98 protein-coding genes and 1 tRNA gene (2 of these 99 cut by a window edge) are annotated in these 115,343 nt (G+C 32.2%); 60 read left to right on the plus strand and 39 right to left on the minus strand.

The annotated features are described in order from the left end of the window. Positions 1–1,018, minus strand: partial view of a DUF6266 family protein gene (locus BMX53_RS04780; protein WP_074744870.1) — the 5' portion only. It extends 5 nt beyond the left edge of the window; 1,018 of the gene's 1,023 nt are visible here — the first part of the coding sequence; its start codon is at positions 1,016–1,018; its stop codon lies off the left edge, out of view. Positions 1,019–1,724: 706 nt separating this feature from the next. Here BMX53_RS04780 and BMX53_RS04785 point away from each other — a divergent pair. From BMX53_RS04785 to BMX53_RS04795, 3 genes are all read left to right on the plus strand, one after another. Further along, positions 1,725–2,060 carry a hypothetical protein gene (locus BMX53_RS04785; RefSeq protein WP_143061405.1) on the plus strand — a complete coding sequence of 112 codons (336 nt, stop codon included), beginning with the start codon at positions 1,725–1,727 and terminating at the stop codon, positions 2,058–2,060. A 389-nt stretch (positions 2,061–2,449) separates the two neighbouring features. Then, positions 2,450–2,935 carry a hypothetical protein gene (locus tag BMX53_RS04790; protein WP_074744874.1) on the plus strand — a complete coding sequence of 162 codons (486 nt, stop codon included), beginning with the start codon at positions 2,450–2,452 and terminating at the stop codon, positions 2,933–2,935. Positions 2,936–3,623: 688 nt separating this feature from the next. Next, complete coding sequence (locus BMX53_RS04795) at positions 3,624–4,706, plus strand: hypothetical protein (RefSeq protein ID WP_074744876.1); 1,083 nt, start codon at positions 3,624–3,626, stop codon at positions 4,704–4,706. 285 nt (positions 4,707–4,991) lie between these two features. On the opposite strand, the gene BMX53_RS04800 is transcribed toward BMX53_RS04795, so the two are convergent. From BMX53_RS04800 to porX, 5 genes are all read right to left on the minus strand, one after another. Then, positions 4,992–5,066 (minus strand) — tRNA-Val (locus BMX53_RS04800). A 55-nt stretch (positions 5,067–5,121) separates the two neighbouring features. Continuing rightward, positions 5,122–5,502, minus strand: a complete 381-nt coding sequence (locus BMX53_RS04805) for a DUF4258 domain-containing protein (RefSeq protein WP_038988074.1) — start codon at positions 5,500–5,502, stop codon at positions 5,122–5,124. Between the two features lie 63 nt (positions 5,503–5,565). After that, complete coding sequence (locus BMX53_RS04810) at positions 5,566–6,762, minus strand: alanine dehydrogenase (RefSeq protein ID WP_074744878.1); 1,197 nt, start codon at positions 6,760–6,762, stop codon at positions 5,566–5,568. A 12-nt stretch (positions 6,763–6,774) separates the two neighbouring features. Further along, a complete protein-coding gene (gene tsaE, locus BMX53_RS04815; RefSeq protein WP_063175792.1) occupies positions 6,775–7,194 on the minus strand; it encodes a tRNA (adenosine(37)-N6)-threonylcarbamoyltransferase complex ATPase subunit type 1 TsaE in 420 nt (139 codons plus the stop codon). A 1-nt stretch (position 7,195) separates the two neighbouring features. Then, on the minus strand, positions 7,196–8,752 hold the full coding sequence (gene porX, locus BMX53_RS04820; RefSeq protein ID WP_063175791.1) for a T9SS response regulator signal transducer PorX: 1,557 nt from the start codon (positions 8,750–8,752) through the stop codon (positions 7,196–7,198). Positions 8,753–8,897: 145 nt separating this feature from the next. On the opposite strand from porX, the gene BMX53_RS04825 reads away from it, so the two are divergent. The 4 genes from BMX53_RS04825 to BMX53_RS04840 all read left to right on the plus strand — a co-directional run bounded on the left by BMX53_RS04825 (position 8,898) and on the right by BMX53_RS04840 (position 12,868). Beyond that, positions 8,898–9,890, plus strand: coding sequence for a glycosyltransferase family 2 protein (locus BMX53_RS04825; RefSeq protein WP_074744880.1), 993 nt, complete (start codon positions 8,898–8,900; stop codon positions 9,888–9,890). Between the two features lie 9 nt (positions 9,891–9,899). Next, positions 9,900–10,487, plus strand: a complete 588-nt coding sequence (coaE, locus tag BMX53_RS04830; RefSeq protein WP_074744882.1) for a dephospho-CoA kinase — start codon at positions 9,900–9,902, stop codon at positions 10,485–10,487. A gap of 144 nt (positions 10,488–10,631) precedes the next feature. Further along, entirely contained in the window at positions 10,632–12,140 is a 1,509-nt protein-coding gene (locus BMX53_RS04835) for a sensor histidine kinase (protein WP_080752517.1), read from the plus strand. Between the two features lie 5 nt (positions 12,141–12,145). Continuing rightward, a complete protein-coding gene (locus BMX53_RS04840) occupies positions 12,146–12,868 on the plus strand; it encodes a response regulator transcription factor (protein ID WP_006259047.1) in 723 nt (240 codons plus the stop codon). A gap of 50 nt (positions 12,869–12,918) precedes the next feature. On the opposite strand, the gene BMX53_RS04845 is transcribed toward BMX53_RS04840, so the two are convergent. The 12 genes from BMX53_RS04845 to BMX53_RS04900 all read right to left on the minus strand — a co-directional run bounded on the left by BMX53_RS04845 (position 12,919) and on the right by BMX53_RS04900 (position 24,469). Then, on the minus strand, positions 12,919–13,857 hold the full coding sequence (locus tag BMX53_RS04845; RefSeq protein WP_074744884.1) for a LysR family transcriptional regulator: 939 nt from the start codon (positions 13,855–13,857) through the stop codon (positions 12,919–12,921). Between the two features lie 48 nt (positions 13,858–13,905). Further along, positions 13,906–14,508 carry a hypothetical protein gene (locus BMX53_RS04850; protein ID WP_074744886.1) on the minus strand — a complete coding sequence of 201 codons (603 nt, stop codon included), beginning with the start codon at positions 14,506–14,508 and terminating at the stop codon, positions 13,906–13,908. A 13-nt stretch (positions 14,509–14,521) separates the two neighbouring features. Then, positions 14,522–15,016, minus strand: coding sequence for an RNA polymerase sigma factor (locus BMX53_RS04855; protein WP_063175787.1), 495 nt, complete (start codon positions 15,014–15,016; stop codon positions 14,522–14,524). 98 nt (positions 15,017–15,114) lie between these two features. Beyond that, a complete protein-coding gene (locus BMX53_RS04860; RefSeq protein WP_074744888.1) occupies positions 15,115–16,236 on the minus strand; it encodes a TlpA disulfide reductase family protein in 1,122 nt (373 codons plus the stop codon). Positions 16,237–16,367: 131 nt separating this feature from the next. After that, complete coding sequence (locus tag BMX53_RS04865) at positions 16,368–17,489, minus strand: redoxin domain-containing protein (RefSeq protein WP_038988063.1); 1,122 nt, start codon at positions 17,487–17,489, stop codon at positions 16,368–16,370. 101 nt (positions 17,490–17,590) lie between these two features. After that, entirely contained in the window at positions 17,591–17,977 is a 387-nt protein-coding gene (locus BMX53_RS04870) for a DUF423 domain-containing protein (protein ID WP_074744890.1), read from the minus strand. A 12-nt stretch (positions 17,978–17,989) separates the two neighbouring features. Beyond that, complete coding sequence (locus BMX53_RS04875) at positions 17,990–18,934, minus strand: transglutaminase domain-containing protein (RefSeq protein ID WP_038988061.1); 945 nt, start codon at positions 18,932–18,934, stop codon at positions 17,990–17,992. Between the two features lie 23 nt (positions 18,935–18,957). Beyond that, positions 18,958–19,803: a substrate-binding domain-containing protein gene (locus BMX53_RS04880; protein WP_074744892.1), complete on the minus strand. Its 846-nt coding sequence runs from the start codon at positions 19,801–19,803 to the stop codon at positions 18,958–18,960. Positions 19,804–19,921: 118 nt separating this feature from the next. Continuing rightward, the gene (locus BMX53_RS04885; RefSeq protein ID WP_038988059.1) at positions 19,922–21,427 is read right to left on the minus strand and encodes a succinate CoA transferase; all 1,506 of its coding nucleotides are present in this window, start codon (positions 21,425–21,427) and stop codon (positions 19,922–19,924) included. A gap of 638 nt (positions 21,428–22,065) precedes the next feature. Then, positions 22,066–22,938, minus strand: a complete 873-nt coding sequence (locus BMX53_RS04890; RefSeq protein ID WP_038988058.1) for a nucleoside phosphorylase — start codon at positions 22,936–22,938, stop codon at positions 22,066–22,068. A 16-nt stretch (positions 22,939–22,954) separates the two neighbouring features. After that, a complete protein-coding gene (locus tag BMX53_RS04895) occupies positions 22,955–23,302 on the minus strand; it encodes a translation initiation factor (RefSeq protein WP_038988057.1) in 348 nt (115 codons plus the stop codon). A 219-nt stretch (positions 23,303–23,521) separates the two neighbouring features. Beyond that, positions 23,522–24,469, minus strand: a complete 948-nt coding sequence (locus BMX53_RS04900) for an isopenicillin N synthase family dioxygenase (RefSeq protein WP_074744894.1) — start codon at positions 24,467–24,469, stop codon at positions 23,522–23,524. Positions 24,470–24,713: 244 nt separating this feature from the next. Between BMX53_RS04900 and BMX53_RS04905 the strand changes: the two genes are divergently transcribed. The 3 genes from BMX53_RS04905 (at position 24,714) to BMX53_RS04915 (ending at position 26,542) form a co-directional block, all read left to right on the plus strand. Then, the gene (locus BMX53_RS04905; protein ID WP_038988055.1) at positions 24,714–24,950 is read left to right on the plus strand and encodes a hypothetical protein; all 237 of its coding nucleotides are present in this window, start codon (positions 24,714–24,716) and stop codon (positions 24,948–24,950) included. Between the two features lie 46 nt (positions 24,951–24,996). Next, positions 24,997–25,485, plus strand: a complete 489-nt coding sequence (gene ybaK, locus BMX53_RS04910; RefSeq protein WP_074744896.1) for a Cys-tRNA(Pro) deacylase — start codon at positions 24,997–24,999, stop codon at positions 25,483–25,485. Positions 25,486–25,756: 271 nt separating this feature from the next. Continuing rightward, on the plus strand, positions 25,757–26,542 hold the full coding sequence (locus BMX53_RS04915; protein ID WP_038988053.1) for a hypothetical protein: 786 nt from the start codon (positions 25,757–25,759) through the stop codon (positions 26,540–26,542). 31 nt (positions 26,543–26,573) lie between these two features. Here BMX53_RS04915 and BMX53_RS04920 read toward each other — a convergent pair whose 3' ends face one another. Next, a complete protein-coding gene (locus BMX53_RS04920) occupies positions 26,574–27,554 on the minus strand; it encodes a PhoH family protein (RefSeq protein WP_038988052.1) in 981 nt (326 codons plus the stop codon). Between the two features lie 95 nt (positions 27,555–27,649). Between BMX53_RS04920 and BMX53_RS04925 the strand changes: the two genes are divergently transcribed. The 5 genes from BMX53_RS04925 (at position 27,650) to dnaN (ending at position 32,404) form a co-directional block, all read left to right on the plus strand. Next, entirely contained in the window at positions 27,650–28,486 is an 837-nt protein-coding gene (locus BMX53_RS04925; RefSeq protein ID WP_074744898.1) for an SAM hydrolase/SAM-dependent halogenase family protein, read from the plus strand. A gap of 10 nt (positions 28,487–28,496) precedes the next feature. Then, entirely contained in the window at positions 28,497–28,793 is a 297-nt protein-coding gene (locus BMX53_RS04930; protein ID WP_038988050.1) for a putative quinol monooxygenase, read from the plus strand. A gap of 9 nt (positions 28,794–28,802) precedes the next feature. Continuing rightward, the gene (gene gldF / locus BMX53_RS04935; RefSeq protein WP_074744900.1) at positions 28,803–29,519 is read left to right on the plus strand and encodes a gliding motility-associated ABC transporter permease subunit GldF; all 717 of its coding nucleotides are present in this window, start codon (positions 28,803–28,805) and stop codon (positions 29,517–29,519) included. Then, positions 29,519–31,204, plus strand: coding sequence for a gliding motility-associated ABC transporter substrate-binding protein GldG (gene gldG / locus BMX53_RS04940; RefSeq protein ID WP_074744902.1), 1,686 nt, complete (start codon positions 29,519–29,521; stop codon positions 31,202–31,204). The genes gldF and gldG overlap by 1 nt, the downstream gene beginning before the upstream one ends. 81 nt (positions 31,205–31,285) lie before the next feature. Continuing rightward, positions 31,286–32,404, plus strand: coding sequence for a DNA polymerase III subunit beta (gene dnaN / locus BMX53_RS04945; RefSeq protein ID WP_038988047.1), 1,119 nt, complete (start codon positions 31,286–31,288; stop codon positions 32,402–32,404). A 460-nt stretch (positions 32,405–32,864) separates the two neighbouring features. On the opposite strand, the gene BMX53_RS04950 is transcribed toward dnaN, so the two are convergent. Further along, on the minus strand, positions 32,865–33,371 hold the full coding sequence (locus BMX53_RS04950) for a hypothetical protein (protein ID WP_074744904.1): 507 nt from the start codon (positions 33,369–33,371) through the stop codon (positions 32,865–32,867). 352 nt (positions 33,372–33,723) lie between these two features. Here BMX53_RS04950 and BMX53_RS04955 point away from each other — a divergent pair, with 352 nt between their 5' ends. From BMX53_RS04955 to BMX53_RS04970, 4 genes are all read left to right on the plus strand, one after another. Continuing rightward, a complete protein-coding gene (locus BMX53_RS04955; protein ID WP_038988045.1) occupies positions 33,724–34,464 on the plus strand; it encodes a sensor histidine kinase in 741 nt (246 codons plus the stop codon). Next, positions 34,430–35,140 carry a LytR/AlgR family response regulator transcription factor gene (locus tag BMX53_RS04960; RefSeq protein ID WP_038988044.1) on the plus strand — a complete coding sequence of 237 codons (711 nt, stop codon included), beginning with the start codon at positions 34,430–34,432 and terminating at the stop codon, positions 35,138–35,140. Before BMX53_RS04955 ends, BMX53_RS04960 begins: the two co-directional genes overlap by 35 nt. A 113-nt stretch (positions 35,141–35,253) precedes the next feature. After that, positions 35,254–37,521, plus strand: a complete 2,268-nt coding sequence (locus BMX53_RS04965; RefSeq protein ID WP_074744906.1) for a cation:proton antiporter — start codon at positions 35,254–35,256, stop codon at positions 37,519–37,521. A gap of 141 nt (positions 37,522–37,662) precedes the next feature. Then, on the plus strand, positions 37,663–39,132 hold the full coding sequence (locus BMX53_RS04970; RefSeq protein ID WP_074744908.1) for a hypothetical protein: 1,470 nt from the start codon (positions 37,663–37,665) through the stop codon (positions 39,130–39,132). Between the two features lie 375 nt (positions 39,133–39,507). Here BMX53_RS04970 and BMX53_RS04975 read toward each other — a convergent pair whose 3' ends face one another. Genes BMX53_RS04975 through BMX53_RS04985 form a run of 3 tightly spaced genes read right to left on the minus strand, consistent with a single transcriptional unit; the run spans position 39,508 to position 42,238 of the window. Next, positions 39,508–39,921, minus strand: a complete 414-nt coding sequence (locus BMX53_RS04975; RefSeq protein ID WP_074744911.1) for an EamA family transporter — start codon at positions 39,919–39,921, stop codon at positions 39,508–39,510. Positions 39,922–39,927: 6 nt separating this feature from the next. Further along, positions 39,928–41,259, minus strand: a complete 1,332-nt coding sequence (locus BMX53_RS04980) for a hypothetical protein (protein WP_074744913.1) — start codon at positions 41,257–41,259, stop codon at positions 39,928–39,930. Positions 41,260–41,287: 28 nt separating this feature from the next. Continuing rightward, positions 41,288–42,238, minus strand: a complete 951-nt coding sequence (locus tag BMX53_RS04985; RefSeq protein ID WP_074744915.1) for a metallophosphoesterase — start codon at positions 42,236–42,238, stop codon at positions 41,288–41,290. 365 nt (positions 42,239–42,603) lie between these two features. On the opposite strand from BMX53_RS04985, the gene acnA reads away from it, so the two are divergent. The 3 genes from acnA to BMX53_RS05000 all read left to right on the plus strand — a co-directional run bounded on the left by acnA (position 42,604) and on the right by BMX53_RS05000 (position 49,328). Further along, complete coding sequence (acnA, locus tag BMX53_RS04990; RefSeq protein WP_074744917.1) at positions 42,604–45,333, plus strand: aconitate hydratase AcnA; 2,730 nt, start codon at positions 42,604–42,606, stop codon at positions 45,331–45,333. A 226-nt stretch (positions 45,334–45,559) separates the two neighbouring features. After that, positions 45,560–46,960 carry a UDP-glucose 6-dehydrogenase gene (locus tag BMX53_RS04995; RefSeq protein ID WP_074745068.1) on the plus strand — a complete coding sequence of 467 codons (1,401 nt, stop codon included), beginning with the start codon at positions 45,560–45,562 and terminating at the stop codon, positions 46,958–46,960. 973 nt (positions 46,961–47,933) lie between these two features. After that, positions 47,934–49,328, plus strand: a complete 1,395-nt coding sequence (locus BMX53_RS05000; protein WP_167357239.1) for an Ig-like domain-containing protein — start codon at positions 47,934–47,936, stop codon at positions 49,326–49,328. A gap of 85 nt (positions 49,329–49,413) precedes the next feature. Here the strand turns inward: BMX53_RS05000 and BMX53_RS05005 are convergent, their stop codons facing one another. Further along, entirely contained in the window at positions 49,414–50,352 is a 939-nt protein-coding gene (locus BMX53_RS05005) for a Dyp-type peroxidase (RefSeq protein ID WP_074744921.1), read from the minus strand. A gap of 240 nt (positions 50,353–50,592) precedes the next feature. Here BMX53_RS05005 and BMX53_RS05010 point away from each other — a divergent pair, with 240 nt between their 5' ends. The 8 genes from BMX53_RS05010 to BMX53_RS05035 all read left to right on the plus strand — a co-directional run bounded on the left by BMX53_RS05010 (position 50,593) and on the right by BMX53_RS05035 (position 58,566). Then, positions 50,593–50,895: a hypothetical protein gene (locus tag BMX53_RS05010; RefSeq protein ID WP_074744923.1), complete on the plus strand. Its 303-nt coding sequence runs from the start codon at positions 50,593–50,595 to the stop codon at positions 50,893–50,895. Then, the gene (locus BMX53_RS05015) at positions 50,892–51,551 is read left to right on the plus strand and encodes a DUF4328 domain-containing protein (protein ID WP_074744925.1); all 660 of its coding nucleotides are present in this window, start codon (positions 50,892–50,894) and stop codon (positions 51,549–51,551) included. Before BMX53_RS05010 ends, BMX53_RS05015 begins: the two co-directional genes overlap by 4 nt. A 397-nt stretch (positions 51,552–51,948) precedes the next feature. Then, a complete protein-coding gene (locus BMX53_RS05020) occupies positions 51,949–52,833 on the plus strand; it encodes a hypothetical protein (protein WP_074744927.1) in 885 nt (294 codons plus the stop codon). A 495-nt stretch (positions 52,834–53,328) separates the two neighbouring features. Continuing rightward, a complete protein-coding gene (locus BMX53_RS05025) occupies positions 53,329–55,116 on the plus strand; it encodes a tetratricopeptide repeat-containing sensor histidine kinase (RefSeq protein WP_244154467.1) in 1,788 nt (595 codons plus the stop codon). Between the two features lie 11 nt (positions 55,117–55,127). Continuing rightward, positions 55,128–55,364 (plus strand): sensor histidine kinase, encoded by a 237-nt coding sequence (locus tag BMX53_RS19225; protein ID WP_244154476.1) that lies wholly within the window; start codon positions 55,128–55,130, stop codon positions 55,362–55,364. 144 nt (positions 55,365–55,508) lie between these two features. Continuing rightward, a complete protein-coding gene (locus BMX53_RS19230; RefSeq protein WP_244154468.1) occupies positions 55,509–56,237 on the plus strand; it encodes a hypothetical protein in 729 nt (242 codons plus the stop codon). A gap of 1 nt (position 56,238) precedes the next feature. Beyond that, complete coding sequence (locus BMX53_RS19235) at positions 56,239–57,561, plus strand: sensor histidine kinase (RefSeq protein WP_244154469.1); 1,323 nt, start codon at positions 56,239–56,241, stop codon at positions 57,559–57,561. A 15-nt stretch (positions 57,562–57,576) separates the two neighbouring features. Next, positions 57,577–58,566, plus strand: a complete 990-nt coding sequence (locus tag BMX53_RS05035) for a hypothetical protein (protein ID WP_074744930.1) — start codon at positions 57,577–57,579, stop codon at positions 58,564–58,566. 139 nt (positions 58,567–58,705) lie between these two features. On the opposite strand, the gene BMX53_RS05040 is transcribed toward BMX53_RS05035, so the two are convergent. The 3 genes from BMX53_RS05040 to BMX53_RS05050 are packed head-to-tail and all read right to left on the minus strand — an operon-like array spanning position 58,706 to position 60,476. After that, positions 58,706–58,897, minus strand: a complete 192-nt coding sequence (locus BMX53_RS05040) for a cold-shock protein (RefSeq protein WP_038987286.1) — start codon at positions 58,895–58,897, stop codon at positions 58,706–58,708. A 5-nt stretch (positions 58,898–58,902) separates the two neighbouring features. After that, a complete protein-coding gene (locus tag BMX53_RS05045; protein WP_038987287.1) occupies positions 58,903–59,340 on the minus strand; it encodes a cold-shock protein in 438 nt (145 codons plus the stop codon). 2 nt (positions 59,341–59,342) lie between these two features. Further along, the gene (locus BMX53_RS05050; protein WP_074744932.1) at positions 59,343–60,476 is read right to left on the minus strand and encodes a DEAD/DEAH box helicase; all 1,134 of its coding nucleotides are present in this window, start codon (positions 60,474–60,476) and stop codon (positions 59,343–59,345) included. 488 nt (positions 60,477–60,964) lie between these two features. On the opposite strand from BMX53_RS05050, the gene BMX53_RS05055 reads away from it, so the two are divergent. Further along, positions 60,965–61,996, plus strand: a complete 1,032-nt coding sequence (locus BMX53_RS05055) for a hypothetical protein (RefSeq protein WP_244154470.1) — start codon at positions 60,965–60,967, stop codon at positions 61,994–61,996. 126 nt (positions 61,997–62,122) lie between these two features. Here BMX53_RS05055 and BMX53_RS05060 read toward each other — a convergent pair whose 3' ends face one another. The 4 genes from BMX53_RS05060 to BMX53_RS05075 all read right to left on the minus strand — a co-directional run bounded on the left by BMX53_RS05060 (position 62,123) and on the right by BMX53_RS05075 (position 66,229). After that, positions 62,123–63,634 (minus strand): IS1182 family transposase, encoded by a 1,512-nt coding sequence (locus BMX53_RS05060; protein ID WP_074744934.1) that lies wholly within the window; start codon positions 63,632–63,634, stop codon positions 62,123–62,125. Positions 63,635–63,778: 144 nt separating this feature from the next. After that, positions 63,779–64,612, minus strand: a complete 834-nt coding sequence (locus BMX53_RS05065; protein ID WP_074744936.1) for an OmpA/MotB family protein — start codon at positions 64,610–64,612, stop codon at positions 63,779–63,781. 79 nt (positions 64,613–64,691) lie between these two features. Next, positions 64,692–65,690 (minus strand): glycosyltransferase family 2 protein, encoded by a 999-nt coding sequence (locus BMX53_RS05070; protein WP_074744938.1) that lies wholly within the window; start codon positions 65,688–65,690, stop codon positions 64,692–64,694. Positions 65,691–65,770: 80 nt separating this feature from the next. Next, positions 65,771–66,229: a type I restriction enzyme HsdR N-terminal domain-containing protein gene (locus BMX53_RS05075; protein ID WP_074744940.1), complete on the minus strand. Its 459-nt coding sequence runs from the start codon at positions 66,227–66,229 to the stop codon at positions 65,771–65,773. A 54-nt stretch (positions 66,230–66,283) separates the two neighbouring features. Here BMX53_RS05075 and holA point away from each other — a divergent pair, with 54 nt between their 5' ends. From holA to BMX53_RS05115, 8 genes are all read left to right on the plus strand, one after another. Further along, positions 66,284–67,288 (plus strand): DNA polymerase III subunit delta, encoded by a 1,005-nt coding sequence (gene holA, locus BMX53_RS05080; RefSeq protein ID WP_063175758.1) that lies wholly within the window; start codon positions 66,284–66,286, stop codon positions 67,286–67,288. A gap of 11 nt (positions 67,289–67,299) precedes the next feature. Then, on the plus strand, positions 67,300–67,488 hold the full coding sequence (locus BMX53_RS05085; protein WP_038987293.1) for a CAL67264 family membrane protein: 189 nt from the start codon (positions 67,300–67,302) through the stop codon (positions 67,486–67,488). 471 nt (positions 67,489–67,959) lie between these two features. Then, positions 67,960–68,937, plus strand: coding sequence for an ABC transporter ATP-binding protein (locus BMX53_RS05090; protein WP_083394385.1), 978 nt, complete (start codon positions 67,960–67,962; stop codon positions 68,935–68,937). Positions 68,938–68,946: 9 nt separating this feature from the next. After that, on the plus strand, positions 68,947–69,738 hold the full coding sequence (locus BMX53_RS05095) for an ABC transporter permease (RefSeq protein ID WP_074744942.1): 792 nt from the start codon (positions 68,947–68,949) through the stop codon (positions 69,736–69,738). A 451-nt stretch (positions 69,739–70,189) separates the two neighbouring features. Continuing rightward, a complete protein-coding gene (locus BMX53_RS05100) occupies positions 70,190–70,987 on the plus strand; it encodes a YoaK family protein (RefSeq protein WP_074744944.1) in 798 nt (265 codons plus the stop codon). Positions 70,988–71,244: 257 nt separating this feature from the next. Beyond that, on the plus strand, positions 71,245–71,424 hold the full coding sequence (locus BMX53_RS05105; protein WP_074744946.1) for a hypothetical protein: 180 nt from the start codon (positions 71,245–71,247) through the stop codon (positions 71,422–71,424). 353 nt (positions 71,425–71,777) lie between these two features. Next, entirely contained in the window at positions 71,778–73,466 is a 1,689-nt protein-coding gene (ettA, locus tag BMX53_RS05110; protein ID WP_063175753.1) for an energy-dependent translational throttle protein EttA, read from the plus strand. 84 nt (positions 73,467–73,550) lie between these two features. Next, the gene (locus BMX53_RS05115) at positions 73,551–74,282 is read left to right on the plus strand and encodes an MBL fold metallo-hydrolase (protein ID WP_074744948.1); all 732 of its coding nucleotides are present in this window, start codon (positions 73,551–73,553) and stop codon (positions 74,280–74,282) included. A gap of 77 nt (positions 74,283–74,359) precedes the next feature. Here the strand turns inward: BMX53_RS05115 and gltS are convergent, their stop codons facing one another. Continuing rightward, a complete protein-coding gene (gene gltS, locus BMX53_RS05120; RefSeq protein WP_038987300.1) occupies positions 74,360–75,568 on the minus strand; it encodes a sodium/glutamate symporter in 1,209 nt (402 codons plus the stop codon). 249 nt (positions 75,569–75,817) lie between these two features. Between gltS and guaA the strand changes: the two genes are divergently transcribed. From guaA to BMX53_RS05140, 4 genes are all read left to right on the plus strand, one after another. Further along, the gene (gene guaA, locus BMX53_RS05125; RefSeq protein ID WP_038987301.1) at positions 75,818–77,344 is read left to right on the plus strand and encodes a glutamine-hydrolyzing GMP synthase; all 1,527 of its coding nucleotides are present in this window, start codon (positions 75,818–75,820) and stop codon (positions 77,342–77,344) included. Between the two features lie 68 nt (positions 77,345–77,412). Further along, positions 77,413–79,464: a LysM peptidoglycan-binding domain-containing protein gene (locus BMX53_RS05130; RefSeq protein WP_074744950.1), complete on the plus strand. Its 2,052-nt coding sequence runs from the start codon at positions 77,413–77,415 to the stop codon at positions 79,462–79,464. Between the two features lie 2 nt (positions 79,465–79,466). Beyond that, on the plus strand, positions 79,467–79,691 hold the full coding sequence (locus tag BMX53_RS05135) for a DUF3820 family protein (RefSeq protein ID WP_038987302.1): 225 nt from the start codon (positions 79,467–79,469) through the stop codon (positions 79,689–79,691). A gap of 325 nt (positions 79,692–80,016) precedes the next feature. Further along, the gene (locus tag BMX53_RS05140) at positions 80,017–81,303 is read left to right on the plus strand and encodes an NAD(P)/FAD-dependent oxidoreductase (protein ID WP_038987303.1); all 1,287 of its coding nucleotides are present in this window, start codon (positions 80,017–80,019) and stop codon (positions 81,301–81,303) included. A gap of 34 nt (positions 81,304–81,337) precedes the next feature. Here the strand turns inward: BMX53_RS05140 and BMX53_RS05145 are convergent, their stop codons facing one another. Continuing rightward, positions 81,338–82,408, minus strand: a complete 1,071-nt coding sequence (locus BMX53_RS05145; RefSeq protein ID WP_074744952.1) for a DUF3810 domain-containing protein — start codon at positions 82,406–82,408, stop codon at positions 81,338–81,340. Positions 82,409–82,482: 74 nt separating this feature from the next. Between BMX53_RS05145 and BMX53_RS05150 the strand changes: the two genes are divergently transcribed. The 4 genes from BMX53_RS05150 to BMX53_RS05165 all read left to right on the plus strand — a co-directional run bounded on the left by BMX53_RS05150 (position 82,483) and on the right by BMX53_RS05165 (position 85,312). Next, a complete protein-coding gene (locus BMX53_RS05150) occupies positions 82,483–82,746 on the plus strand; it encodes a (2Fe-2S) ferredoxin domain-containing protein (protein WP_038987305.1) in 264 nt (87 codons plus the stop codon). Positions 82,747–82,933: 187 nt separating this feature from the next. Then, positions 82,934–83,491, plus strand: coding sequence for a hypothetical protein (locus BMX53_RS05155; protein ID WP_074744954.1), 558 nt, complete (start codon positions 82,934–82,936; stop codon positions 83,489–83,491). Between the two features lie 106 nt (positions 83,492–83,597). Continuing rightward, positions 83,598–84,509, plus strand: coding sequence for a hypothetical protein (locus BMX53_RS05160; protein ID WP_074744956.1), 912 nt, complete (start codon positions 83,598–83,600; stop codon positions 84,507–84,509). A 404-nt stretch (positions 84,510–84,913) separates the two neighbouring features. Continuing rightward, a complete protein-coding gene (locus BMX53_RS05165) occupies positions 84,914–85,312 on the plus strand; it encodes a (deoxy)nucleoside triphosphate pyrophosphohydrolase (RefSeq protein WP_074744958.1) in 399 nt (132 codons plus the stop codon). Between the two features lie 132 nt (positions 85,313–85,444). On the opposite strand, the gene BMX53_RS05170 is transcribed toward BMX53_RS05165, so the two are convergent. Then, complete coding sequence (locus BMX53_RS05170) at positions 85,445–87,853, minus strand: TonB-dependent receptor (protein WP_074744960.1); 2,409 nt, start codon at positions 87,851–87,853, stop codon at positions 85,445–85,447. Positions 87,854–88,107: 254 nt separating this feature from the next. Here BMX53_RS05170 and BMX53_RS05175 point away from each other — a divergent pair, with 254 nt between their 5' ends. The 3 genes from BMX53_RS05175 to BMX53_RS05185 are packed head-to-tail and all read left to right on the plus strand — an operon-like array spanning position 88,108 to position 90,554. Continuing rightward, the gene (locus BMX53_RS05175) at positions 88,108–88,692 is read left to right on the plus strand and encodes a GNAT family N-acetyltransferase (protein ID WP_074744962.1); all 585 of its coding nucleotides are present in this window, start codon (positions 88,108–88,110) and stop codon (positions 88,690–88,692) included. A 32-nt stretch (positions 88,693–88,724) separates the two neighbouring features. After that, a complete protein-coding gene (locus tag BMX53_RS05180) occupies positions 88,725–89,792 on the plus strand; it encodes a sensor histidine kinase (protein ID WP_244154471.1) in 1,068 nt (355 codons plus the stop codon). A 3-nt stretch (positions 89,793–89,795) separates the two neighbouring features. Further along, positions 89,796–90,554 carry a LytR/AlgR family response regulator transcription factor gene (locus tag BMX53_RS05185; protein WP_074744964.1) on the plus strand — a complete coding sequence of 253 codons (759 nt, stop codon included), beginning with the start codon at positions 89,796–89,798 and terminating at the stop codon, positions 90,552–90,554. A gap of 296 nt (positions 90,555–90,850) precedes the next feature. Here BMX53_RS05185 and BMX53_RS05190 read toward each other — a convergent pair whose 3' ends face one another. After that, positions 90,851–91,837, minus strand: coding sequence for an ornithine cyclodeaminase family protein (locus BMX53_RS05190; protein WP_038987313.1), 987 nt, complete (start codon positions 91,835–91,837; stop codon positions 90,851–90,853). Between the two features lie 487 nt (positions 91,838–92,324). Further along, positions 92,325–92,777: a PaaI family thioesterase gene (locus tag BMX53_RS05195; RefSeq protein ID WP_074744966.1), complete on the minus strand. Its 453-nt coding sequence runs from the start codon at positions 92,775–92,777 to the stop codon at positions 92,325–92,327. A gap of 505 nt (positions 92,778–93,282) precedes the next feature. On the opposite strand from BMX53_RS05195, the gene BMX53_RS05200 reads away from it, so the two are divergent. The 6 genes from BMX53_RS05200 (at position 93,283) to BMX53_RS05225 (ending at position 107,010) form a co-directional block, all read left to right on the plus strand. After that, positions 93,283–94,260, plus strand: coding sequence for a deoxyhypusine synthase family protein (locus BMX53_RS05200; RefSeq protein WP_074744968.1), 978 nt, complete (start codon positions 93,283–93,285; stop codon positions 94,258–94,260). Between the two features lie 789 nt (positions 94,261–95,049). Continuing rightward, entirely contained in the window at positions 95,050–98,790 is a 3,741-nt protein-coding gene (locus tag BMX53_RS05205) for an AraC family transcriptional regulator (protein ID WP_074744970.1), read from the plus strand. A gap of 182 nt (positions 98,791–98,972) precedes the next feature. Continuing rightward, positions 98,973–102,041, plus strand: coding sequence for a SusC/RagA family TonB-linked outer membrane protein (locus tag BMX53_RS05210; protein WP_063175749.1), 3,069 nt, complete (start codon positions 98,973–98,975; stop codon positions 102,039–102,041). Positions 102,042–102,053: 12 nt separating this feature from the next. Next, positions 102,054–103,643 carry a RagB/SusD family nutrient uptake outer membrane protein gene (locus BMX53_RS05215; RefSeq protein WP_074744972.1) on the plus strand — a complete coding sequence of 530 codons (1,590 nt, stop codon included), beginning with the start codon at positions 102,054–102,056 and terminating at the stop codon, positions 103,641–103,643. Between the two features lie 64 nt (positions 103,644–103,707). Beyond that, the gene (locus BMX53_RS05220) at positions 103,708–105,504 is read left to right on the plus strand and encodes an alkaline phosphatase (protein WP_240485514.1); all 1,797 of its coding nucleotides are present in this window, start codon (positions 103,708–103,710) and stop codon (positions 105,502–105,504) included. Continuing rightward, positions 105,505–107,010: a calcineurin-like phosphoesterase C-terminal domain-containing protein gene (locus tag BMX53_RS05225; protein ID WP_038987319.1), complete on the plus strand. Its 1,506-nt coding sequence runs from the start codon at positions 105,505–105,507 to the stop codon at positions 107,008–107,010. It begins immediately after the preceding gene. A 95-nt stretch (positions 107,011–107,105) separates the two neighbouring features. Here BMX53_RS05225 and BMX53_RS05230 read toward each other — a convergent pair whose 3' ends face one another. Beyond that, the gene (locus BMX53_RS05230) at positions 107,106–107,801 is read right to left on the minus strand and encodes a hypothetical protein (protein WP_038987320.1); all 696 of its coding nucleotides are present in this window, start codon (positions 107,799–107,801) and stop codon (positions 107,106–107,108) included. A gap of 225 nt (positions 107,802–108,026) precedes the next feature. Here BMX53_RS05230 and BMX53_RS05235 point away from each other — a divergent pair, with 225 nt between their 5' ends. The 4 genes from BMX53_RS05235 to BMX53_RS05250 all read left to right on the plus strand — a co-directional run bounded on the left by BMX53_RS05235 (position 108,027) and on the right by BMX53_RS05250 (position 113,703). Next, positions 108,027–109,526, plus strand: coding sequence for a S41 family peptidase (locus tag BMX53_RS05235; protein ID WP_038987321.1), 1,500 nt, complete (start codon positions 108,027–108,029; stop codon positions 109,524–109,526). A 109-nt stretch (positions 109,527–109,635) separates the two neighbouring features. After that, positions 109,636–110,346, plus strand: a complete 711-nt coding sequence (locus tag BMX53_RS05240) for a sterol desaturase family protein (RefSeq protein WP_038987322.1) — start codon at positions 109,636–109,638, stop codon at positions 110,344–110,346. Positions 110,347–110,608: 262 nt separating this feature from the next. Further along, positions 110,609–111,739 carry a hypothetical protein gene (locus tag BMX53_RS05245; RefSeq protein WP_074744974.1) on the plus strand — a complete coding sequence of 377 codons (1,131 nt, stop codon included), beginning with the start codon at positions 110,609–110,611 and terminating at the stop codon, positions 111,737–111,739. Positions 111,740–111,924: 185 nt separating this feature from the next. Further along, the gene (locus tag BMX53_RS05250) at positions 111,925–113,703 is read left to right on the plus strand and encodes an aminopeptidase P family protein (RefSeq protein WP_074744976.1); all 1,779 of its coding nucleotides are present in this window, start codon (positions 111,925–111,927) and stop codon (positions 113,701–113,703) included. Between the two features lie 53 nt (positions 113,704–113,756). Here the strand turns inward: BMX53_RS05250 and BMX53_RS05255 are convergent, their stop codons facing one another. Together BMX53_RS05255 and BMX53_RS05260 are read right to left on the minus strand one after the other, a co-directional pair. Continuing rightward, a complete protein-coding gene (locus BMX53_RS05255; RefSeq protein ID WP_038987324.1) occupies positions 113,757–114,620 on the minus strand; it encodes a hypothetical protein in 864 nt (287 codons plus the stop codon). A gap of 408 nt (positions 114,621–115,028) precedes the next feature. Continuing rightward, on the minus strand, positions 115,029–115,343 hold the 3' portion of the coding sequence (locus BMX53_RS05260; protein ID WP_038987325.1) for a GNAT family N-acetyltransferase. It continues 180 nt past the right edge of the window; only the last 315 of its 495 coding nucleotides appear in the window; the start codon falls outside the window, past its right edge; its stop codon occupies positions 115,029–115,031.

Consider the following 115,343-nt stretch of genomic DNA (forward strand, 5'->3'; position numbering starts at 1 on the left):
CATCGAGTATTTCCTTCTCATTATTTTTGTCTGTAGGTGGTAATGCTTCTAAAATAGAACGAGGTTCATAATTTAAATTATTATCATTCAGTTGTGACGAATCGGATCGGATTAGTGGCTTTTCCGTTTTCTTGCCTATAGTATTTTTGGAAATTACTTGTATGTATTTTCTTTCCCTATCCGTGTTGGAGTGATCCACAGTGTCATTATTGGAGTTATCTTGCTTTTCATCATTGATGGAGCTAATTCGTGATCCATTCTCTTCTTCTGTTATCACAGCATCAGAATTGTTCTGTACAGAGTCATTTTCTTCCACTACTGAAGTATTAGAATAGGTTTGTGATCCGTTCATTTCTTCAGTAACTATTTCGCCTATAGCCACTATACCGTGATAAGCACTCGTACTAATTAGTTTACCATCAGCAGATTTCCATACACTCCAAAAGTGAACGTTGCCATCTGTCCAATCCTTAGGCAAATCAAAGTGTACAAACTTATCTTCACGCTTACCAGAAGATTCGATTTCGTTTGTTTCACCAGTGTTTTCGTGATAGGCTACAAGGGTTAATCTATCTGTTCCTTTGGTCATTAAATTCACAATACTATTATCCCAAGCAACTTTTAAACGACCCGTTTTAAGAATATTAATTTTTTTAATCACAGCAGGAGGTAGAGGACCAATAGATAAAATTACAGCAGATACATCTATACAAGGTATACCATCGATCATCACAACGCCTTCTTTGGACAACATCGAAATTAGTTGTTCCTTACCAGAAGCCATTTTGTTATTGAGCAAGGCTGGTGGACAATGGCGATTAACAAAGTCTTTGAACTTACTAGCAAACGTTGACACGACGCCAAACTTACTGCGACACTTGATTTGTTTATCAGTAGCGGGTTTATTAGAGCGAGATGGTTTTGATCGGATATAATATCGACCTCTCCACATAAAACCTACTACAGTACCTACTGTACCGTTTACACCACCTAATATTCCCTCTTTGATTTCTGCCATGATATTTGATTTTTTATTTGCAAGATATTAACCACATCAACATCATTCTTTCGTTAATCAAAGAGCTTTCAAAAAACTTTTTCTGAGGATACATCAGTGTTTTGCTAGTTTGAGATACTAAAATGAAGGTTCTCAAATACAGTGATTCTGCGTATCAAGACTGTTTTTGGGGATTATAATGGATAATCAAGAGGTACTTGAAACGAGAATAACACATCAATAAAACAAGAATTCTTCGATAAAAGACCTCTCTACTCAATTAAATACGGCTTATTCACGTTCTATTGTCGAACAACTTTTATTGAGTACCCTATTTTATTGGCTTTATGGTCATATTTAGGAAAGGACTATTGTAGGTGTTTTTTGTTAAATCATTGTTTATTAGTGTTGTATGTAAAATTGACTCAAAAAAAAGTGCTACACTTTTTTCTGAATTCCGCTCATAAATGAGTTTTTTAGGGACTGTTTAAAAAAATGACAGGAAGTAATACTTATAAAAGTCTTTATTGTGATGGATAGAGAGGGGATTGAATAAAAAATGAGGAAGTTTTTTGAATAGGAAAAGGTGTAGAGTAGTGATGGTTAGCTATTAATTATTTATGTATCTTAGGGAGTGGAGCGGAATACTTCGCACGGATTGCAAATCCGTACGATCGGGGGGTATGTAAAATAGAAATAAGATGAGAAAAGTAATATAGTAACACCAATGTTTATCATTAGTTGTAGACATTCAAAATCTAAAGAATATAAAGGGTATATGTATTATGATAAAATACCTTTGAGTGAGGTGAAGATTTTAGAAGAAGGAACGGATAACTTCACATATACAAATCATAGTGGATATTTTATACTGAAGAGAAGTGATAAAAACTACATAAACGATTTAGTTATTTATAGACATAATAGCATAGATACATTAGATGTAGAAAGAGGACGAGCTTCTATAGGATCTGGAAGTTATTACTTGTTTTTAGAACCATTTAGAAAAATTGATACAGTTGATTTGCATTGGGAGAATAAAATAAAATCTAAAAATTATTGAATAAAAAATAATGGTGAAAGTTATTTGTTTGATTTCCTCCCAGTAGTATAATAAATCCTTTTTTAGGAAAGCGTAGTTTCTAAAAACTTATTGTGATTTGTTTAAGAATCTTTATATGAGTAGTTAAGCTAAATAGAGAGTTCTTATTGATGTTGTATTTTTTCAGAATAATAAACATTGATAAAATAAGGAATAGAGATAAAATAGTATTTGGAAATTAATTTATGATAGTTAACAATGAAACCAAAAAACAATAAAGAAATATGGAAGAGCTACTGGTTATTTTCATTTTACCTAGTATGCTCGGTAGGTTGTGCGCGATCGGGGTACTGACTTTAGATTATTGAATAATTAATGAAATAAGAGATAAAAAAATAACTAAGTATATCATGGTAAAAGAGTATGAATTAAATAATGGTAAAGTAGTTTCAGGTGAAATAGTTTATTACAATAGAGAAAAAAATATTGGTATGGGTATTGTTTTTAATAGTTGTGATTATTTGCTTTTTAAGGATTCTAAGTATTTTACTATTAATAAAAATGAAGATTTAATGATAGGGTTGTTAGCATTTTTAGAAATTAGTATACGTGATATAGAGAAAAAATTAGAAAAAAAAAATTTAGACCTTTTTAAAGTTTTTCCCATTGAAAAAATTGTTTTGACAGCATTTTACAGAGATAATAATGATTTTAGTTGTTTGTTTTCATTGTATTGGAGGGAATTAGCCTTGAATTGGATAGAGGAGCTAAATCTTAATAGCTCAGGTGTATTAACAATGTTAGAAATTGAGTATAACAATGTTCCAAAAGGAGGAATAAAAGGTTGGAAAAAAAGAATTAAACATGTAAAAGAATTAATTACAAGGGAGAGATGATTCTATTTATGTGATTTTTTGTAAATCAGATAGTAAAATACTAATTTTAGGGATAGGAATACTGTGTATGGATTGCAAATCTGTGTGATTGGTGTTGTGGGTATTCCGCCCTGTTGGCACGCAACGGTAGGGGCGATACTTTACGCCCTACAACGTGTATCTACAACGTATCGTGAGGTGTAATAGATCATCTACCTCTTGAGTTCATAATATTTTTAGATCGTTATGGATTTGCCTTCTTATATGATTGTGGAGATGCTGTGTGGAGATTGTTTGCGGGGCAGGGCAGAGCGTTTGAAAATATCTTGTAGATATTTTTAGCGAATGAGCCAGGTGTTGCAAGGAAAATACGCCCGTACTATTGTGGAATTTGATTGTGGAGATGCTGTGTGGAGATTGTTTGTGGGGTAGGGCAGAGCGTTTGAAAATATCTTGTAGATATTTTTAGCGAATGAGCGAGGTGTTGCAAGGAAAATACACCCGTACTATTGGGGAATTTGATTGTATATATTACGTTTTGTTGGGACACAATGGGAGATCTTTAGTCACTTCTATATATAACATCTTGTTATTCATCATAGATTAAGAGTATAAACTATTATTTATGTACTTTAGGGAGTGGAATACTTCGCACGGATTACAAATCCGCGCGATCGGGGTAGTATTCTAATAACAAAATAGAGATAAAATGTTTAAAAAAATAAAAAGCTTCGAAAAGGTTTCTTTTTATAAATTAAGAGGAAATGATTGTATTATAAAGTATTCAGATAATTCACTTTATGTAAATAATTTCAAAGTGTTTGAAAATGTGGGAAATCAGTATCTTATTATGAATGATAATATTTTAGTGTTTCTCAATAAACAATATACTAAACAATATTTATTCGACTTAGGAAATAAGTCTCTTAAGAGTATTGATAATTTTTTAGCAATAGGAAAAGATGTTATCGATGGAAATAAATGTTTAACAAAAAAAATGAGTAATGATTTCTTATCATGGCAATTAGTCTCTTATGATATTAAAGAAGATGTGATAGTTGAGGAGTATAGTATACGAGATACTCTTTATACGTATTATTTTGACAGTAAAATTATTTATCAAGAAGGAGAAGACTTGGTATTAAGAAGTTTATTAGGGGAGTATTTGTGGAAATTTCCTTTGTCAGAATTAGGTGTAGATCCGTATGAACCACAAAAGGTAGATAGTATAAAAGATATATTAGGTGTTGTAAGTAATAATTTTTGGATTTATACTCGAGCAGGTAGATTGATTTGTTTAGATTTAAATACTGGAGTTATTAAGAGAAAAATATCAGGAAATCCTCTTGACTCTATTGTTGAGTATCACAATACCCAAGGGTTAGGAAGATGTTATTTAGATGAGAAAACAGGAAATATAGTAAGTATAAGTTCTATTTGTTTTCAAATGATAAATGGAGAAACATGTACTTTAGAATCAAGTTGTAATTATTTAGATGAGGATTTATTAGGGATTGGTAAATATAAAAGTATCTATGCTCCATTACATCAAGGTGACTATTTTACATTTATAGCAGAGAAAGAGAATGATTATGGAGGTAGTAGATATATAGGTGTGTTTGATTATGTTAAAAGGAAATTAGTTTGGGATTATGAAGTATTTACCCAAGAAGAAATAAATCAAACAAGAAATAAGTTAGTTCCTCCACAAAAACTTTACATTACAGAGGATGGTAGGAAAATGTATATTAAAGATTTTCATGATACATTACATGTTTTTGAAAGAGAATAAACGAAAGACAGCTCCCAAAGTGGAGCTGTTATTTATTTATAGGATGATTATATATAGTACCTTAACTAATAGTTACTATTGTGGTGTTACGAGTGAGATGCCTCCTTGCGTTGGCATGACATAGATTGTAGAAATACGTTGTGGTAGATAGTCGACGTCTCTACGCCTATAATCGTCGTGTTCTTCTCTTTTTGGTAGAAAGGGCTGAGAGAAGGTGTTCGCAGAAAACTGTGCACTAAATTAGGGATATAAAAAAAGCTTCACTAGAAGTGAAGCTTTAAGAAGTGGGCGATGAGGGATTCGAACCCCCGACCCCCTCGGTGTAAACGAGGTGCTCTGAACCAACTGAGCTAATCGCCCTAAACAGGATGGCAAAGATAGAAATGTTTTTTAAAACTACAAGTGCCTTTCTGAATTATTTTGACATTTTTTCGATATCATATAATAGTATCTTATCTGTATAGTTTACAACTTTGATAAGGATGTTTTCGTTTTTCTCATTTCTACCTACAATCACGTATAGTTTTCCTTTCTCGAAATCAATATTACTCTCAGAGAAATTAACATCACCGTATTTTAATGATTTGTGTACATCATCATTAGTAACCCATCCTTCTTGGAATTTTGCTTCTACTGTCTTAGAGAAAGTAACTGGTTTACTTCTTAGATCTTTTAATACTCTACAGTTAGGTAAATAACAGAATTCTGTTTTTTTCTCTCCAAAGAAGTAAAATAAGAACATCGAACCAATTAATAGTCCGAATAAATAGTATGCTAAACGCTGTGAAAACTTCATTTCTTAAAAAATTTACACAAAAGTAGCAATTCAATAATGTAAAACTATAGTTTTATCAAAATTTTAAAAGGTGAATAGGTGTATGTCTTTATAATCAAGGTCAAACCATTCTGCTACATTGCGGTTTGTTATCAAGCCTTTATAGCTGTATATTCCTGATTTAATGATGCTTTCGCAATGTACTGTGCCGTCTAGGTCTCCACTATCCGTGTACTCAAGTAGGAGAGGGGTAATGATATTACTAAGTGCCATCGATGCAGTACGGCTGTATCTTGATGTAATATTAGGTACTCCATAGTGAATGACTCCATTTTTAACAAATGTAGGTTGGTCATGAGTTGTAAGTTCCGATGTCTCAAAACAACCTCCTGTATCAATAGAGACATCTATGATTACGGCTCCTTTTTTCATGTTTTCAACCATTGTATCGCTTACTACAATTGGCGCTCTGTTTTTACCTCTAATAGCTCCTATGGCTACATCACATCTCATTAATGCCTTTAAGAGTATTTTTTCTTGAATAGTAGAAGTAGAGATGCGTTGTGGCAGATTGTTTTGTAATCTGCGTAATTTTTGAATAGAATTGTCAAAGACTCTAACACTTGCTCCCATGCCAATCGCAGTACGTGCAGCATTCTCAGCTACAAGTCCAGCTCCAAGGATAACAACCTCTGTAGGGATAACTCCAGAAATATTACCAAAGAGTAAACCTTTACCATTATTAGTTGTCGTCATTAACTCTGAGGCGATTAAGATAGAAGCAGTACCTGCTATTTCGCTTAATGCACTTACTGCTGGATAAGTTCCATTCTCATCGTGAATAAAGTCAAAGCCAATAGCTGATATTTTCTTTTTGGATAGGGCTTCAAAGTAAGGTCTCGTTAAGGTTTTGAGTTGAAGGGTAGACCATATAACTGTATATGGAGCCATCAATTTAATCTCTTCTAAAGTGGGAGGGGCTACTTTTACAATCACAGGACAACTAAATACTTTTTTTGTGTCTGTGGTAATTTCAGCTCCTGCTTTACTGTAATCTAAGTCAGAGTAACTAGATGCTTCACCAGCTCCTTTTTCAATTAAAATGCGATGTCCATACGTACTTAGAGTCTGTACCGCTTCGGGAGTTATACAGATTCTTTTTTCAGTTAAAACATTCTCTTTTGGAACACCTATGAAAAGATCACTTTTCTTGCGTTCCACCATTAGACATTCTTCTTGTGGAATTAAATCTTTAATTGAAAAAGGGGTTAGTGTTGCCATAATTTTGTATTGTTAGTTATTGCTCAAAGTTAATTTACGGTCGCCGTTTTCAAGTATAGCAATTTCAATAGTTGCGTGTTCATCAGGGATGATATTAGGTGTTTTCTCAGGCCATTCTATGAAACACCAGTGACCAGAGTCTAAATATTCATCCATTCCCATATCATACGCTTCTTCTTCATGATTAAGGCGATATAAATCAAAATGATATACCTTGTCTTTTGATAAGGTAGAATGGTATTCGTTGACAATTGAAAAAGTAGGACTGCTAGTCATATCTTCTACTCCCAATTGTTTACTTATTTCTTTGATTAACGTGGTTTTTCCTGCACCCATTGGAGCATTAAATAATACTATGCGATGTTCTAGTTTATTTATTACTTGTTTAGCTACTTCATTAATCTGATTTAGAGAAAAAACTATTTCAGTCATTTTATACTTTCGGGTTTAATATTATAAATGGTACAATCATTTCTTCTAATGATATCCCACCATGCTGATATGTATTGCGGAAATACGCGGCATAGTAGTTGAAGTTATTCTGATATGCTAAGAAGAAATCACTTTTTGCAAAAATAAATGAACTACTTACATTAATATTAGGTAACTGTACTTTTTTTGGTTCTTTAACATAGTAGACATCTTTATGCTCAAATGTCAAACTCTTACCTGTCTTATATCTAAGGTTTAGACTCGTATTTTTATCTCCAATTACCTTAGAAGGGTTTTTACAATTTATAGTACCGTGATCAGTAGTAATAATAAGTTTGAATCCTAATGTTTGAGCTTGTTGAATAATTTCAAAGAGCGGAGAGTTTTTAAACCAGCTCATCGTTAAAGAGCGATAAGCTTTATCATTAGAAGCTAATTCTTTGATAACTTCCATTTCAGTTTTAGCATGAGACAACATGTCTACAAAGTTGTAAACTATAGTTACTAACTTGTTGTCCTTTAAAGCTTTGAAGTTGTCGGCTAATTTTCTTCCTTCTTTTAGATTAGTTATTTTATGGTATTCATTTTTGATATTGAAACGAAGTTTCTGTAACTGATGTTGAAGGAATTCATTTTCATATAAATTCTTTCCTCCTTCATCTGTGTCATTTTTCCAATACTGTGGTAATTGTTCAGACATCTCTAAAGGAGTCATACCTGAAAAAATGGCGTTTCTAGCATACTGTGTAGCAGTAGGTAAAATGGAGAAGAAACTGTTTTCTGCTTCTACTTTATAGTGATTAGTCACTATTGACTCAAATGCTCTCCATTGATCATATCTCAAATTATCAATAACGATAAATAGAATTTTAGAATCCTCTTTTTTTAGCTCTGGAGCAACCCATTTTCTGAAAATTTGGTGTGAGAAAACTGGACTGTCTTCAGGGTTGTTAATCCAGCTCTCATAATTCTTCTCAACAAATTTACCAAACAAACTATTGGCTTCTGTTTTCTGAGAATCTAGTATAGTAAATAGATTTTGATCTTCTATGTTTTCTAGTTTTTGTTCCCAGTATAATAGTTTTCTATAAATAGATATCCAATCCTCGTAATCTCTTGCCTGCATAAGATCCATAGAGATATTTCGGAATTCTTTTTGGTAGCTAAGAGAAGACTTTTCTGATATAAGACGAGAATCGTCTAAGTTTTTCTTTAAAGAAAGAAGTATTTGATTAGGGTTAACAGGTTTGATTAGATAATCTGAAATCTTAGCTCCAATAGCCTCCTCCATAATATATTCTTCCTCACTCTTAGTGATCATAATAATAGGAGTGTTACTTTTAATAGCTTTTATCTCATTAAGTGTTTCTAATCCAGATAGTCCTGGCATATTTTCATCTAGGAAAACTATGTCGAATTGATTATCTTTAAACTGTTCTATAGCATCTTGACCATTAGTACAAGTTGAAACGATATAATCTTTTTTTTCAAGGAAAAGGATATGAGGTTTTAATAATTCGACTTCATCATCCACCCATAATATATGAATCTTGTTCATTGTAGCAGTTTTAGGTTGTTTTTAGATTCTAATAAATAATATAAAAAGAGATTTTATATTAAAATAGTACTGATAAATATAGGAATGAATTTCCGTATTACAATAGTTAACGATATTTTTGTGATAGTATTATAAAAAAGTGTAAATGTATTTTTCGTTTATTATTCCTGTTTACAATCGTCCAGATGAAGTTGATGAATTGTTAGATAGTTTAACCAAGCAAACTTATGAACGAGAGTTTGAAGTTGTAATAGTAGAAGATGGTTCTAAAGAGGATTCAAGATCAGTAGTAAGTAAATATGAAGACAAATTGAAAATCTCATATTACTATAAGAGTAATTCGGGACCTGGAGCTTCCAGAAATTATGGTATGGAGCGTGCAAAAGGAGACTATTTCATTGTTCTTGATTCAGACTGTATTATACCAGCTGAGTATTTGACTATCGTAAATCAATACTTAATGGAAGAGTATGTAGATTGTTTTGGTGGGCCAGATGCTGCGTTAGATAGTTTCAGTGACGTGCAAAAAGCAATTAATTATTCTATGACTTCTGTTTTAACGACTGGAGGTATAAGAGGGGCTAGTGAGCGAATAGGTAAGTTTCAACCTAGAAGCTTTAATATGGGGATCTCAAAGAAAGCCTTTGTAGCTAGTGGGGGATACGGAAAGATTCATCCTGGAGAAGATCCTGATTTGACTATTCGGTTGTGGAATTTAGGTTTTGATACTCAATTATTCAGTAAAGCTTATGTTTATCACAAGCGAAGAATTGATTGGGACAAGTTTTATGTTCAAGTTAATAAATTTGGGAAGGCTCGTCCAATATTAAATCAACGCTATCCTGAAACAGCTAAACTAACGTATTGGTTCCCAACTGTATTTATGGCAGGCTTATTGTTTAGTATATTAATGACATATTATACATCTGCTCTTATTTTATGTTATATCTTTTATTTTTTATTGGTTTTTATAGGAAGTTTTATAAAAGAGAAGAATTTTAAGATAAGTTTATTAGCACTTGTGGCAATTTTTATTCAATTTTACGGATACGGAATAGGGTTCTTAAAAGCGAGTTATATTTTGTTTGTGAAAAAACAAAAAGCAGAAGAGGGCTTGCCAGAGATGTTTTTTAAATAATATTGTAATATGGCACTTATAGTTGGATTAACTGGAGGTATAGGTAGTGGTAAAACTACTGTTGCTAAAATGTTTGAACAAGAAGGAATACCTATTTATATAGCAGATGAAAGAGCTAAACAGATAATGGATAGAAAGGACGTTGTTGATGCTGTACAAGCTATTTTCGAAGAAAATGTAAGAATAGGTGAAGTTCTGGATCGGAAGAAAATTAGAGAGATTGTTTTTGAAAATAAGCAACTTTTAACTAAATTAAATAGTATTGTTCATCCTGAAGTTAAGAAGGATTTTGAACAGTGGAAACAGAAAAATGACGTTTTTCCGTTTGTTATTAAAGAAAGTGCAGTGCTTTTTGAGAACAATTTAAATAAATCTTGTGATTTAGTCATCTTAGTAACAGCACCAGAAGAAGTTAGGATAAACCGAGTGATGGAGCGGGATAAGGTATCATTTAATAATGTAAAAAGCATTATAAATAATCAAATGAAAGATTCTGACAAAATACCACTTAGTGATTATGTTATTACTAATATTAATAAAGATTTGGTAAAAAAAGAGGTTAAAATGATAATTAATGATATAATATTCAAAATTTAGGGAATTAGTCTCGTTAATTTTATGTTAATCGACGTGTAAGGTATTTTTTTTAATGTTAATTTTGAAAAAATAATGAGTAAGGTCAAATTTCGACTTTTAGTAGGAATAATGAGTTTTTCTCTGATAGGGATAATCATTGTTCAAATGTATTGGATTGTAAGCTCTTATAAAAATAATGAAGAGCAATTCAAGTACCATGTACAACAAGTATTAGGGAATGTAGGTAGTGGACTACAACAAAATGAGGCTACTGAGTTCTACCGTATGTATAATCAACTCAAGGACAGTATAGGTACGCCACCTAAACAAAGTGAGTTAAAACAATACTATATTGTAGAGCGTAACCCAACTACAAATGAACAAATAGTTTATTCAAATATTTTAGTTTTAGAAGACTATAATATAAAGAGTTCGTTCTTTGATAAGAAAGCAGATAGCTTGAAAGTCAAAAATTTCGTGTCAAAACGAAAAACAGAGATTTATAAAGGAGATGATTTTGATAGAAACAATCTTAAACAGAATTATCCTGATGAAGTGATAGAACAGTCTGGAAATCTAGATGTACTAGACAAAGCGCAGTTTGATATCTATTTTAAAGATATTGTAGCTTTAAGAAGTATAGATGAAAGAATATCTAAAACGAAGTTAAAGGAGTTATTAGAGCAAGAACTTAAATTATATGGAGTTAATGCTAAGTTTGAGTTTGGGATTTATAATAAGGGGTTATCAACCAAAATAAAGTCTGAAGATTTTATCTATGAAGAAGGGTCTACTTATGGTGTGCCAATTTTTACAGATAATGAGAATAGAAGTAAATATCAGTTATACATTACTTTTCCAGAGAAAAGTAAATACTTATTTTCTTCTTTAGTGGGTATTACTTTATTATCAGTATTATTCACAATAGTTATTATCGCTGCATATTTAAATGCAATTAATCAGCTGATAAAACAAAAACAAATCTCAGAGATTAAAACAGATTTTATTAATAATATGACTCATGAGTTTAAAACACCTATTGCTACAATTAATTTAGCTTTAGATGCTATTAAAAATCCGAAGATTATAAATGACCCTGAAAAAGTAGAACGATATCTTAAGATGATTCGCGATGAAAATAAGAGAATGCATGCTCAAGTAGAGAATGTGTTGCAGATTTCGAAACTAGAAAGACGTGAGTTTGATGTTGAGAAAGAAGCGATGGATGTGCATGAGATTATTGAAAATGCAGTAGATCACGTAGGATTAATCGTTCAAGATAGAGGGGGAGAAATAAATCTACATTTAGATGCTAGACGAAGTGATGTTTTAGGAAATGACTTCCACTTCACTAGCGTGATAGTAAATATCTTAGATAATGCTGTTAAGTATTCTAAAGATGTTCCTGTTATAGATGTGTACACTGAGAATGTAAAAGAGTTTATACTTATTAAGATTCAAGATCATGGTGTGGGGATGAGTAAACAAGCGCAGAAGAGAATCTTCGACAAGTTTTACAGAGAACACACAGGTGATTTACACAATGTAAAAGGGCATGGTTTGGGGTTAGCCTACGTACAGCAAATTGTAGAAGTACTAAATTCACAAGTCTATGTAGAGAGCGAAAAAGGGAAAGGAAGTACCTTTATTATTAAAATGCCATTAATAAATTAAACAATATGGAAACAACAAACAACAAAAAGATTTTATTAGTAGAAGATGATCCGAATTTCGGTGCAATCTTAAAAGATTATTTAGCCATTAATGATTTCGAAGTTACTTTAGCTAAGAATGGAATGGAAGGATTCGAAAAATTCAAAAGAGATACTTTTGATTTATGTATCCTAGATGTTATGATGCCTTATAAAGATGGATTTACTCTAGCCAAGGAGATCCGCGATAAAAACAAAGAGGTGCCTATCATCTTCCTTACAGCTAAGTCAATGAAAGAAGATGTATTAAAAGGTTATAAAGTAGGAGCAGATGACTACTTAAATAAGCCATTCGATTCTGAAGTATTATTAATGAAAATCAAAGCGATTATTCACAGAAAATCGTCTGAGGTTAAAACTGATAATACGAAGTTCGAATTCCAAATCGGTAAATTCCATTTAAATTCTAAGTTAAGATTCTTAACTTTTGAAAATGATGAACCGATTAAACTTTCTCCAAAAGAAAATGAATTGTTGAAAATGTTAGCAATTTATGAGAATGACTTAATGCCAAGAGAAGTAGCATTAACTAAAATCTGGAGAGACGATAACTATTTCACATCTCGTAGTATGGACGTATACATCGCTAAATTAAGAAAGTATCTTAAATTAGATGAAACTGTAGAAATCTTAAATATTCACGGAGAAGGATTTAGACTTGTAGTGAAAGAAAAAGAAGAAAATAATTAATTAAGCCAGAAAAAAGGGAAGCATTGCTTCCCTTTTTTTGTATCTATAAATTAGTTTTTCTTAGGACTGATAATCTTCACATCCTGAAAAGCTATTGCTCCTCTTATAATACTTAAAATAACGTCGTATAAGGCATTTATTATTTGAAGCTTAAGCTCATTGTCTGTATAGATTAAACTAATCTCCCTAGCAGGTTTAGGATCGGCAAACTGTATTAAGTTCTTTTGATCATCGGGACCTAGTGAAAGAGTGTGAAGGTATGGTAATAGTGTATATCCAAGCCCTTCTTTTGATAAATTAATTAAGGTTTCAAAGCTTCCGCTTTGTAATTTAAATTGTTTACTATCACTAGTTGCTTTATTGTTACAGATATTGATGATGCCGTCTCTAAAGCAATGACCATCCTGTAGTAGAAGTAATTTTCTTAAATCTAAATCCTCTTGTTTTAATTCTGGACCCATTTCCTGTCTGAAAATAGGTGGTACATATCCTACAAAAGGTTCGTAGAACAATACGCGCTCTTTTATATCTGATTCTTGTAAAGGAGTAGCTACAATAGCTGCATCTAAATAACCATTGCGAAGCTTCTGAATTATCTCTTCAGTAGTGTACTCCTCTATGATTAGATTAACTTTGTTGTGTTTATTTAGGAATGTCTTTAAGAACATAGGTAAGAGAGTAGGTGTGATAGTAGGTATCATACCTAACTTAAACTCTCCTCCAATAAAACCTTTTTCTAAATCAATAAGATCTTTTATTCTATCTGACTCATTAACTATTTTCTTTGCTTGTTGAATAATTACTTGCCCTATAGCTGTAGGTTGTATTGGCTTAGTACTTCTATCAAATATTTGTACTTCAAGTTCTTCTTCAAGCTTTTGGATTTGCATACTTAGCGTAGGCTGAGTAACGAAAGTTTTCTCAGCAGCAAGCGTAAAGTTTTTGTGCTCTGCCACTGCTAAGACATATATTAATTGTGTTATAGTCATTTTGTAACCGATATTTTGTGTAAGTTAATTAAAATAACGGAGATAGTTTTATTCGTAATCTATTTTTTCAAGTTCTTTATAGTTTTTCATTAATTTCTTAATTAAGAAACCATAAATAAGTTTGTAGTATATCCACAATAGACCTAAGAATATACCACAGATAATGATAACAACACCAATACTTATTAATGCAGATGAGAGAGTTAATTTATCATCTATAGTTAAAATATCAATTAGCATAATGATAAAAGCAATGATGAAGACTGTGATATTTGTATAGATATAGTAGTTAACAGTCTTTTTAGTGTTTAGAATAGTTTTCATTAATGTTCTTGTAGAATCAGCAACACTTATTTTTCTGAAATTACAATAGAATAGGTAGATGAAAACAACAGAAACTCCTAATGAAAGCCAATCTAGATTGGTAATCATGAATCTGTACAAAGGACCTACACTTTCCTTTGAGTCTTCTGTAATGAAGAAATAACTAAAGCAATTAAGTACTAAAAATTCAATGATGCTTATTATAAAAATCCACATTACAATAGAAGATGATTTCTTGTGAATCATCTTGTGGATCTCTTCTGTCGATACTTTTGGAAACTGCTGAGAGTTGTTCCAATGTTTTTTTAATAAATCTAGCTCCTCCATAATTCTTATTCGTCTAAGGATTTAATATCTTCTTAAGTTTGGTTTTTATTCTATTCATCTTAACCCTTGCATTAACTTCACTAATACCTAAAGTCTCTGCAATCTCTTCGTAGTCCTTATCTTCTAAATACATAAATACCAAAGCTTTTTCTATGTCGTTTAGTTGTTGTAGAGCTTTATACATCAATTTTAACTGCTCTTCTTCTTGATAATTGTATTCTGTATACTCAAATTTGCAGAAGGCTGTGTCGTAAGGTATAGTATTCACCTCACGTGTTTTTTTGCGATATAAAGATATTGCAGTGTTTAAAGCTACTCGATAAGCCCATGTAGAGAATTTAGAATCACCTCTAAATTTGGGGTAGGCATGCCAAAGTTGAATAGATATTTCTTGAAACAAGTCTTTATGAGCTGCTTCGTCGACTGTATATAGTCGACATACCTTGTGGATAAGATTTTGATTCTTATCCAAAAGTGCAACGAATTCTTGTTCAAGATTTTTGTTCATGTCTATATGTAGTAAAAAGGTATTATTTGTTACACAAAATATTTATAAAATATCAAGTATAGCAAATAATACCTTTTAAGTATTTAATAATCCTTATGTTATTGTCTATTTAATTCTTGTTGAATTATTTCAGAAACATTGTTATCTAAGTGGTTAATGTCTATTACTTTTCCATTCTTATCTAGAACAAACACTGTAGGGATGTTTTTAACTCCGTATTGTATTTGAATCTCATATAGATTAGCAATGTGATTCCAATTTAGTTTTTCTTTAACGATAGTATCAATCCATTCTTGTTTGTCTTCATCTAGAGCAATACTAAAGATGTTTAGACCCTGGGCGTGAAATTCTTGATAAAGGTTTCTGATAATAGGTAATGTCTCGTGACATGAAGGACACCAAGGAGCCCAAAAATGTAATAAGGTAACTTTTCCTAAGCTATTATATAATGAAATCTCTTTTCCTTCTTGATTTTGTCCAGATACATCAATAGCTTTATCACCAACTTTAACTAGAGTACTTGTCTCAGGAGGTGTTTCTAGCAATTTCTTTATCCCTAATCCAATATTAGAATGCTTAATATTTTCTTTGTATCTATCATAGTATGTCTTAGCTTCTTTTGGATCTATATTTTTATTATCTAATCTTTGATATAATATTACAGCTGAAGTAAAAGAATCACTATAATCTTTTAATTGAGTAGTGATGATATCATTAATCTGGCTTATATATACTTTAAACTCAGAAGAAAGTCTCTCTAACACAACTTGATCGTTATCAGTAATAGCTTTCGTTAGAATGTCTTGATTATCATCTCTGTATTTGTTAGCTTCTTTTTGTACTTTCTTAATGCTATTGTGAAAATAGTTTAATTGATTGTTGTTCTTGGTTCCTGTTGTAGATGTACCTAGTTCATCATTGTAATCATAAGTAAAGACAATCTCACCATCTTCTAATACTACTATCTCTGTAGCGTCTTTAGAAAGCTCTAATAACGCATAAGAAGGGTAGGTAGTACTTCCTTTGAACTGGAAGCGATCGTTCTTTAAACGAGTGGAATCTATGGCATTGAAAGAATTGGTATTTGGATCTAATACTTTTAGGTAGATCATTTCACCTTGAGGGATATTTTTGGTAGTTCCTTTTATTACATAGCCTTTATCTTTTATGGTAAAGTTCATTAATAATAAGGCTGTTAAGATCAAAGGTATTGTTCTCATTATATGTTGTTTTATAGGATATTTGAAAAACTAAATATAACAAAATTATAGATACGAGATAGGATAGGTGTTAACAAAAAAAGGGCTACAGAATCTCTGTAGCCCTTGTGTATTATATTGCAATCAAAGAATTATTTTAATAACTCTTGAACTTTAGCTTCTAATTTTTTACCTCTTAGGTTTTTAGCAACAACTTTACCATTAGCATCTAAGATAAAAGTAGCAGGAATAGCTTTTACTTCATAAGCTTGAGCAATTGGCTCTTCCCATCCTTTTAAATTAGATATATGATTCCAAGTTAATTTATCAGCAGCGATAGCATCTACCCATTTAGTTTTGTCTTTATCTAGAGATACTCCTATAATATTTAATCCTTGTTCGTGGTATTTCTCATATAGAGCTACTACTTTAGGGTTCTCTGATCTACAAGGTCCACACCATGAAGCCCAGAAATCAATAATAGTAATCTTACCTAAACTTTCTTTAAGAGATATTTCTTTTCCTTCAGGAGATTTAGCTGAAAAATCAGGAGCAATATCACCGATTTTTACTTTTGCATCAGGGATAGCGTCTATAGCTGTTTTAAGTGCTTTAGCAACAGTAGATTGTTTTAAGGTTTCATCTATTTTGCCATATTTCTCTTGTAATTCTTCTTTTAGGTATTGATCAGTACTTTTAGCTAAATAAGTAAGAGTTGTAAAGTTGCTAGGGTTAGCATCAATATATGATTCTACATACTCTTCATATTTTTCTGCTAGTGCCATATAACCATTGATAATAGCATCTTTCTTAGCTTGATCTTTAGCTTCAGCAGCTTGTTTATAGGCCTCTTGATTGTCTCCTTGGTATTGATAGATAGCTTTTTCTAATTCATCTGTCTTTTTAGTAAACGCAGAATATTCATCGTTGTTTTTAGTACCAGTTACAGAACTGTTTTCTATTTTATCAACATCGTAGTGCACAACAATATTTCCATTCTCAAGAACGAAAGGTAGTCTGCCTTTTTCTTTTCCAAAATTGATGAAGTTTTGATCTAATAAAGTAGCTGTTCCTTTAAAAGTAAAAGCATTGTCTTTTATTTCAGTTGAATCAATAGCAACGGCATTACCAGTAGCAATATCAATTTTCTCAATATAAACCTTGTCTCCGTCTTTTAGACCTTTTGTTTCTCCTGTGATAGTGTAGCCTGTAGCTTCTTTATTACAAGACGCTAATATAGCAACTGCACCAAGTACTGTTAAGATTTTTTTCATGTATAGTTTTTATTTATAGTTATAGTTACACAATTAAGTATTATGCATTTCAAACAAATATATTTAAAAAAGTATATAAATGTAAGATTAGTTCAAAAAAACTATAAGAGTTTGATAAATTGTATTAATAACATTACCCAACCAATAACCATACAAAGTCCTCCTATAGGAGTAATAGGTCCTAGAATTTTTATCTTCTTTTTGAAAGTAGCACTTAATGTTAATCCATAGATGCTAAATGAAAACAAGAAAACACCAATGATAATAATATTAATAGCACCTCTGATATCTAGTTGTGCAGGCATTAAACCTAGTACGACTAAAAATATAGCGTGATACATTTGATATTTTACACCTACTTCAAAGCTTTCTAATCTCTCTGCAGTCATGTGTTTTTTTAAAGCATGCGCTCCGAATGCGCCAAGTATAATAGCGAGTGCTCCATATATTGAACCAGCTATTAAAGCTGTAGTATTAACGATTTCCATATTGTTTTGGTTTTAATTAAATGTGAGTTGTCCTAGTATCTCCTCGGACATAAATGGTCCGCCAGGATATCTAGCAGTATAGTCTAAATTAAGCCATATTTGGCCTCTTTCGTCAATGTGGTAGTGTATTTCTTTCCCTTTGCTTTCTTCTTTAAACAGTACTTCCTTAATTAAATAAATCACCTGATCTAAGTCTCCTTTGTTAGGAATAAGCATTTCGGGATACATATGTTCTTTAGTATGTATTAATCTAGGTGTAGCACCTATAGCTCTTATAAGACCAGCCATTAGTACAGAATAGTCATCACAGTCACCAGAGAAATGCTGTAGTGATTCTGAGGCAGACGCTATATATTCTCTTCCTTTAGGGTCGTTAACGTAATTCCATTTCGTACGTACTTCTTTAAAGATAGCTAAGGCCTGAATAATCTGTCTATACTGATGAAAGTTAGGAACAGTTGTAAAATGTTTACGAGTAGTAGCTAATGCATAGTTTCTAACCTCTGGTTTATCATATTCTATAGCTGTGATAATTTTGTTCTTGTTAGGGAAGGGTAACAGTTTAGATATAATAAGATCTTGCGGTTTAGGATCTTCAGCCATAGCGTATATCATAACTTTATAATCTTCAAATACAGCATTGTATCCATATCCTCCAAAAAGGGATCCTACTACTAAAACTATTAGATAGACACCAATAAGTATATTTAAGACTAACTTCATTTTTTGAAGTAAGAATTGTAAGATACTTACTATCGATAAGAATAGAATAATACGATCTAACTGATAAGGCCAATTGGGATCATCTATATTTTGATGAACAATGATGAATATAGGGATGGTTATAAGTACGTTAAGTATAAGTATGATAATATTATCCCAAGGTTTTGGGACTCTTAGATACTTAAGCCATTTTTTCTCAGGAGTAGTTCCTGTTGATTCAGTATTGATATTCATCTTAGTTTACACACAGAACTATATTATAAAACGGTATCACAGTAATTAATAGTATTTGTAATTAAACCTAAATCTATTAATTGCTGTTGTACTTTGTTAAAATGTCTTTCAGATAATTGTCTTTGAGACCAAATTGTCATATTCATCCACTCCTTAATATCTTCTATTTCAATATTATATTTAGTAGCTAATGTTCTGTCTATGGAAGGAATCATTTTAAATTCAGCTGTTGTAGTATTAATACAGTCAAGAAGATTATTAATAAGACCTTTATTTTTCTCTAAAAAACTATTGTTGGCAACTATTATAAATGAAGGCCATGGAGTAGGGCAGTCTCCTAATCGTCTAAAAATACCTTTATCCACAACAGGCTTAGTCATGAAATGTTCCCACATAAAATAATCAGCCTCTCCTTCAGTTAATGCTTTTACTGCATTATCTAAGGTATTAACTATTACGAATTGTAAGTTATCTATACTCCAACCCATTTTTTGAGCATGGACGATAGCCATTAGATGTGATCCTGACCCAAATCTGCTTATAGCTATACGTTTGCCTTCTAGATCTTCTACTTTATTAAAAGGAGAGTTATGAGCCACATGAATACCCCATTGTAATGGTGAGGCTACATATTCTTGAATAATTGTAGATGGATTACCTTCTGAGATATCTTTTACAATACCTTCTGTAAGTATTACAGCTAAGTCAGTTTCATTGTTTCTTAGCATTTGGCACATTTTACCTGTCCCTTCCGGGATATCAGTCCATTGCAAATTAATGCCAAGTTCTTCAAATTCACCATTTTCTATACATAGGTGCCAAGGGAGATTAAAGTGCTCTGGTACCCCTATAATATTAACTTTTGCCATTTTATATCGTACTACATTTTTGTGCTAAGATAATAAAATGAGTGTTGTTTTCTACATTAAAATAAGGGTAAAACAAAAAAAAACTCTACATCATTTTGAGTAGAGTTTTTTAGATATATTAAGGCTTCATAGAACCTTTTTCTTGGAAGCGAATGTGGAATTTGAAAGCTTCTTCTAAAAGGTGAGGAGTATGTCCTTGTCTTTCTTTAGCTCTTTCGTAATAATCTCTTAATTCTGCTTTGTAGTCTGGGTGTACACAGTTCTCAATGATAACTTCTGCACGCTCTCTAGGAGAAAGACCTCTTAAGTCAGCTAGACCTTGGTCTGTTACTAAGATATCCACATCGTGTTCTGTGTGGTCTACGTGTGATACCATTGGTAAGACGTGAGAAATATTGTTTTCTTTAGAAGCTGCTTGAGTAACGAAGATACTTAGGTATGCATTACGAGCAAAGTCTCCAGACCCACCGATACCATTCATCATTTTGCTACCTCCGATATGCGTAGAATTAACGTTACCATAGATATCAAACTCAATAGCTGTATTGATAGCGATGATACCTAACCTACGGATTACTTCAGGAGCATTACTAATGTTTTGTGGGCGTAATACTAGTTTATCTTTATATTGACCGAAATTATTGATAATTCTACCGTAACACTCTTCTGTTACTGTGATAGAAGAACCTGAAGCAAAAGTCATTTTTCCTGAGTCAATTAGGTCAAAAGTACTGTCTTGTAATACTTCTGAGTACATAGTTAAATCGTGGAATGGCCCATCGATAAAACCTGTAAGTACAGCATTAGCTACTTTTCCAATACCAGCTTGTAATGGTAAAAGAGAGTGAGTTAACTTTCCTTTTCTTACCTCTTCTTCAAAGAATCTAAGTAAGTGTCCAGAAATAGCTGAAGTCTTAACGTCTGGTTCAGGAAGTTGAGCAGGAGTATCTTCTATACTAGAGTATACTACAGCGATAACGTCATCTGGGTTTAGACGGATAAAAGTTTCTCCGATTCTATCTTCTACTGTATGGATAGGGATAATCTCTCTACGAGGTTGTTTTTTAGGAACACTATTGTCATGTACACCTTCTATTTCTAGAGGAATAGCAGTGTTAACTTCGATAATAATCTTACGAGCTACACTAGCGAAGTATGCAGAGTTACCAATAGATGTGGTAGGAATGATAAATCCTTCTTCGTTAATATAAGTAGCTTCAATTATAGCGATATCTACTTGAGGAATGTGTTTTTCCTGAAGTTGTTCGATCGTTTCACTTAAGTGTTGATCGATATATTTTACTTGTCCGCTGTTGATTGTCTTTCTCAGTACAGAATCAGCTTGGAAAGGCATTCTACGGATTAAAGCATTATTAGTAGCTAAATCTGCATCGGTAGTCTGTCCTAGAGATGCTCCAGTAATTAAAGTAATAGCAACATTTTCTTGAGCTGCTCTTAAAGCGAATGCAGGTAGTACAGATTTGCTATCTCCTGCTTTAGTGAAGCCACTAGCTCCAACTACAGCTTGGTCATGAATTAAGAGAGCCGCTTCTTCAGCTGAAACAATACGCTCTCTATATGGTGCGTATTTTATTCTCTCTAATTTCGAGTCTTCTTTCGTCATTTCAAATAAAAATTTTAAGCACCTTAAATTAAGTATAATTATTTGAAAGAGTCAAATAAAATTATTGGATATGATTAAATATGTGAAAATAGTTGTGTGTTTTATTAAAATATTATGTTTATATCTATAATTTTAAGATATAAAAACATTAGTGTCATATATGGTAATTTTCACTGACTTTTATGTAAGAGAATTTAAAACCTATTAGTGATATTTTTGGAATTATTCTGAATATTTTCTTTACGAAAGTAGAATAACTTCTAAATAGACTCATTTTAGGTGTCAGAATAGCTGATTTTCGTCATTTATATTTCATATATAATAAGTAGACTTATTTTGTAATTGATAGAAGAGAAATGTACTATTTTTAGGGAAAGAGCAAGTTTTGGAGATTATCAGTGTGTATATATAAATGGAGATGAGTAATAGAGAATATTAGTTATTTACAGCTTTGAGTAGTAAAGGTTGTGTGATATTTAATAATAGTACAGTTATGATAGGGCTAGATAGGATTAATAAATACTGTATAGTACTAAGTAGGATTATTAACTATAGCTGTACTGTTATAGCAGGACGAGGTGAAAGGGTAAAAAAAAAGCTACCAGAGATGGTAGCTTTTTTAATAGTGGTAATCTATATTAATTTGCGCTAAGTTTGTCTAATGTATAGATAATCAGCTTGTCAACAGCAGCATAAGGGTCTTCTGAGAATGTACCGTTAGCTCTGTTAGCGATTATTGTATTAAGAGATACTGCGTGATGTCCAAGTAGTTTACAAAGACCATAGATAGCAGATGTCTCCATTTCGAAGTTTGTGATACGATATTCTCCAAATTTGAAGTTGTCGATTTTGTGGTTTAGTTCAGGATCTTGAATACCAAGGCGTAGTACACGTCCTTGAGGTCCGTAGAATCCACCAGCTGTACCAGTAATTCCTTTGAAAGTTAATTCACTCTCTAATTTAGCTTCTAACTCAGAACTGTTTTTGATAAAATAAGGACGACCTTTTCTTAAATCCCAATTAGTGTGTGAGATGAAAGCATCTTCTAGTGCTACATCAGTTACTTCTTCGATAAGGTATGAACGCATAACGTTGTCTAATCCTAATCCGTACTGAGATAACACAAAACTGTTTACAGGAATATCAGCCTGTAAAGAACCAGAAGTACCAATTCGTACAATATTTACAGATGTAAGTTCCTTCTTGATTTCTCTTGTTTCTAGGTCGATATTAAATAGAGCATCTATTTCATTAACTGCAATATCAATATTGTCTGGTCCGATACCAGTAGAGATTACTGTTAGACGCTTACCTTTATAAGTTCCTGTTGTTGTTTTAAACTCTCTTTTTTGTGTTGAAAACTCAATAGAATCAAAGTGTCTAGTGATTCTGTCAACACGGTTTTGATCACCTACGAAAATGATATCTTTAGCTACATTTTCAGGTCTTAAATTAAGGTGGTAGATACTACCATCAGGGTTTAGAATTAATTCAGATGATTTAATCTTCATAATATTAAATTTTTAATTAGCCGCCTACACGTTTTACTTTGTAGCCTTCTTTTATTAAATAATCCATTATTTTGTCGCGAAAATTACCTTGGATGATAATATCGCCGTCTTTAGCACTTCCGCCTACACCACAAAGTGTTTTTAGTTTTTTAGCAAGATCTTTTAAATCTTCTTCATTTCCTTCAAAGCCTTTTATAACAGTAGCGACTTTACCGCCTCTGTTTTTTTTATCTATATGTGCTTCTAGTTTTTGAAGGTGTGGAGCTAGAGTTTCTGTAGCTTCTTCTTGTTCGAATTCAAAGTCTTTATTTGTAGAGAATACAAATCCTCCTAGGGCATCTAAACTATTTAACTTTTTACTCATATAGGTATGAAATATGGTGCTTTTATAATAATGATAAAAATGACAATTCATTAAGTTATCATGAACTGCCTCATTCGGTTATACGTAAAGGTACGAAATGTGTTAAAATTTATTGGTATAAAGTGTAAAAAAATGAATCTTTAAATAGTACTTTATAAAAAATAAAAAAGAGGGGGTAAAAAGCCCCCTCTTTTAAGAATATGTCTTAATTAGGATGAATTATTTAATTAAACCTAATTCAACTAGTCTTTGGTGTAAGAATTCTCCTGAAGTAATATCTTCATATAACTTAGGATTGTTCTCATCGATACAGTTTTCTAAACAGTTTAGAGGCATCGTACTTACAGGATGCATAAAGAATGGAATAGAGTATCTAGAAGTTCCCCATAATTCACGAGGAGGGTTTACTACTTGATGAATAGTAGATTTTAATCTATTGTTAGAGTGACGTGATAACATGTCACCTACATTGATTACTAATTCATCATCAGCAGCGATTGCGTCGATCCATTGCCCATCGTGGTTTTGTACTTGTAGTCCTTTACCTTGAGCTCCCATAAGTAGAGTAATCAAGTTGATGTCTCCATGAGCAGCTGCTCTTACAGCGTTCTTAGGTTCATCTTTAATAGGAGGGTAGTGAATTGGACGTAAAATACTGTTTCCGTTTTTAACGAACTTATCAAAGTAGAACTCGTCTAAACCTAAGAATAAAGCTAATGCACGTAATACGTAAACACCAGTTTTTTCTAACATTTGGTACGTTTCTTTACCTACAATATTAAATTGAGGTAATTCTTTTACTTCTACGTTTGCAGGATAAGAGGCTTCTAAAGCTGGATCATTGTCAACATATTGTCCAAAATGCCAGAATTCTTTTAAGTCACCTTCAGTTCTTCCTTTAGCGTGCTCTTTACCAAAAGAAACATATCCTCTCTGTCCTCCAATACCTGGAACTTCATAAGAATTTTTAGTTTCCAATGGAAGATTAAAGAAATTGCGAACTTCTTTATATAGATTCTCAACTAATTGATCATCTAAAAAGTGTCCTTTTAATGCTACGAATCCAATTTCTTCGTAGGCTTGGCCGATTTCATTTACAAACTTTTGTTTACGTACCGGGTCATCCGATAGGAAATCACGTAAGTCAACACTAGGAATGTTTTGCATTTACTAAGTTGTTATTTATGCTTACTTGAGTTATTTCGTACAAATGTAAATTTTTTTTCCACAATTTACGGTTAATAACTATAATTTATGTTTTTTTAGTGGTTAGATATTGAAGTATTGTGATCTAAAGGCTTGTAAATGTGTTTGATTAATTGTTGTTTTTTGATTGTGATTTTTTTAATGAATATGAAAAATTAATGAATTTTTTTATAAATTGCCGTTATAACCTTTAATATAAAAAACTATGAAATTACCAATCGAATTAAAATCACATGAGTTTGTGGTGTTAGTAGCAGTAGATATAGACCCAAAATATAAGTTGTCTAATCTAGATGAATTTTATGGCACTTTACCAAAAAGCTTTAAACCAATTTTTAAGAAAGTAATTGGTTCAACATTAAATATTTACTGCGTGTGTAGTAATCAGGACGATTTTATGTTCTGCTTAAGACAGACTGGGTATAAGACTACATTGTTATAAAATAGTAATACATTAGCAACTCAATATTCTAGAAGAAATATAATAAATGAGTAAGAAAGTAGCTAAAACGAATGCCTTGCGTATATTAGATAGTAAGAAAACTGTGTATCAAATGTATGAGTATGATATTACTGATGAGTTGATAGATGGTAAGTCTGTATGTGATAAATTAGGAATATCAGAATCTGAGTCATTAAAGACATTAGTAGCTCATGGAAAAGGGAATGCTATATATGTTTTTGTAGTTTCTATAAACAATGAATTGGACTTGAAGAAGGCAGCACAAGCGTGTGGAGAGAAAAAGATAGAGATGCTAGCTGTAAAAGATTTATTAGCAATTACTGGCTATATTAGAGGTGGGTGTTCGCCTATAGGGATGAAGAAACTATATCCTACATTTATAGATGAGCAAGTGAGATCTTTGGATACTATCTATGTTAGTGGAGGGAGAAAAGGATTGAGTATAGGCATAAATCCTAATGATTTATTAGAAGTTATTACAGGTAAATTTGTTGATATTGTTAAAACTAATTGAAAATAAGTAGGTTATGTTTTTATGAATTGCCTTAATCAAGAATTATTAATGAGGGCATTTTGTGAGTTTTTACTAATATTTTGTTATAGTTATAACAAATTTTAAAGAGTGTAAATGTGGATCCGTTAATGTTGTTATATCTTTGCACAGACAAATTAGATGAGAATTCAATAAATGTGGAGTTTTCGAGTTAAATTAATACTAAAAAAGATTGAATAATTTATTTAAGTAGTTAGTAGGATTTATCTTTGTACTCTGTAAAATTAAGATTATGATATTGGCATTAACCGTTTCGTTATTTCCTTCGTGTGGAGTAGATCAAGTAAAAGATAAAAGCTTTAAAGAAGCTAATAATAAACAGATTGATTTATTAAGCAAGAATGATTTAGATGGTACTTTTTTTAAGGCTGTAGCTCAAGATTTACCACAAGTTGTTTCTATTGGAAAAAAAGGAATTGTTTATTCAAGTACTAAACCTAATCAAAAGATAATATTTCCATTTGTAGAGCCATTAGTGGATGGGGAGAGTAGAATATATAAATCTCAGACTAAACACGAGGAGATAGAGATCGTTATTTATGAAGATGAAACAGCAAGAGATTTTGCTGATGGTAGATTTGATCATTCTGTAGCTGTTCGTTTGATAAAGAATAAAGAAAGTGAGCAAGAAGAAGTGTTAGATTTCGCTTGTTTTGGGCATTATTTATATACTGATAAGTTATCTGGGAACTGGATTTTTCAATCGTATGAAGATAAGAGAGTAGAAGAATTGGGAATTAATCAGATCCCAATGATATGTATTGATATTAATACAAGAAGCTTCTCAGGAAGTGGAGGTAATCATATGATATATGGAGATGTGAGATGTGAGGGGGATAGTATCTTCTTTAAAGTAGTGTTGTCTCCAGAATATGTAACAGATATGTATCAAAAAGAGAAAGAACTATTATCTGTATTAGATAGTTGTGATCGATTTGAATTAAAAGAGGATTATTTGTTCTTGTATTCAGAAGGGAAACAAAAACTTATGTTCTTAAGAGATACTTACAATATGTAATAAAATAAAGAAATAAAAAAAAATGGAGGGCTTAACCCTCCATTTTTTTTAACTCATCTATAGACATTCTGTCTGGTCTTTCTTCACTTATTTTATAAGCTTCTACTATTTTCTTCACTAACTTATGACGTACAATATCTTTGTCATCTAAGTATAACATACCAATGCCTTCGACATCCTTTAGAATATAAAGTGCTTCTTTTAAACCAGAAGATACTTTACGCGGTAAATCTATTTGACCAGGGTCACCAGTGATTATAAATTTAGCATGTTTTCCCATACGAGTTAAGAACATTTTCATTTGTGAATGAGTTGTGTTCTGTGCCTCGTCTAGAATGACGAATGCATTATCTAGAGTACGACCACGCATAAATGCTAATGGAGCAATCTGAATAACCCCTTTCAAGATGTAGTCGTCTAATGTCTGAGGAGGAAGCATATCCCTTAATGCATCGTATAAGGGCTGCATGTAAGGGTCTAACTTCTCTTTCATATCCCCTGGTAGAAATCCTAAGTTTTCTCCAGCTTCTACAGCAGGTCTAGTAAGAATGATTCTCTTAACTTCCTTATTCTTTAACGCTCTCACAGCTAGTGCTACACCAGTATAAGTCTTACCTGTACCAGCTGGACCAATAGCAAAAACCATATCGTTTTTTTCTACGAATTTCACTAGTCTTTGTTGATTAGGAGTGATGGCTTTGATAAGCTTTCCAGATACACCATGTACTAAGATGTCATCAGAGGGTAGTGAAGTAGGAGCACTGTCTAAAACTAGTCTTTCTATGATATTCTCGTCTATTCGATTATATCTTATAAAGTACTTTAATAGACGGTCAAAACTTTTTTCAAACTCGTCTAATATTTCGGGATCACCATAAACTTTAAGAAGAGATCCTCTTGTCACAATTTTAATCTTTGGATATAACTTCTTAAGTATATCTAAATGAGTGTCTTGTGGACCCCAAAAATCTTTAGGGCTAAAATCGGTTAATTCTATTATCCTTTCGTTCAATACCAATGGAGTTAATTAAAAAAAATAATCTAATTTTGTATATTCAAATCTACTATAAAAAAATCATTTTTCTTAAAATATATTGAAAAATAATAATGCAAAGAATAATTACACTAACAACAGATTTTGGATATCGGGACCACTATGTAGGGGCTTTAAAGGGAAAGATATACTCAAATATCATTGGCTGTAATTTAGTTGATATCTCACACGAAATAAAAAAATATAATACTGAAGATGCTGGATTCGTTATTGGAGCAGCATTTAATAAATTTCCACAAGGTACTATTCATATCATAGCAGTAGATGCTACTGTAACGGAATATACTAAAGCATTATGCGTAGAGTATGATGGACATTACTTTATTACCGCGGATAACGGGATTATGAGTATAATCTTAGGAGAAGAAGAATATGAAAAAGCAGTATACATCAAGCATGATGGTATGATGAAGTCTAATGATATTTTTGTGTATTGTGCATATCAATTATGTGAAGGTCGAAAATTAGAAGAAATAGGAACGCCTGTAGAAGCTATTTACAGTCCAAGCAGATTGGCTAGTAATGTGTCACTTCAAGCACATAAAATTACTGGTAAAATTATTTATGAAGATTCTTACGGAAACTTAGTGACTAATATTCATAGAAGTGATTATGATGTAGTCTCTGGTGGGAGAGAATTTATTATCCGAGTAAAAGATTACAGAATAAATAGAATTAACGAATATTACGCTGATTTTAAAATAAGTGATAGGGCTACGTTAAAAGAGCGAGCTGGTGAATTGGTTGCGCTTTTTAATGATGTAAACCTGTTGACAATCACGCTGTTTTATTCAAAACCAGATTCACATGGGGGTACACCACGTCAACTAATGAATTTTAATTTAAATGACACTGTAACCATAGAATTTGACCCAGATACACAATATTAAACCTATAATTATGTTTATAAGAATTGTAAAGCTGACCTTGCTAGAAGATAAGGTAACAGATTTTTTAGATCATTTTGAGACTATTAAAGATAAGGTTCGTCATTATCCTGGATGCCAATTCTTAGAAGTGTATCGAGATAAAGAGAATACAAATATCTTCTTTACTTATAGTTATTGGGAAGATGAAAGTAACTTAGAAGATTATAAAAAATCTGAAGTTTTCGGTGAAATTTGGCCGTATACAAAGACTTTATTCAAAGAGAGAGCAGAAGCTTGGAGTGTTGATAAAGTTGTGACACTTAAATAAATATAGTTTATGAAGGCAATCAGTCTTAGAGAGATTAAAGCTTTTTTTAGTTCATTGACAGGGTATTTAGTAATTACCTTGTTTTTGGTTATTAATGGTATTTTACTGTGGTTTATAGAAGGAGAATACAATGTGTTGCAAAGTGGTTTTGCTGATTTGTCTCCATTTTTTTACTTAGCACCTTGGGTCCTTATTTTCTTAATTCCTGCGGTAAGTATGAAGAGCTTCTCTGAAGAGATAAAAAATGGTACGATAGAATTGTTGCTAACTAAGCCATTGTCTGTTTGGCAAATTGTATTAGGTAAGTTTATAGGGATTTTTACATTAATTTTCCTTGCGATTATTCCTACTATCGTTTATGTATTTATTTTGAAAGACTTAGTGTTAGAAGGTCAGCAGATTGATTATAGCAATATTATAGGATCATTTATTGGCTTGCTGTTCTTAGTAAGTTGCTATGTTTCTATGGGAATACTATCTTCTTCTTTAACAGAAAATCAGATTGTCGCTTTTATCATCGGTGTTGTACTATGTTTATTCTTTTCTTTAGGTATTGATACAATGGCAAGTTTGTTTGGAGAGTGGTTTGAAAGAATAGGTGTTTTGTATCATTTTAGAAGTATTTCTAAAGGAGTTATTGATACTAGAGATTTAATCTACTTCGCTTCAATGACTATTTTATGTCTAGGTATAACAGTATTTAAAATTAAAACACTGCGTAAATAATGAAGAAGTTTTATAAAAACGATATCAAATTACTCATCCGTTTGGTTGTAGTACTAGTAGTGCTTAATGTTGTAGGTACTTATGTTTATAAAAGATTTGATTTTACTCAAGATCATAGATATACTCTTTCAGAAAGTACTTTAGGAATACTTGATAGAACTCAAGAGCCTGTATTAGTAGAGGTTTTTTTAAAAGGGAACTTTCCTTTAGAATTTAGAAGATTACAAAATGAGACAAAGCAACTCTTAGAAGAAATAGAGTCTAGAAATTCTAATGTCAAGTTTAAGTTTGTTGATCCAAATGAGGAAGGACCTAGTAAAAAAGGTATAATAGAGCAACTATATGATTATGGCCTAAAACCAGTTACCATAACTGTAAACGATAAAGGAGCACAAAGTCAACAATTGGTTTTTCCTTGGGCATTAGTAAGTCAAGGAGAAAAGGTAACAAGGGTACAGCTATTAAAAAACATGATGGGTGCTAATACAGAAGAGAAAGTAATCTCATCTGTACAACACTTAGAATATGCTTTTGCAGAAGCTATTAATAAGGTAACGCAAGAGAAAAGTAAGAAAATTGCTATTTTAAAAGGGAATGGAGAATTAGACGATGCTTATATAGCTGATTTTCTAATGACAGTGAGAGAGTCTTATCACATAGCTCCTTTTACTTTAGACTCTGTAGCAAAAACGCCACAGAAGACATTAGAGCAACTAAAAGAATATGATTTAGCAATTATAGCAAAACCAACTAAAGCGTTCTCAGAAGAGCAAATAGGGGTATTAGATCAGTATGTGATGAATGGTGGTAAGACACTGTGGTTAATAGATCAAGTACAGGCAGATTTTGATAGCTTAAGGAGAGATGGGAGGATGTTAGCTTATCCTAAAGATCAAAGCTTAGGTGAACTTATGTTTAAGTATGGTGTACGTATTAACCCTGTCTTAGTGAAAGATGAAATCAGTACTAAGATTAAGTTGGCTTCAGGAAGACAAGGTAGTGAGACTGTATATAGTGATTTCTTATGGAAGTTTGCACCATTTGTTTATCCAGATTCAGAACACCCTATAGTTAAAAATATAGAAGGAGTAAAATATGATTTTACTTCACCTATAGATACTTTGAAAAATGGTGTGAAAAAGACAATTTTAGCAAAGTCTTCTAAATATTCAAGTCTTGTAGGGACACCAAATGAAATTAGTTTTGAGGTAATTAATGAACAAACAACACCTGAATCTTATCAAGGTAAAGGAAGTTATATTTTAGGAGTACTGTTGGAAGGTAATTTTCCTTCAGTGTATAAGAATAGAGTTATGCCTTTTACAGTTGATAAACCACTTTCAGAGAGTGTAAATACTCAGATGATTGTTATTTCTGATGGAGATATTATAAAAAATCAGTTAGATGATAAAGGAATGCCTTTAGAGTTAGGGTATGACAAGTGGATAAATATGCTTTATGGAAATAAAGAGTTGTTGTTAAATTCTGTGAATTACTTATTAGACGATACTGGGCTTATCAATTTGAGAACCAAAGAGGTTAAGATACCACTGCTTGATAAATTAAGAGTGGAACAACAATATACCTCTATTCAAATGAAGGTTTTAGTAATCCCTATTGTCTTAGTTGTTATTTTCGGATGTATATTTATTCTTGTAAGAAAACGAAAATTCATTAAAAAGTAAAGTAATATTCCTTTTATTATTGGTAATAATCGGATATATTTGTAGCTGTAAAAGTATTTTTACATAAAAAACAATTATAGTATGAAGTTTATAGTATCGAGTTCCTACTTGTTAAAGCAATTACAAGTTCTAGGTAGTGTGATAAACAGTAGTAATACCTTACATATCTTAGATAACTTCTTATTTGAGTTAGATAATAATGTATTAAAGGTATCTGCTTCAGATTTAGAGACTACAATGTCTGCTACTTTAGAAATTGAATCTACAAGTCAAGGAAGTATAGCTGTTCCTGCAAAATTATTGTTGGAGACTTTAAAAACATTTCCTGAGCAGCCATTGACTTTTTCAGTTAAGGAAAACAATACGATTGAAATTAGTTCAGACGTAGGTAAATACGTATTAGCATATGCACAAGGAGAGGAGTTCCCTAAAGCTGAGTCTTTAGAAGATCCTTCTAAAACTGAAGTGCCTGCTGGAGTATTAGCAACAGCAATTAGCAAAACAATATTTGCTGCAGGAAATGATGATTTACGTCCAGTTATGTCTGGTGTATTCTTTCAGTTCTCACCATCAGGATTAATCTTTGTTGCTACTGATGCACATAAATTAGTAAAATATTCTCGTACGGATATCGTATCTTCAAACGAAGCGAGCTTTATCATGCCTAAGAAGCCTCTTACTATCCTTAAGAGTATTTTAATGGCGTTAGGAGCAGATGTTAGTATTGAATTCAACGAATCTAATGCACAGTTCTCTTTTGAAAACTATACTTTAACTTGTCGTTTAATCGATGGTAAGTATCCAAATTATGAAGCTGTAATTCCTAAAGAGAATCCAAATAAACTTTTAATCAACAGAACACAGTTCTTAAGTTCTGTTAGACGTGTGTCTATTTATGCAAATAAAACAACGCACCAGATTAGATTAAAAGTGGCTGGTACAGAGCTTAACATTTCAGCTGAAGATATTGATTACTCAAACAAAGCTGATGAACGTTTAACTTGTGATTATCAAGGAGACGATATGCAAATTGGATTTAACTCTAGATTTTTACTAGAAATGTTGAATAACTTGCAGTCTGATGATATTCTTTTAGAAATGTCATTACCTAATAGAGCAGGTATCTTAACTCCAGTAGATGGATTAGAAGAAGGCGAAACTGTTACTATGTTAGTAATGCCAGTAATGCTAAATAGCTAATAAATACTCTATAAAGAGTTATTATAATATAAGGCTTCTCTTCATTTGAAGGGGAGCTTTTTTTGTGCCTATAGTTTTTTACTACTGTTGTTTGTAAAGATTTACGAGATACCAAATAAAAAATGTAAAGGCAAACAGGGTAAGGCTGAGTGATAAGGTAGATATGAGAAGTGCTATTTTAAAGGAAGTATCTGACCCAGTTAGTATTTGAATGTAGAGATAATCTAACGCGTGGTAGGTTATAAAGATAGCTACTAAAAGGATAAATATTTGGTTTGGTATTTTAGGTATTTTCATCGAGGTAATTTATTTGTACTTATACTGCTAAAAGCATACCAAAATATTAGCTATTATTTCTTTATACACATTCTGGGGACTAAAGATTTGAATAGTGTACAAATTTGCTGTTGGCTAAACAGTATTTGTTGTTTTTGTTGTTGTGAGTTTGGCTATTGTTGAGTTAGATTAGAGCTTCTGTAGAGGAAGCTATAATTGAATAAGTATCGATACATGTTTTGTTATGGTTTAATGTAGGGATACCTAATAGCTTTTTAAGACCATTTAAATTGTCCTTAATTTCTGAGCTTTTAATTTCTTCTTTGTTTTCTAATGAGTAGACCTGTTTAGAGATAATATCTTGAATCTCTGAGGTCTTGTAGTTTAGAAGCTCATTTTCATTAATTTGAAATAGAATTTTAAGTTTGTTTAAATCCTGTAGATGATCATTTGTTAGATAATGTACACTGTTTAAGACTTCTAACTTTATATCTACAAAAAGATTGATAAGTGTCTTTTTAATACTTAGTATATTATCTATTTGATTGTTCTCAAGTACGCCATAGAATCCTATTGGGGTAACAATGCTTTGAGATAAGTAAGAAAGTATTTGTTGTGTGGTGTTTTTACTCTCTTGTTTTTCATTTAATCTTGCAAAGTGGTCTTGCAAATCCGATTTAAAGATAATCATAGTGATGTGTTTTTTATTTGTTTTCTTTTCTGTGGCTAAGATACTTAATTATGTTAAAATTATTGTTTTTATGGTGTTTTTTGTAGATTATTAGATTATTTCTGTAAAAATGAGTATAGATTGAATTTAAAGTTTGTTAGTAGTGATTTTATTGTTTTTTTGAAGAGTAAACACGTTTGTTTTTAGTAAAAATATATTGCTAAATTTGGTCAGTTTGCGAATTTAATGTTGCCTAAGTATTAAATTACTGTTTATAATACTGTTTTTATGGAATGGTAGTGTAATTACAGATGTTTTTTTCTAATGAATATAATCAAATTAATTCTTTAGTTTTGTGTAAACGTTTAGGATAATGGAAACTCTTCTATATATTATAATCTTTCTTTTATTGGTAATTATTGGTTGGTTAATCTATTCAGTTCGGTTGAGTAGTATTCAACGCAATGAGTTGATAAAAGAGAAACAATTGTTTGACTCTAAAATACGTTATCTACAGTTAGAAAACTTGGAGTCAAGATTAGATCCACATTTATTTAAGAACATTTTAAACTCTATTCAATCACATGCTTATCAAACATACTATGCCCTTGATAAGATGGCAGGAGTTTTAGATTATATTCTATATGATAGCCAGCGTAAGATGGTTTCTTTAAAAGAAGAGCATGAGTTTACTTTAAGACTAATAGATATAAATAAAATAAAGTTAAATCCTCTTTTTAGATTAGACATTCGCTCAAGTATAGGAGAAAATGAAGGACTGTATCACGAAGATCTAATAGCTCCTTTATTGTGTGTAGAGTTGATAGAAAACGCGTTTAAACACGCAGATTTAGCTAGTTCTGATGCATTTATTTCAATATTGTTTAAGCTTAAAAATAACCAATTTGATTTATTAGTTTCTAATAAAAAATCTCGCAAAAAGACTTTGACTAAAGACAAAGGAGGATATGGTCTTACAGCTTTGAATAAAAGATTAGAGCTAATTTATGGTAATACATTTAAACTAGAGAAGAGTGAAGACGATTCTATATATTCAATGCACTTAAAAATTAATTTACATGATTTCAAAACTAAAATGCATATTACTCGATGATGAGATGCTTGGGCTTAAGTATCTTAAGATGCTATGTGAGCAAATAGAAGAAATCGAAGTCGTTAGAACCTATGATAACCCAACGGTGTTTTTAGAAGAGTTACCACAATTGGAGTTTGACGTGGCAATATTAGATATTAATATGCCAGGTATGGATGGTTTAAGTGTGGCACAGTTACTTCATAATAAAGGTGTAATATTTGTTACTGCATATAAAGAATACGCTTTAGAAGCCTTTGAGATTGAAGCTATAGATTATATCGCAAAACCTATTAAGAAAGAACGTCTGCACAAGGCTGTTCTAAAGGCTATGCGCCAGTGTAAGCCAATAGAGGATGTAAGCTTTATGACTATTAATTCTAATAAGGGAAAAGCATTATTACACTTTTCTGATATACTGTATATAAAGACAAATGAAATAGATAGTAGGGATAAAGATGTCTATCTAGATAATAATCAAGTGATAGTAGCTAAAAATATGTCATTAGATAAATTCGTATCAGTATTGCCATCAAGTAAATTTTGTCAGATAAACAAAGGAGAGTTGATTGCTCTTAGAATTGTTCGTTTTTTTAGCCATGATTTGATTACAACCATGATTAAGACATTAGAAGGAAAGCCACTAGAACTCACACTCGGGATGACTTATAAGACAGACTTTTTAGAGAAGATTTAAAATTCATTACATAAAAATATAATTTCATTACAACATCGAATGCTTTGGACTCATATTTGCATTTTGTCAACTTAAATATTTAGAAGTTTGTCAAGAATAAAAAAGTAAATAGTATGTCAAAGTTTAAAAATTCCCTTCTTTATTTCACTATTATAGGAGGGTGTTCTGCCTTAATGTATTGGGTAGTTTCTAAAGGAGTACGCTTAGAATCTGATGTTGTTAAAGTGGTATCAGATAAAACAGTATTTGAAAACTTTTTAAGTACTATACAGGATAATCTTAATTTACCATTAGCGTTATTATTAGCACAGATTGTAACTATTGTGCTAGTTGCTCGTATTTTTGGTTGGATCTGTAAGAAAATAGGACAGCCCTCAGTAATAGGTGAAATTATTGCTGGTATAGCATTAGGTCCCTCTTTTGTAGGAGCTTATTTTCCTGAATTTTCAGAAGCCTTATTTCCTGTTCAGTCATTAGGTAATCTTAGTTTTTTAAGTCAAATAGGTTTGATCTTATTCATGTTCGTCATAGGGATGGAATTAGATTTAAAAGTATTAAAAAATAAAGCTCATGATGCTGTACTTATTAGTCATGCGAGTATTATAATACCTTTTGCTTTAGGGATGACATTAGCGTATTATATATTTACGTCTTTTGCCCCAACGGGAGTTGAATTTCTTTCTTTTGGATTATTTCTCGGGATATCGATGAGTATTACAGCATTTCCAGTACTTGCACGTATTGTACAAGAACGAGGACTGCAGAAAACACGACTAGGTACTATAGTTATTACATGTGCAGCAGCAGACGATATTACAGCTTGGTGTTTATTAGCAGCCGTTATTGCTATTGTTCAGGCAGGTAGCTTTGTAAGTTCATTATATATAATGGCATTAGCAATTATCTATGTAATTGTTATGCTGAAACTTGTTAAGCCTTTTTTAGCACGAATCGCTAAATATCAATCAGCTAGTAATTTATTATCAAAAGGAACTGTTGCAATCTTTTTATTGACGTTAATCATTTCTGCTTATTGTACAGAGGTTATTGGAATCCACGCGTTATTTGGTGCGTTTATGATGGGAGCTGTAATGCCTGACAATATGAAGATCAGAAATATCTTTATAGAGAAAGTAGAAGATATCGCTGTTGTATTATTCTTACCACTATTTTTCGTCTATACAGGATTACGTACAGAAATAGGATTGCTTAATGAGCCATATTTATGGAAGGTCACAGGTATAATTATTTTAGTTGCAACTCTCGGTAAGTTTGTAGGAAGTGCATTAACTGCGAAAATCGTGGGTATCTCCTGGAAAGATAGTTTGACCATTGGAGCTCTTATGAATACGAGAGGACTAATGGAGTTGATTGTTCTTAATATTGGTTTTGATTTAGGAGTATTGACAGGAGAGGTGTTTGCCATGATGGTAATTATGGCTCTAGCGACTACATTTATGACAGGACCTGTATTAGATCTTATAGCGAAGATATTTGGACCCTTAGTGGATGAAGAAACAAGTGCTACAACGCCTAATCTAGGAAAATACCAAGTGTCTTTGTTTTTTGAAAATAAAGCAAGCTTAGCGCCTTTAATGAGGCTAGCAAGTAGTTTTGTAGGAAAGAATAATGCTGACACAGGAATAACAGCGATGCACTTAGTCGAAAGTAATGAGGTAAATGCGTTTACTTCTACAGAATATGAGGGAGAGATATTTGAGGCAGTACAAGAAGAGGCAACTGTATTAGATCAAGAAGTGCAGACATATTATAAAGTGTCTAATGATATAGAAAGTGATGTAGTCAATGTAGTCAATGAACAAATCAGTGATTTACTATTAATAGAAATGGGATATTCTATATACCGTGGATCACTTTTAGGAAATATACTTGGGTTTACTACACGTATTATTAATCCAGATGTATTATTAAATAAAGTAATCGGAAAAGAGAAGTTCTTCGAGAACTCATGGTTTAATGCACGAACTCAACAAATACTAAATAGATCTAAAGTTCCTGTAGGAGTATTTATTAATAAAGATTTTGATAAAGTAGAGCAAATCTTTTTACCAGTATTCTCAAAACAAGATTTAAAGCTTTTAAGTTACGCACAAAAGTGGATTCGCAATAGTGATGCCCAAATAACAGTGTTAGATGCTACAGGACAGTTAGAAAATTACCCTGAATTTAAAGAGCAAATACGTCTTATTGAACAATTTAAACCTAATCACATTAGGATAGTTAGTGCGAAAGAAGTCGATAAGGAATTTATTGAAGAATTTGACCTGATGCTTATAAGCTTAGATAGTTGGAAAGATTTAGTAGAAGAAAGAAGAACTTGGCTGAATAATGCTCCTTCTATGTTATTAATTCAACTATAAGAATAGAATAATCATTATCCATATCTAGTATAATTATTAATTTGTTTGGCTACCCTTATTTATAAGGGTAGCTTTTATTTTATTAGGAGCGCTGTTAGTGCCGAAGTTATTTAATATCTTCACATTAGAAAAGAAATAGTAATGATAGAGTTAGAAACAAGTATTCACGATGCCTATTCTTTAGAGGTAAAAGTTGGGTTTAAATCAGATAAGATTGGCCAGCAAGCTGAGTTTGAAAGCAATACGTGGCTATTTATTCCTAATAGCTTAGATATTAACGCTTCTACTTATAGGAAAGAGCAATTCTATTCAGATGTGAAATCTAAAATAAGGTTTATTACTCCTACATATCTTTTAAAGGAAATTGTAGATAATGGTGCTGTTCCTCTAAATAATTTAAAGTCAGCTTTAAATGATGTTTTAACTGATGATAAGTCTGACATGGACTTATTGATGGAGTATGAGTTTCAGCTAAAGATGTTTATGGCTATTTTTAGGAGTGCTCTTAGAGACCATATTACATTTACAAAGAAGTGTATTACTACTGAAGATTTTGAAGAACAATGTATTGAGTTTGTCGCTATTGTAGATAATATTTCTATTCAATTTAGAGCTATTAGAGAGTTGATAGATAATATTGAAGAAGAGAATGAGATTAGAAATTTTTATGAATTTGCTGATGAATATTTATCATATGCAATTATACATCAGATTTTTAATTTTCTAGAAAGACTTTCTGTCGAACAATATAAATCTGTTTATCAACATTTTGTAGGGTTGATTTCAAGAGAAAAAGAATATATGCGTAAGCAGAACTATCTTGATATTATTAAAGGAGATAAAGAGAATAATCAGAAAGTTGTTTATAGACATGCGATGCTAGATAAATACATAGAATCAGATTTAGTATTAACCTCTAATAAACGAAGAGATGAGGATGGCGTTATAGCACAGCAGATTTATTATAGTTTAGCAGCTGGGTTATCTATGATATTTGCAACTGTTATCGCCTTTTCTTTCCAACAGAAGTACGGTAATTTCACAATGCCTCTTTTTGTTGCATTAGTAATTAGTTATATGTTAAAAGATAGGATTAAGGAATTAATGAGGTACTATTTTATTGGAAAAATAGGAGGTAAGTATTATGATAATAAAACTAATATTAGTGTAAAGGAGCAAAAAATAGGTTGGATTAGAGAAGCTATTGATTTTATTGCAGAGGATAAAGTGCCAGAAGAGGTACTTAATATCCGAGATCGCTCAGCCCTACTTGAGATAGAGAACAAAATTCACAACGAGAAGATATTGTTGTATAGAAAGAAAGTCCACTTAGATAATAAGAAGGTGATTAAGGAAAGTACCTATGCTTTTGATGGAATAAATGATATAATGCATTTTAATCTGACTAGGTTTAGCCAGCGTATGAATAACCCTTATATAGCTGTATATACACTGGATGATGAGACAGGTGAACCCGAACAAGTATTAGCAGATAAAATATATTATCTAAACTTTATAACTCAAATAAAGTATGATGGAAAGGTCGACTATAAACGTTTTAGGGTGGTATGTAAACGAACAGGAATAGAGGCAATTGAAGCTCTAGCATAATCTCCTTTTCCTATAAGAGTAGATTAAGAACTAAGAATATGTTAAGTATTCACTATTTATTGCATTACTGTTTATAGTTATAAACCTATTAGCAAGGCTTTTTTTTGTATTATCTCTTATTCCTGTATAAATACTGTTCAATATTTAAATCGTTGGACAGTTCTGGGACAATAAGCTGAGTATACTGGACTAGAAGTGTTGTTTGTCCACCTATTGTCCAACTATACATTATGAATAGTCCTATCTTAGATATATTCAACAAATAAGGTATTAACCTTATTATACATTAATTCTTGTTTATAGAGTTGAATAATTGCCTTTTGTTCTTTGGAATGGAGTATTGAGATATAATAAATAGGAGGGATACTAGTCTTATTATAAAATAAGAACTAGTGTCCCTCCTACGATTAGGCACCCACCTATTATGGTTTTTAGATCTAAAGGTTCTTTTAAAAATAAAAAAGAGATAATTAGTACAAATACGATGCTAAGCTTATCTATTGGTGCTACCTTAGATACAGGGCCAGATTCTAAAGCTTTAAAATAAAAGATCCAAGATAATCCAGTAGCAATACCAGAAGCGACTAAGAATATTAGATTGTATTTGCTTAACTCTTTGACAGACTTGAAGTCATTATTGGCTAAGACAATTCCCCAAGCTAAAACTAATACCACGCTAGTTCTAATCGCTGTAGCTAAATTTCCATTAATCCCTTTTACTCCTATTTTTGATAAAATAGCTGTCATAGCAGCGAAGATAGCAGAGAGGAGAGCATAGTATTTCCACATAATTGTTTACTTGTATAGATAATCATCAAAAGACGTTTTAAAAGGGATTGGTATATCCTTTCTAATCTGTTCTTCAAAGATATGTAAATCTATTGCATTAGAAGTAAACATAGGTATCAAGAAATCAAATAGCCTAGTTTTGACACATAATTTTGATTCTACGACACCATTGTCTAGAGTAGTGTTGAGTATACACATATAGTCTACATCTTCTAAAAGTAGTATGTGGGTGTACTGATGGTCAGCAAAACCTAATTCCTGGTTGCTGTCATCTATCCATATAAAAGGTCTATTCTGAGATATTTCTTGTATAAATGTAGGAATTCTATATATGTGTGGTGTTTCCTTATAACAGACCATATCTAAGTAAACTTCGCTAGATAACGTTGTACAGTGAGCTATTGATAATTTTATAATATACTCTGGATAGATTATAGCACTTAGGTATTCTTTTAGGTTTGTGATTAGAAAAAACACACGATTGTTTGCTGCATCTAAATCAGTAGGGTATGCATTCGAAAAATAGAATTCTAAATCCTTGGTTTTAGCTTTTGTGCTATAAATAATAGATTTGTCTTCTTCTGTATCTATTAGTGCATTCTTTAAGCTATTATTTCCTAATAGAGCATTTTTTAAAAAAGAGTAGGGTTTATTTATTACTTTATCGCATTCACAATATGAAAAGTAATTAGCAACAGGAATATTCTTTCTGTCACAATCATAAAAAGCAAAATCATCTAAAATTATATTCCCAACTCTAACAGGAACATTAAATGAATATTTGATTAAATCATCATTATTATCCGGTATACCTTTAACTACCTCTTTCAGAGAAATAATATCTTCATAAGAAGCTTCCCATGAAATAAAAGTTTTTGTATCGTTTTGAATTTCATAACCTAATAAAATGTCATCTGTGAGTTCTGTAGACTCTAATAGAACGAAATTACTTGGGTTTTTTCTTGCCCAAATAAACATATTGCGTTCACAGCCAAAAGTCTCTTCAAAGATAGTTAATAGGTTAGAATTAAATCTTAGAGTATTAGCTAAGTATAAGAATGTAGGTAAGAAATTAGCAGATGAAGTAGGGATGTGACTATTGTGTTTACCTGCAATAAATAATAATGGTTTGTTATTAATGCAGGTAAAGTATAATACTTGAATATCGTCTATATTTTGATTGCAATTGTAATAAGATATCTTGTTTTTACTTATTATATGATTGTCTAATATAAAAACGGCATTCTCTGTATTTTGTATTGTTAGTATGTCTAACGGTTTAGTATCTTCAGGTCTTTTTGTATTTCCTTGTAAAAAAAGTTTTAAATACTTAATCATAAAAACAAATAAGAAAAAAGTTTGTGTTTTATTTTACAAATACTAGTTGTGTTGAGTTAAGCTTACTTTCTCCACTATATCTATAGCAAGCTAGTATTCCGTCTCCTTTAGCTACACTAAAGTCAACACAACATACGTTTTCACGTTGAATATGTGGTCTTGTTCCAGCTTTCTGTTCCATCCAATAATGTCCAAAAAAGACGGGAACCTCAGTCTCTAGATAGTAATTATCATCTTCAACGACAAAAGGAGTATCAGGCATACCTTTTACAGAATGTACACTTATAGAGCTGTATGTCATCTTATGGGGGTTCTCCCACCATTTAGTTCTAAATTCAGTTCTTAAGATACGATCCTTATCTATGAAAGTAACGCCTTCAGGCATCTTAGCTTCTTTTCCTTTTAAAGTAACTTCTACAGCTTTATTTAGATCTGTACCTTCTGTTGCAGATTCTTCTATTATTGAATTTGTTAGACAATTGTTTTCATCTAATCTTGTTCTTAGATAGTCTATATAGGTATTGTCCCAACATGCATGTACTGCTCTAAAAGAGTCGTTCTCATAAAATAAGGGTAGTGTTTTAAACCATTCGATATACATCTTATACATATTAGGTACAGGCATAAAGGCCGCCATAGTTACTGCGTGTTGGTTAAAGTTCTTTGGATTGTGTTCTCTTAGATAATCACCATTAGCGTTAAGTGTATTATAACATATAGCATTATATTCATGGTTTCCCATAAGAGCTATAGCTTCTCCATTATCAACCATTTTTTTGACAATATCTAGTACTTCTATAATATTAATTCCTCTATCGATATAATCACCTATAAATAATACTTTGCGTTCTGGATGTTGATAGTATCCTTTCTTGTTAGAATAACCTAAAGCATTCAATAATTTCTTTAAATCATTACTATGTCCATGAATATCACCTATTATATCAAAGTTTACAAAGTTATTGTCAATTGTCTTCATAATATACTGAATGTTTATAGTATTAAATGTACGATTTTTTTATTGTTAATATCTTATAATCGTAGAAATTTAAAGTATTATAGATAAATTTTACAATGATGAATGACAAGTGTTTGTATGTGTGATAAATAAGAATGAAGTATTGATTTTATTAAGGTGTATCATTAGATAGGAATAAATAGATATGTAATAAGGTATAATAATGCAATGGATAGCAAGTATCTATTGATAGAAGGAATTAATAAGAGAGAAGCGTTTTATGCTCACCAACTTTGCTAAAAATGTTATTTAAAGTTAAAAATGAGAATATTGGCTAGTTTTTTGCTACCTTAATGCTGATTAACTAACAACTTAATTCAGTAATAATGACAAAAAATAGAATAGCATCTCTAACTGAATTACAAAAGAAAGGTAGCAATATCGACAGATTGCCCTTTTCTATTCGTATTCTTCTAGAGAATGTATTGCGTAACCATGATGGTTATGTAGTAACAGATGAACATTTAGATACACTTATTCACTGGGATCCAAAAGGAACGGATAAGGACATTCCCTTTAAACCTGCTAGGGTACTAATGCAAGATTTTACAGGTGTACCTGCGGTAGTAGATATTGCATCATTAAGAGACGAATTTATTCGACAAGGTAAAGATGGTAATAAGATTAACCCTGCAATTCCTGTAGATTTAGTAATTGACCACTCTGTACAAGTAGATTATTTTGGTACAGATTACGCTTTTCAAAGTAATGTTGAGAAAGAATACGAGCGTAACTCAGAACGATATGAACTATTAAAGTGGGCACAAAAAGAGTTGACTAATTTTACAGTAGTTCCTCCAGGAATGGGAATTTGTCACCAAGTGAATTTAGAGTATTTAGCTAAAGGAGTTATTGAACGTGATGGATGGGTATTCCCTGATACATTAGTAGGTACAGATTCACATACTCCTATGGTTAATGGTATCGGAGTTATCGCATGGGGTGTAGGAGGGATAGAAGCTGAAGCAGCGATGTTAGGGCAACCTATCTATTTTACGTGTCCTGAGGTAATAGGATTAAAACTTACAGGTAAGATACCGCAAGGTGCCACAGCGACAGATATGGTACTTTCTATTACTAAGATATTGCGCCAACATGGTGTTGTAGGTAAGTTTGTTGAAGTATTCGGTGATGGGTTAGATAATTTATCAGTAACAGATAGAGCTACTATTTCTAATATGTCACCAGAGTTTGGATGTACAGTTACGTATTTCCCTATTGATGGGCGTACACTTGACTATATGCGTGCAACAAATAGAAGTGAAAAACAGGTTCAATTAGTAGAGGAATACTGTAAGGAGAATATGCTTTGGAGAACTGGTAAGGAGACGATAGATTATACAGCTGTATTAGAACTGGATTTAAATACATTAGAACCTACTGTTTCTGGACCTAAACGTCCTCAAGATAAAATCTTAGTAAAGGATTTGAACAAGTCTTTCTCTGTATTATTAGAGCAGGAGTATAATCGTACATATACAGATACAAAAGAGCGTAGAGAGCACGCTTGGCTTTCAGAAGGAGGCTCTGGTACTGAGTTTTCTTATGAAGAAAAACAACTAACAGGACAAGCCACAGAGGTTGTTAATGACAGTCTTCGCTCTGTGCGTATTAAGCAGAAAAATAAAGAGTATGTATTAAGTGATGGTAGTATTGTTATAGCTGCTATTACGAGTTGTACTAATACTTCTAACCCAGAGGTAATGATAGGGGCAGGTTTAGTAGCTAGAAAAGCTATTGAAAAAGGACTGAGAACTAAATCATGGGTTAAAACTAGTTTAGCACCAGGATCTAAAGTGGTGACACAATATTTAGAGCGTTCAGGACTATCAGAAGATTTAGAAGCATTGAGATTTCATACCGTAGGATATGGATGTACTTCATGTATTGGGAACAGTGGTCCATTGCCAGCAGCAGTGGCAGAAGCAGTTACTAAAGGAGATTTAGTAGTAGCCTCTGTTTTATCTGGAAATAGAAACTTCGAAGCCAGAGTACATCCACAGGTAAAAATGAACTTCTTAATGTCTCCTATGCTTGTAGTAGCTTACGCATTAGTGGGTAGAGTAGATATTGATTTGATGAATGATCCATTAGATTATGATCCGAACGGGCAACCTGTGTATCTAAAAGATATATGGCCTACTCATGAAGAGATTAGAGCAGTTATGAATGAGTCTTTGAGACAAGAAGATTTTGAACAAGTGTATAGTGTGATCTTTGATGGAGAACAGGATTGGAAAGACTTACAAGCTCCTACTGGACAGAAGTTTGAATGGGATACTAAATCTACTTATATCAGACAAGCCCCATTCTTTGAAAACTTACCAACACAGCCTAAGGCAATATCAGATATACATAATGCGAGAGTATTATTATATCTTGGTGATTCAGTCACTACAGACCACATTTCTCCAGCTGGTGCATTTAATGAAAGTTCAGCAGCAGGTAAATACTTGTTGTCTCAAGGAGTAGAACCAAAAGATTTTAACTCTTATGGATCTAGACGTGGTAATCATGAGGTGATGATGCGAGGTACTTTTGCAAACGTACGTATTAAGAATAAAGTAGCTCAGCGCGAAGGAGGTTATAGTACTTACTTACCTACTAATGAATCTTTATCTGTGTTTGATACAGCGATGAAGTATCAGGCTGATCAAACTCCATTAATTGTTTTAGCTGGAAAAGAATATGGAAGTGGTTCTTCTAGAGACTGGGCGGCTAAAGGAACATACCTTTTAGGGGTTAAGGCAGTTATTGCAGAGAGCTTTGAGCGTATTCATAGAAGTAATCTTATCGGTATGGGAATAGCTCCACTACAATTTATAGAGAATCAAAATGCAGAATCTCTTGGATTAACAGGTAAAGAAGTGTTTACGATCGTCGGTATTGAAGATAATCTTACACCTCATAAACTAATAGAGGTAAAAGCTGTAAGTGAGGATGGTAGAGAAAAGCTATTCCAAGTGAAAGCTAGATTTGATTCTTTAATCGAAATAGAATATTATAAAAATGAAGGTATCCTTCAGTATGTATTAAGAGATTACCTTAAACAATAAATTAATCTAAAAGCTACTTATTCAATTAAGTAGCTTTTTTTATATAATAAAAAGTGATTAACTATCTCTTTATTCAGTTAGAGTACTTTAATACCTAAGGCTAGTGGTATATAGGAATTCACAAATAATTATATTGGGTATAATATAGAATTGAGTAACTTTGCTTATTAGCAAAATTCTATTGATGCTAATAAGATCAAAGTATCAATTTACTTTTAATAAAGACATGAAAGAAATTCAAAAAATTTGTTGTGTAGGGGCTGGCTATGTAGGAGGTCCTACTATGGCAGTTATAGCACAAAAGAATCCACATATTCAGATCACAGTAGTCGATTTAAACGAAGCTCGTATTCAAGCTTGGAAGGATGAGGATTTGAGTAAATTACCTATCTATGAACCAGGACTTGATGTAATAGTAGGTGAGGCAAGAGGGCGTAACTTATTTTTTGATACCAATGTAGATAAGGCTATTGATGAAGCAGATATGATATTTATCTCAGTAAATACTCCAACTAAGACTTATGGAAAAGGGAAGGGTATGGCCGCTGATTTAAAGTATATTGAATTATGTGCTCGTCAAATAGCAAGAGTTGCTAAAACAGATAAAATAGTAGTAGAGAAATCAACACTACCTGTACGTACAGCACAAGCAATCAAGCGTATTTTAGATCAGACAGGTAATGGAGTAGAGTTTCAAATCTTATCTAACCCAGAGTTTTTAGCAGAGGGGACAGCAGTTCAGGATTTAATGAACCCAGACCGAGTACTAATAGGAGGATCAGAAACATCTAAAGGAAAAGAGGCTATAGAAGCTTTAGCAGCTATATATGGAGCTTGGGTACCACAAGAGCGCATTTTGCGTACTAATGTTTGGTCATCAGAGTTGTCTAAATTAACAGCAAATGCTTTCTTAGCACAACGTGTTTCTTCTATTAATGCTATTTCTGAGCTATGTGAAGTATCAGGAGCAGATGTTAATGAAGTAGCAAGAGCGATAGGAACAGATAGTCGTATTGGCAATAAATTCTTAAAAGCTTCAGTGGGGTTTGGAGGTTCTTGTTTCCAAAAAGATATCTTGAATTTAGTTTATATAGCGAAGTCTTACGGATTAGATGAAGTGGCAGATTATTGGGAGCAGGTGATTATTATGAATGACCACCAAAAACGTCGTTTTGCAGATAATATTGTAACTACTCTGTTTAATACTGTAAATGGTAAGAAGATTGCATTTTTAGGATGGGCTTTTAAGAAAGATACGAATGACACTCGTGAATCTGCAGCTATATATGTAGCAAATGATTTAATAGAAGAAGAAGCACAGATTCATGTGTATGATCCTAAGGTGACAGAAATACAAATGTTATCAGATTTGGATTATCTAGCTACTCGTGATGCAGAATGTAATGCAAAGCATTTAACTGTTCATGCTGATGCTTATAAAGCGTTAGAAGAAGCACATGGTATAGCAGTCTTGACAGAATGGGATGAATTCAAAACGTATGATTGGCAACGAATCTACGACAATATGCAGAAACCAGCTTTCATATTTGATGGGCGTAATATATTAGAACATCAGATGTTAGAAGAGGTAGGGTTTGAGATATATACCATAGGTAAAGGTAAATAATTAGATGTTTATCTGATAAATGATTAGTATACGCTTTACATAAAAAAGAAGGCTTTCTATAATAGAAAGCCTTCTTTTTTTATCATACAATTGGTTATTTATACATGTCATAGTGGGAAGTATGTTGTATAAATAATTCTCTATAAATTGTGTTTAGTAAATTCAACAAGTGGATTCTACTTTAAAGCTCTTTTTAGTAATTAGCTATCTTAAGGGCTTTTTTGTACAATGGACTTCTGTCAATATCTTTTAAACTTATAGTTACGTATAATGGGGGATACACCGATTGTATTTTTCTAATGCAAAAGTATAAAGTGTTCTATTTGTATCTTTACGGTTTTCCGTAAAAGTGTTTTAATTTAACTATAATTGAATGTTTTAATTTATTTTTAAAACATTAATATGGTGTTTAATGTAATTTTTTTTGATGATTTATAATGCAATTAAGATAATTGATTGTAATGTTTTGGGATATATATTTGGTTTTTTATTTGCTTAAGTAATCAAGAGCAAGATATCTTTTATAAAATAGCAGATGTTAAAAGGTTTAATATTGTTGTTTTTATTAACGTAGTAATGGTAGTTGAGTGATAAATGTTAATTGTGATTAACAATTTTTGAATATTCAAAGAAATTAGCAATGTGTTATTGTTAAATATTGTTATTTATATAATGAGTTTTTTATACTGATATAGTATTTTATTATACTTATTATTAGAATGGTATTTTTAACAATAAATGATTGAAAAGTGATAATGATAATATATGATAAATAATAAAAGGTATTAATTTTTTAATTGTATAAAATTTAGTGATATTTAATAAGTTTTTGTAATATATTATTAAAGTATTGTCTGTGAGTTTTGTGTAATTTTTATATTTAAGTTAATTTTTGTAAGAATATGGTATGAATATTTCGTAAATTAATGTAACGAAATAATAACATAATGTCATGAACACAAAGGCTTTACTAATGATAATTTTCTCAGCATTAGTATTTAGTTGCTCCCCAAATTCTGGAGCAGGAGAAGGCATAAAAGAAGAGGTGACTTTTGAATTCGAACAAAAAGAAAGAACAATTACAGTTGGTGATAGTTTTGATCTTTTTACTGTTTTAAAACAGGTAAATGTAAAACGAGAAGATATACAATGGGGAGTTGATAATAACAATATAGCTAGTTTATCGGGTAGTGTTGTAAAAGGTGTGTCAGGAGGGGAAACTATTATTACTGCTAAAATTAAGAATACAAATTATCTAACTAGAATGAAACTTATTGTCCGACAAGCAAAGTTAAAATTTAGACAAGATAAGCTTGAGTTGATAGTCAATAAGAATTATGATCTTAGTAAGTTACTTGATTTTAGTGGGGTTGAAATTAATCAATTAAATTGGGTTACATCAGATAATAGTATTGCTACTGTTGATAATAGTGGAGTAATATATAGTAGACGTGAAGGGGAAGTAAAAGTCGTTGTATATGTTAAAGGTACTTCTGTAAAAGCAGAGATACGATTGATTGTTTTTAAAGATCAGTTAATTGATATAGTATTTGAGAGTGAAACTATAGAAATATATGCGATGGAAAGTGCTTCTATTCCTTTTAAAACGATTCCGGAGGGAGCTAGTCTAGAAGGAACAGTTTGGAACGTTGATGCGTTAAAACGTGTTAGAGTAGTTAAGCCAGGAGTATTATATGGAGATATGTTAGAAACGGGAACTTTAGTAGTTACATTACCAAATGGACGTAAAAAATCTGTAACGATTGAAGTTGTGTCTAAAGGAATATCTGAAATAAGAGCTCCTTATGGCCTTAATGTTGATATGTATGAAGGAAGTAAAGAACGTCTAGAGTTTGTGTTATTTCCGATTGGTGAAGATTATGAGGGTTTAGAATTTAAGGTAGATAACTCTATTGTTAGTGTAAATAAAGATGGTATGATAGAATCAACTGTTGGAAAAAGAGGTATCGTAAATTTAAATGTTAGAAGTAAAAAGAATCCAAGTGTAAGTTTAGATATGAAGATTGAAGTGAGAAGTTTTGCTGAATATGTTTATGTAGATATTAATTTCGATATTGATAAGTACACAGGTGATCTTTATTCAGGACAAGGAGAAATCAGTATATATAAGATGGCTATTGATGATTTTACAATTAGTAATTTTAAAATATTGGATGGTAATAAAAAAGTCATTTATAATGATTCAGGAACTTATAGATTAGATCACTATTACACAGTTAGTTTTGATAAGGTTTATAAGCCTTATATGGAATTTACACTAACATTTAAAGGTGAAAAAGTTATACGTAGGGAAGAATTAAAAGCCCAAATATTTGGAGATTATAGAATGATATTGGGATATAAATAACTTAACGTATCCAATGGTATTAATATATTTATAGCATAAAGAAAACACCTCTTAGAATATTTTTTAAGAGGTGTTTTATATTTTGTTATTCAGCAGAATAGTTATCTAAGATATCCAGTGAAGGAACAAAGAATAATGTCCCAGAGATAGCTTTACTAAAGTCTAGAAGTTTATCATAATTACCTATAGGATCTCCTATGAACATATTTTTTAGCATCTTTTCAGTTGTGCTAAAAGTAGAGGCATAAGAGATAAAGTAAGTACCCGCTTGTCCTTTAGAAGGATTAGCATACGGCATATTTGCTCTAATTATTTTAAGTTCATTACCATTTTCATCTTCTATTGCAGTTAAAGCAGTATGGGAGTTAGCTGGTTTTTTACCTTCTTCCATTTCAATATCAGTAGCTTTATATCTACCAATTACTTTTTCTTGTTCTTCTGTAGATAAAGTATCCCAATCTTTCATAAAGTGGATATATTTCTGTACAAATAAGTAGCTACCCCCTTTATAGTCTGGATCTTCATCTCCTATGATACCAAAGTAGTCACGATCCTCTCCAATAGGATTCTCTGTACCATCTACAAAGCCAATTATAGCACGTCCATCCCAATATTTAAAACCTTGTACTTCATCTATACAATCTGCTACAGGAAGTAGTACTTTAGAGATAGCCATAGCCATATCATAACAAATAGCTGAATTAATAGCACTTAAATGTAGATGTAAGTCAGCATCTGTAGAGACTGCGGTATGTTTGTCTCCTTTGATTTCTTGGAAGTTTTTAAGTTCTTTAGGTAAGGGAGTAGGTAAATCTAGTTTTAACCAAGCATCGTGGCTTACTCCTAGAATGCAACTAGTAGGGCCTGCGTTTACTCTAACTTTAAAAGAGTTATTTAGATTGTTGACCAATCCACATAAAGCTTCAAATGCTTCTTTTATTTCAGCTCCTTCTTTAAATTTCCAAACAGAAAAAATAGTATTGTTATTCGGATAATCTGTAACGTTTTGTGCTTTTTGACTCATGTAGATTCTTTTTAACGGTTATTTTATATTTGTCTTGTAAAGATATCGATTTTAAGGTTAAAAAGGTGGGATTATAGTGTGAAATTAAGGCTAATCATCGAACTGAAGAGAATGGAATTATTGTTTGTTCAATACTAAATTACTTTATAAAGTAGTTTAGTGCTAAGTGTTAAAATAAAGGTTAAGTAGTATGGTTATGCTACTGTTCTAGTATGTTTGTAGAAATTTAAAGATAAGTATATGCAAATTCTATTATGGGCTATAGTTAGTTTCGTCTTTGTAGGGAGTATTTTTATGTTTATCCCTTCGGTTATGTCTATTGCTTCTCCTCGTTCAAAAGTGGAAGGTAGAAGGTACTATTGGATAGACAAGGTATCAAAGATATTCTTTGGATTAGTAATGTTGTACCCAGTGGTGTTTTTAATTGCGGTTCTATGTTATAGATTCTTGGATTCGAAAGTAATTCACGGTTTATTGGGATATGTGATGGTATTATTAGTACTATTTTTGACATGGAGTATATTAGATAAAAGTAAAAAATGAAAAATAATAAATCATTAGCGAGTACTGTAGTTATATTGTTTGTAATTGTAGGATTGATGCAAGTGGGAACACTTTTCTTTAGTTTTAGAGAAATACAGGAGTTAAGTAACCATAATATAGAAGGAGCTTATAGTAGTATATATGAGTATCAGAATAGAATGAGAGGTATTGAGGTTTATGCTTTTCTAAGTAATATGATTGAACTTACGGCTTATGTGACCTTTTTATGTTGGTTTTATAATGCTTATGCTAATCTAAAAAAAGCAGGAATTAATTATGTTAGTCATTCTAATAGTTATGCAGTGTGGGCCTGGATTATACCTATTCTGAATTTGTTTAAATCATTTCAATTGACTAAGGAAGTTGTAGATAAGAGTCAGAATAGAATTATGGATTTAGATGAAGGGTATTTACCACAAAATCTAAATAAAAGTATTAATACTTGTTGGATAATGGTTGTAAGCCATTTTATTTTGAGCATAGGAATATTTATATGGGGAATGAATAAAAATACTTTTGAAGCAGGGATTCTAATTATGCAGTTAGGAGGAGTGCTAAATATAGTTATGATACTCATTACTCTATTGTTAGCTTTTATCGTTTATAAAGTGAGTAAGATAGAAGAACATCTTTTCCAAATAGTTAATAATAGTTAGTTTTATAGAATAACGATATAATTGAAGTATATGACTAAGTTGTATACTTTTTTTGTTTAATATTTTGTGTGCTTATAAAGATGTGCAATAGATGTCTACGAAGCATCAATTAGATATTCTGATTATACTCCTATAGTTTTAGAAAGCAAACAAAAGAGAAAGAAATGGACGGATATAGTCGATTTGTTTTAGATAAAAAAAATATAATGATATTTTTTAATATTTATTAGCTTTAAATGTGATTTATTGAATAAAATGTTTTAGTTTTGTTAATAAGTCAGTTGGTTCAGCTATGAGTATTTTGTATTTGAGACCTTATAAATAGGGTGATAGAGAACAAAAAAGAATTAAAAACCAACATAAAACAATTTGTTAATTTTATTGTTTTATCATCAATATGAACAAGAATTTACCACAATATATTCATTTAGATCAATCATACTTCTTCGATATTGATGAAGTTTATAGAGGCGCGGAGGTTATTGTTCAGCGTCTAATTAATTATGATCTATATCAACAATTACACTCAGAAGAGTGTAAGAAGTTAAGTCAAAAGGAATTATGTGATAGCTATGATAAAGCTATAGAGACAGAACATGTCGTTTTAGAAAAAGGCGGATATATTATAGATAATAGCTTTTTTCACGGAGAGTTTTTGATTGGTGATACAGGTCTTTTAGATGGTCCTTGTCAGTTAAAAAGTAAATCGAATGATAGTTTATTTGATTTAAGTTTTGTTAAAGGGATAGCTGTTGAAGGAAGTATTACTGAGCAGGGGGTCATAAATTCTAAGTTTACTTTAAATGGGACTATACTTACTGTAGATGTTTATGAAGATGGTTTATTGAATCATAAACAAGTTATTGATTTTACTTTAGATCACGATGAAAATTCTATCTTTTACACTTATTACGATAATCAAGAAGTAGAAAGTATAGAAGACAATATTAGTCAGGTGCACAAGGTATATTATCGAAATGGCAAAATCCAAAAAATAAAGGATCTAGCTAATGAACGTACTCAGTTCTTTGATAATAATGGGATTTTAAGAGAAGAATTTTATAGTGAGAATGGTTATAGATGTTCATTAACTTATCAAGAGGGGATACTTACAGATAAAACGTGTATAGGAGAAGAAGATGAGTATTTTTACTTTTATAAAGATGGGAAGTTAGATTTCTATGAAGTATTAGATAAAGCTACGGATATAACCAGTGTGTATAAAAGTAATGGAGAATTGGTACAACAAGATAGTATTTATCAGTTAGGAATTACATCATAAATAGTGATTTTAAGTTTAACTCGACGTTTTTTAAATATAAATTGATTGCTGTAGCAAGCAATGTAAGATATAAAAGAGCTTTAATATAGAGATTAAAGCTCTTTTTTTGTTGTAAATAATTAAAAATTAGATAATTGAAAATTGCATATTTTTTTAAAAAAAAATATTGTCTACATAGTGCATATTTACTAGAAAAGTACTAATATTGCACTGTTATCAAAATCTGTTATTTGATAATGCGCTCCCTAGTCAGGCTTCCAATTCTGATTAGGGAGTATTTTTTTGCACTTATCTCAAAAGGCATGTGTATTTGCCCTAAATTTTATTCTATAATAAGTTTTCTTAGACTTACTATTTTCGTAAGTAAAGTCTAGATTGTCAAGTTATTTGTGTTGTTTTGCGATTTTTAGTTAAAACTTCAGCTACTATAGATGAACTATAGTGTTGATTTAATTATCATTGTCTACATTTGCGATTGTATTGATACAAACTTATATGGAAAGATTTCGCCTAATTAATTTTCTATTAGTTGTAAGTACATTGTTATTAGTTAATTGTAGTAAGCCAAAACAAGTAAGTAAAACTGACTATGATCAACTTTTTGCGGTTTGGTATGACAATGACCATAAGGATAGTTTAGCCCAGCTACTAAAGCCAGCAGTAGATGTTGCATTAAAACTAGAAAACAGTGCACCTAACCGTGTAGTTATAGACAGTGTTTTAGATCAACTGAGGTGGACACGTGATTCAGTGTCTTTTTTTAAACTGAGTAATAAAGCTATCAAATATGCTAAAGCTAAATCTGATCATCAGATGTTAGCCAATGCCTATAATGATATAGGAATGTATTATCATGACCTTGGAGTGTTAGATAGTACATTTTACTATTATATAAAAGCAGAGAACTCTTACAGAGAATCTGGAGACTCTGTTAAGATGGGAGAAATGGAATTCTATCAAGCACGTGTTTTGTTTGAGCAAGGATTACATATGGAAAGTGAGGTTAAAGTATCTAAATCTCTAAGTGTGTTAGGTAATAACCCTTTAAGTCCTATCCCTTTTGAAGCAAATTCATTGATGGCACTATGTCTAATAGAGCGTAAAGATTATAAATCTGCACAAGATTACTTTTTAAAAGGATTAAGCTTGATGCAAAAAGATTATAATAAAAATCTCATATTAGAACAGGATAGATTATTATTAGCCATGACTATGTTATATCTAAATTTATCTGATGTAGCATATTTACTTAAAGACTATGACTTAGCTATAGAGTATGCTACTACAGGACTAACTTATACAACTGCTAATACTCCTCTTCTTTTAACAGCTGTTCTAAAAGCTAATATTAATGCTAGTAAGCTATTGTTAGATGCTAGTAAAGGGAACTTTACTAATGCTGATTTTTATTTGAGAGAAGTTATCGATGTATATTATGAAGCGTTAAATGTTAATAGTTCAATGTTTGCTAATCATCAAGCGATGATGATTGCTGAACTCTATTTGACTATTAATAATTCGACAGAAGCTCTTATGTGGGCTGAGAAATCATATAATTTATCAAAAGAAAGAGAAATAATAATAGATCAACGTACAGCTTTAGAATTTATTCTTAAGCATAGTGCAATAAAAGATAGTAAGAAGATAGATGAAATAATAACTTTAAGTCATACTATAGAGGAACAAGATTATCTTACGCGTAATCAATTTGCGCGTATTGCATTTGAAACAGAGGAAATAGAAACAGAGAATAACGCTCTTAAAAATCTTATTCTTATTATTATCATTGTAAGTTTAGCTATTATTCTAGGGCTTTCTATAGGAGTGTTTTTCTATCGTTTGAATAATAAGGATAAGAAGTTGCAGTTTGTTAGACAGCAACAAAAAGCAGATGAGAGCATATATCAATTGATTTTAGAAAAGAATAGTATTAAGTTAAAAACCAAGAAAGCTGTTTACAGTAAAATTGCAAAAGATATACATGATGGGATAGTTAATGGGATTTTTACTATTCGATTTAATTTACAACAATTAGGGACAGATAATGAGAACTTAAAGAGTAGATTAATCAAGGAACTAGAGAATTTAGAGAAAACAACTAGAGATATCTCTCATGCTTTAGCAGATAATGAGATTTTTAAGGAGGTTAACTTTTCAGGATTGGTAGAGGAGTTAGTGGGAATGCAAAAAAACAAATGGCAAACAAAATTTGTATTTCATCAAGATAAAAAGGTTAATTTGGAGAAACTATCAGCAATAAAAAAATTAATATCTATTATATAATCCGTGAAGCTATTCAAAATGTAAATAAATACGCTCATGCTAGTGAATGTTCTATAAGTATAACCCATAATTCTGATGGTGTTTTTATTCAAATCCAAGACAATGGTATTGGATTTGACCCATTGGCTGTAAATAATGGGTTAGGTCTAAAGAATATGAAAGAAAGGGCGACTGTTTTAAAGAGTAAACTACATATAGATACAGTAAAAGATAAAGGAACTAAGGTGTCATTAGAATTGAAACTTTAAGTTAGAAATATTTATAAGTGAAGATATTGTGATTTTTTGCGAATATTTTGATTGATATATCGAAGAAGCTTTATACTAATTGTAAACTATTGTATAAAATCAAATATCATTGTTTACATTTGTGATGTATTTATACAAACTTTTATGAAAAAACTTCGCCAAATTAATTTTCTATTAGTTGTAATTACATTGTTATTGGTTAATTGTACTCGCTCTAAAATTGTGAACGAGACAGATTATGACCAGCTTTATGCAGTATGGTATGACAATGCTTACAAGGATAGTTTAGCTCAGACCTTACAGCCAGCAGTACAGAGAGCTTTAACTTTAAGTAATACTGTAGATAATCGTGCTTCTATTGATAGTGTCCTAAACGAACTTAGATGGACAAGAGATTCTGTATCATTTCATAAACTTAGTCGAAAAGCAATTAAATATGCTAAGAGCAAATCTGATGAATATATGTTAGCTAATGCATATAATGATATCGGTATGTATTATCATGATTTAAATGTGATGGATAGTACGTTCTATTATTATATAAAAGCCGAAAATGTATATAAACAGGTAGGTGATTCTATGAAAATAGGAGAAATGGAGTTCTATCAAGCACGTTTACTTTTTGAAAAAGGTTTACATATGGAGAGCGAGGTCAAAGTCTCTAATGCTCTGCATATACTTAAAGACTATCCTTTGAATCCAATCCCTTTTGAGGCTAATCAGTTAATGGCACTTTGTCTATTAGAGAGAAATGATTATAAAGAGGCTAAGAAATATATGTTAGAGGCTCTTACCTTAATGCAAAAAGATTTTAAACAGAATAAAGTTCTAGATAAACCAAGATTAGTACTTGCACTTAGTACTTGCACTTAGTATGTTGTATCTTAATTTATCTGAAGTTTCTTATTTGTTAAAGAATTACAGTGAGGCAATTAATTATGCTAATGTGGGGTTGACTTATACTAATTCAGACACACCAGATGTAATGATAGGTGTAATAAAATCTTATATAGTAATGTCAAATATGTGTTTAGCACTAGAAACTCATGATAATATCGATGGAGAAGAGTATATTAAAGAGATTCGCAAAACATATGAAGAGGCCAAAAGAGTTAATAATCTTTATTTTACAAATGCAATGGCTATGACAGCAGCTGAGTTGTATTTAAAAATTAATGACAGTGTAAAAGCGTTTGAGTGGGCAGAAAGATCATTTGAATTATCTAAAGAGAGAGATATAAAAGTAGCACAACGCAGAGCTTTAGAGTTTCTAGTACTTAATAAAGAGTATGATAATAAAGAACAAGTAAGACAAATTATTGAGTTAGGTAGAGACCTGGAAGAGCAGGATTATGCAACTCGTAATCGTTTTGCACGTATAGCTTACGAAACAGAAAGAATTGAAACAGAGAATAGCCAGTTGAGAAATATGATTTCAACTATTGTTAGTATTAGTTTAGCTATAGTGCTGACATTAGTTATCGGAGTTTATGTATATAGATTAAAAAATAAAAATAAAGAAATCCGATTTATAAAAGATCAACAGGAGGCAAATGAGAGTATATATCAGTTAATCTTAGAAAGAAGTGTGATCGCTACAGAAGTAAAGAATAACGTGCGTAATAAGATAGCAAAGGATATACATGATGGAGTAGTTAATGGAATCTTTACCATTAGATTTAATCTTCAACAGCTCAAGAGTGAAAATGAAGAGATGAAAGGGATTTTAGTTAATGAGTTGCAATCATTAGAGAAACGAACCAGGGATATATCACACTCTTTAATTGATAATGAGTTGTTCGAACATAACAAATTTGTTAGTTTGATAGAAGATTTATTAGCTCTTCAAAAAAATCAATGGAATACTGAGTTTTTATTAGACTATGAAAATGCTGTTGACTTAGAAGATTTGCCTGCATTGGATAAAGTAAATACCTATTTTATTATTAGAGAAGCTATTCAGAATGTAAATAAGTATTCTCAAGCATCTATTTGTAAAGTGAGTTTCACTAAAGAAAAGAAAAATGTAGTTATTAAGATAAAAGATAATGGTGTTGGTTTTGATGAGGGATCTAGCAGAGATGGTATGGGACTTCAGAATATGAATGAGCGTGCGATTGCTTTGCATTCAGAATTAATAATTCATTCTAAAAAAGGAATGGGAACAGAACTGATGTTTAAGATTAAAATAAAGTAATATTCTAAAAAAAATATGATAATAGAACAACAACATATTAAGTGTTTTCCTGAATATGAACAGGTTTTTACAGGAGATATTGAGCAACATAAGAAGCACTTCTTACCTATATGTTCTATCAATTTACAATGTATCTATCCTGGAGAAGATCAGTGGCTTCATTTTGTGTCTGTAAAGGAGATTTATGAAGGATGTGTAGGGCAGGAGACAGCAAAGTATCATTCTGATTATTGTAGAGAAGATTTAATTGGTTTTGATGTGGTAGGAGATAAATACAATTTTGAAGGGGATTGGAATTATTTTATCTATGAGAAGGAGATTAAAGATGGAATTAGTATCAATAACCAGAATATGATCCAACAGTATAGAACAGATAGGGAAACTATTCCTTCAGAAGTTGATTTAGAAGCGTGGTTAGTACAGTTCGAATCAACTACTTATCCAGAATATAGAAATAAGTTAAAGAGTAAGCATGCTTATTTTATAAAACCAGATTCAGATCAAGGACTTGTAGAGAGTCTTTTAGATCGTTTTGAACAAGAGGCTAGTGAAAGTGATTATGGTACTGTAATTGGTGCTTATGAGTTAAATACGAAGACGTATGAGCTTGCTAAGGCATATTATCATAAGCATGGTAGTATATATCCGATGACTATAGGTAACTATTCGACAACAATAGAGACAATGGCGTCTTTAGAAGAGGGAGTAGAGGAGAATAAACAATATATTGAGTACCCTGAGATTGGAGGAATATTAGATGATATTCAGTTTCAGAGTAAAGAAGATAGAGATTGTTTAGAAGAGTGTGAAATAAGCTTTGAAGAAGCGATGCGATTTGAGGATTCTACTAATTTATGTGAACTGCCTTATGATAAAGAAGGAAATATATTTACTTATATAGGTCGTTTCACAGGATATTTGTTTCAACAATATGGTGCAGATAGTGCGTACCTTTTCTATAATAAAGAATTAAAAAAAGCAGTTATGTGCTTAGAATACACATAATAGTTAACTAATAAAAGTAAACTCTTTGTTGTAACTAGTATCTAATAAAAGAAATAAAAAAGGCTAAACAAATTATTGTTTAGCCTTTTTAAGTCTTCTATAAGTATGAATATATTCTAACTTATAAGAAAAGGATAAATTACGCTCTTCTTACGTTGATTGCGTTGATACCTTTTTTACCTTCTTCAGTTTCGAAAACTACTGCATCATTTTCTTGAACTCTTTCGTTTAAGTTTGATACGTGTACGAAGATGTCTTGTCCTCCATTGCTTGGAGTGATGAAACCAAAACCTTTAGTTTCGTTGAAGAATTTAATTGTTCCTTCTTGCATAATTATTAAGTATTTGAAATTTTATTTACTTCAATGGCGCTTAAGCCTCTTGGAGTTCTTTCTTTTTTAAAGGTAACTTTGTCACCTTGTTGTAATGGCTGATTAGATTGACTGCTATGTACGAAGATATTTTCTTTTGAATCATCTTCAGTTATGAAACCGAACCCTTTACTGCTAAAGTAAGTAATTACTCCAGTGCATTCTGTATCTGGAGCAGAAGCTGCGGCTAGGCGCTCTTCTAATTCTCTTTTAGCTGCTTCGATATCTTGCTCTTCTGGTGGAACACTTGTAAGATTACCATTGTAGTCTACGTAAACTAACATATCTTCAAGGTCTTTACCTTTATTGTTGTTTAACTTGCGTTCCTCTTTCTTTAATGCTTTCTCTTGTCTTTTCTGTGCTTTCTTTTTATTGTTTTCTTTTTTTGAAAAAGAATCAGCCATATTTATAATGTTTTTAGGTTAATATTATATTTTTTGTTTTCTTTCATTCGTATTCCTGTAAACTTCTGAATCGCCATTAATTCCTTCTTTTGATCTGGAGTACAGAAACACATTGCAACCCCCTTTACACCAGCACGACCTGTTCTTCCTATTCGATGAACATAAGTTTCAGGTTTATCTGGTATGTCATAATTAATGACATAAGGAAGTTTACTTATATCAATTCCTCTAGCAGCAATATCTGTAGCTATAAGAACTTTAATCTTTTTATTTTTAAAATCATCTAATGCTTTTACACGAGCACTTTGAGATTTATTACCATGTATCGCCATAGCTACCATATTTACTTTTTGTAAATACTTGACTAGGTTATTAGCTTCATACTTTGTTCTAGTAAATACTAAAGTAGGCTCAGCATTGTCTACTAACACATTATGAAGGAGCGCTCTTTTATCCTTTTTTTCAGTGAAGACAACTTCCTGGTGTATAGTTTCAGCTGTAATGATTTCAGCTGCTACTTCTACTTTAGCAGGATTGTTTACTATTGTTTTAGCAAACTTTTCTATTTCTTTTGGCATAGTAGCAGAAAAGAATAATGATTGTCTTTTTTCAGGTATATGCGTTAGTATCTTTTTAAGATCATGTATAAAACCCATATCTAGCATCTGGTCTGCCTCGTCTAGAACTAAAATCTCTAAGTTACTAAGTTTTACGATTTTTTGATTAATTAAATCAAGTAATCTACCTGGGGTAGCTACAATAATCTCAGGACGTTGTTTTAATGCTCTGATTTGAGGAGGAAGAGGAACACCACCAAATAGGGTAAGCGTTTTAAGAGGTAATTCTGTACTATAGTCTAAGAAGCTATCTTTTACTTGAATTGCAAGCTCACGAGTAGGAGTAAGGACTAATGCTCTAATACCTTTATTAGAAGATTTAGTAGTACTTAATCTTTCTAAAATTGGTATAGCAAAAGCAGCTGTTTTACCAGTACCTGTTTGAGCAGTACCGATAACATCTTGCCCTTTTAAGATAACTGGAATAGCTTTTTGCTGTATTTCAGTAGCTTGAGAATATCCTATTTTTATTAGTGCTTGTTGTATTTCAGTAGATAGAGCTAAGTCTTTAAAATTCATTTATTACCTTTTCTAATTCAGTTTTTTAGACTCCGTAGAGTATTAATATTTTGTATTATCCTTATAAAGTATAGCTAAAAACAGTTTGTCTTTAAATCCTTTTATAAGTAAGGGTCTTTATTCACAAACAAATAATTGTAAAAATTATTTGTAAGAAGTGCTTTTCTTTATTGATGCACTAGAAATCAAGAGTTAAATAAAGTGACGACCAAGAAGCAAAAATGGATAAATACAAAATATCTATTGATGAATTACTAAGGTAAAAAATCTATTAACTAATAATACTGCGACAAAGGTATAACTAATAATTGAATAATCAATTAGAAACACGACAAGGTCTTTGTTTTTTTTGACTTTTATACATATAATTTTATGCAGTTAGTATAAATTCTAAAAATAAGATAATTTCAAACAAGCTAAATGCATTGTGATATCATAGAAGAAATATTAAATTTGAAAGAATTTAATAAGATAGAATATTATAATTGATGAATATAAATAAATGGTTTAAAGGAGTATATCGAGGTGATAGACTGACAAGAAAGTTAGTCTATGTATTTATACTTGCTTTTAGTGTACCTAGTGTAGCTCAGAATATTGATGAGGATCAGGTAAGTGTTGTTAAGTTGTGGAGGGATTTAAATGGAAGTAATCAATTATCTATTCATGTAGGAGCTACATGTAATAATTATGATAGTAAAAGACTGTTTGCTAAAACAGGTTATTTATCATCAATAGAGGTAGAATTGATTAATGAGGAAAATAAAGTAAATACCATCTATGGGGGAGATAGGCTTCCTATGGACTATATGTTAATGTTTTATGATGAAGGAATTTGGTTTGCGGAACATAATGATGTGCAGGCTGTTTTTATTCCTGTGTTCTATTGTAGACCTTATTTTGGTAATAAGATGCCTTTATCCTATATCGTACTTTATAACGGAAAAAGGTATATGTATCATTTTGATTATATGTGTAAATCTGATATTTTAGGTAAATGTTCTTTACCATTTAGTAAAAGAGAACTTAATAAACGCGTGTCTAACCTCCCTAAAGAATTGGCAAAGCAATTTGCGGATTATCTGTGGAGTATTTATACTACAAGAGAGGATTTGTTTCCTAATCACTTGATTTTTAGAACAGAAAAATACACTAAAACACGCTTGCCTTATGAATTAGCGACAGCATATAATGCTTCTTATCCATATGTTTTACTAGATAAAGTAAATCGCTATTTAGAGGAGGATAAGTATTCATTAGCAAGGACTTATTTAACTGAGTTTGAGTATGTTTATTTAGTTGGAGAATTAACTGTAGACGTTGCAGGGTTTTATGTTCAAGATAATTCTATAGGTCAAAAAGCTGTTGGTTATAGGGCTAGAGTAAATACTGAAAGAGAGAAACTATTAGAGGAAGCTAAGTTCTTGACTCGTCGTAATCAATATCAAGAAGCTTACCTTATTTATAAGGTAATATTAGAAGATGGAAAGGCTTTAGAGATAAATGATTCGATGGAATAAATAAAAAAGAGGGTGTCCCAAAAGGTCACCCTCTTTTACTTTCTGATTCTATTTCTAAAATTGTAAGAAGTAAATAATATTCTTTGTAAGAGTGTTTTTAGGGAGTAAAAGTAGTTAAAGAGCTGTTTAAGCTCTATTGGTAACTATTTTCCTTAAGTTATGAGCAATAGCCATTAATCCAAATTCAATATTGACTTTAGGTAAGCTTCTTAATGTAAAACGATTAAACTTATTATTTGCTTTTAATTGACCAAATACAGCTTCCACTTCTATAGGTCTTTTACTTCTGTGCTCTAATCCTTTCTCGGAAGTCAATAATTTTCTAATGTGGTCTTTTATATTGTTTAATCTTAAGTTCAGAGATACAGTTCTGTTTTCTTTAGCTTTATGACACTCTTGTTTTAAGGGACACTCTAAACATTTAGTAGCTTGATATAAATGAATTGTGGATTTAAAGCCTGTCACTGATTCTTTTATAGTTGTTCCAATGAACTTTAGTTTCTCTTTAATAGGACAGATAATATAGTTAAACAGCCTATTATAGTATAGATTGTGCTGTAAGAATGGATTGTTTTTCCACACTCTTTTTTGTTCCATATGAAAGTAATTAAACTTAACATAGGGAACTATATTATTATTCAATAAGTAAACATAGTTCTCTTCACTTCCATATCCTGCATCAGCAACTATCTCTTCACTTTGGGTGTTATATGTTTGTTTAAACGTTTCTAAGTGATTAATTAAAGTAGTTGTGTCTGTAGATTTCTGACCTATAGTATAATGAGTTATAAATTGATTCTCAGTACTTATTTGTGTATTGTATGCTGGTTTTAGCTGACCATTTTTCATATGATCCTCTTTCATCCTCATAAAAGTAGCATCTGTATCTGTCTTACTATAACTATTTCTTCCTCCCAACACTTCTAAATTCTTTTCATATTTCTCTAATCGAGGTAGACAGTCTTCTTGGAGTTGTTTTAATTGTTTAACTTCTGCTTTATTCAGGTTTGCTTTGTTTAGAGCAGATATCTTTTGAGCAAGTTCTTTACTATCTATTGGTTTAGAGGTTTCTGGATTAATTAATTCAGAGTGATCTTGCTTAATTTGAGAATCTATTTCATTTAAGATTGATTGAATCTTTACTTCTAATTTAGTTTTATTCTTTTCTACAGAGCCTCTCCATACAAAGGTATAGCGATTAGATGCTGACTCAATCTTAGTTCCATCAATATATTGAACTTTTAAACTAATGTATTGCATCTCTTGCAATAATCTAACTACATCTGAAAACAATTGTTGTATTTGATCCTTTAAACGTAAACTTCTAAAGTTATTTATAGTACGATGATCTGGTTTACTATAACCTGATAGCCATATGAAATGGATATTTTCTTCTAAAGCACGTTCTATCTTACGTGAAGAGTATATATTATTAAAATAGGCATAGAATAATACTTTTATCATCATACGAGGATGATAACTTGTGGTGCCGCCTCCTTTATATTGACATAGAATATCTTTGATATCTAACTTGTCTACTACTTCGCTAATTAGCCGTACAGGATGATTCTCTGCTATATTTGATAAAATATCTTCTGGAAATAGACTTGGAGATTTTAAACTTTCAGTTTTGAACATTATATTTGCCTTTGGATTTGTTTGGTTGCACCTCAAAGATACTTTCTTTGAGGACAAACAACCCCAAAACCCCGCCTATTTAGACGGGGTTTATTTTTTTAAGACCTTTTTGGACAGCCTCTTCTTATATGATTAGACTAAAAATTATTTAGTCATGTTTTTCATTTCTTTCTCGATCATATCATAGAATTGATCAATCTTAGGAAGTAAAAGAATTCTAGTTCTTCTATTTCTAGCTTTATTCTCTGGAGTGTCATTTTCTACTAATGGCACATACTCTCCACGTCCTGAAGCTACTAATTGTCCTGGATTTAATTGGAAATCATTTTGTAAAACTTGAACGATAGATACCGCACGTTTAACACTTAAATCCCAGTTGTCTCTCATCATAGCATTTTTGATAGACACATTATCAGTGTGACCTTCTACCATAACTTCGAAGTCTGGTTTGCTCTTAGCGATAGCAGCTACTTTAGCTAATACACGTTTAGCATCAGTACTTACTTCATAACCAGCTGTTTTGAATAATAATTTATCAGCGATAGAGATATATACTACACCTTTTTCAACATTTACAGAGATATCTGGATCGTCAAAACCAACTTCTTTCTTCACACTTCTAACTAAAGCTAAAGTAACAGAGTCTTTTTTAGTAATAGCATCTTGAAGACGAGTGATCTTAAGATCTTTCTCTTTCATACTCTCTAAAGTTTTCTCTAAGTTCTCAGCACCTTTAGAAGATAACATAGTCATATTACCCATGTTGCTAAGTAAGTCTGAATTGTTCTTTTTTAAGTGATCGATTTCTTTAGAAAAAGCATTTCTCTCAGCTAAAGCAGAGTTCAATTTTATTGTACAAGTGTTTAATAAGTCTTGTGTTTCTTTATTTTTAGCTTCTAAATCTGCTAACTTTTGTTTTGTTCCACATGAAGTTAGAGCAAGTGCTAACACAGATAATCCTAAAACTACTTTTTTCATAATTAAAAAATGATTGAATTGTTTTGTCAAATATACCAATTAGTAAGCAATCTAAGAAAGAATATGCGTACTTTTTGGATTAGAAAACTCTAATATAAGTCTTTTGTTTCTGAATATAATATAATTTAACAATTGATTTAGTCTTATAATATTTATCAATTGGTGTTTTTTCTACTTTTTTTCTGAAAGCTGAAATCCTTTTGTAAAAAGCAAAATGTGAACGAATAATAGCAAAACAATGTTTAGGTTGCAACATCAGCATATATCGCACTCCTGCTATACCATCTAGGCACAGTCTCAGGAAGATAGTCGAAAATTTCTTGTTTTGAGGTAAGTTTTTGTATAAAGTAAGAAGTGAATTTCTAAAGTTCAGATAAGTCTTCTTAGGACTCTGATACTTTAAGGTCGCACCGCCAACGTGATAAACAGTAGAAAAACCAGTATATTTAATTTTATAACTGTGGTTGCGTGCACGCCAGCATAGATCAATCTCTTCTTGATGTGCAAAATAGTCTTCATCTAACCCTCCAAGTTCTTTGTAAACTTCATTTCTGATAAAAAAACAAGCTCCTGAAGCCCAAAATATATCTGAGATATCGTCATATTGACCTTTGTCTTCTTCTATTGTATCAAATATTCTTCCTCTACAGAATGGAAATCCGTAAGAATCTATGAAGCCTCCAGCAGCACCAGCATATTCAAAATGTGTCTTGCGTTTATAGTCTAAAATCTTAGGTTGTACTATAGCAACTCGAGGTTGAGTATCAAATATGGTCTCGATAGAATCTAACCAATTTTCTGTTACTTCTATATCTGAGTTAAGAAGTACTAAATAGGGTTCTTTTATGTCTTTTAATCCCTCATTATATCCTTGAGCAAAACCGTAGTTTTGGGTGTTCTTAATGATAGACACTGACGGGAACTCTTGTTCTAAGACCTTTATAGATTGATCTGTAGAGGCATTGTCGATGACATATATATTGGCTTTATCTGAGTATTGAAGTACAGAAGGGAGAAATTGTCTTAGTAATTGTTCTCCATTCCAGTTTAAAATAGCTACAGCAAATTTTTTATTCATTATAGTATTCTATTAGTATTGTATATTTATTAAACCTAGACTTGTATTGTCTGATATTTTATGACTATATGTCACTAATTTTAAGCTAAAAGCTTTGGTTCATAGTTTGGGATATCTCGTAAGAATATGTATTTACTCTGTTCATAATCCATCTGACAATAATAGTGATTTAGGCCATTAGTCACATATAGATAAGTAGATCTAAGTTGAAAATTATAACGAGCGATTTGATCAAATGTTGTTTGTGTAATCTTTATTTCTGGAGCTTTGCACTCTATCAGGATAAAGATTTCCCCATTTGGTCTGAATACTACTACATCATATCGTTTGGTCATTCCGTTAATTCTCACCACTTTCTCTACGCTGATAAGAGATATGGGGTATCCTTTGGTCTGGATTAAATCAAGAACAACGTGTTGTCTTACCCATTCTTCAGGAGTAAGCTGAATAAACTTTTTACGGATAACATCAAAAATAGATAGCTTATTTTCACTATTTTTGAAACGAAAATCAAACGGAGGGAAATTAAGTCTTTGCATTAAGCAAAGATATTTTTTTTCTACTGGTATTGAACAATAATTAAAACTTATATTTTGGATCAAGTAAAGGACATAATAAAAGATATAAAAGCGGGCAAGGCAGCTCCAATATATTTTTTAATGGGGGAAGAGCCGTATTATATCGATAAAATCTCTGAATATATAGAAGACAATGTACTGACAGAAGAGGAGAAGGGATTTAATCAAATGGTATTATACGGACGAGATGTCACTATACAAGATATCGTTTCTAATGCCAAGCGTTTTCCTCTTATGGCCGAAAAACAAGTTGTAATTGTTAAAGAAGCGCAAGAATTAGCCCGTACCATAGACCAAATCGAGTCTTATGCAGAACAAGTACAACCTTCTACTGTGTTAGTTTTTTGCTATAAATACAAAACTTTAGATAAAAGGAAGAAAGTTTACAAGACAATTGAGAAGAATGGTATCATATTTGAAAGTAAGAAACTTAAGGAGTATCAAATAGAAGCTTGGATTAAGAAACTACTTACTGGTAAAGGGTATGCTATAGACCCAAAAGCGTCAGCTATGTTAGTAGAGTTTTTGGGTACAGATCTATCTAAAATAGCAAATGAGTTAGATAAACTTGCTCTAGTTATTCCAAAAGGAGTACAAATCACTGCTGATGTAGTAGAAAAGAACATTGGTATAAGTAAAGATTTTAATAATTTTGAGTTGATTAAAGCGATAGTAGATCGAAATCAGCTTAAAGCATATAAAATAGCAAACTACTTTGCTCAAAATCCTAAGAATAATCCTATTGTACTGACTATGGGACTTGTGTATTCTTATTTTTCTAAGTTGCTTTTATATCATGGCTTAAAGGATAAGTCTCCTTCGAATGTGATGAAACAATTAAAAGTAAGCCAATATGCAATAAAAGACTATGAAGTAGGGTTTAGAATTTATAAGATGAAACAAGTAAGTGCTATCATATCACATCTTAAAGATGTTGATCTGAAAAGCAAAGGAGTAGGAGCACAGGCTATGCCACAAGGTGACCTGCTCAAAGAGATGTTAATCAAAATATTTAATTAAAATATAGAATAATGACAAACAATTTAAATAAGAATAAGATTCTAGGATACGCTACGTTGATTATGATTATGATGGGTATCTTATTAATCTGCCTAGGAGCATTTAAATACTCAGAAATTGCAGGATGGGGATTTACAGCAGTAGGTATCGGATTCTTAGCTATTGCTTGGGTTTTTAATGCCTTAAAAGGAAGAGTATAAAAATTATTAAAAGGGAGCAATTGCTCCCTTTTTTAATGCTAAATATTTTCCATACCACAGTCATCTACTATTAACGCACTACCTATATTCGCTCATAAACCTTTCTATTATTAGAATAAAACTTATAAAAGACAGAGATTACCTAATTCTCAGAAAATTTAAAAACTCTTCAATCTGTCAATAGAAATAGGCTTGCTGATGCGAAATTCTCTTCTAATTAGCTGTTTTAGCTTTAAATTATATAAACTAATTGCATAATTATGTAACAGTTTACCTGTGCTTTATGATTTACTTTGTTGAACTAATAAACGATTAAACAAATGTTTCTAAGAGTTCTATATAATCATTAACGAGGTAGTTGTATCTTCTTCTTATATAGTCTCTGATGTCTATCTTTTACTAGTGTAGATAGAGAGAGAAGATTTGTTTTTTGAGTAAATCATCTTATTAATTAAACAAGACAAGATATTTATGAAAGAGAAAAAAATAGAGGCTATTCTTGAAGTGAAAAACCTCAAGAAAGTGTATATGAAGAATGATGGAGAACCACATGTGGCAGTAAATGGTATTTCGTTTGAATTAATGAAAGGGGAGATATTCTCTTTCTTAGGGCCTAATGGAGCAGGGAAAAGTACTACAATCAATATGTTAACTGCTCAACTAACTCCTACAGATGGAGAAATAGTATTTCAAGGGCAGTCATTAAAGGATAATCCAATCTTTGCTAAGAGTAAGGTAGGGGTAGTGGCTCAACACAATAATCTAGATAGAGGATTGACAGCTAGAGAAAATCTGATATACCACGGACAATATTTTGGTATGAGTGAGGGGGATGCTGCTAAGAAAGCAGATGAACTATTAGCAAGCTTTGGTCTTACGGATTGGGGAAATGACTATGTGAAGAGTTTCTCTGGAGGTATGGCTCAAAGGTTAAAAATCGCTAGGGCTATCATGCATCAACCTGAAATACTGTTTTTAGATGAACCAACTACTGGGCTAGATCCTGCTTACCGCGAGATATTATGGCAGCATGTATTAAAGTTAAATAAAGAGTATAATACCACTGTGTTTTTGACGACGCATTACATGGAAGAACCTGAGCGATTTTCTGATAGAGTAGCGATTTATAACAAAGGAGCTATTAAGGCACTAGGTACTGTAGAAGAATTGAGAAAAAAAGTGCCTTCTCAGACCATTATTACCATTGTATTAGACGCATTAAACGAAGATGTCGTTAAGGAAGTTAAAAGTCTAGCAGATGTTAAGGATGTAAGTGTAAAAGATGAGAAAACCTTTGTTGTATATGTTGATAATAGTCAGAAGGTTATCAATGAGCTTTTAGCCCTTATAGACAAGAAAGGGCTTGCGCTAGAGAGTATTAATTTAAGTGCTACGACTCTAGACGATATATTTATTCATCTTACGACTAATGATATTAAAAACGATTAAGACAGGATTATGGAAAAGAAATTAAATCAATTTGATATATTTAAGATAATGGTTAAGCGTGATTTGCTTATCCAAAGTAGAGATTGGAAAGAATTTGTCTTTAGAGTAGGTATGCTTCCTTTTATACTGATTTTGACATATGGATTTATGTTGCCACAGATAGGGATACTAGATGCTGATTTTCCTAATCAGATGTTTCCTGGAATGTTAGGAATGAGTTTATTGGTGACAGGTATTCATGGTACAGTGGTACCTTTGGCTATGGATTTTAATAATACACGTGAGATCGAAGATAGACTTCAAGCTCCTGTAAATGTTAGAGTAGTGGCTTGGGCTAAGATGTTTGTGGGAATTATTGAGTCTTGGATTGGAGCTCTGATTGTTTTGCCTATTTCATTAGTATTTATGGGAAGTTATCTGAATATCTCTTTAGACTTTACAAGTGGACTAGTGTTATTAGGAGTGCTACTACTTAGTTCTGTGACATCAGCAACATTAGGTTTACTAGTAGGTACTGTAGTTAAGCCACCACAAATAGCAGCGATGTTCCCTGGTTTTTTAATGCCATTGATATTTACAGGTGCTATATTCTTTAATTGGGCAGCGCTAGAGACAATACCAGTAATGAAATATATAACATTGATTAACCCGTTAGTGTATATCAATGAAGCATTGCGCTTTATACTGAATTCAGGAGGTGACACGATGCCTATTGTTTATAGTATTTCAGGTATAGTAGTATTTACTATAGTTATGGGGTATTATGGTATGAAGCGTTTTATAAAAATGGCTAATAGATAAGATTGAAAAGTGTTAAGTTTTGAACAAAAAATCGTCATAGAGTTTCTATGGCGATTTTTTATTTTATATAATATAAAGAAATGTAGACTAGTTACAGACTACTTTGTTCGGGAGTTTATTGGGCAGTCTTTTGAAGTTCTTCGGAAAACAGCCCTTCGTTCCGAACAATTACTGAACTTTTCCAAAGGGACTCCGAACAAATGGAGGTGTTTTGTTTTTTAATAAACTGTATATTAGTTGTTTATGTTTTTTTTTAAATGGAAAACAAAGGAAGTATTTGGAATAAAGTGGAATGATATCACAGAAATAGAAAATAATATCGTATCGGTTTTTTGTCAAAATGAAACGATATAATAGATTTTACACAAAACCTATTCGTTATCATATAATAGATTTGCAAAATTTCATTAATTTGTTATCTTATATAGGGTAAAAATAATTAAGAAGTAGTATGTTATCACATTTAGGTAGAGAGAGGAGTTTTATGCAAAATCTGCGTTTAGCAGTGCTTTTATCTTTTGTTGGAGGAATTGTGAATGTAAGTGGTTTTCTAGCCTTAAAGTTGATGACAACGAATGTGACAGGGTATTTATCGAACTTTGCTCAGGAAGTATTGACATTTAATAAAGCTGCTATTCTAAGAACAGTACTTCTACTAGTATCATTCTTCTTTGGTTCCTTTGTATCTCACGTTATTTTACAACTGCAAAAGGTTTTTTGGAATAAGGTATACTTTACAGTTCCCTTAATCTTAGAAGCAGTGTTGTTAAGCGGAGTAGCTTATGTAGAAGGAGACGTATTATCTCAGTATCCATTAGAGATAGCCTATATTCTATTATTTGCGATGGGACTTCAAAATTCTCTAGTGACTTTTATTTCTAAAGCAGTAGTACGCACCACGCATATTACTGGTATTGTTACAGATTTAGGTATAGAGACAGCTAAGTTATTATTCAGTTTTAGAAGACAGAGTATACGTAGAATACTGTTGTCTCATATTGGTTTAAAAGTTTCTATTGTTCTTTCTTTTGGGCTAGGAGGTATTCTAGCTGCCTTTTCTTTTGAGTATTTACACCTGAAAACACTGTATATAGGTGTTGTTGTAATCTTGCTTACTACAGTTTATGATTACCTTATGGTTAAGATGATGATGGTAATAGAAGAGGGAATGCATATAGTAGATTGGAGTAAACGTACGGTATTTAGAGACCACAAGATCTATCATATATTAAAGAGAAAGAAACGATAGGTACTAGGGATAATACATTTCTCTAATTATAGGGAGTGTGTAGCGCCTTACTTTAATGAATTACAAGTTTTTTAAAAAGTAAATATTAGCAGCTTAGTCTTGACACCAAGTAGAAAAGAGGACATTTTAGCGATATTTTTACTGTAATTTCTCATTTTGCATATATTTAACATAATTGTTTAGAAATAATACTTCTAAATATTTGTTTTTGAAGTGTTTATTTTGTAATTTGTATGCATAATTTAAAACTCACATATATGAATGAAAATTTACACTTTGCAAATAGTGATCAATGTGAAAATAATCACAATAATCACTACTACGACCCATCTATAGATGCGTATGTTTGCGCTCATTGTAGTGCAATATCACCAGCAAATTCTTTTAATACTGAAGATGCTATAGATGATGAATATGAGTTGCATATTGGAATCTAAGGTTGTGCATAGAATCTTGTGATTAAATCTAGTGTGAGAAGATTTAATTACAAGATTTTTTAATTAAAGAGATTTGGTTTGTTCTGTACAAACAATTGTATTATATGGTAAAGAAAGTAGTGATAGACTTTCTCTCCAATTTACCTTCAAAAAAGTAGAGCTAAAAAAATGGTCTACTAGAATCGACTTAGCTATTAAGTCTTCTTCTAAATATCTCATTTTGTCTTAAAGAGGTATTGTTATTCTATCTTGTCAAAAAAATTTCATAATCTCCTTTATTAATACTATTTTTGGCTAATTCGCTATAGAATGCTTATAGCTTAGTAATCAATAAATTCAATATATTTTACTTTATGTCAGACGATAAAAAGGTAATTTTTTCGATGTCGAAAGTGAGTAAAACTTACTCATCGACAAACAAGACTGTATTAAAAGATATTTATTTAAGCTTTTTCTACGGAGCTAAAATTGGTATTTTAGGTCTTAATGGTTCTGGTAAATCTTCATTATTAAAGATTATTGCTGGAGTAGATAAGAACTATCAAGGTGATGTGGTATTCGCACCAGGATATACTGTTGGGTACCTAGAACAAGAACCACAATTAGATGAAACTAAAACTGTTATTGAAATCGTTAGAGAAGGTGCAGCTGAGACTGTAGCAATCTTAGACGAGTTTAATCAGATTAATGATATGTTCGGTCTACCTGAAGTTTATGAAGATGCAGATAAGATGCAGAAACTGATGGATAGACAAGCTGAACTACAAGATAAGATTGATGCTGTAGGTGGATGGGAATTAGATACTAAATTAGCTATCGCTATGGATGCGTTACGTACTCCTGACCCTGAGACTCCTATTAATATCCTTTCTGGAGGAGAGCGCCGTAGAGTTGCTCTTTGCCGTTTGTTATTACAGAACCCAGATGTGTTATTATTAGATGAGCCTACTAACCACTTAGATGCTGAGTCTGTACACTGGTTAGAGCAACACTTACAACAATATGCAGGTACTGTTATCGCTGTAACGCACGACCGTTACTTCTTAGATAACGTAGCTGGATGGATTCTTGAATTAGATAGAGGTGAAGGTATTCCTTGGAAAGGAAACTATTCTTCTTGGTTAGATCAAAAATCTAAAAGATTAGAACAAGAGGAGAAAGTAGCGTCTAAACGTCGTAAAAACTTAGAGCGTGAGTTAGATTGGGTACGTCAAGGTGCTAAAGGTCGTCAGACTAAGCAAAAAGCGAGGTTACAGAACTACGATAAATTATTAAATGAAGATCAAAAAGAGCTAGAAGAAAAATTAGAGATCTATATCCCTAATGGACCACGTCTTGGTACTAATGTTATTGAGGCAAAAGGTGTAGCTAAAGCTTTTGGAGATAAATTGTTATATGACAACCTAAACTTTACATTGCCACAAGCGGGTATCGTTGGTATTATCGGACCTAATGGTGCTGGTAAGTCTACAATCTTCCGTATGATTATGGGAGAACAACAAGCTGATGCAGGTACTTTTACAATAGGAGAGACTGTGAAGATTGCTTATGTGGATCAATCTCACTCTAATATAGATCCAGAGAAATCTATTTGGGAGAACTTCTGTGATGGTCAAGAGTTGATTATGATGGGAGGACGTCAAGTAAACTCTCGTGCTTATTTAAGTAGATTTAACTTCGGTGGATCTGATCAGAATAAGAAAGTATCAACATTATCGGGAGGAGAGCGTAACCGTCTTCACTTAGCAATGACTTTAAGAGAAGAAGGTAACGTACTATTACTGGATGAGCCTACGAATGACTTAGACGTTAATACACTACGTGCATTAGAAGAAGGTCTTGAGAACTTTGCAGGATGTGCGGTAGTTATTTCCCATGACCGTTGGTTCTTAGACCGTATTTGTACACACATTTTAGCTTTTGAAGGAGATTCTCAAGTTTATTTCTATGAAGGATCTTTTACAGAATATGAAGAAAATCGTAAGAAACGTTTAGGAGATGTTGCTCCAACTCGTTTGAGATATAAAAAACTTGTACGATAATAAGTATTGTAGGAAGCCTAATTAGATATCTAATTAGGCTTTTTACTTTAGACTATAAATATTAAGAAGTCAAAACGAAATAGAATGAATATTGAGATATTAGAGATTAATACTAAAGGATCAGATGGACAGCCTACATTGTTTTATCCAACAGTGGTAGGGTTTGCAGATGGTACATCTTATTTAGTAGATTGTGGTTATGCAGATAATTTCGTCGAGTTTAAGAAGGAATTGTCTTATGTAGGATTGATGATTGCAGATTTGACAGGAATTATTATTTCTCACGACGATATAGATCATTTAGAAGGGCTTTATCTATTTAAGGAAGAATATGTCTCTCTTGAGGTTATTAGTAGCTTAGAAGAAGCTAATTCTGTGAGTGGTAAGGTAGAAGCTGAGAGATTGGTGCAGGTAAGAGAAAGTTTAAGTCATTTGCCAGAAGAAATGAAAGGATGGGCGAGTGGTTTTATTGAGCAGTTAGAAGCTATTAAGCGTTTTGAGGTAACGCAAACTTTATCAGATGGACAAATATTTAAAGATACTTTACAGGTTGTAACTACTCCTGGGCATACTAAAGGACATATTTCACTATTTGATACAGAAAGTAGAACACTTATTGCAGCGGATGCTTTAGTGGTAGAAGGTGGTGAGTTTAATATTGCTAATCCACAGTTTACTTTAGATATGGAGGCAACTTTAGAATCTGTTCGAAAGATACAAGCTCTAAATCCTAGTCGTGTTATATGTTATCACGGAGGAGTGATAGAAGAAGGTATTCAAGAGAAATTAGATACTCTTTTAAATAAATACGCATAATCTGAGCGATTCTATAAAAAATAAAAGGCTACTTTATCTGCTGATAAGGTAGCCCTTTATTTATATTGTTATTGTGTTTATATGAATGTGATAAACACATTTAGAATTAGTGCATTTAGGATATCAATAAAGAATGCTCCAACCATCGGAATGATTAAGAATGCTTTATATGATGGACCAAAACGGTTAGTCACAGCTTGTATATTAGCTACAGCTGTAGCAGTAGCTCCTAAACCAAACCCACAGTGACCAGCACTTAATACAATGGCATCATAATCTTTACCCATTACTCTATAAGTAACAAAGTAAGCGAATGCTAACATCATCATTACCTGTATTAATAAAATTAATAGGATAGGTAAAGCCAATTCTGTGATAGTCCACATCTTTAGAGACATTAACGCACAAGCTAAGAAGATAGATAAACCAGCATTACCTAAGATTTCAATAGATTCATCGTGCATTTTTACTTTAAATAGGTGAGGTAGTGTATTTCGGATAATTACTCCAATAAACAAACACCAAACAAACGTAGGTAAAGTAAATTTATACTGAGCATTCCACTCTGCTAGATACTGACCAGTAACAAGACATACAGATAGTAAAGTAATCGTTAGCATAATACTTTTGTAGTTTACTTTTTTACCAGAAGACGCTTGTGGTACTGATATTTCGTGTGTTTCGTCATTATTTTGTATCTCCTCAGGAGATAGTTCTTCGTATTTATTTTGACGTAATAGCTTATAAGCTAAAGGACCTCCGATAGTTCCTCCTAAGATAAGACCAAACGTGGCACATGCCATTCCTATATCTCTTGCTCCAATTAATGGATTACTACTTGCCATAAATGTATCAGCCCATCCACCAGCAGTACCATGCCCACCAGTAAGTGTGATAGAACCTGCGATAAGACCAAATCTAGGGTCTAGTTCTAACAAATGTGCTAAACCAACTCCTAAAAAGTTTTGACATATAATAAAGACAGCTGCAACAACTAAGAATATAATTAAGCCCTTTCCTCCTTTTAAAAGAGTTCTAAAATCAGCGTTAAGTCCTATTGAAGAAAAGAAGATGAACATCATCCCTTGTTGTAAACTTTCAGAGATAGTAAATTCTTTACCTGAAACAGAAAAAATCAACCAAGAGAACATAGCTATGATAAAACCACCTACAACGGGTTCTGGAATATTGAACTTTTGAAAGAAGTTTACTTTTTGAACGACAAAATGCCCTAGCAACAGTACAAAACAAGCAAGCATTAAAGTTTCGTAGATATCAAATTCCATAAAATATAATTTACTTTTTTAAAAATACAGTTATTGTAAATCAATAACTGTTCCGCAAATATAAAAAAACAAGCTTCTAATCAAAATGTTTGACCCGATGTTTTGATAAGTTGCTAAAAGTTTAGTATCATTAATCAGAATATCGTAAGTTATACTAGGTTTGACTGACGTTATTTGGAGAGGACTTTATATTGTTCAAAAAAAGGGTTTAAAGTTTTTGAGATACGTATGAATTAACTATTTTTGCGCATGCAACACAATGTACTTATTTTAGATTTTGGATCGCAATATACTCAGTTAATTGCGAGGAGAGTTCGTGAATTAAACATATTCTGCGAAATCTTACCTTATAATGATATGCCTAAAGACTTAACAGAATACAAAGCTGTTATTTTATCAGGTAGTCCTTATTCAGTTCGCTCAGAAGAAGCGTTACACCCAGACTTGTCAAACATCAAAGGAAAAATGCCTTTATTAGCAGTGTGCTACGGTGCACAGTATTTGGCTCATTTCTTTGGAGGAGAAGTAGCACCATCAGATACTCGTGAGTATGGTAGAGCTAATTTAGATTTCATCGCGGAAGATGATTTCTTTAAAGGAATCCCTCACAATAGTCAAGTGTGGATGAGTCACAGTGACACAATCAAACAATTACCTACTAACGGTGTACTTTTAGCAAGTACTAAAGACGTGAAAAATGCTGCTTATAAAGTAGAAGGAGAGCAAACTTATGCTATCCAGTTTCACCCAGAAGTTTACCACTCTACAGATGGAGCACAGCTGTTGAAAAACTTCTTAGTAGATATCGCAGGTGTTAGTCAAGACTTTACACCAAATGCGTTTGTAGAAGAAACAATCACAGATTTAAGAAACAAGATCGGTTCAGAAAAAGTAGTATTAGCTTTATCTGGAGGAGTAGATTCAACAGTAGCAGCAGTTTTATTACACAAAGCTATTGGTGAGAACTTACACTGTATCTTTGTAAATAATGGATTATTGCGTAAAAATGAGTTCCAAAATGTATTAAACCAATACAATGGAATGGGATTAAACGTAAAAGGAGTAGATGCTACAGATAGATTTATGGAAGCGTTAGCTGGTCTAGAAGATCCAGAACAAAAACGTAAAGCTATTGGTAAATCATTTATCGATGTATTTGATGATGAGTCAAAACTTATCGAGGATGCTACATTCCTAGGTCAAGGTACTATTTACCCAGACGTTATTGAGTCTATCTCAGTAAAAGGACCATCAGCTACTATTAAATCTCACCACAATGTAGGTGGATTACCTGACTTCATGAAATTAAAAGTAGTAGAGCCTTTACGTATGTTATTTAAAGATGAAGTACGTAGAGTAGGAGCTTCTTTAGGTATTGATCCAGAATTATTAGGAAGACACCCTTTCCCTGGACCTGGATTAGCGATCAGAATCTTAGGAGACATCACACAAGAGAAAGTACGTCTATTGCAAGAAGTAGATGCTATCTTTATCGAAGGTCTTAAAGAGCACGGTCTTTATAACTCTGTATGGCAAGCTGGAGCAATCCTTTTACCTGTAAACAGTGTAGGTGTAATGGGAGATGAGCGTACTTATGAGAAAGTAGTAGCATTAAGAGCTGTAGCTTCTACAGACGGGATGACTGCTGACTGGGTACACTTACCATATGAGTTCCTAATGGAGATTTCAAATAAAATAATTAACCGCGTAAAAGGCGTGAACAGAGTGGTTTACGATATTAGTTCTAAACCACCTGCAACAATTGAGTGGGAATAATTTAAATAATTCAATAAGTCGCTGTAAATTTGTTATAGCGACTTATTGTTTTTTATAATCATATGCTAATGAAAAAGAAGTTATTTATAGCCTTAACGGCATTTGTTTTTACATCATCTGTTTTAGCCCAAGCAGGGTCATTTATACAATATAGAGTAAGTAAAGGAGATACAGTAAGTAAAATCTCTAGGGATTATGATATTCCTGTGGGAGAGATTTTAAAGTATAATCCAGATGCAAAGAATGGTATCAATGAAAACAGTTTTCTATTAATTCCAACAAAGGACTTCCTAGAGAAAGAGAAGAAAAAGAGTGCTAATCCTTTATTAAAGGAAGATAATAAGGCAAAGAATACTTCTAATACAAAAGGTGTACACATTGTACAACCTAAAGAGACTTTATATAGCATTAGTAAAAAGTATAAAGTAACTGTAGATAATTTATACGCGTGGAATCCTACTTTAAAGAGTACAGGGTTGTTAGCTGATAGTGAGATTATCGTTTCTGCTAGTTATAAGAAACCTTCCTCTGTTGACGTGACTAGTTATGAACAGAGTACTCCTAAAAAGATACCAACTACATTGGCATCTTCTTCTGCAGATACAATTAAGGATATTAATAATATCTATTATAGAACTATAGAAGTAGAACCTCAGTCTACGTTATACAGTTTAGCGATTACTTATAATACATCAATCCAGCGTTTATTAGAGCTTAATCCAGATTTAAAAGACGGATTAAAGAGCGGACAATCTATTAAAGTACCTGCTTATGGATTTCAGAATAAAGCGAAAGTAGTAGAGGTAAAACCAGATATTAAAGAAAGTGAGACTAAGTTTATAAAAGTTGTTATAGATCCTCAACAGACTTTATATGGGATAAGCCGTAAGTACGATGTGCCTATTAAAGAGTTGATCAAATTTAACCCTCAACTTCAAGATGGATTAAAGTCTGGAATGGAAATTCTGGTACCTAACAATGGTAAGGTGGTAGTAGAAGAAGAAAAAAACACTTCTAAAACTAATGTAGTACTACCTGAAGCAACAGGAGGATTTGTTGATTTAAGTGATTCTATTACACGTTCTGAGCATAAAGAATTAGCGTTACTAATACCTTTTAATATTGAAAAGGTAGGGAGCGATATGGATTCTAAATTAGCTAGTGACAATTTCTTAAATATGACACTAGACTTTTATTCAGGGGCGAAACTAGCAGTAGAGTATGCAGAGAGTCTAAACTTACCTCTTACTGTAAATGTATACGATTCTAATGAATCTAAATCCAGTAGTGGGGTTGATGGTTTATTTAAATCAAAAGATTTTAGTAATACCGATGTAATTATTGGGCCATTCTACCAGAAAAATGTTGACGAGGCAGTAAAAAACTTACCTAATAACAAGGTGATTTTAGTTTCTCCTTTGTCTAATGAGAAGGCTACTCCTTCAGATCGTTTAGTACAGACAATGCCTTATAGTAATGTGTTGAAGGTACAATTAATAGAATACTTTAAAAAATCAGGCGCTAAAATAACTGTTATAGTAGATGATAAGAAGCAGTCTACTAAGCAATTTATGCAGCAGTATTTTCCAGAGTTAAATGTGGTTAGTACAAAACAAATTCACGAGATAGATAAGACTTTAGTTAAAGATAAGAAGAATGTATTTGTATTGGATTCTAATAGTATTGCTTCAGCCTTACAGTTTACGGATAAGCTAAAGAATAGAACTAAGGATTACGATATTCAGATAGCATCTTTCGATAAGTCTGATGTGTTTGATTATAGTGAAATTAAGATCCAAACCTTAATTGATTTAAAATATACTTTTCCATCAGTTACACGTGATTCTAAAGAGTCTAGATCAGAATCACTTTTTGCTCAAGAGTATAAAAATAAGTATAATGTATACCCAAATCGTTATGCCACAAGAGGATTTGACGTAACATTAGATGTGATTTTGAGAATGTTCCAAAAAGAAGATTTTTTACAAACATCTAGTAAGAAGTCACAAGAGATTGAGAATAGATTTATCTATAGTAGAAATCCAGAAGGAACAGTGCGTAATACAGGAGTATATTTACTGCAGTATGATAGTGATTTGAATGTAAAAGTACTGAACTAAGTATGATAGATAACGAAAAGTATTTAGTTGAATTAGCACACACTAAAATGCCATATGGTAAGTACGAGGGAAGGTATCTAATAGATTTACCGGAGCATTATATTGTATGGTATCATTCTAAAGGTTTTCCCAAAGGGAAATTAGGAGAACAGTTAGGATTGATTTATGAATTAAAGTTAAATGGTTTAGAGCCATTAATAAGAAATATTCGAAATAATTTTAAATAATTATTAGACATCAGATTTTTAAAAAAGGCAAGTTATTTAAATAACTTGCCTTTTTTTGTATCTATATCTTTCTACATATACAGAATATATACAGTTTATGAAAAAGTTATGAATTTTATTAAAATAATTATATTGTTAGTTTTTTAGCATTAGAAGTATAAGTTCTATAATTAGAATAAATAGGATTATCAAATTGATAATAATAATGGGTTAAAAGTTCGTTTGTAGTAATCTGAGCTTGATTTGTTGCTCTTTTTTAGGAAACCCAAATCGCATTTAATGCAAATTAATTATTGTAAATTTGCAGAGTAAAAATCGAGTGATTATGATGAATATTCCTACTTCAAACCGACCACGTGTTGTAATCATCGGAGGTGGTTTTGGAGGACTAGCGCTTGCTAAAAAACTAAAGAACAAAAATTTTCAAGTTGTACTTTTAGATAAGCATAACTACCATACTTTTCAGCCTTTACTATATCAAGTAGCAACAGGAGGACTAGAGTCTGGATCTATTGCGTACCCTATTCGTAAAGTGGTTCAAGATTATGATCAGATCTATTTTAGAATGGCTAATGTAGAGCGTATAGATACAGAGAATAAGAAAGTGGTATCTGACATTGGAACGATTTTTTATGATTACGTAGTAATAGCTACTGGTTCTAAAACTAATTTCTTTGGTAATGAAAACATTACAAAGAACAGTATGGCAATGAAAACGATACCTGAGTCTTTAGATATCCGTAGTTTAGTGTTAGAGAACTTCGAAGAGGCATTACAAACTACAGATGATAAAGAACAAAAGGCGTTGATGAACTTTGTAATTGTTGGTGCAGGACCTACAGGTGTTGAGCTTGCAGGAGCATTGGCAGAGATGAAGAGACACGTATTGCCAAAAGATTACCCAGACTTAGACTTTAATAAGATGGAAATCAACGTAATTCAAGGTGCTAATAAGGTTCTTGATGCGATGAGCGAGAAGTCTTCTAAAAAGGCTCAAGAATTCCTTGAGAAGCTAGGTGTTAAGGTGTACTTAGGAGAGATCGTTACAGATTATAAAGATAAAGTAGTATATACTAAGTCAGGTAAAGAGTTTACAGCAGAGACTGTAATTTGGACTGCAGGTGTAATGGGAGCTGCTGTAGATGGTTTTGATGCTACAGTTATCCAAAGAGGAAATAGAATTAAAGTTAATGAGTTTAATCAAGTAGAAGGCTTTACTGATATTTTTGCTATCGGTGACGTGGCTACTATGATGACTGAGAAAACTCCTATGGGACATCCTATGATGGCTCAACCAGCTATTCAACAAGGAGAATTACTAGCATCTAACTTAGTAAGATTGAGAGATGGTCAGTCGTTAAAATCGTTTGTTTATAATGACAAAGGATCAATGGCAACTATCGGACGTAACAAGGCTGTAGTAGATTTACCTAAATTCCAATTTAGTGGTTTCTTCGCTTGGTTCGTATGGATGTTTGTACACTTAATGTCTTTGATAGGGTTTAGAAATAAACTAGTTGTATTCTGGAACTGGATGTATAACTACCTAATGTTTGATAGACAAGCTCGTCTTATCATTCGACCATTTAAGAATAAAAGAGACGAACGTTAGTAAATAACAGACTCTATGAGAGAGCCTGTTTACATTATAATATAGATTTCTTTAAATCATAATTTATCAGAAGGTCTACAAACTTGTTATAAGATTGTAGGCCTTCTTTTTGATTATTAAGTTTCAAGAAGTTGTTATAAAATACTTTAAAGAAAGAATCAGTAATATTCTTATACTCACTCCAGAATATAATATTCTCATTTAGATTATCCTTTACTCCAGGATGTATAGTATTAAATAAAGATTGTATATCCTCTGATTCTTTATCTTCTATATTAGATACACAGTATCTCAGTGCATATATTATTGCTGCATATTGATAAGCCATATCTTCTTGATTATAAGCAGCCATAAAGCCAATAAAGTTGGCGTCACTTTCTTTGGCAAATCCCAATTGATGAGACAGTTCATGAGATGCTGTTACAATCATTGTTAGTGTTGGTATTTTGTCATTTACTTGAGCTTCTAATGTAAAAGGGTTGATGTAGCCAGAAAAGCCCATATACGTCAGCGGAAGGCTAAATAAGGATTGTTTAATGGCCAATACCCCAGTATTATTGTTATCGTGTAAGAATGAGACTTTCTCTATTCCTATTTTAGCATCTTGTAGAATTGTAGGTATATCTTGTTTTAAATGTACCCCCGACATACTATCTTTAGTAATGACTAATTGAAGTAGGTTAGCCTTTTGTATAAGCTTTTCTGTGAAGTTAATAAGTTGTTCTTGACTGTATCCTCTCTTTATTTCTAATTGACTCTCTAGACTAGGTCTAAAGTTGTTCAGTCCCCATCCAATATTAAAGGCTATGTAGAAAACGACAATACATTTGAACACTAGAGTAGAAGTCGCCATAGTAATTCGTTTCCAACCTTTGTTTTGTTTGAAACATTGATAGACTTTGTAGATAAGTATGATTCCAACAATTAAATATAAGACATCTCCTATAGAAAAAGGAAATAGACCAGTGATGCTATTGAACACCTTACATAGATAGTAGTAAAAACCTGTAGTATAAATAGTTTCAATCAACTCTGGATAACGTGTAATTACATTAAAAGAGAGAATAGAAACGATGAATAATATGCCCCAATATCTTAATTTCATAAAAATGTGCTAAAGTTTGTTTGGTTAATTTAGAATAGATAAAAATAGATATATTTGTATCAAATTCTAAAACTATGAGTAAAGTTAAGAAAGGTGAGAGAACTATCTTCGTTTGTGACGGAAAAAAGTGTTGTAGATATAACGAAGAGACTAAAAGTTGTTTTAAAGCTTTAATTGAAGAAAGTGGACTTTCTAACGATTATTCTGTCTGTAAGATGAAATGTCAAGGAATGTGTAAAAGTGCTCCTGTAGTTTATATATCTTCTCATGATAAGTATAAGAAAGAAGTGGGAGTGAAGAAGGCGAAGAAAATATTTCAAGAGTATGTAATCGCATAAATCTGGATTCAAGAAAATGTTCATCATTATTACCGTAATAAAGCAAATAATATTGAGTAAAAGATTTTGATTAAGACAAGAACAAGGCTATTTAGTATGACTAAGTAGCCTTGTTTTTTTATATAGTATTTATTTTATGCTATTTATTACTTATGTTTAGCCTTTATTAACCCTATATATTTTATTTATGAAAAATATCTTAGCATTCTCATTTGCTTTTTTATTTACTCTTGCATCATTTGCACAATCTTCAACTAGTAATCCGCAGAAGTTTCTTTCTTCTTTAAGGGAACACTGTGGCAAAGCATATAAAGGAGAAATAGTATCACCTAATCCACCTGCGGACTTCAAAGGCAAAGAATTGATTATGAAAGTAGTTTCTTGTAAGGAGAAAGAAGTGAAAATATCATTCTTTGTAGGTGAGGATTTATCACGTACCTGGGTGTTCACTTTAGAAGATGGAAAAGTAAAGCTTAAGCATGATCATAGACACCAAGATGGTACACCTGATAAAGTAACGATGTATGGTGGTACGGCTACTAATACTGGGTTTGCAGATATGCAGTTCTTCCCTTCTGATCAAGAAACTGTAGATATGATGAGTTCTATAGCAGGTAATGTATGGTGGGTGACGATTAAGGATAATAAATATACTTACAATCTAAAAAGAGTAGATAGTACAGGTTTCTTTAGTGCCTCTTTTGACTTGTCAAATACCGTAGAGACAGATAAGATGCCTTGGTAAGTTAATCGTTGTCAATGATTAGCGTATTTAAAGAAATTCTGTCATTGTTTTGTATAGTTAATACAGGAGAGAATGCTATATTGCGATTAGTTATAAACAGTAAAGAATGATAATTAATAGAGCAGCTAAAAGAGGCCTTTTTGAGTTTAATAAAGACCATAATGTAGAAGGATTAATGGTATACGATTTTAAAGAAGACAAATGTATTCGTTTAGATCGATATAAAGATTGGCGTATTAATGCACTTTCATCAGATGGACAGTATGTTGCTATTAATAAAATATCAGAAACAACTAAAGCTTATAAAACTGACTTTGCTATTGTAAAGGTGGATACACAAGAAGAAATATTTATGACTAATAAGTATTGTGTGTATGATGCAGCATTTAGTTTAGAGTCAGATAAAGTATTATTAGTTGTTCATAATAAGAAACCTTTCTGTTTAGACTTAAAAACAAAAGAAATAACGGCAGAGATGCCTAAAAATATCCGTACATATCAAGGGAGCTTTAATAAAATAACAAATCAATTCATCGCTCCATCGGAGACTTTAAAAGACACCGTATATTTATTTGACTTTAATTCAGGTGAAACAACGAAGGTAAAGTTTGGATTAAAAGAGAAGATAGGTGGAATGCAATACCTTAATGATCAGAAGCGCCTAATAGTAATTACAGAGAGTAGTATTATTTATTGTCTAGATGAAAATTATAAAGTAATCTGGAAGACTGATTTTAATACGTTGTTTGACTATCCTGTTAGGATAAATGCCTCTCGTGTTTTACAGACAGAGGATAGCAAGTACTTTATGGTTGATGCTTCATCTACAGAAACAAATGATTGGGGAGCAGAATATACTCTTGAAGTAGAAACGGGTAAACTAATTAATACAGTAGAAAGCTATCAATATAGAGGTAGAGTACAGGATGTATATTTTGAGAATAAAGTATTGTTATATACATACTCTACATTAGATGTAGTTACTGGAGAAGTTAAAGAATTGAATCTAAATTTATAGAAACAAAAAAAGCCTCATTAGATAAGTATCTTTTGAGGCTTTTCTTTCTTTCATAGCAATTTAATTTATTTCAATTGTGGGGCAATATTAATTCATTTTGAGAATGTTCAATAACCTCTGTTGAGATAAATAAAACAAAGACTTTTAGTGTTTAAAAGCAATGCAAATGTAGAAGTAAGGAAATATAAAAGCAATAGTCACTAGGTGTTGTTAACATAAAGTATACCTTTTGTATATCAGTAAAATCAAGGATTTAAAAAAATGTATTTTGTTTTTTAGTACATTTTGAGATTGTAATTATCTTGTATATAGTTAGATAGAGGTTTTGTTTGTTTTGTTTTTACGCAAAGTGTAAAATATATTTATTAGACTGTAGTATTTATAAATGTTAAAAATAATTAAGAATGTTAAGGGTAACATGTGCAATAATTCAGTATAAGGGCAAGGTGTTAGTAGCACAAAGAAGTCAAAATATGCTTCTTCCTTTTAAATGGGAGTTTCCTGGAGGAAAGGTTGAGATAGGCGAAAACGATGATAATTGTATTGTAAGAGAGATTAAAGAAGAACTTGATTTAGATATTATCATTAAATCAAGACTAACTTCTGTTGTGCATCATTATGAAAGTTTTTCTTTGGAATTAATTCCTTTTATATGTCTTACTAACACACCTGTTTTCCAAAGAAGAGAACATGCACAGATCTTGTGGGTAGAATCTACAGAATTAAGAAACTATGATTGGGCAGCAGCTGATATACCAATAGTTGAAGAGTATTTAAAACTTATTGGTGGTGGAGTAGAATAATAAAGGCTATAACAAAAAAAGAGGATGTCTCTTAAACATCCTCTTTACGGCCAATTACAGTGCACTGTCATTAATGAAGAAGTTGAAAATAGCGCGCACCTTCATTGACCGGCAGAAACATTATGGTTTTTATTATTTGATCACTTTTATAGGAGCATGCCCTTTGTTAATCGTTGTTTCTTCTTGTGAAGTATCATTCTTTTTGTTTTTTCCTCCAAAGTTGTATGATATACCAAATTTAAAGACTCTCATATCATTCTTTACTGTGAAGTTCGTCAGTTGAGTAGGGTTCTCTAATACTGTAGTTCTTATTCCACCAGTTTTAAATAAATCACTAACAGCTAGTGTTGCAGTAAACTTATCATCAAGGAACTTCTTGCTCACTCCTAAACTCACTTCCCCTAATGAGCGATATCTGAAGTTAGATTCTATACCTCCATTTTGATACCACGCAGTAAGTTCTAGGCTGATATTATGTGGTAACTTAAAGTTGTTATAAGTAAATACTCCTATACTATTCTTGTTTTCATTTACTAGATTATTGTCAAATCTCGTGTTGAAGAAATAAACTCCATGGTAGTTCTCCCACCAGTTTATACCTGGTATTGGCATAGATAGAGAGGCTTGCCACTCACTTCTGTTCTTTCCGTTTACGGTAGTAAAGTATGATTGATCTATACCTTTATTAAAATAGCTGTATAACATAGGATCCGTAATACGACTATATCCTAATGTAAGGTCAATGAAACCTAAGAACTGCTGAGAGACCTCTATATTATTAGAGTATTCAGGTTGTAAGTTAGGATTACCCATTGAGGTCGTTGTACTGTTTAAGTAACGCACTGCAGGGTTTAGTTTATCATATTCAGGACGTTCTATTCTTCTAGAGTACGATGCCATTACAGAGTAATTCTCATTTGCTGTATAAGTTAACTGTACTGTTGGAAATAGAGAGAAATAGTTCTGTTTAACCAACTTTTTGTGATTTAATGTATCTCCACTAATGTGCATATACTCTCCTCTAAGTCCTGCTGTGATAGCCCATTTATCTAATGTCATGTCGAATGAACCATAGAATGCATGTACCCCAGTTTTATACTCAAACTGACTCTTGCGTACTCTATTCACTTCATTTCCATCTATAAGTAAGTTTCTTAGGCGTTCATTAGTTTCTAGTATGGAATAATTGCTTTTTACGCCAAATTCTAGTTTAGCTGTCGTATTTTCCTTATCCCATAATGGTTTTTGATAATCTGACTTAAAGTAGAATTCCTTTCTATCGCTTGGATACTTATTTTGTTGTTTAGTTAGTAAATCATTTGGCTTTAAGACACTTCCGTTGTTTCCATAGATCATATCATTAATATCAGATTTAATGTATATCGTTCCTATAGAAGTTGTCCAGCTCTCCTTCTCAGTTATCTTCATTTTATAAGATAAATCAGCTGTAAGATTAGTTAATTGATTTTTACTATCATTCTTTTGTACAGATTGTCCTGCCTTAATATTATTTGCTCCAGATAATACATGAGTATTTACGGTAATAGGTGTATCGTTATAATCAAAAGCAGTTTTTAGGCGTAATACATCGCCTTTGTCAAAGGTTCTAGCAATATCCAGTTTTATCAGATGTGAACGACTATTCAGAAAAGAGAATTGAGACTGGTTTAGCCATTCCTTATTGATAGAAGATAAGTCTCTTTTTTCGTAGTTTTCTCTTAATCGATCAGGAGCATAGCTAAATGAGTAAAGGAAGTTGTAATTCCAATTCTCGTTACTATATCCAAGGTTTAAAGAATGGTCAGTACTTACTTTTTTACTAACTCCTACAGTAGAGTTAACTGTCCCATAAAATCCTTGAACCAACTTTTTTTTAGAGATAATATTAATAACTCCTCCTGTACCAGAGGCATCTATATTAGCAGGGGGTACATTCATAATCTCTATAGATTGTAATGTAGATCCAGGAGTTCCTTTTAGTATCGTTTTTAATTGTTCAGCAGAGAGTTGGGTAGGCTGTCCATCCATAAGGACAGTCACTCCAGACTTTCCTTTAATTTTCAATTCCCCATTTTGACTAACGGTTACACCAGGTAGTGTCTTTAATACATCATACGCAGATTGCGTTTTAGCTAGATTACTCTGTTCTATATTCAACATAGCCTTACCAGGAGTTACTTTTAAAGCTTTGCGGTGACTTGTGATCATTACTTCGTCTAGAATGTTCTCATCAGGAGTCATAATTAGTATTATAGGAGAATTGCTATCAGTGATATCGATTAATTGCTCTAGATCTTTATACCCAATAAAACTACCCATTAGTTTATACTTTCCTTTATTCTTAATATCCTTAAAAATAAAGCTACCATCTTCTTCACTTGTTATAAAGTATTCTTCTTTTGGATTGACAGTAGCTTGTAAGATAAGTGTAGCCCATCCAATAGGAGTAGATTGATTATCTCTAATTGTACCTGTTAACTGAGACTGAGCCCAGATTGGTAGACTCATTGCGAAAATGAGTATTAATAGTAGTTTTTTCATCTTTTAAAATGGTATTAGCATTTATTTCAAGGGCAAATGTAGAAGGATGTTATTCTTGATTTTTAAAGAATTACATTAAATAACTCAATCCTATACTAAAGCCACTCAAACGCATAATTGGACTATGAATGGTTGCTAACAGACAATAAAAAGAATAAAAGATAATTCAGATATTAAAAATGTCAATTCATGTAATTATCATTTTAAAGAGGTTGTTACAGTGGTACTTTTATAGCTTAATTAACTCAGATATTATGCGTATTAGTAGATATTTAGATAAGAAATACCGCCCATCAGCAGGGCGTATTCTAGTGAATGCGTTCAAATCAAAATTATATAAAATACTAGGAACAGAAGAAGAGATTTACGAAGTGTTACTAGCATCTTTAGATTCTAAACATATCGTGATAGCTCGTTCAGATGATGGAGAAATAGTTGGGGTAGGAGCGTACCAGTATAAAGGTAAATTCTCTTTAGATATTACCTTGAGTACGATGATAGAAGTGTATGGGGTATTTAGAGGAATATACAAGATGTTTTTATTGTTAAACTATTTCCCAACTAAACGTGATAGTGAAGCATTATATGTAGATGCTATTGCGGTAGCAGATAATTATAGAGGACAGGGAATAGGAAAGTTAATATTAGCTGAATTAGAGAAGATAGCTATCGAGAATGATTTGAAATATATTACTTTAGATGTCATTAAAGAGAACGATAAGGCAAAGAAGCTATATGAGCAAATAGGCTTTGTAGAAGTCAAATATGAACAATTAGATAGTAATGTTAGTAATAAACTAGGATTTATCGGCTACTATCATATGTCAAAGAGTAGATAAGGCTTATAGCTTAAGCTGTCTCAAATTGTAAAATGCTAAAGAATGTTATGATGGAAGTGGATAAGCTGAAACAGGGTAAAGAGTTGAGATATAAGGTTTGGTTAACATTCTTTGTAGCCATTTTCTTTATTTTCTCTATGTACATTATTAGTACAGCAGATCAGTACCAGATTGTATCCTTTGAGAGTGGATATACATTTACAGCAGATATAATCTGGTTTATTGCCATAAGCTGGATCGTTACCACATTAGGGATCTTTATCTCTGATAAATTGCCAGTCAAGACTTATTCTATCAGAGAGATTATTCGAGTAGGTATATTACAAGTAATTATTTGTGTAGTAGTTTTTTTGTTTTTAGTTATTCTTACAGACTATTATTTAATTGATCAGAGTTATGTAGGACGTGATGATTGGTTAGATGCTAGGCAGTTGTTTTATATAGGGCTTTGTTTAACTGTATTTATTATAGTAATACACAATGGACGAAAACTGATCAAATTATGGAAGGAGTCAGTTTATGAGAATGCTCAGATGAAAGAAGTCTTATTACAGAGTCAATTAACAGCTTTAAAGACACAGTTGGATCCTCACTTTATGTTTAATAATTACAGTGTATTAGGTAGTTTGATTAAGGAAGACTCAGCTAAGGCTAGTGAGTTTCTTGAGAAGGTATCAGATGTACAACGTTATCTCTTATGCAATCTAGAATATGATTTAGTGACTCTGGATAATGAAGTTCAATTCCTTAAAGATTACATTCATTTGATTAAGATTCGCTTTGGAGATAGTATACAGATTAGTATTGATATCACGGAGGAGAAATTATCTAAGTCAATACCTCCAATGACTTTACAGTTATTAGTAGAAAATGCCTCAAAACATAATAAAGCCACAAAAAAATGCCCACTCTTTGTTCAGATTTATGAAGAAGGAGATTACCTAGTAGTTGAGAATAATATCCAACTACTGAATAACCTTTCTCATTCTTCTAAGGTTGGATTAAATAATATTGTTAAACGATACCACCTCATAGAGGAAAGAGAAGTCATAATTGACAAGAGTGAACAAGTATTTAAAGTGAAAATTCCATTAATATAAGAGATGATAAGAGTACTGATAGTAGAAGATGAACAGTATAATGTACAACATCTAATAGGCCTATTAAATGAAATTGATGAGACTGTCGAAATTGTTGCCGTTATCGATGGGGTAGAAGACTGTATAGAATGGTTAGAACAAGGTATAGAGGTAGATTTAATCTTTATGGATATTCGTCTTAGTGATGGAGTGTGTTTTGAGATTTTTGATGCTGTTGAAGTAAATATTCCTATTGTGTTTACAACAGCTTATGATCAATACGCTCTACAAGTATTTAAAGTAAATAGTCTAGACTATTTATTAAAACCTATAAAAAAGAGTGCTCTACAACAGAGCTTAGAGAAGTTCAAAAAGTTAAATACACTTCAAGTGTATGATAAGCAGATTCTGAATAATCTGACTGATGTTATACAAGGAAGAAAAGAGAATTATAGAATGCGTTTTTTACTTAGTAATAACGATAAGTATAAGGTAATACAAACGCAAGATATCGCTTATATCTACACAGAATTTCGATTATCTAAGGCAGTTATGTTTGATAAGAGTGTCAATATACTTCCTTTTACGATGGAAGAATTAGAGTCAGAGCTTGATTCTAACCGTTTCTTTAGAGCCTCTAGGCAGTTTTTAGTAAGCTATGAAAGCATCAAAACAATACAAAACAATCTAAATAGCAAGGTTAGTATTATTCTTTTAGATGACGTAGAAGTAGACCTAAGTAGAGAGAGAACACGCGCTATAAAGCAGTGGTTAGATACTTAATGGTTTACAGTTATCGGTTGACGGTTCACAGATTTTGCCTAACGGTATTGTATTTTATGCGGTATCTAAAGTAGAGACGTAAAACTTTACGTCTACCACAACGCATATCCATAATGATATAGGTAGTGCGAGGCTACGGTATCTGTTGATTTTAGTAATGGAGTTACGAGTGAGATTCCTCCTAACGTCGGAATAACAATTGTTGTGTTTGATTGTTACAAGGAGAAGTTTTTCGAAGATTATATAAAAAAACACCTATAAATTTATAGGTGTTTTTTTATCAATATAAGCATTAATTACATCTTGATAGAAGTTCCAAAGTTCTCTTTACAAGCCTTGTCATAGGCATATTTTGCAGTCATTAAATCTTGAATGGCGATTCCTACATTCTTGAAAACAGTTATTTCAGAATCATTCGATCTCCCTTTAATCTTTCCTAGGATCAAATCGCCTATTTCACCTTTAAAGTTTTCCATAGGTAATAAACCTTTCTCTAATGGAACAAGAATATCAGCAGTCGATGAAAAGCAAGATTCTTTGTGATCTACAAATAAAGAAGTATGCATAAAGATATCTTCAGGTAATTCATGCATAGTAGGACTATATGAACCTGCAGCGTTAATATGTACTCCTTTTTTTAATTGACTGGTTTTGAACAGCGGTTGAGAAGAAGGAGTGACTGTACAGATAATGTCAACACTAGAAAGTACCTCTAGATTGTCTGCTGCTATGATTTCAACGTTTGACTTTCCTTTGTAGTAATCAATAAATGTTTGAACAGATTGACTAGTTTTAGAACTACCGAATAAGTATGCTTTTTTAATAGGTCTTTCAGCACATACAGCTTCAAATTGGGTATAAGCTTGCGCTCCTGCGCCAAATAAGGCTAATACTGATGAATCCTCTCTTGCAAGATAACGAGTTGCTACACCAGATGCTGCTCCTGTTCTTAAAGCAGTAAGATGAGAACCATCGATAATCGCTTGAGTAAGATTGTTCTCAGAATCAATTAGTATCACTAACCCTTGTATCGCAGGATGTCCATTAACTCCCCCTTGTTTGCGTATACTTAATAATTTAACAGCAGCAGTATTGATATTAGGAACTAAAGAAGGCTTAAAGAAAATATCTAATTCCTGCCCTAATCCAGTAATTACACGATCTGGCATTTCTGCAGTATTATTAGATAGTTCCACATAAGCATCCACCACAGTTTCTATGGCTTCTTCTATGGAAACTAATTGTTTTAAATCTTCAGAATTTAATACCTTGATTGTATTCATGTTTTATAGTTTATGTATTAGAAAATAGATTATAGAGTAAACTTCTAAATTAGAAGATACTTATAAATGAGTTTTTTGTTGATTTAATAGAAAAAGGATGTTTTCTATATAGAATAGAAAAAGTCAATTTATAAAAACCAAAAACAATAGCCAAATCTTTTTTTGGGGGTAAAGAAGGGAAGAGTAGTTCAAAGTTTACAGCGTGTACCGAGAGGCATTGTACTTCATGCAGTATCTAAAGTAGAGACGCATATCCATAACGATATAGGTAGTGCAAGGCTATGGCATCTATTGATTTTAGTAATGGAGTTACGAGTGAGATTCCTCCTAACGTCGGAATGACAATCGTTGTGGAAGGGGTCACGGTTATCAGTTCATAGCGTTTGCTTAATGGCATTAGGTATATACTGTATGGTATTGTGGTTTACGGTTCACAGTAAGTAAACTGCGAACCGTAAACCGTAAACTGTAAACCAATAAAACTACTTTACTCTTTCAGTTGTATTGCTAGTATCTCGCCAGTAGCACAGACTACACCGTCAGCTTCTAAAGTCATATCTACCCATACCTTGCGTCCATCTATACTTCTAAGTTTTCCTTTTAAGACTAATTCTACACCCATAGGAGTAGAGGCTTTAAAATCAACTTTTAATGAAGCTGTCACACATCTCACAGGAATAGTTCCCTCTAGTGGAATATTATTGTGTTTACATAAGAACGCAGCCGCAGATCCAGTTCCATGACAGTCTAGTAGAGAAGCTATAAGCCCTCCATAAACGCTACCAGGAATAGCTGTGTATTTAGTGTCAGGAATAAATCGAGCGATAGTTTCTTCTCCTTCTAAGTATGTTTTTAATTGATGTCCATTAGGATTGTTCTTTCCACAGCCATAGCAGTGTGCTAAGCTTTCAGGGTATAAATCTTGAATTGCTTGTGTCATAAGTTGTTATTTGGTTATTAATGTTTATGTATAAACCTCTAAAAAAGGTCGTTATTTACAAATAAACTTATTTTTATTGAGGTACTCAAACTTTTTGAAGAGAGAAAAGGAGAGGTAATGAAGAATGAACAATGAGTATATCACATACAATTGGTACACAATCGTAGGGGCAATTGCAATTCTCCCTAAAATATTTGATAAACATTTTATTGACCACGTTACATATAGAAATTCCCCAGACTGCATCTTCTTGATAATAGGAAGCAACCCATCTGATGGGTATATAAGGGATAGGATATTAAGGAAGATACAGAGTATTAATCTCTGCAAAAGTCAATCTGCTCATCTATGAGGTAAAAAACTGAGTTATTTTTTATCATTTGATAAAAAATAAGCTTTTCTATCTCTCCATCTTTGTCGCCTAAAACAAAGAACACAATCTTCTGGTAGAATCAGAATGTGCAATGTTTAATGTCAATAATATATTTTAATCAATAAGTGTAAAATGGAAAATAGAGGACCTATTTCTAAATTTATGGCGCATAACTACCGCCACTTTAACTCAGCATCTGTAGTAGATACAGCGAAGGGATACGAAAAATTCTTAGATGAAGGAGGTAAAATGCTTATCTCATTAGCAGGTGCGATGAGTACTGCTGAGTTAGGTATTTCTCTTGCAGAGATGATTAGACAAGATAAAGTAGCTATTATCTCATGTACAGGAGCAAATCTAGAAGAGGATATTATGAATTTAGTTGCTCATTCTCACTATAAAAGAATACCTAATTATAGAGATTTAACTCCAGAAGATGAATTAGCTCTTTTAGAGAATAAATATAATCGTGTTACAGATACTTGTATCCCAGAAGAAGAGGCTTTCAGAAGAATTCAAGGGCATATAGAGAAAATATGGAAAGATAGTGAAGCAGCAGGAGAGAGTTATTTTCCTCATGAGTATATGTATAAGCTATTATTAAGTGGTGTATTAGAAGAGCACTACGAGATAGATCCTAAAAACTCATGGATGTTAGCAGCAGCAGAAAAGAACTTACCTATCGTAGTACCAGGATGGGAAGACTCTACTATGGGGAACATCTTTGCATCTTATGTGATTAAAGGAGAACTAAAATCTAGAACAGTAAACAGCGGTATTGATTATATGGTATGGTTAGCAGACTGGTATAAAAACAATGCTGTGGATCAAGGAGTAGGATTCTTCCAAATCGGAGGAGGTATAGCGGGAGACTTCGCTATGTGTGTAGCACCGATGTGGGCACAGGATTTAGAAGATGACTCAGTATTGCGTTGGCGTTACTACTGTCAGATTACTGACTCAACTACTTCATTTGGATCGTATTCAGGATGTATTCCAAACGAAAAGATTACTTGGGGAAAACTAGATGTAGATACACCTAGCTATGTAATCGAATCAGATGCAACTATCGTTGCTCCTCTGATCTTCTCATGGGTATTAAAACATTAATATAGAAAGAGCCTTAGGGCTCTTTTTTTTGTACCTATAAATCAAGAAGATGATGTTTGAATACTATAAGTATTGCAGTAGGTATAATTGTTAAGAAATATGTTAATTGAAATTATTTACTTCTTGTTAAATTTTTAACAAATAGTTGTTTTTGATGATTTTGTGATCTCTTGAAACCCAATGGTAGCGTAGGTTGGTGGAGTTTTGTTCGGGAGTTGTTCGGGCACGCTTCGGAAACTCTTCGCAAAACAGGGGGTGTTTCCGAACACTTCCCGAACAATGCTTGGACGACAGCGCATGAATACTCGGATTTTTGTCTTTTTGAGGTGTTAAAATAACTGTTAAAATGTGGTTGTGATTTTTAAAAAAGTTAGTGTTTTTAACTTTTAAATAGGTATAAAGTACTACTTTGAATACTGTAAGAATTGCTTGTGGTAGAAAGCTGATTCAAAGTGAATTAAAATGCAAATATAATACTTTTTTTATTAAGAATGGGGGAGTGATAAATGAAGAATGGGGGCCTTCAGCATTAGATCATATGTTACACTATGTGTCAATGTATTTCTACATTAATTACAAGTCTTTATTCTAGATAAGTATTTTATGGGAAGTGTCTCCTTATCTTCTCCTAGAGCATTCTTCTTGCTGACCTGCTGTATGATTACAGATATAGTAATACATTTTGTGCTATTTTCTAACATATCGGTAACTATAATTTAACCTAGGCTTATAATGGACTCTGTATAAAGCCAGTATTTTTACGTGATTTTATTAGATTACACACTGCTTATGCGTTGGTTATTATTACTGTTATTTGCTCCTCTTTTATCCTTAGGGCAAAGCGTTCATTTTAAAAACATTACTACAAAAGAAGGATTGTCTAACAACTCTATTAATTGTATTTCTAATCATTCAGATGGATCAGTTTGGATAGGTACATGGGATGGATTAAATCTTTATGATGGTAAGCATATAAAAGTGTTTAAACATGATTCTAAAGATCCTAGTTCTATAGGCGGTAATGATATATATTCTCTTTTATGGGATAAAGAAGGTAGGTTATGGATTTTAACCGATGGGAAGGATATAAGCCAATATCAAGGTGGTAATACGTTTAAGAATTATTCTTTTAAAGGAATTCCCCACGTACTCAGTATAGATAAGAAAGGAAATATTCTAGTGCAGCTAGACTCTAAGAAATGGTATGTTTTTAAGAATGAACAGTTTGTGCCAGTAGAGATTGATGAATTAAGAGATGTAACGAGTTCATTAATATTAGATGCGAGAAAGAAATCACCTCAACATGTTAATAATGCACAGCTATTAAATGAGATGAGACATTACTTTACGCAGCTAGCTATAAACGCTGTAGAAGTAAAAGAGAATGGAGATATTTGGTTGGGAACAAAAACTGGGGGTGTTTATCTAGTAAGAAAGGAAAATAACGCGTATAAAATACTTCAAAATTATAGTGTAGATCCACAGAGTCCGTTTAGTTTATTAAGTAATGAAGTCATGGTATTGCACTATGATTCGATTGGTAATATGTGGGTTGGAACTAAAGACGGTGGTGTATCTATACTTCCGAGATTAAACGCCAATGTCGATTATATCTATGCACATCCTAGAAAACAACCTCATCTACCTTACGAAACGATTAGGGCTATAGCTGTAGATCAAAAAGGAGGTAAATGGTTAGGGTATTATACACAAGGATTGTTTCATCAAGAAAGTAAAGATGGACTTTTTAAACCAGTCTATATTAAGAAGCAAGAATTAAACGAAGATTGGAAGAGAATACGCAGTATCTATGTTGGCTCACATGGTGGGATTTGGATAGGTACTTATGCTGGTGTGGTCAGAATAGATGGGGATAAACAAGAATTTTTTGAAGAAGGACTTACTCCTCATTTTGTAAAGAATAGAACTTATGCCTTTGCAAAAGACGCTAGACATAATTTATGGTTAGGTAGCTGGGGTGGAGTAAGTAAGTACAATAGCATTACTCGTGTATTTGAACCATTTACAAATCAAGATCAACTAGCGAAGTATCACATACGCCATATTTCAATATCAGATAATCAATTAATATTATCTACAGAAGAGCATGGTGTGGTATTCTATAATTGCTTATCAGGTGAGATTCATATCTTAGATCAAAAAGATGGATTGTTAGGCAACAGCGTCTTTACTACTTATACTGATGCATTTACAGGAGACCTATGGGTAGCTACATTAGGTGGAATTTCAGTGTTTAATACAGATGGCAAACTAAAGAAACAAATCACAGAGGAAGATGGCTTACCTAGTCATTTGATTTACAGTTTGATTCCGTACGAAGGTGATATTTGGTTGAGTACTACTAAGGGAATTGCTTCTATAGATAAGAAAAGTTATAGTGTTCTTAACTTTAGTAATTATACAGGATGGCAAGGATTGGAGTTTTCGGAAGGAGCTTACAGTCAGAATAAACAAGGTTTCTTATTCTTTGGGGGAAATAAAGGGTTAAATATCATAGATCCGAGTCAGGTAAGAAATAATAATAAAACACCGCACTTTAAGGTAATTATTAATGGGGTAAGCTTGACAGACGAGCATATCAATCATTTTAAACCAGAGGAAAATAAACTACAATTTGCACTTTATTCAATAGGTTTTAATCAATATCCTATTAATCAATACGAATATAGGATAGTAGGGTTGTTTGACGATTGGAGATCACTACCTCAAAAAGAGATACACTTAGACGATTTAGACCATAAGTTTTACAGAATAGAAGTAAGAGATACAATAGATAAAGACAAGAAGGTGGTTTATAGTTTATCTTTTGAAATCGATAAACCTTACTTTTTACAACCCTATTTTATCATTGCTTTTGCGGGTTTTGTAGGGCTATTGATTTGGTGGCGTGTGCGTACTAGACAACGCATTATGCGCAAGAGAGAAATAGAGTTAAAGAAGCAAGTACGCGATAGAACCAAAGAAGTAGAAGCACAAAAGATTAATCTAGCGAATAAGAATACCGAGCTGAGTTTACTTAATGAGGAGATTCGACAACAAAAAGAAGAACTACTCGCTTTACACAGCAAACTTAAGAATGAAGATATTGAGATAGAGAATTTCAGGATATTCTTATTATCGAGGATTAAGAAACCCATTATCAACACACTGGCTGTATTAGATGAGTTAGATGTAGAGTCTACTAAGAAAGAAGATCTGGTAAAGGTCTATGATTTGGTTAGAGAATGGGATTATATGGAACAGATTAAGGAAATAGAAAGCAATGAACTTGCGACTGTAGATCTTAATGTTTTTATCAACTACCTACAAGAGGAATGGTCTTTAGGCAAAGACAAGTTCAGCACTTTACTAAATATAACTAATAGTATAGAATCTAAATGGGTAGAAGTAGATCTACTGCGCTTAAAATTGCTGTTGAGATATCTGTTATATGAGTGTTCTAAGTATATAAAAGAGGAACAAATAATAGATGTACACTTTTACATGAAAGAGAATAAATTATGTGTGGATATACAGTCTAACAGTAAAATACTATTAACTTTCTGGAATGATAGTAGAAGTTTTAGTCCTTATTATCGAGCATTCTATTCTTTGTTAAACAATTTAGATGGAAATATTGTTGAAGTAGGTTTAGACGTGTTTCATCTCGAACTAACTATTCCTGTAGAGGTAAGAGAAGAGGGTAGTTTAGAATCAAAAGATGCCAATTGGAACGAGTTTTTAGAAGAACTGCAAGTATTGCCAAAGGACAAGATGAATATATTAGTGTATTCCAAAGAAGAGGACAAAGCCATAGTGCGTCAATTAATAGAGTTTTCAGAGGATACTAATCTAGTGTATAACCACAATGTTAGTAGAGTAGTGGGGAATATAGAACATTATAAATACGATGCTTTAATATTGTATAATACTTCACTTTCTGAACGAACATTATCACTGTTTTCTCAGATCAAAAAACAGATTCAGAAACAGCGTTTAATGGTGTTTTATATATCAGAGGAGGTAGACTATTTCTTACAAGAACAACTTAGCCAATTAGGAGTAACTGACTTTATACATCTACCTGTCAACAAATCAACATTAGAACATAAGATATATAAGCGCATTCGCAATGATAAGGATAATAAAGAGAGCAATACAGTACTATGGACTCCTAACTTATCAGAAGATGTAGTAGCACAGCTTTCTCCTAATGAGAAGTTATTTAGAAAGGGGATGGAAATCATGAATACTCAGTTTAGCGACGCTAATTTTGGAATAGAACAGTTGACAAATGAATTGGGGATTTCTAAGATGAAATGCTATAGATTGTACAAAGAGTTTATAGAACAATCGCCGTTAGAAGTACTGATAGAAATGAGACTACAAAAATCAAAAGTTCTATTAGAGAGAGGGGATTTGACTATTTCAGAGATTTGCTTTGAATGTGGATTTAATGATCCAAAATACTTTAGTAAGTCCTTTAAAAGACGCTTTGAACATAGTCCTTCTTACTTCAAAAATGAGTAGCATAGATGTATATATGAGATTATGCTAGTGTTAACAGAAGGTTATTGTACAAAAAGTACCCTATTCTGATACAGAAATAGTCCATAAATGAAAGATTACTACACTTGAATGAAAGATTATTCCCCCTGTTTTTTGCAGAGCGGAAGTACTTTCGAAAGTGAAATATCAATGTAATCAAATTTATGAAAAGACATTTCTTAGTATGGCTGTTGTGTATAGGAGGAAGTACATTCTTACATGCACAAGTAATAGTAAAAGGGAGAGTAACAGGTAAGGCCGATGGCTTGCCAGTATCATTTGCAACTGTAGTTGCGAATAAGGATAATACTTCATGGGCAACAACAGATGCTGATGGTAATTTCTCTCTTGAGTTAAAACCTGAATCAGGTACACTTACTGTAGATTTTTTAGGATATCAACCAAAGACTATTAATTACAAAGGAGCACAGTTAGTAAGCATTGTTTTAGAGCAAGACAGTAGTATTCTTGATGAAGTAGTACTTATCGGATATGGGGCTTCTAAAAAGAAAGATATTACTACTTCTATTGCGACAGTAGATAATATTGATAAGATCGCTTCAAGACCAGTATCTAATCTAAGTGATTTCTTACAAGGACAGGTAGCAGGGGTAACAGTAACTCAACAAGGAGGAGACCCTTCTGCAACTAGTAAAATGGTTATTCGTGGTTCTGGATCATTAGCAAATGAAGCACCATTAACAGTAGTAGATGGTGTGCCATATTATGGACCAGCTATTAGTCCTAATGATATAGAGTCTGTGTCGATTCTTAAAGATGCGGCAGCAGCAGCTATCTATGGAGCACAAGCGGCATCTGGAGTAATCGTAATTACAACTAAGAAAGGTAAAAAAGGAGAGCCTAGTGTGTCTTTAAATATGTACACAGGTTTTTCTAAAGCAACTAACTTGCCTACACCATTAGATGCTAAAGGGCAAGCATGGGCTTATAATACAGCAGCTGATAACTCAGGAGCTCCTAGACAATCTGCACACGATCCTCTATTGAACCCATGGGGACAAGTGACAAGAACAAATTGGATGGATGAGATATTCAGAACAGCAGCTACGCAAAATGTAGATGCTAGTATTTCAGGTGCTTCAGATCACACTAATTACTTCGCTTCATTTGGTTATAATAAGAAAGAAGGTACACTAGTAGGAACTTTCTCTGAGCGTTATAACTTTAGGTTAAAAGCAGATACTAAACTTACAGATAAGGTAACAATAGGTGAGAACGTTTATTACTCTAATACCAATGCAATAGGAACAAATACAAGTAGCTCTTATTCAGGTAGCGTGATTAGTGCGTTATATATGCCATCTGCTGCACCAGTTTATGATGAGAATGGCAAATTCGGAGGAGTAGTTCCTCACGATTTAGCTAGGTTTGCTGGAGCATATGGAGATGTTTATAATCCTGTAGCATTATTACTAAGACCTACAACAACTAATCCTACTAATTTCTTAAATGCTAACGTGTATTTAAACTATGATATAGTAGATGGATTATCGTTCAAAACATCTTATAGCTATGACTACACTAGCAATAAATACAAGAAGTTTACTCCTAAAGCACCAGAATTAGGTAGAACAAACTTAAACAACTACTTATTCGAAAGCAATTACGAAAAAACGCATTGGATCTGGGATAACCAGTTGACTTACCACAAGACTTTTGGTAAACACGATATTAACGCAACAGCTATTCACTCAGCACAGAAGACTAATTATGATTTCTACTCTATACAAGGAGAAGGATTTAGTAGTGAAGAACCATTTAATCAATATATGGGGAATGCTTCTATTATGCGTAAGCCTGTAACAGAAGTATATGAAGACGCATTGACTTCATTGATAGGACGTGTAATGTATAACTTTGATGATAAGTACTTTTTATCAGGAAGTTTGCGTAAAGATACTACTTCGCGTTTAGCTAAAAACAATCAGTCTGAAGTATTCCCTTCTGCATCTGTGGGATGGAGAATATCTCAAGAGAACTTCTTTAATGTACCAGTGATTAGCGAGTTAAAGCTTAGAGCTTCTTGGGGACAGATTGGTAATATTAATTCAGTAGGCTATTATTCTTTTGACGTGCCATTAAGTACTACAGATATTATCATGGGAGAAGATGGTATGCTTAAGGGAAAAGGAACGTATGTGAATAGACAGTCTAACCCTAACTTAAAATGGGAGACATCAGAATCATTAGATTTTGGTATTGATGCAGCTTTCTTTAATGGTCGTTTAAATTTAGTGGCAGATTACTTTAGTAAGAAAACTAAAGGGATGATTATCCCTGGATTAGAAGATGCTCACCATGGTACTGCTGCTGCCGATGTTAATGGAGGTGAGGTATTAAATAAAGGGATTGAGTTATCATTGAGCTATAATGATCATATAGGTGATTTAAATTATAAGTTATTTGGAAATGTAAGTTTCTTAAAGAATGAATTAGTTAATCTAAATGGATATAATCAAAGTGGTATTGACTATATCGCTCATGGAGATAACGTAAGAGGAATATTAAATCCTTATCGCTCAGTGGTAGGAAAACCGTTGTATTCTACTCATCTAGTACCTTATCTAGGTATTTTCCAATCTCAAGCTGAGGTAGATGCATACAGATCTAAAGATGGTAAACTAATACAACCAAACGCAAAACCTGGAGACTTCAAATTTGAAGATACAAATGGAGATGGTAAGATAGACAATAATGATAAGCAATTTATGGAAGCTTATGTTCCTAAGATTACTTATAGTTTTGGTTTAAACCTAGAGTACAAGAACTTTGATATCAGTATGTTCTTCCAAGGAGTAGGAGATGTAAAAGTATTCAATGGATACAAGTTTACTGCTTATAATGCTTCTCTACAAGGGTATAATTTAGACAGTAGAGTACAGAATGCGTGGACACCTGAAAACACAAATACAAATATCGCAAGACTGTCTACTAAAGATGATAACCAGAACTATGGAACAGCTTCTAGTTGGTATTTAGAAGATGCATCATACTTGCGTTTAAAGAACTTAACGATTGGATATACTTTACCTAAGAGTGTGATGAATGCACTATCTGCTAAGTCAAGTTTAAGAGTCTTTATGTCAGGAGATAATCTATTTACAATCACAGGATATAAAGGTATAGATCCAGAGGTAGGAGGTATAGGAATGGACGTAGCTGCTTACCCAGTGTCACGTACTATATCAGGAGGTTTCTTATTCACATTTTAATCTATTACAATTATGAAAAAATACAGTTTATCTAAATATAGTTTAGTGTTAGGTCTTTCAGCTATTTTATCACTAGGAGCGTGTAGCTCAGATTTTACAGAATTAGATCCTAAGGGGAATACTTCTTATGAGAATTACTGGAAGAGTGAGCAAGATGCTGTTGAGGCGGCGAATAGCTTATATCATATGATGATGCAGGATGAGATGTTTGGACGTGGATTCTTTTGGTACATCAATGCTTCTGATGATATGGTGACAGGGCGTTTAAATGCTACTGCTGACAATATCAAAAACTTTAATATGAATGGGGATGAAAACTATGTAAATGGTATTTATCAAAATGCATATAAGGTAATCCGTAGGGCTAATGATATTATTACTAAAGTTCCTGGTATGAATATTAGTGAATCAGTAAAGAATAGAGTGCTAGGTGAAGCTTATTTTATGAGAGGATTCTTCTATTTCTGGTTAGCTCATACTTACGGGGATAATGATAGAAATGGAGGAGTACCTATTATCACAGAGGCTAATATGTCTCAGCCAGCAGGTAGTTATAAAAGACCAGCTAGTGTAGTAGAAAACTATGATCATATCGTAAAGGATTTGACTAAAGCAGCTGAACTATTGCCATTATTCACGCAGTACTCATCAGATAACTATGGAAGAGCACATAAAGATGCTGCTTTAGCTTATATCACAAAAACTTATTTATATTGGGCACAGTATGATAAATCTAAGTATAACGAGGTGGTAAAGTACGCTGATGCAGTTACTAACTCAGGTTCGGGTAGAGCATTAGTAAATACAGGTAATCCAGCTACAGATTACAGAGAGTTACACAGTTATAAAAACAACTGGAAGAGTGAATATATCTGGTCTGTTAACTCAGGTATAGAAGGCGGTAGTATCTTACCTGGATGTATGTTAGAAAACAAAGGTTGGGGAGCATATAACGGTTGGGGATATTATACTCCAACAGAAGGGCTATATCAAGAGTTTGAGAAAGATGATGCTCGTCGTAAAGTAACTTTACTTGTATTCGGAGATGAGTTGACTTATTTTGGAAAGACGAAAAGATACTCTTCAGAGAACTCTTTATCAGGGTTACAGTTTAACAAATATATGTATGAGTACTCTACAGAAGATGCTTTAGGTAAGTTTATCAATACAAATGGTGATAAACCGACTACGACATATAATGTACCATTAATGCGCTATGCTGAGGTATTATTAATGAAAGCAGAAGCACAGATTATGTTAGGTCAAAACGGAGACGAAGCTTTAAATAAAGTGCGTGTGCGTGCTGGATTAGCTCCAAAAGCAGGGGCGACAATGGCTGATTTAAAACATGAGAGACGTGTAGAACTTGCAGGTGAATTTGCAAATAGACACTTTGACTTAGTGAGATGGGGAGATGCTAAAGAAACGTATAGTAAACCACTTTACGGACGTATTCATAAGGATCGTTCTAACCCTGATTCACCATATACAGTATCAGAAGTATGGAAGGTTAGAAACTTTGATGCAAGTTATATGCACGTTTGGCCTATCCCAAATAGAGCTGTACAGTCTTCAGGAATTAAACAAAATGTAGGTTGGTAATATAATTTTCAAAAACAGAGAGAGTTGCTATAACCACGGTAACTCTCTCTTTTAAACGCATAACATGAAAAGATTTTTCTTATCTATTGCTTTAATGGCTAGTGTATTTATGGCACAAGCACAATCTAAAGCATATAGAATACACTCACATAATGATTATCAGCAATCTACACCATTTTGGACAGCCTATTCTAATGGGGCACAATCTATAGAAGTGGATCTGGTCTTGGACCAAGGAGCTTTATATGTAGCTCATGAATTGCATAGTGTAGATAAAAATAGAACAATAGAGAGTTTATACTTAGAACCTTTATCTAAGGCGTTAACTTTAAATATAGGAAAGGCAAAAGGTCTTCACTTCTTAATTGATTTAAAATCAAATGCTAATCAATCAATGAAATTGCTGCTTCCTGTATTACAGAAGTATGAAAAGTTGATTAAGGAGCAAGACATCACTTTTGTGATATCTGGGAATAAACCAGACGCTAAGGAGTTTAGTAACTATCCTAGTTATATTCAGATAGACCATCAGTCACTAACGCCTCTTACAGATCAGAAACTTTGGGATAGGGTAGCTATGGTAAGTCTTAACTTCAGAGAATATTCGGTTTGGAACGGAAAAGGACGCATAGTAGAAGAAGAAAAACAAAAACTACAAGAGGTAATAGATCTAGTGCACAGCCAAGGCAAAACCATTCGATTCTGGGGTACTCCTGATGGAAAAACTGCTTTTAAAGCTTTTGTAGATATGGGTATAGATGTTATTAATACAGATAATCCATACTTAGCCAATACTTATTTATCTAATCTGCATAAGACAGTTTATACAAACAAAGAAGTGTCTAAAGTGTACAAACCAACTTATGCAAATGACGATAAGAATATGCCTATTAAGAATGTAATCTTATTAGTGGGTGATGGTAATGGTTTGACTCAGATATCTTCTGCTGCTTTAGCAAATGGAGGTGATTTAAGCCTTCTTCAGTTAAAGAGTATTGGGTTTTTAAAGACGCAGTCAGGAGATGACTTTACTACTGATTCTGCTGCTGGTGGAACGGCATTAGCAACAGGCGAGAAGACATATAATCGTTCTATAGGAATGAGTATGGAGAGAAAACCTCTAATTAATATCACAGAGTATTTAACTTCTTATAAGTTTAAAACTGGAGTAATTAGTACAGATGAATTAACAGGGGCAACACCATCTTCATTCTATGCGCACCAGAAAGATAGAGATGACGACACTCTAATAGCAAAAGACTTACTTACGAGTAATCTTTCTCTATTTGTTGGGGCTGGTAAAAAGTCTTTTAAAGGTCTTGACTTAAACAAACAGTTTAGTATAGTAGAGACAGTAAATGAAGTAGGAGTATCTAAGGCTAAGCGTGTAGGAATGTTCTTAGCAGAAGGTGGGTTAAAAGGAGTTATAGATGGTAGAACAGATGTGTTAGCTCAAGCGACTAAGAACAGTTTAGAGTTCTTATCTAAGGATAATCAGCCTTTCTTCTTAATGGTAGAAGGGGCAAAGATAGACTCTTATGGTCATTTTAATAATACAGGTGGAATTATTACAGAGGGGATTGATTTTGATAGAGCGATTACTGAAGCTTTAAAGTTCGCTGATAAAGATGGGCAGACTTTAGTTATCGTTACAGCGGATCATGAGACAGCTGGTTTTGCTATTCCTCAAGGAGATGTGAAAAAAGGAATTATAGAAGGAGACTTTATATCAAATGACCATACAGGTACGATGATACCAATCTTCGCTTATGGGCCAAGATCAGGAGAGTTCAGAGGTGTATATGAGAACAATGAGGTGTATCATAAGATTATCAAATTGCTAAATCTAAAGAAGAAATAGATGAGACGATTATTGATTTGTTTATCTCTGTTATTAACTAGTGTAGTTAATGCACAAGTTAAAAAGGTCGAGGGACGAGTATTTGAAGATAGTAATCAAAATGGGCAATATGATAAAGGAGAACCTTTATTAAAGGGAATTACCATTAGCAATGGGCGTGATTTAGTAAAAACAGATGCTAAAGGAAAGTATAGCATCAATACGCTAGTAGATTATCAAGTATTTGTTATTAAGCCGTCTAGTTATCAGTCTGCTTTGTCTAAGGAGAATAAAGTAAACTTCTATATGCCTTATGAGGTATTAGGTAAAGTAAATACTTATGATTTCGCTCTATATAAACAAGAGGAGTCTAAACCTTTGCACGCTGTTCTTTTAGGAGACTTGCAATCTGATGTGATGGATGATATTCACCATGTAGAGAAATTAGTAGTAAGCGAATTAGTGCAGAGTCCGCCTAATTTAATCTTTCCTTTAGGAGATTTAGTGTTTGATCGATTAGAGGTCTTTGATCCTCTATCTAAGTCTTTAGGTTTAATAGGAAGCCCTATTTACTATGTAGTAGGTAATCACGATCTGAACTTCGGAAAAGGATTGACAATTAAAGATAGAGACAGCAGTTATAAAAAAGCTTTTGGCCCTTCTTATTATGCCTTAGAGTATGGAAATGAGCTAATTATTGTACTAAATAATATCATGCCTGTAGATGAAAAAAAGTATGTAGGTAAGATAGATGAGGTACAGAAGATATTCCTAAAGAATGTATTAAAACAATATGCCTCTACACATACTAAAGTAAAAGTAATGATGCATATCCCTGTGGAATTTATGGAGGATAAAGCTGAGTTTGTGAATTTGTTTGACGCTTATAAAGAGGTGTTTATAGCAACAGGACATACGCATACTCAGTATCACAATTATTACCATAGAGCTGGTAAAACACCTATACACGAGCTAGTAGCTGGAGCAGTGTGTGGAGCGTGGTGGCAAGGCCCTCATGATATTGAAGGCATTCCTTTTGCGATGATGTATGATGGTACTTGGAAAGGGTATTGGAATTTACATTCAGAAAAGGACAGTTATAAACTAGGATATAAAGTATCAGGTAGAGATCAGCAGAAACAAATACACGTATGGGCACCCGAAGTAAAAGAATGGGATAAAAGCTTAGAACATCTAAATGATGGTTATGTATATGCTAATGTCTTTGCAGGAGATAAGGACACAGATGTACAGATTAGTTATGACGGTGTCTCTTGGCAAAAGATGGAGTACTACGAAGGAGTAGATCCTCATTACACCAGATTTATAGAATTGCAGAAACTTGGCCGATTTAAAGGAATGAATATATCCAACTTTGTTGATGCAAAGAGAAAGAGTAAACACTTATGGAGGCTATCTATTCCTCAGGGATTAGAAAAAGGACCACAAGTGATAAAAGTAAAAGCTATTGATCCTAGATACGGACTTAATCATGTGGAGTATCGTGTCATGTGGGCCCCACAATAGCAATTGTGATTTTTCAAGTAGTTATTACATAACTATTTAGATTAGTAGTGTTTGTATGGAAAGGCAACCCTGTTTAGGTTGCCTTTCTTTTTATATTATTCAGAGAATAGAAAGAATGGTAATACTTTTGGTTTTTCTTTAAATTCTATAGGAGATAGAAGATCTGCTTGTTTAAGTGGGGTGATAACTATGTTCTTTATTTTAGCATTGCCATTGATAGCGAAGCCTAGTTGTCCTTTAGTCTGTAGCAGATTGTGATTGTTCTGATAGTGAACATACTCTTCTTGATTTATCCATATATAGAGTTGGTTATTTCTCTTTTCTATTTTCCAATCCACCCATTTAGTAGAAGGTTTAAGTTCATATTTAGGAAGTTGTCCTATATGGTTTTTAGTGCGGATATACGTATTCTCTTTCTCTACTTCTTCAGCAGAGTAAAATTTGCGGTCTTCTATTTGTATCTTTTTGTCTAAAGTATTGTATAATATCCCTAGGAATGCCTGATCTTTTAGGTCTAACATAACTTCAAAAAGATAAGTACCATCTTTTACTTGAGATGAAAATGTAATAGAATAGTTGTCAGGTAATTTTTTATGTAGATTAACAATAGCCCAGTATTGATTTTTAGTACCTTCTAATAAAGTATCTTGAGCTGTCCATTCTCCGTTGACTACTGCCCATTTATTAAGGTGTTTATGATTTTTAGTAGTTGAGGTATATAGCTTTTGTTCTGTTGATTTACAGCTAATCAATAAAGAGAAAGCAGAGATAAGAAGTAGTGATTTTTTCATTATCTAAATTATGAAGATATTTTTTTGCAAGTTTAACTAATTTGAAATAATAAAAACTCAATTTGTGTGTTATTATATACATACTAGCGAAAGGTTGTGAAGATTTAGATGAAACCTTATCTTTGCGAACTAGAGAATACAGAATCACCTAAAATTTGTTTGGGCTCAATACTTTTTTAAATGAGAGAGATTCTTTATTTTTAAATAATTAAATTAAGAACAGGAATGATTAAAAAAGGTTTATTATTAATTGCCTTACTAATGAGTAGCTCCGTTGTCTTTGGACAAAAGAAGTACTCAGAATTAACAAAAGAAGATTATTTAAATGATTTTGATATTCTTATAAATATTATAAAGAACCAACACCCTAATCCATTCCGTAGTATTAATGCGAAAGAATTTGATAAGAAAGTTGTTGAGATAAGAAAGAATTTAGAGGAGAATCCTTCATATGCTACTTTCTTATTATCTAATCCAATCCCTTTAATTCATGATGCTCATTCTTCTTTGAGTACAGATACGACTATATTTGAAGATTTTACGAAGGAGACTACTTTTTTTCCAATGAATACTATAGTGTATGAGGGGAAGGTATTTGTAAATCAACACAATCCTAATATTCCAGTAGGAAGCATCATAACATCAGTAAACGATGTTAATTCTAAATCATATTTAGATAGAATTAATGTTACAACGGATGGTCAGATAGTTGCTGATGATGCAAAAGACTTCTCGTTTTATGTTTCATTAATGAATCCAGGAGCAGAGGAGTATAAGATTACTTATCAGGATAGTCTTAATGCAGTAGAAAAGAAGGAAGTCACAATAAAATCAGTTAATTACGCTCGTAATTATTACAATGTTCAAAAGGCAATTTTACCTGTTGATTTGATTAGTTATTCTTATGGGATCTATGGACGTAAGTTAAATGATGATACCTATTTATTGACGATTAAGACATTTGCTTTTTCTGAGGAGTTCGCTTATCAAAAGTTGAGTTCTTTTTTTGAAAAACTAAATGCAGATGGAGTAAAGAACCTGATTATAGATGTACGTGGAAATGGAGGAGGATATCTAAGTAATATTCCATTGTTCTATTCTTTTATCTCTCAAGAGAAGGTCTTTAAGAACAGTTATCGATATGCGACTAAGGTTGTTGATATCAATGTGAGAGAAAATCTAATAGATGGTAGCGGAAGACAGTACTCTGATATGGATATCAAGAATATGAATAACTTTATGTACCAGAGATATGACAAGAGTGAAGTGCCTGGTGATGAGTATTATTATGGAAATAATCGATTAGATGAGTCTTATGTAGAGAATTATCCTAGAGACCGTTATTACTTTGAAGGAAATACGATGTTATTAATAGATAATAATACAGTATCAGCGGCTGCATATTTTGCATCATTATTTAAAGAGAATAAAAGAGGAATGATTATAGGACAAGAGACGCGTACATGTAGCAACTTTACTACAGCATCTTGGTTTATTAATTATAAACTTCCTAACACACAGACTGTAGTTGATTTACCACGTTCAGAAGTATTTTTTAATAATCTAATTAGTACTAGAGAAGGATGTAGAGGAGTATTACCAGATTATTCTGTAGATGAGAGTGCTTTCTATAAGTCTTTAATAAAAGAAGAGGATCCTGAATTAACACTAGCTTTAGAGCTATTAAAAAGACAGTTGCAAGAACCTGAATTAAAAGAACCTTAATAAGGACAAAACATAAGAAGAGATGGCTAAGTGGTCATCTCTTTTCTTTTTGTAATAGGCAGAATAATAATTGTTTTGTAAGTTTGACAAAACCAGTAGAAACAGAAATATGTTAGAAAGAATTACTGAATTAACCTTTACTGAGTTGGTTGTTTTTAGTCTAGTGTTAAACCTTATATTCTATGGGGTATCTATTGGGTTATATACACTAGCTAATCGCTTTATAAAAGGGGAGTATATACAGGATGTAAAACAAGAAATTACTAAAGGAGATATTCTATTATCACTATTTGTATTAGTGTGTAATGCTTTTGTATTAGTATTAGGAGTTTGGTTTTATAACTTAGGATATATTAAGGTAGTCGAGAATAGTACTATGCTAATAATTCTATTACAAACACTTGCGTTGGTAATAGGAATGGATTTTTTGATGTATGTCTTTCATCGTATAGCACATATACCATGGTTTTATTCATTAGTACATTTAAGACATCATCAACATACAAGCGTTAATCCAATAAGTCTTTTTGTACTTCATCCTATTGAAGCTATTGGTTTTGGTCTTTTGTTCACACTATTGCTATATCTATTTACGTTTGATACATTAGCTATAGCTTTATACTTGATTATTAATCTTATATGGGGGACGATAGGACATATAGATAAAGATGTGTTTAAGAATACTGCATTTGAGCGAATTACGCGAGATATTCTATGCTTAACTGTTTTTCACAATATCCACCACCAAGACCCCAAATGTAATTATGGTTTTTATACTTTATTATGGGATAAGTGCTTTAAGACATATAGAAAGTTATAATTTAGGGTTGTAATTAGTTGATTATAAATAGGAAACTCTTTTTTTATACATGAATAACCCCTGGATAAATATAGTTGATTTAGGTTTTTGGAAAGATAAATGATGTTGATTATTAGTTAATTATGTTTTTTATTAATTACATGTAAGTATATTCTTTTACAAGAAAGGAAACTAGATTTTAACATTTTTTCGATTGAAATTCGTAATTTTGATATACTCCTTTATCATAGAGGATGTACGATAGTATCTTTAAAAGAATAATATGAAAAAGAGTATTGCAGTTTTGGTATTGAGTATTAGCGGAGTATTATATGCACAGGAGCCTTCTGTAGTAGTTGACTCAGCACGTGTAGAAACTCTTAGGCTTAATAGTATTAACTATCTGCTTAAATCCGACGTAGTTAATGATAGTCTTAATGAAGTTGATAAAACAGCACTATATCCAAGTACAATATCTCAGTTAGGACCAGGTCTAAAGATAATAGCTTTACATGATGATCAAATAACTCCTTATATAGATATAGAGAGTAAGAAAGATACAGTGCAAGTAAAAGCTCAGTATATCAATAATAAGCTTAATAAAGGAGTGGTACTAGAACCTAATGGCGACAAGGACCTAGCTGTGGTATATTATGATAACGCTATACCTCAATATAGATATATACAAGATTGTGACTATCATTTCTATACATTTATTTCAAGTGAGTTAGATAAGAATGATGAAGTCAGAAATAAGTTCTACGATCTTGAAGAAGGTGAGTTATTGCCCTTGAAACAAGAGTATGTAGATGGAACATGGCAAGCATGGGACAAGGAACTTCAAAAAGAAGAAATAACCTTAGAAGGAATTACTATACCAGCAACACTCTATTATACGAAAGATGATAAGAAGGAGCGAATGATGTGGAAACTTACAGATAATAAAGGATTACTTCATTATGTGTTAGTACAACGAGAAGGGAGTATGATTGTTGTCTATGAACAGACTTATGATTCTGTAAAAGAGAAGAGGGGAGAGTCTTACCTAAATGTTGCTTCTTTAATCAATGTAGGTTTTGATAAAAAACGAGTGAAAGCTAGAACAGAAAATAAAGAATCTATCTCAGATATCTATTTTGAGAATTATGGAAAGCTAGATTGGAAGAAGCCCAACCAATATATCTTTGATTATATCAGAAAGTCAGACAAAAGGATGATACGATCTCGAGTTATATTAGACAAGTCAATTACAGCTAATGATATTTTCTTTGATTTTATTGTTGCTCTAGCTAATAATCCTGAATTGTTTAGAAGAGATGTAGGCTTAAAGGATTTTGATTATAGCCAGCTTATAAAAGCTAATATTATACATTTAGTAGGGGATAAGAAACCTTTATATTTATTAGAACAATAGTATTTTCATACACAGAATAGCCAAATAGAGAGTTATAATCTCTATTCGGCTATTTTTTTATATACTTAACTACTTCTTTTATAACAGTTAATCCTAGATTAGCTTTTGGCTATGAATTTAACAGATTTATCTTTTTGTAGTAGTTGTCATTTTGTACCTTTAGCTTGAAAAATTTATTAACTAGAATGACACATTTAGAAAAATTAACAGCGATACGTTCTTTAATGAAGGACAAAGGAATTGATGGATATATCATACCATCATCTGATCCTCATATTAGTGAATATTTACCAGACCATTATAAATGTATTGCTTGGACATCAGGATTTAGAGGTTCAGCAGGTACATTAGTGATTACACAAGAGTTCGCAGGACTGTGGACTGACTCACGTTATTTCGTACAAGGGCCAGCACAATTAAAAGGATCAGGATTTGAATTAGTAAAATTGAAAGTTCAACATGCACCTGAGTTTGTAACATGGTTAGGAGAGAAATTATCTGCTGGTAGTACAGTAGCATACGATGGTAATCTAGCTTCATTAGCAGTAGCTAATGCTGTAAAATCTATATTAGAGCCATTAAATATAAAAATTGATGGACATGTTGATTTATTAGACCTTATTTGGAAAGATAGACCAGCACTACCTACAGAATTAGCCTATACATTACCTATCTCTATCACAGGCCAATCTACACCTGATAAGATAGCAGCTGTACGAAAAGTATTAAAACAAAAAAGAGCAACTAGTCATTTGATCTCATCATTAGATGATTTAGCTTGGGTTCTAAATATAAGAGGAACTGATGTAAAATGTAATCCTGTAACCTTAGGATTCGTATTTATCAGTCAGGATAAAGCTATTTTATTCATTGATTCTAAGAAATTAGATAAAGGAACAGCTGAAGAATTACAAGGGTATGGTATCTTAATTAAACCATACGAAGAGGTTAGAAATTACCTTAAATCATTAAGCGCTAGTGAAACAATTTTATTAGATCCTAAGCGTACATGTTTTGCTACATATGATTCAGTGCCATCTAATGTGAAAATATTAGAGGATATGAATCCTTCTACTATGCTTAAGGCTATTAAGAATGAAGTAGAATTAAGCCATGAGAGACAAGCTATGGTTAATGATGGTGTAGCGTTAACTAAATTCTTTAAATGGATTGAAGAGAATGTTGCTTCTGGCCAATTATCAGAAATGAGTATTGCTGATCATTTAAGAGATTTACGTGCTGAACAACCAGGATTTAAAGATATCAGTTTTGATACAATCGCTGGATATAAAGATCACGGAGCTCTTCCTCACTATAAAGCTGAAGAAGATAGCAACTATAGCCTAGAGGCTAAAGGATTGTTATTAGTTGATTCAGGAGGACAGTATGAGACAGGAACTACTGATATCACACGTGTTATCTCATTAGGAGAGACTACACAAGAAGAGAAAGAAGATTATACTATCGTGCTAAAAGGAACAATAGAAGGATCTATGGCAATTTTTACTAAAGGTACTAGAGGATATCAGATTGATGCGATTACACGTCGTCCTATCTGGGCTACAATGCGTAACTATGGACATGGAACAGGGCATGGTGTAGGATTCTTCCTTAATGTGCATGAAGGGCCTCATACATTTAATGGAGCTGCTGTTGATATCGCTATCGAACCAGGAATGGTTAGTTCTATCGAACCAGGACTATATAGAGAAGGTAAACACGGTATTCGTATTGAAAACTTAGTAGTATCTAAAGATATTGCATCTAATCAGTTTGGTGATTTTATGGACTTTGAGACTATTACGATTTGTTATATAGATACTCATTTAGTTGATAAGACTTTATTAGATCAAGTACATATTGATTGGTTAAATAACTATAACCAATGGGTATATGAATCTTTAGAAGCTAAGTTATCAGCTGATGAGGCAGCTTGGTTAAAAGAAAAAACAAAAGCTATCTAATAGCTATTATTTTATAAAAAAAGGTTGGTTCTTAATTGAACCAACCTTTTTTGTTATGCCTGTATAACATTTGAGTAGCGTATAATAGGGGTATATCCATTGCTCTCAAAAGTTTGATATTCTTGTATTAAATATTCTGATGATTGATATCCACAATGATCAGCGATTTCTTTAAATGAGTTCTTTGTAAAGAATACCATTTCTAGACTTCTTATATACTTTCTTTTTTCATGGAAAGTCAGATACTCTTCTCCGAAAAAGTAGATAAAATCATTATTAAATTCTTCTAAGGATAATTTTTTATCATTGATAAATTCTGTTAGAGCTTCAATTGTATTAATCTTGTTAGAAGCTAATTCCTTATAAAGTTTTACATACTTGTTTTTATCTTTCATGTAAAAGTCTATTTCTAATAAAGAATCGTTGCCTTGATTGCGCAGGTTAAGATAGAATAAATTAAGAACTAGTTCTCCCTTATGAGAATCTCTAAAGAATATTCCTCCTAATGCACAAAGCCTATCTTTTCTGTTTAAACAATTGAATCTTACATAGTGATATTCATCACTGCTTAAATGTTTGTTCAAAATAGGTAAATCTGTCGCTAATACCTTTGTGATTTGTTCTTTAGCCTCAGGAGCTATCTTTTCAAAGTTTACTTCTCTAATTAATTTACATTCGTTGTCAAGTACTAATGAAAAAGATTGGGCATATTTCACTTCAGTTTGGTGGTCTTTTAATGTAGCATAATTAATATGCATCAGCGACTCATATAACGTTGTTGTCATTGAGTCAAAATAGTTGTAGTGAAATCTCTGCCAAGCTAGAGAGTGCTTGTTTGTTTTAATGTTGAGGCCAGCGAATTTCTCTATGAATCCTCCCAGAACATCTGAGAGTTCTTCAAATAATTCAAGTGTCATAAATTAAGTTGTTTGATTAGTTAGGTTTTGTTTTGGAAATTTATATAATATTTCTTTAAAAACAAATAACTATTCTTTAATTTATTTTTTTAGAATTATGTAGAAATTACAAATAGCTAAAAAAAACAATGATTATTTTGCGGAATAGTTAAAATGCCTATACTTGTCTCAAAGTAGATATAACAAGGGGTTAGAAGAATAAGGAATAATGTTAGGATGCCAAAGTACATTCTAGTCCTCTTAAAAATAGTCCTCGATAGATATTAGTTAAAAATGGTGAAACTAGCTTTTTTTTGAGTGAAATAATCAAGTATCTATCTCTTTTATGCCCAAAAAATATGCTTGTAAAATAAAGAAGGGATAATTATATATTCTAATTATCCCTTCTTTATTGTTTTTGTCTAGTATTTATTCTCTTGTGTAGTCCATCTGTTTACTATACCAAATTTCTCCATTTGGCAGTTCGAAAGATCTAGGAGGTGTATTTACAAAGGTAAATCCTATTTTCTTATAACACTTAATAGCTCCTATATTCCATTCGAATACATTAAGTATTACCTTTTCTCGTTTTAGTATTTCTGTAGCATATTGTACAAAGACAGTCATCATTCGTTGCCCATATCCTTTTCCTCTACTATTTCTATCTCCAATTACGATACGAGCTAGTTTGGCTATATTGTCTTCCATTAATACAATTTCTCCTACACCTATGACGACATCACT

The sequence above is a fragment of the Myroides marinus genome (assembly GCF_900109075.1).
GTDB classification, from domain to species: domain Bacteria; phylum Bacteroidota; class Bacteroidia; order Flavobacteriales; family Flavobacteriaceae; genus Flavobacterium; species Flavobacterium marinum_A.

Coding starts and splice junctions, on each gene's coding strand:
- BMX53_RS04785 (WP_143061405.1), top strand. CDS start 1,725: ATGTTTATCATTAGTTGTAGACATTCAAAATCTAAAGAATATAAAGGG.
- BMX53_RS04790 (WP_074744874.1), top strand. CDS start 2,450: ATGGTAAAAGAGTATGAATTAAATAATGGTAAAGTAGTTTCAGGTGAA.
- BMX53_RS04795 (WP_074744876.1), top strand. CDS start 3,624: ATGTTTAAAAAAATAAAAAGCTTCGAAAAGGTTTCTTTTTATAAATTA.
- BMX53_RS04805 (WP_038988074.1), bottom strand. CDS start 5,502: ATGAAGTTTTCACAGCGTTTAGCATACTATTTATTCGGACTATTAATT.
- BMX53_RS04810 (WP_074744878.1), bottom strand. CDS start 6,762: ATGGCAACACTAACCCCTTTTTCAATTAAAGATTTAATTCCACAAGAA.
- tsaE (WP_063175792.1), bottom strand. CDS start 7,194: ATGACTGAAATAGTTTTTTCTCTAAATCAGATTAATGAAGTAGCTAAA.
- porX (WP_063175791.1), bottom strand. CDS start 8,752: ATGAACAAGATTCATATATTATGGGTGGATGATGAAGTCGAATTATTA.
- BMX53_RS04825 (WP_074744880.1), top strand. CDS start 8,898: ATGTATTTTTCGTTTATTATTCCTGTTTACAATCGTCCAGATGAAGTT.
- coaE (WP_074744882.1), top strand. CDS start 9,900: ATGGCACTTATAGTTGGATTAACTGGAGGTATAGGTAGTGGTAAAACT.
- BMX53_RS04835 (WP_080752517.1), top strand. CDS start 10,632: ATGTATTGGATTGTAAGCTCTTATAAAAATAATGAAGAGCAATTCAAG.
- BMX53_RS04840 (WP_006259047.1), top strand. CDS start 12,146: ATGGAAACAACAAACAACAAAAAGATTTTATTAGTAGAAGATGATCCG.
- BMX53_RS04845 (WP_074744884.1), bottom strand. CDS start 13,857: ATGACTATAACACAATTAATATATGTCTTAGCAGTGGCAGAGCACAAA.
- BMX53_RS04850 (WP_074744886.1), bottom strand. CDS start 14,508: ATGGAGGAGCTAGATTTATTAAAAAAACATTGGAACAACTCTCAGCAG.
- BMX53_RS04855 (WP_063175787.1), bottom strand. CDS start 15,016: ATGAACAAAAATCTTGAACAAGAATTCGTTGCACTTTTGGATAAGAAT.
- BMX53_RS04860 (WP_074744888.1), bottom strand. CDS start 16,236: ATGAGAACAATACCTTTGATCTTAACAGCCTTATTATTAATGAACTTT.
- BMX53_RS04865 (WP_038988063.1), bottom strand. CDS start 17,489: ATGAAAAAAATCTTAACAGTACTTGGTGCAGTTGCTATATTAGCGTCT.
- BMX53_RS04870 (WP_074744890.1), bottom strand. CDS start 17,977: ATGGAAATCGTTAATACTACAGCTTTAATAGCTGGTTCAATATATGGA.
- BMX53_RS04875 (WP_038988061.1), bottom strand. CDS start 18,934: ATGAATATCAATACTGAATCAACAGGAACTACTCCTGAGAAAAAATGG.
- BMX53_RS04880 (WP_074744892.1), bottom strand. CDS start 19,803: ATGGCAAAAGTTAATATTATAGGGGTACCAGAGCACTTTAATCTCCCT.
- BMX53_RS04885 (WP_038988059.1), bottom strand. CDS start 21,427: ATGACGAAAGAAGACTCGAAATTAGAGAGAATAAAATACGCACCATAT.
- BMX53_RS04890 (WP_038988058.1), bottom strand. CDS start 22,938: ATGAAGATTAAATCATCTGAATTAATTCTAAACCCTGATGGTAGTATC.
- BMX53_RS04895 (WP_038988057.1), bottom strand. CDS start 23,302: ATGAGTAAAAAGTTAAATAGTTTAGATGCCCTAGGAGGATTTGTATTC.
- BMX53_RS04900 (WP_074744894.1), bottom strand. CDS start 24,469: ATGCAAAACATTCCTAGTGTTGACTTACGTGATTTCCTATCGGATGAC.
- BMX53_RS04905 (WP_038988055.1), top strand. CDS start 24,714: ATGAAATTACCAATCGAATTAAAATCACATGAGTTTGTGGTGTTAGTA.
- ybaK (WP_074744896.1), top strand. CDS start 24,997: ATGAGTAAGAAAGTAGCTAAAACGAATGCCTTGCGTATATTAGATAGT.
- BMX53_RS04915 (WP_038988053.1), top strand. CDS start 25,757: ATGATATTGGCATTAACCGTTTCGTTATTTCCTTCGTGTGGAGTAGAT.
- BMX53_RS04925 (WP_074744898.1), top strand. CDS start 27,650: ATGCAAAGAATAATTACACTAACAACAGATTTTGGATATCGGGACCAC.
- BMX53_RS04930 (WP_038988050.1), top strand. CDS start 28,497: ATGTTTATAAGAATTGTAAAGCTGACCTTGCTAGAAGATAAGGTAACA.
- gldF (WP_074744900.1), top strand. CDS start 28,803: ATGAAGGCAATCAGTCTTAGAGAGATTAAAGCTTTTTTTAGTTCATTG.
- gldG (WP_074744902.1), top strand. CDS start 29,519: ATGAAGAAGTTTTATAAAAACGATATCAAATTACTCATCCGTTTGGTT.
- dnaN (WP_038988047.1), top strand. CDS start 31,286: ATGAAGTTTATAGTATCGAGTTCCTACTTGTTAAAGCAATTACAAGTT.
- BMX53_RS04950 (WP_074744904.1), bottom strand. CDS start 33,371: ATGATTATCTTTAAATCGGATTTGCAAGACCACTTTGCAAGATTAAAT.
- BMX53_RS04955 (WP_038988045.1), top strand. CDS start 33,724: ATGGAAACTCTTCTATATATTATAATCTTTCTTTTATTGGTAATTATT.
- BMX53_RS04960 (WP_038988044.1), top strand. CDS start 34,430: ATGATTTCAAAACTAAAATGCATATTACTCGATGATGAGATGCTTGGG.
- BMX53_RS04965 (WP_074744906.1), top strand. CDS start 35,254: ATGTCAAAGTTTAAAAATTCCCTTCTTTATTTCACTATTATAGGAGGG.
- BMX53_RS04970 (WP_074744908.1), top strand. CDS start 37,663: ATGATAGAGTTAGAAACAAGTATTCACGATGCCTATTCTTTAGAGGTA.
- BMX53_RS04975 (WP_074744911.1), bottom strand. CDS start 39,921: ATGTGGAAATACTATGCTCTCCTCTCTGCTATCTTCGCTGCTATGACA.
- BMX53_RS04980 (WP_074744913.1), bottom strand. CDS start 41,259: ATGATTAAGTATTTAAAACTTTTTTTACAAGGAAATACAAAAAGACCT.
- BMX53_RS04985 (WP_074744915.1), bottom strand. CDS start 42,238: ATGAAGACAATTGACAATAACTTTGTAAACTTTGATATAATAGGTGAT.
- acnA (WP_074744917.1), top strand. CDS start 42,604: ATGACAAAAAATAGAATAGCATCTCTAACTGAATTACAAAAGAAAGGT.
- BMX53_RS04995 (WP_074745068.1), top strand. CDS start 45,560: ATGAAAGAAATTCAAAAAATTTGTTGTGTAGGGGCTGGCTATGTAGGA.
- BMX53_RS05000 (WP_167357239.1), top strand. CDS start 47,934: ATGATAATTTTCTCAGCATTAGTATTTAGTTGCTCCCCAAATTCTGGA.
- BMX53_RS05005 (WP_074744921.1), bottom strand. CDS start 50,352: ATGAGTCAAAAAGCACAAAACGTTACAGATTATCCGAATAACAATACT.
- BMX53_RS05010 (WP_074744923.1), top strand. CDS start 50,593: ATGCAAATTCTATTATGGGCTATAGTTAGTTTCGTCTTTGTAGGGAGT.
- BMX53_RS05015 (WP_074744925.1), top strand. CDS start 50,892: ATGAAAAATAATAAATCATTAGCGAGTACTGTAGTTATATTGTTTGTA.
- BMX53_RS05020 (WP_074744927.1), top strand. CDS start 51,949: ATGAACAAGAATTTACCACAATATATTCATTTAGATCAATCATACTTC.
- BMX53_RS05025 (WP_244154467.1), top strand. CDS start 53,329: ATGGAAAGATTTCGCCTAATTAATTTTCTATTAGTTGTAAGTACATTG.
- BMX53_RS19230 (WP_244154468.1), top strand. CDS start 55,509: ATGAAAAAACTTCGCCAAATTAATTTTCTATTAGTTGTAATTACATTG.
- BMX53_RS19235 (WP_244154469.1), top strand. CDS start 56,239: ATGTTGTATCTTAATTTATCTGAAGTTTCTTATTTGTTAAAGAATTAC.
- BMX53_RS05035 (WP_074744930.1), top strand. CDS start 57,577: ATGATAATAGAACAACAACATATTAAGTGTTTTCCTGAATATGAACAG.
- BMX53_RS05040 (WP_038987286.1), bottom strand. CDS start 58,897: ATGCAAGAAGGAACAATTAAATTCTTCAACGAAACTAAAGGTTTTGGT.
- BMX53_RS05045 (WP_038987287.1), bottom strand. CDS start 59,340: ATGGCTGATTCTTTTTCAAAAAAAGAAAACAATAAAAAGAAAGCACAG.
- BMX53_RS05050 (WP_074744932.1), bottom strand. CDS start 60,476: ATGAATTTTAAAGACTTAGCTCTATCTACTGAAATACAACAAGCACTA.
- BMX53_RS05055 (WP_244154470.1), top strand. CDS start 60,965: ATGAATATAAATAAATGGTTTAAAGGAGTATATCGAGGTGATAGACTG.
- BMX53_RS05060 (WP_074744934.1), bottom strand. CDS start 63,634: ATGTTCAAAACTGAAAGTTTAAAATCTCCAAGTCTATTTCCAGAAGAT.
- BMX53_RS05065 (WP_074744936.1), bottom strand. CDS start 64,612: ATGAAAAAAGTAGTTTTAGGATTATCTGTGTTAGCACTTGCTCTAACT.
- BMX53_RS05070 (WP_074744938.1), bottom strand. CDS start 65,690: ATGAATAAAAAATTTGCTGTAGCTATTTTAAACTGGAATGGAGAACAA.
- BMX53_RS05075 (WP_074744940.1), bottom strand. CDS start 66,229: ATGCAAAGACTTAATTTCCCTCCGTTTGATTTTCGTTTCAAAAATAGT.
- BMX53_RS05085 (WP_038987293.1), top strand. CDS start 67,300: ATGACAAACAATTTAAATAAGAATAAGATTCTAGGATACGCTACGTTG.
- BMX53_RS05090 (WP_083394385.1), top strand. CDS start 67,960: ATGAAAGAGAAAAAAATAGAGGCTATTCTTGAAGTGAAAAACCTCAAG.
- BMX53_RS05095 (WP_074744942.1), top strand. CDS start 68,947: ATGGAAAAGAAATTAAATCAATTTGATATATTTAAGATAATGGTTAAG.
- BMX53_RS05100 (WP_074744944.1), top strand. CDS start 70,190: ATGTTATCACATTTAGGTAGAGAGAGGAGTTTTATGCAAAATCTGCGT.
- BMX53_RS05105 (WP_074744946.1), top strand. CDS start 71,245: ATGAATGAAAATTTACACTTTGCAAATAGTGATCAATGTGAAAATAAT.
- ettA (WP_063175753.1), top strand. CDS start 71,778: ATGTCAGACGATAAAAAGGTAATTTTTTCGATGTCGAAAGTGAGTAAA.
- BMX53_RS05115 (WP_074744948.1), top strand. CDS start 73,551: ATGAATATTGAGATATTAGAGATTAATACTAAAGGATCAGATGGACAG.
- gltS (WP_038987300.1), bottom strand. CDS start 75,568: ATGGAATTTGATATCTACGAAACTTTAATGCTTGCTTGTTTTGTACTG.
- guaA (WP_038987301.1), top strand. CDS start 75,818: ATGCAACACAATGTACTTATTTTAGATTTTGGATCGCAATATACTCAG.
- BMX53_RS05130 (WP_074744950.1), top strand. CDS start 77,413: ATGAAAAAGAAGTTATTTATAGCCTTAACGGCATTTGTTTTTACATCA.
- BMX53_RS05135 (WP_038987302.1), top strand. CDS start 79,467: ATGATAGATAACGAAAAGTATTTAGTTGAATTAGCACACACTAAAATG.
- BMX53_RS05140 (WP_038987303.1), top strand. CDS start 80,017: ATGATGAATATTCCTACTTCAAACCGACCACGTGTTGTAATCATCGGA.
- BMX53_RS05145 (WP_074744952.1), bottom strand. CDS start 82,408: ATGAAATTAAGATATTGGGGCATATTATTCATCGTTTCTATTCTCTCT.
- BMX53_RS05150 (WP_038987305.1), top strand. CDS start 82,483: ATGAGTAAAGTTAAGAAAGGTGAGAGAACTATCTTCGTTTGTGACGGA.
- BMX53_RS05155 (WP_074744954.1), top strand. CDS start 82,934: ATGAAAAATATCTTAGCATTCTCATTTGCTTTTTTATTTACTCTTGCA.
- BMX53_RS05160 (WP_074744956.1), top strand. CDS start 83,598: ATGATAATTAATAGAGCAGCTAAAAGAGGCCTTTTTGAGTTTAATAAA.
- BMX53_RS05165 (WP_074744958.1), top strand. CDS start 84,914: ATGTTAAGGGTAACATGTGCAATAATTCAGTATAAGGGCAAGGTGTTA.
- BMX53_RS05170 (WP_074744960.1), bottom strand. CDS start 87,853: ATGAAAAAACTACTATTAATACTCATTTTCGCAATGAGTCTACCAATC.
- BMX53_RS05175 (WP_074744962.1), top strand. CDS start 88,108: ATGCGTATTAGTAGATATTTAGATAAGAAATACCGCCCATCAGCAGGG.
- BMX53_RS05180 (WP_244154471.1), top strand. CDS start 88,725: ATGCTAAAGAATGTTATGATGGAAGTGGATAAGCTGAAACAGGGTAAA.
- BMX53_RS05185 (WP_074744964.1), top strand. CDS start 89,796: ATGATAAGAGTACTGATAGTAGAAGATGAACAGTATAATGTACAACAT.
- BMX53_RS05190 (WP_038987313.1), bottom strand. CDS start 91,837: ATGAATACAATCAAGGTATTAAATTCTGAAGATTTAAAACAATTAGTT.
- BMX53_RS05195 (WP_074744966.1), bottom strand. CDS start 92,777: ATGACACAAGCAATTCAAGATTTATACCCTGAAAGCTTAGCACACTGC.
- BMX53_RS05200 (WP_074744968.1), top strand. CDS start 93,283: ATGGAAAATAGAGGACCTATTTCTAAATTTATGGCGCATAACTACCGC.
- BMX53_RS05205 (WP_074744970.1), top strand. CDS start 95,050: ATGCGTTGGTTATTATTACTGTTATTTGCTCCTCTTTTATCCTTAGGG.
- BMX53_RS05210 (WP_063175749.1), top strand. CDS start 98,973: ATGAAAAGACATTTCTTAGTATGGCTGTTGTGTATAGGAGGAAGTACA.
- BMX53_RS05215 (WP_074744972.1), top strand. CDS start 102,054: ATGAAAAAATACAGTTTATCTAAATATAGTTTAGTGTTAGGTCTTTCA.
- BMX53_RS05220 (WP_240485514.1), top strand. CDS start 103,708: ATGAAAAGATTTTTCTTATCTATTGCTTTAATGGCTAGTGTATTTATG.
- BMX53_RS05225 (WP_038987319.1), top strand. CDS start 105,505: ATGAGACGATTATTGATTTGTTTATCTCTGTTATTAACTAGTGTAGTT.
- BMX53_RS05230 (WP_038987320.1), bottom strand. CDS start 107,801: ATGAAAAAATCACTACTTCTTATCTCTGCTTTCTCTTTATTGATTAGC.
- BMX53_RS05235 (WP_038987321.1), top strand. CDS start 108,027: ATGATTAAAAAAGGTTTATTATTAATTGCCTTACTAATGAGTAGCTCC.
- BMX53_RS05240 (WP_038987322.1), top strand. CDS start 109,636: ATGTTAGAAAGAATTACTGAATTAACCTTTACTGAGTTGGTTGTTTTT.
- BMX53_RS05245 (WP_074744974.1), top strand. CDS start 110,609: ATGAAAAAGAGTATTGCAGTTTTGGTATTGAGTATTAGCGGAGTATTA.
- BMX53_RS05250 (WP_074744976.1), top strand. CDS start 111,925: ATGACACATTTAGAAAAATTAACAGCGATACGTTCTTTAATGAAGGAC.
- BMX53_RS05255 (WP_038987324.1), bottom strand. CDS start 114,620: ATGACACTTGAATTATTTGAAGAACTCTCAGATGTTCTGGGAGGATTC.